Annotated in this window: 89 protein-coding genes, 2 tRNA genes and 1 pseudogene; 42 read left to right on the top strand and 50 right to left on the bottom strand. The window is 67.8% G+C overall.

Annotated features, from left to right (window positions below):
* Nucleotides 1–147 (top strand): annotated as a pseudogene (locus MAA8898_RS26895) (IS630-like element ISSpo6 family transposase); the annotation flags it as partial.
* A 19-nt stretch (nucleotides 148–166) separates the two neighbouring features.
* Here the strand turns inward: MAA8898_RS26895 and MAA8898_RS21605 are convergent.
* Both MAA8898_RS21605 and MAA8898_RS21600 read right to left on the bottom strand, forming a co-directional pair.
* A complete protein-coding gene (locus MAA8898_RS21605) occupies nucleotides 167–565 on the bottom strand; it encodes a hypothetical protein (protein ID WP_094023110.1) in 399 nt (132 codons plus the stop codon).
* A 54-nt stretch (nucleotides 566–619) separates the two neighbouring features.
* Nucleotides 620–1,666: an alkane 1-monooxygenase gene (locus MAA8898_RS21600; RefSeq protein ID WP_094023109.1), complete on the bottom strand. Its 1,047-nt coding sequence runs from the start codon at nucleotides 1,664–1,666 to the stop codon at nucleotides 620–622.
* Nucleotides 1,667–1,829: 163 nt separating this feature from the next.
* Between MAA8898_RS21600 and MAA8898_RS21595 the strand changes: the two genes are divergently transcribed.
* From MAA8898_RS21595 to MAA8898_RS21580, 4 genes are all read left to right on the top strand, one after another.
* Nucleotides 1,830–3,515, top strand: coding sequence for an NAD(P)H-dependent oxidoreductase subunit E (locus MAA8898_RS21595; RefSeq protein WP_094023108.1), 1,686 nt, complete (start codon nucleotides 1,830–1,832; stop codon nucleotides 3,513–3,515).
* Between the two features lie 92 nt (nucleotides 3,516–3,607).
* Nucleotides 3,608–4,756, top strand: a complete 1,149-nt coding sequence (gene ftsY, locus MAA8898_RS21590; RefSeq protein ID WP_094023107.1) for a signal recognition particle-docking protein FtsY — start codon at nucleotides 3,608–3,610, stop codon at nucleotides 4,754–4,756.
* A gap of 82 nt (nucleotides 4,757–4,838) precedes the next feature.
* The gene (locus MAA8898_RS21585) at nucleotides 4,839–5,741 is read left to right on the top strand and encodes an EamA family transporter (protein WP_094023106.1); all 903 of its coding nucleotides are present in this window, start codon (nucleotides 4,839–4,841) and stop codon (nucleotides 5,739–5,741) included.
* Between the two features lie 36 nt (nucleotides 5,742–5,777).
* A complete protein-coding gene (locus MAA8898_RS21580) occupies nucleotides 5,778–6,383 on the top strand; it encodes an inner membrane-spanning protein YciB (protein ID WP_094023105.1) in 606 nt (201 codons plus the stop codon).
* An 87-nt stretch (nucleotides 6,384–6,470) separates the two neighbouring features.
* On the opposite strand, the gene MAA8898_RS21575 is transcribed toward MAA8898_RS21580, so the two are convergent.
* Nucleotides 6,471–6,911 (bottom strand): Lrp/AsnC family transcriptional regulator, encoded by a 441-nt coding sequence (locus MAA8898_RS21575; protein WP_094023104.1) that lies wholly within the window; start codon nucleotides 6,909–6,911, stop codon nucleotides 6,471–6,473.
* Between the two features lie 121 nt (nucleotides 6,912–7,032).
* Between MAA8898_RS21575 and MAA8898_RS21570 the strand changes: the two genes are divergently transcribed.
* The 4 genes from MAA8898_RS21570 (at nucleotide 7,033) to MAA8898_RS21555 (ending at nucleotide 12,270) form a co-directional block, all read left to right on the top strand.
* Entirely contained in the window at nucleotides 7,033–8,154 is a 1,122-nt protein-coding gene (locus MAA8898_RS21570) for a type III PLP-dependent enzyme (RefSeq protein WP_094023103.1), read from the top strand.
* A gap of 83 nt (nucleotides 8,155–8,237) precedes the next feature.
* Nucleotides 8,238–10,538: a xanthine dehydrogenase family protein molybdopterin-binding subunit gene (locus MAA8898_RS21565; protein WP_094023102.1), complete on the top strand. Its 2,301-nt coding sequence runs from the start codon at nucleotides 8,238–8,240 to the stop codon at nucleotides 10,536–10,538.
* Nucleotides 10,516–11,568, top strand: a complete 1,053-nt coding sequence (locus MAA8898_RS21560; RefSeq protein ID WP_370738637.1) for a T6SS phospholipase effector Tle1-like catalytic domain-containing protein — start codon at nucleotides 10,516–10,518, stop codon at nucleotides 11,566–11,568. The genes MAA8898_RS21565 and MAA8898_RS21560 overlap by 23 nt, the downstream gene beginning before the upstream one ends.
* 234 nt (nucleotides 11,569–11,802) lie before the next feature.
* The gene (locus MAA8898_RS21555; protein ID WP_094023116.1) at nucleotides 11,803–12,270 is read left to right on the top strand and encodes a CoA-binding protein; all 468 of its coding nucleotides are present in this window, start codon (nucleotides 11,803–11,805) and stop codon (nucleotides 12,268–12,270) included.
* Nucleotides 12,271–12,348: 78 nt separating this feature from the next.
* Here MAA8898_RS21555 and MAA8898_RS21550 read toward each other — a convergent pair whose 3' ends face one another.
* From MAA8898_RS21550 to hisA, 5 genes are all read right to left on the bottom strand, one after another.
* Nucleotides 12,349–12,879, bottom strand: a complete 531-nt coding sequence (locus MAA8898_RS21550; protein ID WP_094023100.1) for a YcxB family protein — start codon at nucleotides 12,877–12,879, stop codon at nucleotides 12,349–12,351.
* Nucleotides 12,876–13,190 (bottom strand): phosphoribosyl-ATP diphosphatase, encoded by a 315-nt coding sequence (locus tag MAA8898_RS21545; RefSeq protein ID WP_094023099.1) that lies wholly within the window; start codon nucleotides 13,188–13,190, stop codon nucleotides 12,876–12,878. Before MAA8898_RS21545 ends, MAA8898_RS21550 begins: the two co-directional genes overlap by 4 nt.
* Nucleotides 13,191–13,201: 11 nt before the next feature.
* On the bottom strand, nucleotides 13,202–13,609 hold the full coding sequence (locus MAA8898_RS21540) for a hypothetical protein (RefSeq protein WP_094023098.1): 408 nt from the start codon (nucleotides 13,607–13,609) through the stop codon (nucleotides 13,202–13,204).
* The gene (hisF, locus tag MAA8898_RS21535; RefSeq protein ID WP_094023115.1) at nucleotides 13,606–14,364 is read right to left on the bottom strand and encodes an imidazole glycerol phosphate synthase subunit HisF; all 759 of its coding nucleotides are present in this window, start codon (nucleotides 14,362–14,364) and stop codon (nucleotides 13,606–13,608) included. The genes MAA8898_RS21540 and hisF overlap by 4 nt, the downstream gene beginning before the upstream one ends.
* Nucleotides 14,365–14,484: 120 nt before the next feature.
* The gene (hisA, locus tag MAA8898_RS21530; protein WP_094023097.1) at nucleotides 14,485–15,207 is read right to left on the bottom strand and encodes a 1-(5-phosphoribosyl)-5-[(5-phosphoribosylamino)methylideneamino]imidazole-4-carboxamide isomerase; all 723 of its coding nucleotides are present in this window, start codon (nucleotides 15,205–15,207) and stop codon (nucleotides 14,485–14,487) included.
* A 150-nt stretch (nucleotides 15,208–15,357) separates the two neighbouring features.
* Here hisA and MAA8898_RS21525 point away from each other — a divergent pair, with 150 nt between their 5' ends.
* Both MAA8898_RS21525 and MAA8898_RS21520 read left to right on the top strand, forming a co-directional pair.
* The gene (locus tag MAA8898_RS21525) at nucleotides 15,358–15,738 is read left to right on the top strand and encodes a DUF2147 domain-containing protein (protein ID WP_094023096.1); all 381 of its coding nucleotides are present in this window, start codon (nucleotides 15,358–15,360) and stop codon (nucleotides 15,736–15,738) included.
* Nucleotides 15,739–15,853: 115 nt separating this feature from the next.
* On the top strand, nucleotides 15,854–16,249 hold the full coding sequence (locus MAA8898_RS21520; RefSeq protein ID WP_245853539.1) for a DUF2147 domain-containing protein: 396 nt from the start codon (nucleotides 15,854–15,856) through the stop codon (nucleotides 16,247–16,249).
* Nucleotides 16,250–16,309: 60 nt separating this feature from the next.
* On the opposite strand, the gene hisH is transcribed toward MAA8898_RS21520, so the two are convergent.
* The 11 genes from hisH to MAA8898_RS21465 form a co-directional block, all read right to left on the bottom strand.
* Nucleotides 16,310–16,945, bottom strand: a complete 636-nt coding sequence (gene hisH / locus MAA8898_RS21515; protein WP_094023094.1) for an imidazole glycerol phosphate synthase subunit HisH — start codon at nucleotides 16,943–16,945, stop codon at nucleotides 16,310–16,312.
* Between the two features lies 1 nt (nucleotide 16,946).
* Nucleotides 16,947–17,534: an imidazoleglycerol-phosphate dehydratase HisB gene (gene hisB / locus MAA8898_RS21510; RefSeq protein ID WP_094023093.1), complete on the bottom strand. Its 588-nt coding sequence runs from the start codon at nucleotides 17,532–17,534 to the stop codon at nucleotides 16,947–16,949.
* 161 nt (nucleotides 17,535–17,695) lie between these two features.
* Complete coding sequence (locus MAA8898_RS21505) at nucleotides 17,696–18,796, bottom strand: COG3904 family protein (protein ID WP_094023092.1); 1,101 nt, start codon at nucleotides 18,794–18,796, stop codon at nucleotides 17,696–17,698.
* Between the two features lie 76 nt (nucleotides 18,797–18,872).
* Nucleotides 18,873–18,947: transfer RNA gene (locus MAA8898_RS21500), tRNA-Gly, on the bottom strand.
* A 69-nt stretch (nucleotides 18,948–19,016) separates the two neighbouring features.
* A tRNA-Gly gene (locus MAA8898_RS21495) sits at nucleotides 19,017–19,091 on the bottom strand.
* A gap of 90 nt (nucleotides 19,092–19,181) precedes the next feature.
* The gene (locus MAA8898_RS21490) at nucleotides 19,182–19,562 is read right to left on the bottom strand and encodes a VOC family protein (protein WP_094023091.1); all 381 of its coding nucleotides are present in this window, start codon (nucleotides 19,560–19,562) and stop codon (nucleotides 19,182–19,184) included.
* On the bottom strand, nucleotides 19,559–20,203 hold the full coding sequence (locus MAA8898_RS21485) for a DUF2314 domain-containing protein (RefSeq protein WP_094023090.1): 645 nt from the start codon (nucleotides 20,201–20,203) through the stop codon (nucleotides 19,559–19,561). Before MAA8898_RS21485 ends, MAA8898_RS21490 begins: the two co-directional genes overlap by 4 nt.
* Nucleotides 20,204–20,310: 107 nt before the next feature.
* Complete coding sequence (locus tag MAA8898_RS21480) at nucleotides 20,311–20,814, bottom strand: DUF2314 domain-containing protein (RefSeq protein WP_094023089.1); 504 nt, start codon at nucleotides 20,812–20,814, stop codon at nucleotides 20,311–20,313.
* Nucleotides 20,811–24,254 carry a pyruvate carboxylase gene (locus MAA8898_RS21475; RefSeq protein ID WP_094023088.1) on the bottom strand — a complete coding sequence of 1,148 codons (3,444 nt, stop codon included), beginning with the start codon at nucleotides 24,252–24,254 and terminating at the stop codon, nucleotides 20,811–20,813. Before MAA8898_RS21475 ends, MAA8898_RS21480 begins: the two co-directional genes overlap by 4 nt.
* 93 nt (nucleotides 24,255–24,347) lie before the next feature.
* Entirely contained in the window at nucleotides 24,348–25,484 is a 1,137-nt protein-coding gene (locus MAA8898_RS21470; protein ID WP_245853537.1) for an alpha-hydroxy acid oxidase, read from the bottom strand.
* 166 nt (nucleotides 25,485–25,650) lie between these two features.
* The gene (locus MAA8898_RS21465) at nucleotides 25,651–26,376 is read right to left on the bottom strand and encodes a trypsin-like serine peptidase (RefSeq protein ID WP_094023086.1); all 726 of its coding nucleotides are present in this window, start codon (nucleotides 26,374–26,376) and stop codon (nucleotides 25,651–25,653) included.
* 257 nt (nucleotides 26,377–26,633) lie between these two features.
* On the opposite strand from MAA8898_RS21465, the gene MAA8898_RS21460 reads away from it, so the two are divergent.
* Together MAA8898_RS21460 and MAA8898_RS21455 are read left to right on the top strand one after the other, a co-directional pair.
* Entirely contained in the window at nucleotides 26,634–27,110 is a 477-nt protein-coding gene (locus MAA8898_RS21460; RefSeq protein ID WP_094023085.1) for an RlpA-like double-psi beta-barrel domain-containing protein, read from the top strand.
* 89 nt (nucleotides 27,111–27,199) lie between these two features.
* Complete coding sequence (locus MAA8898_RS21455; RefSeq protein WP_094023084.1) at nucleotides 27,200–29,560, top strand: ATP-dependent helicase; 2,361 nt, start codon at nucleotides 27,200–27,202, stop codon at nucleotides 29,558–29,560.
* Between the two features lie 463 nt (nucleotides 29,561–30,023).
* Here the strand turns inward: MAA8898_RS21455 and MAA8898_RS21450 are convergent, their stop codons facing one another.
* Nucleotides 30,024–30,500, bottom strand: coding sequence for an Lrp/AsnC family transcriptional regulator (locus tag MAA8898_RS21450; protein WP_094023083.1), 477 nt, complete (start codon nucleotides 30,498–30,500; stop codon nucleotides 30,024–30,026).
* A gap of 128 nt (nucleotides 30,501–30,628) precedes the next feature.
* On the opposite strand from MAA8898_RS21450, the gene hppD reads away from it, so the two are divergent.
* On the top strand, nucleotides 30,629–31,726 hold the full coding sequence (gene hppD, locus MAA8898_RS21445) for a 4-hydroxyphenylpyruvate dioxygenase (protein ID WP_094023082.1): 1,098 nt from the start codon (nucleotides 30,629–30,631) through the stop codon (nucleotides 31,724–31,726).
* Between the two features lie 83 nt (nucleotides 31,727–31,809).
* On the opposite strand, the gene MAA8898_RS21440 is transcribed toward hppD, so the two are convergent.
* Nucleotides 31,810–34,776 (bottom strand): hypothetical protein, encoded by a 2,967-nt coding sequence (locus tag MAA8898_RS21440; protein ID WP_094023081.1) that lies wholly within the window; start codon nucleotides 34,774–34,776, stop codon nucleotides 31,810–31,812.
* A gap of 168 nt (nucleotides 34,777–34,944) precedes the next feature.
* Between MAA8898_RS21440 and MAA8898_RS21435 the strand changes: the two genes are divergently transcribed.
* The gene (locus MAA8898_RS21435; protein WP_094023080.1) at nucleotides 34,945–35,643 is read left to right on the top strand and encodes an SIMPL domain-containing protein; all 699 of its coding nucleotides are present in this window, start codon (nucleotides 34,945–34,947) and stop codon (nucleotides 35,641–35,643) included.
* A gap of 53 nt (nucleotides 35,644–35,696) precedes the next feature.
* Here MAA8898_RS21435 and MAA8898_RS21430 read toward each other — a convergent pair whose 3' ends face one another.
* Nucleotides 35,697–36,992 carry an O-acetylhomoserine aminocarboxypropyltransferase/cysteine synthase family protein gene (locus MAA8898_RS21430; protein ID WP_094023079.1) on the bottom strand — a complete coding sequence of 432 codons (1,296 nt, stop codon included), beginning with the start codon at nucleotides 36,990–36,992 and terminating at the stop codon, nucleotides 35,697–35,699.
* 375 nt (nucleotides 36,993–37,367) lie between these two features.
* On the opposite strand from MAA8898_RS21430, the gene MAA8898_RS26430 reads away from it, so the two are divergent.
* Nucleotides 37,368–37,514: a hypothetical protein gene (locus MAA8898_RS26430; RefSeq protein ID WP_176445269.1), complete on the top strand. Its 147-nt coding sequence runs from the start codon at nucleotides 37,368–37,370 to the stop codon at nucleotides 37,512–37,514.
* A gap of 96 nt (nucleotides 37,515–37,610) precedes the next feature.
* On the opposite strand, the gene MAA8898_RS21425 is transcribed toward MAA8898_RS26430, so the two are convergent.
* Together MAA8898_RS21425 and MAA8898_RS21420 are read right to left on the bottom strand one after the other, a co-directional pair.
* Nucleotides 37,611–38,768, bottom strand: coding sequence for a WD40/YVTN/BNR-like repeat-containing protein (locus MAA8898_RS21425; RefSeq protein WP_094023114.1), 1,158 nt, complete (start codon nucleotides 38,766–38,768; stop codon nucleotides 37,611–37,613).
* Between the two features lie 80 nt (nucleotides 38,769–38,848).
* Nucleotides 38,849–39,850: a GT-B fold glycosyltransferase domain-containing protein gene (locus tag MAA8898_RS21420; protein ID WP_094023078.1), complete on the bottom strand. Its 1,002-nt coding sequence runs from the start codon at nucleotides 39,848–39,850 to the stop codon at nucleotides 38,849–38,851.
* A 97-nt stretch (nucleotides 39,851–39,947) separates the two neighbouring features.
* Here MAA8898_RS21420 and MAA8898_RS21415 point away from each other — a divergent pair, with 97 nt between their 5' ends.
* The gene (locus MAA8898_RS21415; RefSeq protein WP_094023077.1) at nucleotides 39,948–40,523 is read left to right on the top strand and encodes a hypothetical protein; all 576 of its coding nucleotides are present in this window, start codon (nucleotides 39,948–39,950) and stop codon (nucleotides 40,521–40,523) included.
* A gap of 113 nt (nucleotides 40,524–40,636) precedes the next feature.
* Here the strand turns inward: MAA8898_RS21415 and MAA8898_RS21410 are convergent, their stop codons facing one another.
* Nucleotides 40,637–41,329 (bottom strand): metal-dependent hydrolase, encoded by a 693-nt coding sequence (locus MAA8898_RS21410; protein ID WP_094023076.1) that lies wholly within the window; start codon nucleotides 41,327–41,329, stop codon nucleotides 40,637–40,639.
* A gap of 138 nt (nucleotides 41,330–41,467) precedes the next feature.
* On the opposite strand from MAA8898_RS21410, the gene MAA8898_RS21405 reads away from it, so the two are divergent.
* The 6 genes from MAA8898_RS21405 to MAA8898_RS21380 all read left to right on the top strand — a co-directional run bounded on the left by MAA8898_RS21405 (nucleotide 41,468) and on the right by MAA8898_RS21380 (nucleotide 47,200).
* Nucleotides 41,468–43,243, top strand: coding sequence for an SLC13 family permease (locus MAA8898_RS21405; protein WP_094023075.1), 1,776 nt, complete (start codon nucleotides 41,468–41,470; stop codon nucleotides 43,241–43,243).
* A 68-nt stretch (nucleotides 43,244–43,311) separates the two neighbouring features.
* A complete protein-coding gene (locus MAA8898_RS21400; protein ID WP_094023074.1) occupies nucleotides 43,312–43,962 on the top strand; it encodes a ceramidase domain-containing protein in 651 nt (216 codons plus the stop codon).
* A gap of 33 nt (nucleotides 43,963–43,995) precedes the next feature.
* On the top strand, nucleotides 43,996–44,283 hold the full coding sequence (gatC, locus tag MAA8898_RS21395) for an Asp-tRNA(Asn)/Glu-tRNA(Gln) amidotransferase subunit GatC (protein ID WP_094023073.1): 288 nt from the start codon (nucleotides 43,996–43,998) through the stop codon (nucleotides 44,281–44,283).
* On the top strand, nucleotides 44,283–45,770 hold the full coding sequence (gene gatA / locus MAA8898_RS21390; RefSeq protein WP_094023072.1) for an Asp-tRNA(Asn)/Glu-tRNA(Gln) amidotransferase subunit GatA: 1,488 nt from the start codon (nucleotides 44,283–44,285) through the stop codon (nucleotides 45,768–45,770). The genes gatC and gatA overlap by 1 nt, the downstream gene beginning before the upstream one ends.
* 31 nt (nucleotides 45,771–45,801) lie before the next feature.
* Nucleotides 45,802–46,506, top strand: coding sequence for a hypothetical protein (locus MAA8898_RS21385; protein ID WP_094023071.1), 705 nt, complete (start codon nucleotides 45,802–45,804; stop codon nucleotides 46,504–46,506).
* Nucleotides 46,507–46,576: 70 nt separating this feature from the next.
* Nucleotides 46,577–47,200 (top strand): N-acetylmuramoyl-L-alanine amidase, encoded by a 624-nt coding sequence (locus MAA8898_RS21380; protein WP_094023113.1) that lies wholly within the window; start codon nucleotides 46,577–46,579, stop codon nucleotides 47,198–47,200.
* A gap of 136 nt (nucleotides 47,201–47,336) precedes the next feature.
* Here the strand turns inward: MAA8898_RS21380 and MAA8898_RS21375 are convergent, their stop codons facing one another.
* Entirely contained in the window at nucleotides 47,337–48,737 is a 1,401-nt protein-coding gene (locus MAA8898_RS21375) for a helix-turn-helix domain-containing protein (protein ID WP_094023070.1), read from the bottom strand.
* A gap of 99 nt (nucleotides 48,738–48,836) precedes the next feature.
* The gene (locus MAA8898_RS21370) at nucleotides 48,837–50,063 is read right to left on the bottom strand and encodes a multidrug effflux MFS transporter (protein WP_094023069.1); all 1,227 of its coding nucleotides are present in this window, start codon (nucleotides 50,061–50,063) and stop codon (nucleotides 48,837–48,839) included.
* A gap of 175 nt (nucleotides 50,064–50,238) precedes the next feature.
* Here MAA8898_RS21370 and MAA8898_RS21365 point away from each other — a divergent pair, with 175 nt between their 5' ends.
* The 9 genes from MAA8898_RS21365 to MAA8898_RS21330 all read left to right on the top strand — a co-directional run bounded on the left by MAA8898_RS21365 (nucleotide 50,239) and on the right by MAA8898_RS21330 (nucleotide 57,580).
* On the top strand, nucleotides 50,239–51,771 hold the full coding sequence (locus MAA8898_RS21365; protein ID WP_094023068.1) for an acyl-CoA carboxylase subunit beta: 1,533 nt from the start codon (nucleotides 50,239–50,241) through the stop codon (nucleotides 51,769–51,771).
* 7 nt (nucleotides 51,772–51,778) lie between these two features.
* Complete coding sequence (locus tag MAA8898_RS21360) at nucleotides 51,779–52,156, top strand: hypothetical protein (RefSeq protein WP_094023067.1); 378 nt, start codon at nucleotides 51,779–51,781, stop codon at nucleotides 52,154–52,156.
* A complete protein-coding gene (locus MAA8898_RS27115; RefSeq protein WP_281252910.1) occupies nucleotides 52,153–52,650 on the top strand; it encodes a DUF6497 family protein in 498 nt (165 codons plus the stop codon). Before MAA8898_RS21360 ends, MAA8898_RS27115 begins: the two co-directional genes overlap by 4 nt.
* A gap of 214 nt (nucleotides 52,651–52,864) precedes the next feature.
* Nucleotides 52,865–53,005: a hypothetical protein gene (locus tag MAA8898_RS26425; RefSeq protein ID WP_176445268.1), complete on the top strand. Its 141-nt coding sequence runs from the start codon at nucleotides 52,865–52,867 to the stop codon at nucleotides 53,003–53,005.
* A 132-nt stretch (nucleotides 53,006–53,137) separates the two neighbouring features.
* Nucleotides 53,138–53,500 carry a hypothetical protein gene (locus MAA8898_RS21350; protein WP_094023065.1) on the top strand — a complete coding sequence of 121 codons (363 nt, stop codon included), beginning with the start codon at nucleotides 53,138–53,140 and terminating at the stop codon, nucleotides 53,498–53,500.
* 706 nt (nucleotides 53,501–54,206) lie between these two features.
* Complete coding sequence (locus tag MAA8898_RS21345; RefSeq protein ID WP_176445267.1) at nucleotides 54,207–54,419, top strand: hypothetical protein; 213 nt, start codon at nucleotides 54,207–54,209, stop codon at nucleotides 54,417–54,419.
* Between the two features lie 135 nt (nucleotides 54,420–54,554).
* Nucleotides 54,555–56,555, top strand: a complete 2,001-nt coding sequence (locus MAA8898_RS21340) for an acetyl-CoA carboxylase biotin carboxylase subunit (protein WP_094023064.1) — start codon at nucleotides 54,555–54,557, stop codon at nucleotides 56,553–56,555.
* Nucleotides 56,555–56,974 (top strand): hypothetical protein, encoded by a 420-nt coding sequence (locus MAA8898_RS21335; RefSeq protein ID WP_094023063.1) that lies wholly within the window; start codon nucleotides 56,555–56,557, stop codon nucleotides 56,972–56,974. The genes MAA8898_RS21340 and MAA8898_RS21335 overlap by 1 nt, the downstream gene beginning before the upstream one ends.
* Before the next feature lie 81 nt (nucleotides 56,975–57,055).
* On the top strand, nucleotides 57,056–57,580 hold the full coding sequence (locus MAA8898_RS21330; protein WP_094023062.1) for a hypothetical protein: 525 nt from the start codon (nucleotides 57,056–57,058) through the stop codon (nucleotides 57,578–57,580).
* 106 nt (nucleotides 57,581–57,686) lie between these two features.
* Here MAA8898_RS21330 and MAA8898_RS21325 read toward each other — a convergent pair whose 3' ends face one another.
* Nucleotides 57,687–58,142: a DUF4174 domain-containing protein gene (locus MAA8898_RS21325; protein WP_094023061.1), complete on the bottom strand. Its 456-nt coding sequence runs from the start codon at nucleotides 58,140–58,142 to the stop codon at nucleotides 57,687–57,689.
* Between the two features lie 169 nt (nucleotides 58,143–58,311).
* On the opposite strand from MAA8898_RS21325, the gene MAA8898_RS21320 reads away from it, so the two are divergent.
* From MAA8898_RS21320 to MAA8898_RS21290, 7 genes are all read left to right on the top strand, one after another.
* A complete protein-coding gene (locus tag MAA8898_RS21320; RefSeq protein ID WP_094023060.1) occupies nucleotides 58,312–59,247 on the top strand; it encodes a hypothetical protein in 936 nt (311 codons plus the stop codon).
* Entirely contained in the window at nucleotides 59,216–61,354 is a 2,139-nt protein-coding gene (scpA, locus tag MAA8898_RS21315; RefSeq protein WP_094023059.1) for a methylmalonyl-CoA mutase, read from the top strand. The genes MAA8898_RS21320 and scpA overlap by 32 nt, the downstream gene beginning before the upstream one ends.
* A 244-nt stretch (nucleotides 61,355–61,598) precedes the next feature.
* Entirely contained in the window at nucleotides 61,599–62,213 is a 615-nt protein-coding gene (locus MAA8898_RS21310; protein WP_094023058.1) for a VOC family protein, read from the top strand.
* Nucleotides 62,210–62,701 carry a GNAT family N-acetyltransferase gene (locus MAA8898_RS21305; RefSeq protein ID WP_094023057.1) on the top strand — a complete coding sequence of 164 codons (492 nt, stop codon included), beginning with the start codon at nucleotides 62,210–62,212 and terminating at the stop codon, nucleotides 62,699–62,701. Before MAA8898_RS21310 ends, MAA8898_RS21305 begins: the two co-directional genes overlap by 4 nt.
* 43 nt (nucleotides 62,702–62,744) lie before the next feature.
* Complete coding sequence (locus MAA8898_RS21300) at nucleotides 62,745–63,428, top strand: molecular chaperone DjiA (protein ID WP_094023056.1); 684 nt, start codon at nucleotides 62,745–62,747, stop codon at nucleotides 63,426–63,428.
* A gap of 6 nt (nucleotides 63,429–63,434) precedes the next feature.
* Nucleotides 63,435–64,445, top strand: coding sequence for an endonuclease/exonuclease/phosphatase family protein (locus MAA8898_RS21295; protein ID WP_094023055.1), 1,011 nt, complete (start codon nucleotides 63,435–63,437; stop codon nucleotides 64,443–64,445).
* A 39-nt stretch (nucleotides 64,446–64,484) separates the two neighbouring features.
* Nucleotides 64,485–64,874, top strand: coding sequence for a hypothetical protein (locus MAA8898_RS21290; protein WP_094023054.1), 390 nt, complete (start codon nucleotides 64,485–64,487; stop codon nucleotides 64,872–64,874).
* A 21-nt stretch (nucleotides 64,875–64,895) separates the two neighbouring features.
* Here MAA8898_RS21290 and MAA8898_RS21285 read toward each other — a convergent pair whose 3' ends face one another.
* The 6 genes from MAA8898_RS21285 to MAA8898_RS27110 form a co-directional block, all read right to left on the bottom strand.
* Nucleotides 64,896–66,440 carry a Ppx/GppA family phosphatase gene (locus tag MAA8898_RS21285; RefSeq protein WP_094023053.1) on the bottom strand — a complete coding sequence of 515 codons (1,545 nt, stop codon included), beginning with the start codon at nucleotides 66,438–66,440 and terminating at the stop codon, nucleotides 64,896–64,898.
* A 115-nt stretch (nucleotides 66,441–66,555) separates the two neighbouring features.
* Nucleotides 66,556–67,854: a flagellin gene (locus tag MAA8898_RS21280; protein ID WP_094023052.1), complete on the bottom strand. Its 1,299-nt coding sequence runs from the start codon at nucleotides 67,852–67,854 to the stop codon at nucleotides 66,556–66,558.
* A gap of 298 nt (nucleotides 67,855–68,152) precedes the next feature.
* Nucleotides 68,153–70,327, bottom strand: coding sequence for an RNA degradosome polyphosphate kinase (locus MAA8898_RS21275; RefSeq protein ID WP_094023051.1), 2,175 nt, complete (start codon nucleotides 70,325–70,327; stop codon nucleotides 68,153–68,155).
* A gap of 59 nt (nucleotides 70,328–70,386) precedes the next feature.
* Nucleotides 70,387–71,121, bottom strand: a complete 735-nt coding sequence (locus MAA8898_RS21270) for a P-loop NTPase family protein (protein WP_094023050.1) — start codon at nucleotides 71,119–71,121, stop codon at nucleotides 70,387–70,389.
* On the bottom strand, nucleotides 71,118–72,209 hold the full coding sequence (locus tag MAA8898_RS21265; protein ID WP_094023049.1) for an AI-2E family transporter: 1,092 nt from the start codon (nucleotides 72,207–72,209) through the stop codon (nucleotides 71,118–71,120). The genes MAA8898_RS21270 and MAA8898_RS21265 overlap by 4 nt, the downstream gene beginning before the upstream one ends.
* 121 nt (nucleotides 72,210–72,330) lie before the next feature.
* Complete coding sequence (locus tag MAA8898_RS27110) at nucleotides 72,331–74,289, bottom strand: pentapeptide repeat-containing protein (protein ID WP_094023048.1); 1,959 nt, start codon at nucleotides 74,287–74,289, stop codon at nucleotides 72,331–72,333.
* Between the two features lie 266 nt (nucleotides 74,290–74,555).
* Here MAA8898_RS27110 and proS point away from each other — a divergent pair, with 266 nt between their 5' ends.
* Nucleotides 74,556–75,905 carry a proline--tRNA ligase gene (proS, locus tag MAA8898_RS21255; protein WP_094023047.1) on the top strand — a complete coding sequence of 450 codons (1,350 nt, stop codon included), beginning with the start codon at nucleotides 74,556–74,558 and terminating at the stop codon, nucleotides 75,903–75,905.
* A 312-nt stretch (nucleotides 75,906–76,217) separates the two neighbouring features.
* Nucleotides 76,218–76,739 carry a DUF2937 family protein gene (locus tag MAA8898_RS21250; protein ID WP_094023046.1) on the top strand — a complete coding sequence of 174 codons (522 nt, stop codon included), beginning with the start codon at nucleotides 76,218–76,220 and terminating at the stop codon, nucleotides 76,737–76,739.
* Nucleotides 76,740–76,942: 203 nt separating this feature from the next.
* Here MAA8898_RS21250 and glmM read toward each other — a convergent pair whose 3' ends face one another.
* From glmM to MAA8898_RS21210, 8 genes are all read right to left on the bottom strand, one after another.
* Nucleotides 76,943–78,292, bottom strand: a complete 1,350-nt coding sequence (gene glmM, locus MAA8898_RS21245; RefSeq protein WP_094023045.1) for a phosphoglucosamine mutase — start codon at nucleotides 78,290–78,292, stop codon at nucleotides 76,943–76,945.
* A complete protein-coding gene (folP, locus tag MAA8898_RS21240) occupies nucleotides 78,289–79,302 on the bottom strand; it encodes a dihydropteroate synthase (RefSeq protein ID WP_094023044.1) in 1,014 nt (337 codons plus the stop codon). The genes glmM and folP overlap by 4 nt, the downstream gene beginning before the upstream one ends.
* A 39-nt stretch (nucleotides 79,303–79,341) precedes the next feature.
* Entirely contained in the window at nucleotides 79,342–80,280 is a 939-nt protein-coding gene (locus MAA8898_RS21235) for a dihydroneopterin aldolase (RefSeq protein ID WP_094023043.1), read from the bottom strand.
* A 96-nt stretch (nucleotides 80,281–80,376) separates the two neighbouring features.
* Nucleotides 80,377–81,060, bottom strand: a complete 684-nt coding sequence (locus MAA8898_RS21230; protein ID WP_094023042.1) for a cell wall hydrolase — start codon at nucleotides 81,058–81,060, stop codon at nucleotides 80,377–80,379.
* Nucleotides 81,061–81,232: 172 nt separating this feature from the next.
* Nucleotides 81,233–83,746 carry a putative PEP-binding protein gene (locus MAA8898_RS21225; protein ID WP_094023111.1) on the bottom strand — a complete coding sequence of 838 codons (2,514 nt, stop codon included), beginning with the start codon at nucleotides 83,744–83,746 and terminating at the stop codon, nucleotides 81,233–81,235.
* Nucleotides 83,747–84,487: 741 nt separating this feature from the next.
* A complete protein-coding gene (glyS, locus tag MAA8898_RS21220; protein ID WP_094023041.1) occupies nucleotides 84,488–86,710 on the bottom strand; it encodes a glycine--tRNA ligase subunit beta in 2,223 nt (740 codons plus the stop codon).
* Nucleotides 86,711–87,247, bottom strand: a complete 537-nt coding sequence (locus MAA8898_RS21215) for a DUF6446 family protein (RefSeq protein WP_094023040.1) — start codon at nucleotides 87,245–87,247, stop codon at nucleotides 86,711–86,713. It abuts the gene before it with no gap.
* A 31-nt stretch (nucleotides 87,248–87,278) separates the two neighbouring features.
* Entirely contained in the window at nucleotides 87,279–88,208 is a 930-nt protein-coding gene (locus MAA8898_RS21210) for a glycine--tRNA ligase subunit alpha (protein ID WP_094023039.1), read from the bottom strand.
* Between the two features lie 183 nt (nucleotides 88,209–88,391).
* Between MAA8898_RS21210 and MAA8898_RS21205 the strand changes: the two genes are divergently transcribed.
* Complete coding sequence (locus MAA8898_RS21205) at nucleotides 88,392–90,212, top strand: trypsin-like peptidase domain-containing protein (protein ID WP_094023038.1); 1,821 nt, start codon at nucleotides 88,392–88,394, stop codon at nucleotides 90,210–90,212.
* 279 nt (nucleotides 90,213–90,491) lie between these two features.
* Here the strand turns inward: MAA8898_RS21205 and MAA8898_RS21200 are convergent, their stop codons facing one another.
* The 8 genes from MAA8898_RS21200 to MAA8898_RS26420 all read right to left on the bottom strand — a co-directional run.
* Nucleotides 90,492–91,055 carry a hemerythrin domain-containing protein gene (locus MAA8898_RS21200; RefSeq protein ID WP_094023037.1) on the bottom strand — a complete coding sequence of 188 codons (564 nt, stop codon included), beginning with the start codon at nucleotides 91,053–91,055 and terminating at the stop codon, nucleotides 90,492–90,494.
* A gap of 90 nt (nucleotides 91,056–91,145) precedes the next feature.
* Nucleotides 91,146–92,582 (bottom strand): calcium-binding protein, encoded by a 1,437-nt coding sequence (locus MAA8898_RS21195; RefSeq protein WP_141194913.1) that lies wholly within the window; start codon nucleotides 92,580–92,582, stop codon nucleotides 91,146–91,148.
* 212 nt (nucleotides 92,583–92,794) lie between these two features.
* A complete protein-coding gene (locus MAA8898_RS21190) occupies nucleotides 92,795–94,315 on the bottom strand; it encodes a calcium-binding protein (protein ID WP_094023035.1) in 1,521 nt (506 codons plus the stop codon).
* Between the two features lie 177 nt (nucleotides 94,316–94,492).
* On the bottom strand, nucleotides 94,493–95,944 hold the full coding sequence (locus MAA8898_RS21185) for a calcium-binding protein (protein WP_094023034.1): 1,452 nt from the start codon (nucleotides 95,942–95,944) through the stop codon (nucleotides 94,493–94,495).
* Nucleotides 95,945–96,159: 215 nt separating this feature from the next.
* Nucleotides 96,160–97,566, bottom strand: coding sequence for a calcium-binding protein (locus tag MAA8898_RS21180; RefSeq protein WP_094023033.1), 1,407 nt, complete (start codon nucleotides 97,564–97,566; stop codon nucleotides 96,160–96,162).
* 190 nt (nucleotides 97,567–97,756) lie between these two features.
* Nucleotides 97,757–99,286 carry a calcium-binding protein gene (locus MAA8898_RS21175; protein ID WP_094023032.1) on the bottom strand — a complete coding sequence of 510 codons (1,530 nt, stop codon included), beginning with the start codon at nucleotides 99,284–99,286 and terminating at the stop codon, nucleotides 97,757–97,759.
* Nucleotides 99,287–99,463: 177 nt separating this feature from the next.
* The gene (locus MAA8898_RS21170) at nucleotides 99,464–100,864 is read right to left on the bottom strand and encodes a calcium-binding protein (protein WP_094023031.1); all 1,401 of its coding nucleotides are present in this window, start codon (nucleotides 100,862–100,864) and stop codon (nucleotides 99,464–99,466) included.
* 163 nt (nucleotides 100,865–101,027) lie between these two features.
* The coding region (locus MAA8898_RS26420) for a M10 family metallopeptidase C-terminal domain-containing protein (protein ID WP_370738596.1) at nucleotides 101,028–101,338 on the bottom strand (311 nt) is incomplete at its 5' end.

The raw sequence follows: 101,338 nt of genomic DNA, 5'->3' as shown, positions 1-101,338 counted from the left end.
GCCTTCTCTAAGCTCAAGGCCCAACTCAGACGGATCGGCGCGAGGACATTCACCGAAATGTTCAAAGCAATCGGTCATGTCTGCGACCTCTACTCGGAGCAAGAATGTTGGAACTACTTCAAGGCTGCTGGATATGTCTCAGGTTAAAGGCGTGACGCTTTAGGCTTCAGACGCCTACGTCGGGGCCGTAGCAGAGCATCGGATCGTCGTTCTGCTGCGCCTCATAAAGGACGGTGCTGGCGGGGTCGTTCTCGAAAACCGCGCGCAGGCGGGCGCCCTCCCTGAAAAAGCTCCAGCACTGCGGCTCTGGATTGTCCTCGTAGACAAAGCAGATCTGGCCGGCTTCCTCGTACCAGAAGCCCTCCTTGCACTTGCCGTCGAGGAAGGACCAGCGCACCTGCCGGTCGGGCAGGTATTCCTCGACCCCGTAGGCATCGCCGTTGAGGCCAAAGTACAGCGTCTTGCCGGTCACGTAGTTTTCGAAATCGGCGGCCGACATGGGCTCGGCCGCCAGCGCGGGCAGGGTGGTCAGGCAGGTCAGGGCGAAGGCGAGGATGCGTTTCATGGCGCGAGCCTGCCAGAATCGCCGCCGCCCCGGAAGTCAGGTATTCATGAATGGTTAACCATAGGCGGGGTCTGGCCTGCGCTTGACCTGCGGTTTCGGCGCCTCGCTCCAGCGCCGGGCGCGGTGGTCCATCAACCGCCGCCAGAACGGCGGCACCAGCGCGATGACCGCCATCACCGGCAAAGGTTGCGGCAGCATCGGCATGGTCTCGCGGTCCAGGTCCAGCCCGGGATAGGGACGTGCGGGGTGGGCGTGATGGTCCGAGTGGCGCGGCGCGTTCAGCATCAGGGCCGCGGTGAAGTCGTGCGGCGCGTTCCAGCTGTGCTGGGGGCCGATCGGCTCAAGCCTGCCGGGGGAGGTTTCCCTCCGGTGCAGCCCGTAGTGCTGCACGTAGTCCGACAGCAGAAGTTGCGCCTGCGCATAGGCCGAGAGGCCCAGCAGCGCCAGGATGCCGCCGGGGCCGGCGATCAGCGCCGCCAGCGCCAGCGACAGCGCCGCGCCCGCAGCATAGACCGTGTAGGGGTGCAGGCCCGCGCCCTTGCGCAGGCGCGATTCGGCGGCGTAGCCCGCCCGCAGGCAGCCGCCCCAGGCGCGCAGCGCAAAGGCGTAATAGGAGTCGCCCAGCCGCGCCGAGTTCGGATCGCGCGCCGTCGCCGCGTGGACATGGTGCACCCGCACGTGCGCCGAGGCATGGTGGCCAAAGAGGATCGAACAGTAGACCGCGATCCCCAGCCGCCGCAGGGGCCGGGCCGAGCGGTGGATCAACTCATGCGCATTGGCGTTGCCGACCTGGCCGATGAATAGGGAAAGCGCAATGAATATCAGTATCTTGTCGAGCGTCATTGCGTCAGAGGCCGCCAGCGTCCAGACCCCGCCATACAACAAGGGGAAATGCACCAGGGCCAGCGAAACGGACAGCCCGGTGCCGGCCGGGAACTCCTGCCCCGGATGGTCCGGCGCGGCCAGCGCCGCGATCCGGTCCATGAACCAGGCAAAGACCGTGATGTAGCCCAGCGCAAGCGCCGGAAACGGCCCGCCGAACAGCATCGCCGCCGCGAGGAGTAAGACCATTCCATGCGTTGCCAATGTGAACCGCAGCATGAATGCTCCCTTACAGCCCGGAGTTTAACATATCGGAACTTTCGGTTCCCGATGCGACGAAACCGGGCGGTTTTCTGGGCGCAGCGACGCGGGAATGCGTCGTTTTTCAATCCCGGCGCCCGGAGGAACGGATATATGGTGCGGCGAGCAGGAGGAGACAGGCATGGCACTCGACGAACGCAAGGGCGTGTGGAAATCGGGCAAGGGCAAGGGGCGGCGCACGCCGAAGGGCCGGCAGGTCGAGGACCAGGCCTGGGCCGAGGTCCGCGCCCTGCTGGGCGACCGGCGGCGCAACCGCGACCTGCTGATCGAATTCCTGCACCTGATCCAGGACGCGCATGGCCACCTGTCGGCCGCGCACCTGCGCGCGCTGGCCGAGGAAATGCGCCTTTCGATGGCCGAAGTCTATGAAGTGGCCAGCTTTTACGCGCATTTCGACATCGTCCGCGAAGGTGAGACACCGCCCCCCGCGTTGACCATCCGGGTCTGCGATTCGCTGTCATGCGAACTGGCCGGCGCCGAGCAGCTGCGCGCCGCGCTCGAGGACGGCATGGACCCGGTCAAGGTGCGCGTCCTGCGCGCGCCCTGCATGGGCCGCTGCGACACCGCGCCGGTGCTGGAACTGGGCCACAACCACATCGACCATGCGACGGTCGACAAGGTCAAGGCAGCCATAGAGGCCGACGATACCCACGCACATCTCCCGCAATACCAGGGGTTTGACGCCTATTCTTCGGACGGCGGCTATGCCACGCTCAAGGATCTGCGCGCCAATGGCGACTGGGAGGCGGTGCAGGAAACCGTGCTGTCCTCGGGTCTGCGCGGATTGGGCGGCGCGGGCTTCCCCTCCGGCCGGAAATGGGGGTTTGTCCGTGCCAATCCCGGACCGCGCTACTTGGCCGTGAACGGTGACGAGGGTGAGCCGGGCACCTTCAAGGACCGCTTTTACCTTGAGCGCGAACCGCATGTTTTCCTTGAGGGAATGCTGATCGCCGCCTGGGCGGTGGAGGCTGAGCGCTGCTACATCTACATGCGCGACGAATACCCCGCCGTGCTGGAGATCCTGCGCCGCGAGATCGCCGCGCTCGAGGCCGCCGGGATCGTCGCGCCGGGTTACGTGGACCTGCGCCGCGGCGCGGGGGCCTACATCTGCGGCGAGGAAAGCGCGATGATCGAATCGATCGAGGGCAAGCGCGGCCTGCCGCGCCACCGTCCGCCCTATGTCGCGCAGGTCGGCCTGTTTGGCCGACCGACCCTGGTCCACAACGTCGAGACGCTGCACTGGGTGTCGAAGATCTGCCGCGAAGGCCCTGAAATCTTGTCGGGAATCGAAAAGAACGGCCGCAAGGGCCTGCGCTCCTACTCGGTCTCGGGCCGGGTGGCAAAACCGGGCGTCTACCTGCTGCCGGCAGGCTCGACCATCCTCGACATCATCGCGGCGGCGGGCGGCATGGCCGAAGGGCACGCCTTCAAGGCCTACCAGCCCGGCGGGCCGTCCTCGGGGCTGCTGCCGGCGTCGATGGACGACATTCCGCTCGACTTCGACACGCTGCAGCCGCATGGCTCCTTCATCGGATCGGCCGCCGTTGTTGTGCTGTCGGACAAGGACCGAGCCCGTGATGCTGCGCTGAACATGCTGCGTTTCTTCGAGGACGAAAGCTGTGGCCAGTGTACCCCTTGCCGGGTCGGCTGCGAGAAGGCGGTCAAGCTGATGAGCGCGGAGCACTGGAACACCGGCCTGCTCGAGGAACTCTGCCAGGCCATGGCCGATGCCTCGATCTGTGGCCTGGGCCAGGCCGCGCCGAACCCGATCCGCCTGACGATGAAGCATTTCGCCGACGAGATATGACACCCTCCGCGCGGGTCGCTCCGGCCCGCGCGGTCTTTCAATGCGCGCGTTGCCGTATTAGGTGAGGGAAACGCAACGATCAGGCGGGCCCCATGTCCTTTTTCGGCAAGCTGAAGAACCGGTTGTTCAAGTCCTCGTCGAAGCTCGACGAGGGGCTGGATGCCATCGTGCAGGACGGCGGCGAGGCGGCTCCGGCGGAACCGGCCGTCGCGACACCTCCTGCACCGACGCCGCAGCCCGCGCCCGCACCGAAACCCCAGCCGCCACAGCCTGAACCGGCACCGCAACCCGCGCCCGCCGTGCCGGATACCCCCGCACCGACCGCCGCACCGGACGAGCCGAAGCGCCCCGGCAGTTTCCTCGGTCGCCTCATGGGCCGGCCCGAGACTGCCGCGCCCGTCGTCCGCCGCGTGCTGGACGACGATATGCTGGAACAGCTCGAGGAACTGCTGATCGCCTCGGACATGGGTGTCGACACCGCGCTGCGGGTGACAGCCAACATCGCCGAGGGGCGCTATGGCAAGCGGCTCTCGGTCGAGGAGATCAAGCAGGCGCTGGCCACCGAGATCGCCCGTATCATGGAGCCGGTCGCGCGCCCGCTGCCGCTCTATGCCAAGAAACCGCAGGTGGTTCTGGTGGTGGGGGTCAACGGCTCGGGCAAGACCACGACCATCGGCAAGCTCGCGAGCCAGTTCAAGGCCGCGGGCAAGAAGGTGGTGATCGCCGCCGGGGACACCTTTCGCGCGGCCGCCGTCGAACAGCTGCAAGTCTGGGGCGAGCGTGCCGGCGTGCCGGTGATGACCGCGGCGCAAGGCTCGGACCCCGCCAGCCTGGCCTTCGACGCGATGACCCGCGCCCAGGCCGAGGGCGCGGACCTGTTGATGATCGACACCGCCGGGCGGCTGCAGAACCGCGCCGACCTGATGGAGGAACTGGCCAAGATCGTCCGCGTGATCCGCAAGAAGGACCCCGACGCGCCGCACAATACGCTGCTGGTGCTGGATGCCACCACCGGCCAGAACGCGCTGAGCCAGGTCGAGACCTTTCGCAAGCTGGCCGATGTCTCGGGCCTTGTGATGACCAAGCTGGACGGCACCGCCAAGGGCGGCGTTCTGGTGGCTCTGGCCGACAAGTTCGGCCTGCCGATCCACGCCATCGGCGTCGGCGAACAGATCGACGACCTCGCGCCGTTTGACCCCGAGGAATTCGCCGCCGCTCTGACCGGCCTCGCCATCGAATGATCCCGCCCCGGGCATCTTTGGTCCGGAAATATCCCGGGGGAGGCGCCCGCAGGGCGACGGGGGCAGCGCGCCCCGCCACCGCATGAGCCAGTGGCTGCTGTCGCTCGAAGGGACCGAGGCCGGCCACCAGGCGGCGCTGGCGCTGGCGCTGCTGGCGGCCTTTTTGCACGCGGTCTTTGGCGCGCTGCAGAAGGGCCGGCACGACCCCTGGCTGACCCGCGGCGCGATCGACAGCTGGCTGGTCCTGCTCAGCTTTCCGATGCTCTTCCTCGTGCCGGTCCCCGAGCCGCATATGTGGCCGATATTCGCCGGCGCCATCGTCATCCACTTTGCCTACAAGGTGATGCAGGCCATGGCCTACACGCGCGGCGCCTACACCGTGGTCTACCCGGTGGTGCGCGGCACCGGGCCGCTGTTCGCCGTCATCGGCGCCTGGCTGATCTTTGGCGAGACCTTCACGCCGACACAGGTCTTTGGCCTCGGCGTGTTGCTGGCGGGCATCTTCGGGCTGGCGGTCTACAACCTTGTCTTTCTGGAAACCGCGCGCGACACGCTGCGCCCGGCGCTGGCTTACGCGGTGGTGACCGGGGTCTTTGTCGCGCTCTACACCACCTATGACGCCTACGGCATCCGCGCGACGGCGGATCCTTTTACCTTTCTCGCCTGGTTCTTCTTTCTGACCGCCTTCGATTTTCCGCTGCTGCTGGGGCTGACGTCGCTCCGGCACCGGCTGAGCGGCATGCCGCTGCGGCCGCTGCTGTTGCGGGGCATGCTGGGGGCGGTGATTGCCTACGGCTCCTTCGGGTCGGTCATGCTGGCAACACGGCTGGACAAGGTCGGCGAGGCGGCGGTGCTGCGTGAGACCTCGACCGTGTTTGCCGCGCTGATCGGTTGGCTGGTGCTGCGCGAAACGGTGGGGCCGAGGCGCATCACGCTGATGTGCCTGATCGCCCTGGGTGCGGTGATCGTTGAGCTTGGCGGCTGAAGCGCCTAAGTGAGACAAAACGCGACAGGAGACGACATGGAACAGCGGCAGGTCAACCCGATGGTCAAGACGGGGCTGGAGTTCGGCCCGATCCTGGCCTTCTTCGTCGCCTATCTCTGGCTGAAGGACCGGGTGTTTACCTTTGGAGGCACCGATTACGAGGGATTCATCGTGGTCACCGCCGGCTTTATCCCGGTGTTCCTGGTCTGCATGGGCCTGTTGTGGAAGCTGACCGGCCATCTCAGCCGGATGCAGATCGTGACGGCGGTGCTGATCGTGGTCTTTGGCGGGCTCAGCGTCTGGCTGAACGACGACCGTTTCTTCAAGATGAAACCGACGCTGATCTACCTGCTGTTCGCCACGGCGCTGGCCATCGGGCTGATGCGCGGCGAAAGCTGGCTGAAGCTGGTGATGGAAGGGCTGGTGCCGCTGGAGCCGGAAGGCTGGATGATCCTGACCCGGCGGATCATGGCCTTTTTCTTTGGGCTGGCGGTGCTGAACGAAGTGATCTGGCGCACGATGGACACCGAGACCTGGGTCTATTTCAAGACCTTCGGCCTGACCGCCGCGATCTTTGTCTTCTTCATGTTCCAGGGCGGTCTGTTCAAGAAATACGGCCCGCAGGAAGACAAGGACGCCTGACGCCGGGGTACGCCGTTTGGCGCTCTTCGTCGTCTGCGGCGCCGATATCGCCCCGCCCACCGTCCCCGGAACGCACCTGTCGGCGCGTCAGGCGCCGCGATCGATCTTGGTGCTGAGGTGGATCAGGCTTTCGGAGCTGTTCACGCCCTTGGCCTCGCCGATCTGGTCGAGCGCGCGGTCCAGTTGCTCGGTCGTGCCGGTGCTGAGCTGCACGATCAGGTCGAAGCGCCCCGAGGTGGTGTGCACCGACTCGACCGCCGGGATCGCCTTGAGCCGCGAAAGAACGGTGGCGGTGGCGCGCGGCTCGACCGAGATCAGCACCGTGGCGCGCAGCGCGGGCCGCAGACCCGGCCCGCGTTTCAGCGTGTAACCGGCGATCACCCCACGCGATTCGAGCCTTTCGAGCCGCGCCTGCACGGTGGTGCGCGCCAGCCCCAGCATGCGGGCCAGATCGGCCACCGGCAGGCGGGCGTTTTCGGACAGGGCGGCGATCAGGGCGCGGTCGGTTTCGTCGATCTGTTGGTTCATGTCGTCATTCTGGCGAATATTGCTGTGCACATCGTCCAGAATGACGGCAGACTGACTCATCCACAAGCCTCATATTTGATCTCACGCGACCCCTCGAACAGGCGAACAGGAGACGACAGGCATGGTGCTGCAGCAGGCATTTCACAGTGATCCCGCACGGTGGCTGGCGCGTGAGCAGCCGGACGAGCCGGTGTTCTTCTTCGATCCGCGCCGGCTGCACGCCGCCGCGCGCGAGTTCATCGACGGGTTCCCGGGGGAAGTGACCTACGCGGTCAAGGCCAACCCCGATCCTTCGGTGATCGAGGGGCTGGTCGCGGCGGGCATGCAGGCCTTCGACGTGGCCTCGCCCGACGAGATGGCGCTGGTGCGCAGCGTCGCGCCCAAGGCGCGCCTGCACTACCACAACCCGGTGCGCTCGCGCGCCGAGATCGCGGCCGCACGCGCCTTTGGCATCACCTCCTGGTCGGTCGACCGGATGGCGGAACTGGACAAGCTGGGCCCGATCGAGGGCGTCGAGATCGCCGTGCGGCTGAAGCTGCCGGTGGCGGGCGCGGTCTATGACTTCGGATCGAAATTCGGCGCGTCGCCCGACGCGGCCGAGGCGCTGTTGCGCGCGGTGGCCGCGCGTGGCGGCCTGCCGTCGATGACCTTTCACCCCGGCACCCAGTGCCGTTCGGGTGCCGCCTGGGCCGCCTATATCCGCGCCTGCGGCGAGATCGCGGCGCGTGCCGGCGTCACCCTGCACCGCCTGAACGTCGGCGGCGGTTTCCCGGCCTTCCGCGAGGCCCCCGCGCCCGATCTTCCCGCCCTGTTCGAAACGATCCGCCATGCGGCGGACGAAGCTTTTGACGGCACTCCTCCGGCGCTGGTCTGCGAACCGGGCCGGGCCATGGTGGCCGAGGCGTTTGAACTGGGCCTGCAGGTCAAGGCGCGCGATGGCGACGCGATCTTCCTGAATGATGGCATCTACGGCGGCCTCAGCGAATGGCGCGACCTCGGCCCCTCGACCCGGATCACCGCGCTGGCCACGGACGGCACCCCGCTGCGCGGCGAGATTCGCGCCACGGCGGTGTTTGGCCCGACCTGCGACAGCCTCGACCGGCTGTCGGACCGGGTGGACCTGCCGTGTGACCTGGCCGAGGGCGATTTCCTGCTGTTCCAGGCCTGCGGCGCCTATTCCACCGCGCTGGTCACCCGGTTCAACGGCTACGGCGTGCGGCGGATCGTGACGCTGATGCGCTAGGGCCGTCTCTCCCTCGCGCTCTGGACACCGGGGCAGGGCAGTCTAATGTCCGCCCCAGAGGCACAAGCGCGAGGAAGAGTTCCATGGACAAGTTCGGCAAGAGCCAGCCCGTCAAGCGGATCGAGGATGTGCGGTTCCTGACCGGCCATGGCCGCTATGTCGATGATATCGCGCCCGAGAATGCGCTGCGGGCCTTTGTGCTGCGCTCGCCCGTGGCGCATGGCGAGATCACCCACCTGGACGTCAGCGCAGCGCGAGAGGCCGAAGGTGTCCACCTGGTCGTGACCGCCGAGGATCTGCGCGCCGCCGGCATCGACACCGGCATGGCGCACAACCGCGCGCCCAACCGCGACGGCACCAAGGGGGCCGCGCCCAAGCGTCCGGTGCTGGCCGAGGGGCGCGTGCGCTTTGTGGGCGAGGCGATGGCCGTTGTCGTGGCCGAGACACTGGAACAGGCGCGCAACGCCGCCGAGATGATCGAGTTCGATTTCAAGGACCTGCCGGTGGCGATGGGCCTGGAGGCCGGCGGCCCGACGATCCACCCCGAGGCGCCGGACAACCGAGGCTACGACTACGCCATCGGTGACGAAGCCGCGACCGACGCCGCCTTTGCCAAGGCCGCCAGGACCGTCAAGCTGGAGATCGGCGACAACCGGATCATCGTGAACTCGATGGAGCCGCGCGGCGCCTATGCCGAGTGGACAGAGGACGGCCGCCTGCACCTGTCATTCGGCGGGCAGGGCGTCTGGGCGATGAAGGACGAACTGGCGCGGACCTACGGCATGGACCGCGAGCAGATCCGCATCACCAACCCGGATGTCGGCGGCGGTTTCGGCATGAAGGGCTTTCCCTACCCGGAATACTTCGTGCTGCCCCATGCGGCAAAGGTGACCGGGCGGCCGGTGCGCTGGATGTCGGACCGCACCGAAGCGATGCTGTCGGACAACGGCGGGCGCGATCTGACCACCACCGCCGAGCTGGCCTTTGACGCCGATCACCGCATCCTGGGCTACCGGCTGCACACGCGGTCCAACCTGGGCGCCTACAACGGCCATTTCGGGCAGATGATCCAGTCGCACCTGTTTGCCCGCGTGCTGACGGGGACCTACGACATCAAGACGGCGTATTACCGGGCCGAAGGGTTCTACACCAACACCGTGGTGGTGGACGCCTATCGCGGCGCCGGTCGCCCCGAGGCGATCTACGTGCTCGAGCGGATCATGGACCGCGCCGCGCGCGAGCTGGGCGTCGACCCGCTGGAGTTGCGCCGCATCAACTTCATCAAGCCCGACCAGTTCCCCTACAAGACCGTCACCGGCGAAAGCTATGACGTGGGCGATTTTGCCCGCGTTCTGGCCCATGCAGAGCGGTCGTCGGACATCGCGGGCTTTGCCGCGCGCAAATCGGCGTCCGAAGCGCAGGGCAAACTGCGCGGGTTGGGGATTTGTTATTACATCGAGTCCATCCTTGGGCAGCCACATGAGGATGTGAAGGTGGAATTTACCGAGGACGGCGGCGCACGGATCTACGTCGGCACCCAGTCGAACGGGCAGGGGCACGAGACGGTGTTCCGCCAGTTCCTGGCCGACCAGACCGGCATCCCCGCCGAGCGGATCGAGGTGGTGCAGGGCGACAGCGACCTGATCGCCTCGGGCGGCGGCACCGGCGGGTCGCGTTCGGTCACGGTGCAGGCCAACGTGACGCTGGCGGCGGTGGCCGAGATCATCGCCGGCTTTTCCGAGTTCCTGGCCGGCGAGATGGGGGTCGAGCCATCGCAGGTGAGCTTTGATGACGAGCGGTTCCGCGCGGAAGGCTCCAACCTGACGCCGACGATGCTGGAGGCCGCGCGGATGGCCCGTGACAAGGGCCGCGCCGACCTTCTGGTCTGGCTCCGGACCGAGGCGCTGCCGGGCCGGTCCTATCCCAACGGCTGCCATGTCGCCGAGGTCGAGATCGACCCGGAAACCGGCGAGGTGGTCTGCGACCGCTTTCACGTGGTCGACGATTTCGGCAACCTCATCAACCCGATGCTGGCCGAGGGGCAGGTGCATGGCGGGGTGGTGCAGGGCATCGGCCAGGCGATCGCCGAACGGGTGGTCTACGACGAGGACGGGCAGCTGCTCACGGCCTCGTTCATGGACTACGCCGTGCCGCGGGCCGATTCTGTGCCCATGATTCATTTCGAGACCGAGCCTGTGCCGTCGACCTCCAACCCCATGGGGATGAAGGGCTGCGGCGAGGCCGGGACCGTGGGGGCTCTGGCGGCGGTGTCCAACGCGGTGCAGGACGCGCTTTGGGCGCATGGGATCAGGCAAGTGGACATGCCCTTCACGCCGGCGCGCGTATGGGCCATGCTGGAAGGTGATGCAATCGCGGCTGAATGACATCGTTCTTGGCTGGCTCCGGCGGCGGCCCGCGGCGGAACACTCCGCCATTGCGCGTCGTCGGGGTCCGGTCGACCATGTCATCATTCTTGACGGCACCATGTCTGCGTTGCAGGGCGCGCAGCAGACCAACGCGGGCCGCACCTACCTGTTGCTGCGCGAGGCCGGGCACGCCTCGGTCTATTACGAGGCGGGCGTGCAATGGACGGACTGGCGCACCACGCCGGACGTGGCGCTGGGCCGGGGCATCAACCGGCAGATTCGCCGCGCCTATGGCTATCTCGCTTCGCGCTACCACGAGGGCGACCGCATCTTCCTGATGGGCTATTCGCGCGGCGCCTATGCCGTGCGGTCGCTGGCGGGGATCATCGACATGGTGGGGCTGTTGCAGGCGCGGTTCGCGACCGAGCGCAACATCCGCCAGATCTATCGTCTTTACCAGTATGATCCGCACGGCGCCGCGGCGCGCAGCTTTGCCCGGCAGCACTGCCTGCCGGAGGCGCCGATCGAGATGGTGGGCGTCTGGGACACCGTCAAGGCGCTGGGCGTGCGGCTGCCGGTGCTCTGGCGGCTGACCGAGCCGTCGCACGAGTTCCACAACCATGCGCTGGGCCCGTCGATCCGACACGGGTTTCACGCACTGGCGCATGACGAAACGCGCGCCGCCTTTGCCCCGGTGATGTGGAATTGCCCGCCCGGATGGGCCGGCAAGGTCGAGCAGGTCTGGTTCCGCGGCACCCATGGCGACATCGGCGGGCAACTGGGCGGCTACGAGGCGGCACGTCCGCTGGCCAATATCCCGCTGGTCTGGATGCTGGGCAACCTCGAGGGCTGCGGTGTCCATCTGCCGGAGGGCTGGCGCGCGCGCTTTCCCTGCGATCCCGAGGCGCCCTCGGTGGGGACCTGGATGGGCATCGGCAAGCTGTTTGTGCTGCGCCAGGCGCGGGTGGTGGGCCGGGATCCGTCGGAACAGCTGCACCCCAGCCTGGCGCGCAGCCTGGCCACGGGCCTGTCCGCGGCGGTGGGCTGACAGCGTTATGCGCGGGCCGGAATGCGTCGCGGGATGCCCGAGATGGAAACGTCAAGAAAAATGTTCACAGTTTCTTTACAGGGCTTCAATCTGTGTCATTTACGCCTATCTCATGATCAGGATCGCGGGATCGGAACCCCCGCGAGACCTTCACTGTCCCTCGTTCCGTGACTTGCGCCCGGGTTCTTGCCCGGGCGCTTTTTCTTTGCACCAAGCCGGTATATGGATGCGGACATGCGTTACACCGATGCCCATCTCAAGACGATCCTGACCCGCACGCGCAAGATCGCGGTGGTGGGTGTGTCGATGAACCCCGTGCGGCCCAGCTACTACGTGGCGCGCTACCTGTCGCTCAAGGGCTTCACGGTGATCCCGGTGAACCCCGGCCATGCCGGCGAGACCCTGTTCGGCCAGACGGTCCGGGCGGGTCTGACGGAGTGCCCGAAGGACGTGGACATGGTCGACATCTTCCGCCGGTCCGAGCATGTGCCGCCGATCGTGGCCGAGGCGCTGGAGGTGTTTCCGGCGCTCAAGACGGTCTGGATGCAGATCGGGGTGGAAAATGATGAGGCCGCGGCGCTGGCCGAGGCGCGCGGCGTCGACGTGATCATGAACCGCTGCCCCAAGATCGAGTACCAGCGCCTGTTCGGCGAGCTGCGCATGGCCGGGTTCAACACCGGAATCATCTCTTCGAAACTCTGACGTGGCGGGCCGGACGGACGCTGTTTCGCGCGTGCCGCGCGAAAGGCGCCCCGCCCGCCGTCCCGCCTTGCGTCGCTCTCAGGCGGCGCGGGCGGCCTCAAGCCAGCCCTTGGCCTGGCGCAGCACCTCGGCGCGGTGTGCGGCATCGCGGAAGGATTCGGGCGGCAGCACCAGGTACTCCATGGGTCCGGTCAGCAGCAGCACACCTTCGGGATCGTCCACCACGTCGAGGAAGGCCGGCCATTTCATCTGCGCGTGACTCAGCTCTCCGGTGACGGTCACGCCCTCGGGCGCGAGGTGGTAGGTCATCGCGGTGCGCCGCACCGGTGCATCCCGCACCGCCGTCATGGCGTGGCGCTGGCGCCAGCGGGTCAGCAGGATGACGCAGCCCAGGAACAGCGCGAAGGGCAGGTAGCTGGCCGCGCGGGGCAGCCTGATGCCCGCCAGCAGGTCGAGCGCGGGGATCGCCACCTGGCACAGGACCAGCCCCAGTGCCGCCAGCAGCACGCCCCAGCGCATCAGCCAGGGTTGGTGCCGCCGGCGCAACCGGCCGCAGATCCGCCCGTGGTTCAGCCCGCGCAGCGAGCCTTCCAGCGTGTAGCCGGTCACTCTGCCGTCCTCCCGGCCTTTTCTGCGAGACCGGAACTGGCGGTGCGGCGGTCCAGTTCGGCCATGACCTCGGCCACAGTCACCTCGCGCGAGCGCAGCATGACCAGAAGATGAAACAGCACGTCCGCCACCTCGCTCACCAGTTTCTCGCGGTCGTTCTTCACCGCTTCGATGATGGCCTCGATCGCCTCTTCGCCGAACTTCTCGGCGGCTTTCTCGGGGCCCTTGGCCAGCAGCTTGGCGGTCCAGCTTTCGTCCGGAGAGGCGGCTGCGCGGGCCGCGACGATGGTTTCCAGCTCTTCGAGGGTCATGGCGGGTCCTTTCAAAGGCGACTGTCGCCGCTCAGGATGGTGTCGAGAAGGTCGAAGACCTGCGCCTCCATCGGGGTGCCCAGCACCTGCGCGCGGTCAAGCGGGCTGAACACGGGGCGCGCCTCGGCCCTGTCCTTTTCCGGCCAGTCGAGCAGGTTCGGCCCGTCGGGCGTGATCCCGATCCTGAGGCCCCAGCGTTCGGCCGGGCCGGCGCTGTCGCTCCAGTCGCCCAGGTAGATGCGGACCAGCGGCAGGTGGTCCGGTTCGCCCATGGTCGCGCCGACGGTGTACCATCCGGCCGACAGCGCGCCGACCTCGAGGTAGCCGGTGACGATGGTGGTGGGTGCGCCGCAGCATCGGCATGTGCCCTGCTCGGTCTCGCCCTCGCGCAGGGTGATATCCGCCGCGTCGGCGATCACAGCCGGACGGGGATGCCGGCGGCCGCCATGTGCGCCTTGGCCTCGCCGATGGTGAAGGTGCCGAAGTGAAAGATCGAGGCCGCCAGCACCGCCGAGGCATGGCCCTCGGTCACGCCTTCGACGAGGTGGTCCAGCGTGCCGACGCCGCCGGAGGCGATGACGGGAATGTTCACCGCGTCCGCGATGGCGCGGGTCAGCGGCAGGTTGAACCCCGCCTTGGTGCCGTCGCGGTCCATCGAGGTCAGCAGGATCTCCCCGGCGCCCTTGGCAGCCATGGTGACGGCGAATTCCACCGCGTCGATGCCGGTGGGCTTGCGCCCGCCGTGGGTGAAGATCTCCCACTTGCCGGGGGACACGGTCTTGGCGTCGATGGCGCAGACGATGCACTGGCTGCCGAACTGGTCGGCGGCCTCGGCCACCACGTCCGGGTTGGCCACGGCGGCGGAGTTGAAGCTGACCTTGTCGGCCCCGGCCAGCAGCAGCGCGCGGACATCACCCACCGTGCGCACGCCGCCCCCCACCGTCAGCGGGATGAAGCACTGTTCGGCGGTGCGGGTCACCACGTCGAACATGGTGCCGCGGTTCTCATGCGTGGCGTGGATGTCGAGAAAGCAGATCTCGTCGGCGCCGGCGGCGTCATAGGCGCGGGCGGCGTCCACCGGGTCGCCGGCATCGCGCAGGTCGACAAAGTTGACGCCCTTGACCACGCGGCCGTCGGCCACGTCGAGGCAGGGGATGATGCGGGTCTTGAGCATGGGCCTGCCGTAGCGCGAAAAAGCGGTGTTGGAAAGGGGCGGATGCGCGGCAGCTGGCGCTGTGCCCATGGCGCATTCATCGCGGCCTGTCCGGTGCCCCAGGGGCCGAAGGGCGGCCGCTCAGGTCCGCAGGACTTCCAGCGCCTCCTTCAGATCAATCGCCCCGTCATACAGCGCGCGGCCGGAAATGGCGCCGTTCAGCGCCGCGCCGCAGTCGCGCAGCGCGATCAGGTCCTTGATCGAAGACACGCCGCCCGAGGCGATGACCGGGATCGTCACCGCGCGGGCCAGCGCCGCGGTCGCCTCGACGTTGGGGCCCATCATGGCGCCGTCGCGGTTGATGTCGGTGTAGATGATCGCCGCGACGCCATCGTCTTCGAAACTGCGCGCCAGGTCCACCGCGTCGACCTGCGTGACCTCGGCCCAGCCCTTGGTGGCCACGCGGCCGACGCGGGCGTCGATGCCCACCGCCACCTGGCCGGGAAAGGCGCGGGCGGCCTCGCGCACCAGGTCCGGCTGTTCGACCGCCACGGTGCCCAGGATGACCCGTGCGAGGCCCTTGGACAGCCACATCTCGATGGTCGCCATGTCGCGGATGCCGCCGCCCAGCTGGGCGGGGGTCCTGGTCTGGCGCAGGATCGACTCGACCGCCGCAGCGTTGACCGGCGCACCGGCGAAAGCGCCGTTCAGGTCGACCAGGTGCAGCCACTCGCAGCCCTGAGCCACGAATTCCAGCGCCTGTGCGGCCGGATCGTCGTTGAAGACCGTCGCCTTGTCCATGTCGCCGCGCAGCAGGCGCACCGCCTTTCCGTCTTTCAGGTCGATCGCGGGATACAGGATCATTTTCGCTGCCCTTCCAGTCTTTTGCCGCGACTTAGTATGACGCAACGAAAGACGCAAGGCGACCTCGCGTCAGGCTTGCCCGTCTCTGTGGCCAGACGGAAGGATCATGGCGTCTGACAGGAGGAGGACACCTTGGACAATAACGGACTGATGGCCGGACTGGCCGCGCTGATGCTGGCCCTTGCGGGCCCTGCCGCCGCCGCCGACCCGGTGGAAGGCATCTGGAAGACAGAGCCGGACGACGGCGCCTATGCGCATGTGACGATGGCGCCCTGCGGGCCGAAGATCTGCGGCGTGATCGCACGCAGCTTCAACGCGGGCGGCGAATTCGCCTCGCCGAACCAGGGCAAGACGCTGGTGATCGGGATGGAGCCCAGGGGCGACGGCACCTACAGCGGCAAGGTCTGGCGGCCGTCGAACGGCAAGACCTACATTGGCAAGATGACCCTCAACGGCAACAGCCTGAAATTGCAGGGCTGTGTCGCGGGTGGGCTGATCTGCTCCAGCCAGACCTGGACCCGGGTTCCCTGAGCCGTGCCGGCGGGACAGGGTTATTTTCGGCGAGGGCAGGGCAGCCACTTTCATTTGCCAAATATACTCCCACGTGAGGACGAGTTTCATCTCTCGCCCACGCGGTTGCACGCAAATGAAACGCTTTCTCCTGCTCCCGTTGATGTTTGTTGTCGGGTTTGCCATGTCGGCCGCGGCTGCTGACCCCATGGTCGGCCTGTGGAAGACGCCGCCCGACCGAAAGAACCTGTCCAGTCATATCCGCGTCGACCCTTGCGGCGTGGCCCTGTGCGGCACGGTGTTCAAAGCCTTCGACCCGCAGGGGCGCGAGGTCAAGACACCGAACGTCGGCAAACTCCTGTTCTGGGACTTGAAGCCCAGCGGAGGCGGCGCCTATGGCGGCGGCAAGGTCCGCGTGCCCCTGCTGAACGTGACAGCCTCGGCCAAGGCGCAGTTGACCGGCAATTCGTTGCGCGTCACGGGGTGCAAGGCCGGGGTTTGCGACGGGCAGACCTGGGCTCGGTTGAACTGACCCAGCGGCTGGGCGTGTCGGACGATGCGCCCGGCGCCGGACAGGGGGCAGAGCGGGGTATCAGGGTCGCCAGTTGAGGAAATTGGCGATCATGCGCAGCCCTGCGGCCGCGCTTTTTTCCGGGTGGAATTGCAGGCCCAGCATGTTGTCGCGCCCGACGATGGCGGTCACGTCGCCGGCATAGTCCACATGCGCGACACGCTGCGCCGGATCGGACAGCCGCATCTGGTAGGAATGCACGAAATAGGCGTGATCGCCTGTGGCGATGCCTTCCAGTACCGGATGCGGGCGGTCGATCACCAGGTCGTTCCAGCCCATGTGCGGCACCTTCAGCGCCTTGTCGGCGGGGGCGATCAGCGCCACCTCGCCGTCGATCCAGCCCAGGCCGGGCGTCTCGCGGTATTCATGCCCGACGCGGGCCATCAGCTGCATGCCGACGCAGATGCCCAGGAACGGCCGCCCCTTGCGCTCGACCGCCTCGACCATCGCCTCGAAACAGCCAGATGCCCGCAGCGCTTCGGCGCAGGCCGGAAAGGCGCCATCGCCGGGCAGCACGATGCGGTCGGCGGCGGCGACGACCTCGGGGTCGTCGGTCACACGCACCGCGCCCGCGCCGGTCTCGGCCGCCATCTTCTGAAAGGCCTTCTCGGCCGAATGCAGGTTGCCGCTCTCGTAGTCGATGATCGCCGTCAGCATGTCAGAGCGCGCCCTTGGTCGACGGCACGGCGTCGGCCTTGCGCGGGTCCACCTCCAGCGCGTCGCGCAGGGCGCGGGCCACCGCCTTGAAGGCGGCTTCGGCGATGTGGTGGCTGTTGACCCCGTGCAGCATGTCCACGTGCAGGGTGATCCCGCCATGGGTGCTGAAGGCCTGGAAGAATTCGCGCACCAGCTCGGTGTCGAATGTGCCGATCTTCTGCGTCGGCAGGTCGACGTTCCAGACGAGGTACGGCCGCGCCGACAGGTCCAGCGCCGCGCGCACCAGCGCATCGTCCATCGGCAGGAGGCACGATCCGTAGCGCACGATGCCGCGCTTGTCGCCCATGGCCCGGGTCAGCGCCTGGCCCAGCGTGATGCCCACGTCCTCGACCGTGTGGTGATCGTCGATGTGCAGGTCACCCTTGGCCCGCACCGTCATGTCGATCAGCGCGTGGCGCGACAGCTGGTCCAGCATGTGGTCGAAAAAGCCGACGCCGGTGGCGTTGTCGTAGATGCCGGTGCCGTCGAGGTTCACCTCGACGGTGATCTCGGTTTCGGCGGTCTTGCGGGTGATCGTGGCGGTGCGCATGGTTTTTCCCTTGAACTCGGGCCCTTCTAGGCCGTGCCTTGCCGGAGGCCAAGTGGGGCCGGACGGGAATTCCGGTCTTGTGCGCAACCCGCCACTGTTGGCGGCGCGCAGGCGTGCGGCAGGGCGACAGCCAAAGAGGTGTCAGCGGTTCAGCCGCGGGCTCACTCGGTGATACAGGCCCTCGACAAGACGTTCAGCGTGTTGGCGTCCGGGAAATTGCCCCCTGCCCAATAGAGGCCGGTCGCCATCCGCAATTGCGTTGTGACGAAACGGTATTCGTGTCCCGCGTGTTCGCGGATGTCGACGGGCAGCCTTACGGCCAGGCGCAGGTCGCGGCCATTGCTCTGCTCGGCAAGAATGTCCGACTTCGCCATTGCGACCTGCTCTCCGGCGATGCGGATGTGCATGTCGTTGTACATGATCTCGTCGTGTTCGTAGGGCGCAAAGTCCAGCCCGGCCGAGGCACCGGGATCTGACAGGGCATTCAACCTGGTGACGGTCAGGATCCACTGGTCGGGTGTCCCGCGGCAATGCATCTGTATATAGCGCTCGACCCGGCGGGCATCGTCATGATGGGTCCATTCCACGGCGAGGCCATCGGCGACGATCCGCGGCACCGCCGGGCCCTGCGACCGCGTGGTGACAAGCCGCAGCTCGCTCAGCTCCTGCGCCGAAAAGAAATACATCTCGTCCTCGGACGCGGTGCTCGCCAGCGACAGAACGCGCGGGTCGACGCCCATGTCCTGAACATAGATCAGGAGTTGACCCATGATCTGTTGCGTCGCGGCCGAGGGGATCTCGTTGCCTTCGCGGGTGTAGAAGCGGTGCATGCCGATCCTGCCGGGCAGCGGGACAAAGACATTGGCGTCGGGTTCGTCGATCCTGCGGGCTTCGCCGCCCATGAAGGCGAAGGCACAGGCGCTCTCGCAGCTGCCTTCGATCACCTTGCTGAAGGTGCCGTAATCGTCCTTTACAGTCTGGCCGACACCGGTCAGGTGGCCGCGTTCGCGCAGCAACCGGCCCAGGCGCAGCGCGGTTCCCAACTCTCCCCCCGGGGAATCGAAAACCACCAGGCGGGCGAATTTTCCGTCCATGAACCGGGTGAAGTCGTCCGGAGTCGAGGCGACGATCTCGCCCTCGGCAACGACCCATGCGCATTCCTCGCAATTGCCGCCATTGCCGGCAAGGCGGAAGGTCATCGGCTCGGCAAGGGCGGGGGACGCGAACAGCAGAAAAAACAGGGCGCGGGCAAGGGGTTTCACAATGGGCCTCCGATCTCGGAAATACCCGGAAGGCTAGCCAGCGCTGGTCGACCTGTAAATGGCAGAGAGGAAAAGATGGAGCGGGCGAGGCGATTCGAACGCCCGACCCTAACCTTGGCAAGGTTATGCTCTACCCCTGAGCTACGCCCGCATATCCATCTTGTCGTTTTGGATCCTGCGTAGCACCCGGGGAAAGTGCGGCATCCTGGATCCGACCATCTGGAGCGGGCGAGGCGATTCGAACGCCCGACCCTAACCTTGGCAAGGTTATGCTCTACCCCTGAGCTACGCCCGCGTGCCAGATGGTGACGGCGGAATTAGCCTCTTGCGCGGGCGGGTGCAAGAGGAAATTTGGGACCGCGCCCGGGTTTTGCCATGCCGCCCCTCAGCCGGGCTGGATCAGGTCCCAGCGGTTGCCAAAGGGATCGCGGAACACCGCGACGGTGCCGTAGGCTTCGTGGCGCGGGGCCTCTTCGAAGACGACTCCGGCGGCGGAAAAGGCGGCGTGGTCGCGGGTAAAATCGTCGGTGTGCAGGAACAGCCAGACCCGCCCGCCGCCCTGGTTGCCGATGGCGTCCCGTTGCGCGCCCTGCGCCTCGGCCAGCAGGAACTGCGTCTGTGCGCCCCTGGGCGCCACCCGGACCCAGCGTTTGCCGTCCTGCGGGCTGTCCTCGATCAGGTCAAAGCCCGGCCGGCCGACGAAAAAGGCCAGCCCTTCGGCGTAGGTGGGCACCAGGATGGAGACCAGCGCGAGGTGCAGGCTCATTGCCAGATCAGCGGCACGGGGCGCGCCACCATCAGGGCGCGGATCTGACCGGCCAGCGGCTCCGCAATATCCTTCAACCGGGCGCGGGTGATGAAGTAGCCGTAATAGCGGCCGTCCTCGGCCTGCACCGCCCAGTCGGCCACCTGCGGGTTGAGAAAGGCGATGGGCGACCGCAGCCGCAGGCCCGGCATGTAACGCGGGTGGCTGGCCAGCGTCCCGGCGTAGCCCTTGCCATCGCGGCGGATGTTGTCGACCCAGACGAATTCGATCTGCTTGTCCGGGTCGGCCACCCGGACCGCGACGTAGAGCGCGAGCGAGGGCGAGAACCAGCCGTTGCGCTTTTCGGTCGCGGCCAGCGCGGCGGGCAGCGAGTCGCGCGCCGCAAGAAAGGCACGATGCAGCGCCGGGTCGCCAAAGCGGACCTTGAGCATGTCGACCTCGGCGGGGGGCGGGGCGTCGCGCGGCACGATGATGACCGGGCCGGGGTGATCGTAGATCCGCGCCAGCGCCTCCTGCCGGGCGTCCTCCTGCACTTCGCGCCGCAGCTCTTCGGACAGGCGGTCGAGGTCATCCGCGCCAAACGCAAACGTGGCAGCGAAGCCAGACAGGCACAGCACGGCGATGACCCGTCGAAGGAGCATCAGGGAATCCTTCCCGAAATCGGAAACAGCAGCAGGGGCACTGTAACCGGTTCAGGCGCGCCCGGCAACGCAAGGTTGCGGCGGGGAAATCCGGGTTGTCCACAGGCTCAGCGCCAGGCCTCGGGCAGGGGATCGGGCATCAGGAGGTCCTGCAACGGGGCCTTCTGATCCTCGGGCAGAACGGCCATCAGCACCCGCGTGGTGTAGTGCCCGTACATCCGGCCTGAGGTGTCCAGCACACTCCAGTCGGCGATCTGCGCCCGGTCAAAGTGGACCTCGTCGCCCAGCCGCGTGCCCTTGAGGTAGGCGGGCGCGTTGGCCAGCCGCCCGGCAAACCGTCCCTCGTCAAGGGAGAGGTCCTCGACCCAGATAAGTTCTTCTTTGACATCAGGGTGTTGGACCGGAAACCTCACCTTGAGATTGAAGGCCGGATGGATCTTGTTCTTGTCATCCACCAATTGCGACAGCGCCACGTCGAGATGCAGCAGGGCCTCGGCGATGGCGGTCTCCATGGCCTCGGGATCGGTGGTGTAGGGCAGGCCCTGCGCCTCGGCGCGCGGGCCTGCAAGGCACAGGCCCAGGGCGATCGCCAGGGCCCGCGCCACCGTCATTCCAGTTCGACCAGCAGGTCCTTGGCGTCGATCTGCGCCGCCGGCTGGACGTGCACCGCCTTGACCTTGCCGTCCCGCTCGGCATGCAGGCCGGTCTCCATCTTCATCGCCTCGATCGTCAGCAGCAGGTCGCCGGTCTTGACCTCCTGACCGACCGAGACCGCGACCGTCGCCACGACGCCGGGCATCGGCGCGCCGATGTGGTCGGGGTTGCCGACCTGCGCCTTGGGCCGCGCGCCCGAGGCGGCCTTGGCCTTGCGGTCGGGAATGCGGACGGTGCGCGGCTGGCCGTTCAGCTCGAAGAAAACCCGCACTTCGCCGTCGTCCTGCGTCTCGCCCACCGCCTGAAGACGAATTTCCAGCGTCTTGCCGGGGTCGATCTCGGCGGCGATCTCCTCGCCCGGCTCCATGCCGTAAAAGAACGTCCGGGTGGGCAGGGTCCGCACCGGGCCGTAGGTCTCGTGCCGGGCGGCGTAATCGGTGAAGACCTTGGGATACATCAGGTAGCCGTTCAGGTCCTCGTCGTCGAATTCCACCTCCTCGAAGGCGGCGTGCAGTTCGCGGCGCTTTTCCTCGATGTCGACGGGGGCGGCGCGCAGGCCGGGACGTTCGGTAAAGGGCTTGTCGTCCTTGAGGATCTTCTTCTGGATCGCCGATGGCCAGCCGCCCGGGGGCTGGCCCAGGTTGCCCTTCATCATGTCGATGACCGAGTCGGGGAAACTGACGTCCTTCTTGGGGTCCTCGACATCGGCGCGGCTCAGGCCCTGGCTGACCATCATCAGCGCCATGTCACCCACCACCTTGGACGACGGCGTCACCTTGACGATGTCGCCGAACATCTGGTTCACGTCGGCATAGGTCTGCGCCACCTCGTGCCAGCGTTCCTCCAGCCCCAAACTGCGGGCCTGCGCCTTGAGGTTGGTGAACTGGCCGCCCGGCATCTCGTGCAGGTAGACCTCGGAGGCGGGGGCCTGCATGCCGGATTCGAAGGCGGCGTACTGGCCGCGCACCGCCTCCCAGTAGTTGGAGATCTCGCGGATCGCGGCAATGTCGAGCCCGGTGTCCCGCTCGGTAAAGCGCAGGCCCTCGACGATACTGCCCAAGGTCGGCTGCGAGGTGTTGCCCGACAGCGCGTCCATCGCGCCGTCAACCGCGTCCACGCCCGCGCGCACCGCCTCCATGATGGTGGCGATGGCCGCCCCGCTGGTGTCATGGGTGTGGAAGTGGATCGGCAGGCCGACCTCTTCCTTCAGCGTCGAGATCAGCGAAGCGGCGGCGTTGGGCTTCAGCAGGCCCGCCATGTCCTTGAGTCCCAGGATGTGGCTGCCTGCGTCGCGCAGTTCCTTGCCCATGGCGACGTAGTATTTCAGGTCGTACTTCGCCCGGTCCGGGTCGAGGATGTCACCGGTGTAGCAGATCGTTCCCTCCAGCACGCGGCCCGTGTCCAGCACCGCGTCCATGGCGACGCGCATGTTCTCGACCCAGTTCAGGCTGTCGAAGACGCGGAAGACGTCGACCCCGGTCTCGGCCGCCTGTTTCACGAAGAATTGCACCACGTTGTCGGGGTAGTTGGTATAGCCCACGCCGTTGGCGCCGCGCAGCAGCATCTGCGTCATCAGGTTGGGCATCGCCTTGCGCAGGTCGCGCAGCCGCTGCCAGGGGCATTCCTGCAAGAAACGGTAGGCGACGTCAAAGGTCGCACCGCCCCAGCATTCCACCGAGAACAGCTGTGGCAGGTTGTGGGCGTAGGCCGGGGCCACCTTGATCATGTCGAGGCTGCGCATCCGCGTCGCCAGCAGCGACTGGTGGCCGTCGCGCATGGTGGTGTCGGTGATCAGCACCTGTTTCTGCGCCGCCAGCCAGTCGGCCACCGCCTGCGGGCCCTTTTCCTCCAGCAGGTTTTTCGTGCCGGGCGGCGGGGTCTCCAGCGGCACCCGGGGCGGGCGGGCCGGTTTCAAATCCGGGTGCGGCATGGCGCGGCCCTGCACCTCGGGGTGGCCGTTCACCGTGATGTCGGCGATGTAGGTCAGCACCTTGGTGCCCCGGTCGCGCCGCTTCTTGAAGTCGAACAGCTCGGGCGTCGTGTCGATGAACTTGGTCGTGTACTGGTTGTTCAGAAAGGTCGGGTGCTTGAGCAGGTTGATCACGAACTCGATGTTCGTGGTCACGCCCCGGATGCGGAATTCGCGCAGCGCGCGGTCCATCCGCTTGATCGCCTTTTCCGGGGTCTGCGCCTTGGCGGTGACCTTCACCAGCAGCGAATCGTAGTAGCGGGTGATGACGCCACCGGCATAGGCGGTGCCACCGTCCAGCCGGATGCCCATGCCCGTGGCCGACCGGAAGGCGGTGATGCGGCCGTAATCGGGGATGAAGTTGTTCGCCGGGTCCTCGGTGGTGATCCGGGTCTGCAACGCGTGGCCGGTCAGGCGCACGTCGTACTGGCTGGCCTTGCCGGTGGCCTCGGACAGCGACTTGCCCTCGGCGATCATGATCTGCGCCTGGACGATGTCGATGCCGGTCACCTCTTCAGTGACGGTGTGTTCGACCTGCACGCGCGGGTTGACCTCGATGAAGTAGAACTTGCCGCTGTCCATATCCATCAGGAATTCGACGGTGCCGGCGCATTCATAGTTCACGTGGGCGCAGATCTTGCGCCCCAGCTCGCACAGTTCCTCGCGCTGGGCTTCGGAGAGGTAGGGCGCGGGGGCGCGTTCCACGACCTTCTGGTTGCGGCGCTGCACGGAACAGTCGCGCTCATACAGGTGGTAGATGTTGCCCTGCTTGTCGCCCAGGATCTGCACCTCGACGTGGCGGGCGCGCAGGATCATCTTTTCCAGGTAGCCTTCGCCGTTGCCAAAGGCGGATTCGGCCTCGCGCCGGCCTTCCAGCACCTTGTCCTTCAGTTCCTTGGGGTCGTTGATCGGGCGCATGCCGCGCCCGCCGCCGCCCCAGGACGCCTTGAGCATCAGCGGATAGCCGATTGCCTCGGCCTCCTTGGCGATGGCGTCGAAATCGTTGCCCAGCACCTCGGTCGCGGGGATCACCGGCACACCGGCGGCCATCGCCACCTTGCGGGCGCTGGCCTTGTCGCCCAGCGCGCGCATCGTCTCGGCCCGGGGGCCGATGAAGGTGATCCCGGCCTCGACGCAGGCGTCGACGAACTGCGGGTTCTCGGACAGCAGGCCATAGCCGGGGTGGATCGCGTCGGCGCCGGATTCCTTGGCGACACGGATGATTTCGGGGATCGACAGGTAGGCCTGGACCGGACCCAGCCCTTCGCCGATGCGGTAGGCCTCGTCGGCCTTGAACCGGTGCAGACCCAGCTTGTCTTCCTCGGCGTAGACGGCAACGGTCTTTTTTCCCATCTCGTTCGCGGCCCGCATGATGCGGATCGCGATCTCACCGCGGTTGGCCACCAGAATTTTCTCGAAGTCAGCCATGTGCAAGGGTCCTTTTCCGGCACGGGTCACGCAAGATGCGCAATATTGTTACCTTTCCGTCATGCTGCGCTGCGGCGCAAGAGGGTTTGCAAATTATTTGCCCTCCGATGCAGGGTTTGCAAACTCGGCCAGCCCGCGCAGGTCGATCGGCCGCGCCACGCCCAGCTGGCCGATGTTGGCGGTCATGTCCTTGCGCAGCATGTCGACCAGGTGCGCCGGGCCGGCGTCGCCCAGGGCGCAGACCGCGTAGTGCCAGGCCCGCCCCAACATGACGAAATCCGCCCCCAGCGCCACGGCGCGCAGGATGTCCAGCCCGCTTTCGATCCCGCTGTCGAAGATCACCGGCAGCCGCGTCGCCGCGCGCACGCCGGGCAGGTGGTCGATGGCGCCGCGCGCGCCGTCGAACTGCCGACCGCCGTGGTTGGACACCCAGATCCCGTCCACGCCCTCGGCCTCCAGCCGCGCGGCGTCCTCCGGCTTCAGCACGCCCTTGACCACCAGCGTGCCTTCCCAGTTCTCGCGGATCCAGCGGACATAGCTCCAGTCGGGCGCGGTGCGCAGCAGGTAGCCCACATGCGCCGTCATGTCCCGGGTCGAGGTGTCGGTGGTGTAGCGGTCCAGCGTCTTCATCCGCGGCATGCCGTGGCCCAGCCGGGCCAGCGACCAGGCCGGGCGCAGCGCGCATTGCAGCGCGATGCGCGGAGTCAGGCGCGGCGGCTGCACCAGCCCGCCCTTGACCTGCTTTTCCCGCCGCGAGGCGACCGGCACGTCCACCGTCAGCACCAGCACGTGAAAGCCGCTGTCGCGCATCCGTTGCAGCATGTCCTGCCGCACAGCGATGTCGCGCGGCGGATACAACTGGAACCAGCCCTTGCCGCCGGTCTCCGGCCCCACCTCCTCGGGGGTGGCGTTGGCGAGGTTGGACATGGCATAGGGCAGGCCCGCCCGCGTCGCCTCGCGTGCGAGCAGGCGTTCCGCCCCGTGCCACAGCAGGCCGGACTGGCCCACCGGTGCCACGCCGAAGGGCAGGGGATGCGTCTCGCCGAACAGCGCGGTGCTAAAATCCGGCGTCACCTCGCCATGCAGGATCGAGGGGGTGAAAAGCACCCGGTCCAGTGCCGCGCGGTTGCGCCGGGCGGTGGCCTCGGTCCCGGTGGCGGAGTCGAGATAGGCCCAGGCAAAGCGCGGCACGCGGTGCCGGGCGGCGCGCCGCAGATCGGCGACGGTCATGAAACGGCTGTGCAGGTCCATGGCCGCATAGGAAAGGGTTGTCCGTGACTTGTCCACGGGAGACGGTGACAATTTTTCGGTCATCCCCCGATGCGGCGCAGGCTGTCAGGACCGATGCACCGGAGGGGCGGCCCAGGCAAACGGGCAAGCGCCGCACGTCACTTGTTCACCGGGTATCCGGGCGGCTCAGGGTGTCGATCATGTCGATGACCCAGCCGTTGACCTGCAGGGCGATGGCCCCGGTTTCGCCGCCACTGGCGACGAGAACACCGATGATCACCTGTCCCTGGTCCCGTTGCGACAGCAACGGCGATCCCGAATGGCCGCTTTTGACCATGCACCCGACCAGCAACAGGCCCGAGGTAAAGGCCCGTTTCGGACAGGACAGACCGCCGGTCAACACGTCCGGTTGCGCATTGGAATAGCCGACAAATGCAAAGTCGTGCTCGTCGTCGCGGGGGCGCGCCACCGGCAGCGGGGCGATCTCGTGGATCGGCTTTGCGAGGTGCAGCAAGGCGACATCGTGCCGGAATCGTTCGCCGAGGTTCAACAGGTAAAAGGGATGGCGGACGATCCTGTCCACCTCGCGCACGGCCAGGGTGGTCCCGTGGTCCCAACCGGCCTCAAAGGCAATCCGCGGGCGTGCGGTGTCGGTGCCCGCGTGCTGCGTGCCGGTGCAATGTGCCGCCGTCAGGACCAGGTCCGGTGCGACCAAAGCGCCGCTGCAGATCTGCGGCGCCTGCTCTGACCCGCGCTGCACGCGCCCGACCGCGCCGTAGCTGTCGCGCAGACCCTCGTCGATGGGACGGGGTTCCGTGACGGGGTCAGGGTCCTGCTGCGCCAGGCTGGCCGCCGGCATCAGCAAGAGCAGCAAGAGCGTCCAGCATCGCATGTGCGCCTCCGGGGTCGTCGGGACCGTCCGCAGGGCCAGGTTCGTCCGCGACGGAAGGTGCGCCGGGCTTAGTCGCGATCCGGTCCGGCGTCCAGCCTGCGCGCGGCTGCATCCACGGGGACCGGAGTGGCCGCGGCGGCCGCCCGAGGCGGATCGTGCGTGGCCGTCCCGGCCTCTTCGCGCATTCGTCTCGAATCTTCAGTGAATTTTAAGCGATCCCGCCGAAGCTGACCGTGGATGATAGAAAGGGATAGCCCATGCACGCGATGATCGTCGACCTTGACGCCGGACGGCTGGAACGCAGCCAGATCGCCTTTCTCGAGACGGGGATTCACGTCACCGGCTCCGGCAGCCTTGCCGTGGCCGAAACCTGTTTGCGCCGCGCCGTCGTCGACGTGCTGGTGCTGGATGCCGACTGCGGCGCGCAGCACATCGCCGAGCTGACCGCGCTGGCGGAACGCCGCAACCCCCGACTCGTGACGCTGATGCTGGCGCGCGACGTCGGTGCAGCAACGGATTTCTACTCTGACGCCATCGGCTCGCTGCATTGCGTGCTGGACGGGCTGGTGGCGCCGCGCATGGTGGCGCGCATGGCGCAGGCCTCGCTGGCCGGGCGCGCCGCGTGCAAGATGACGCCGGTCCGCGCCGATCAGGAACCGCTCGCGCCGCGCCCCGTGTTCCAGACCACCCGGCGCAAGCCCGCCGCCCCCGCCGCCGAGGCGGTCCTCGCCTGACACACCGTTCCGCGCGTTTTCTCGCGCGCGGGCGGAACACAAAGCGAACACGTCTTTTCCTGCGGCGCGGATGACGCTAGATTGGCGTCATGAGCAGTTTCGATGAATTCGACGCCTTCGAGGCGTCCTCGCTGTCGGCGCGCGCCATGGCCGCCCGTCCCGCGCCCTATCTCGACGGGTTGAACCCGGCCCAGCGCCAGGCGGTCGAGACGCTGGACGGCCCCGTGCTGATGCTGGCCGGGGCCGGCACCGGCAAGACCAAGGCGCTGACCGCCCGCGTCGTGCACCTGTTGACCACCGGGCGCGCGAGGCCGAACGAGATCCTCGCCGTGACCTTCACCAACAAGGCCGCGCGCGAGATGAAATCGCGAATCTCCGGCATGCTGGGCCAGACGGTCGAGGGGATGCCCTGGCTGGGCACCTTCCATTCGATCTGCGTCAAGCTGTTGCGCCGCCATGCCGAGCTTGTGGGGCTGAAGTCGAACTTCACCATCCTCGACACCGACGACCAGCTGCGCCTGCTCAAGCAGCTGGTGCAGGCCTCGGGCATCGACGACAAGCGCTGGCCGGCACGTCAGCTGGCCTCGATCATCGACGGCTGGAAGAACCGCGCCCTGACACCCGACCGGGTGCCCGCCGCGGACGGTGGCGCCTACAACCACCGCGGAGTCGAGCTCTACGCCCAGTACCAGGAACGCCTGAAGGAGCTGAACGCCGCCGATTTCGGCGACCTGCTGCTGCATGTGGTGACGATCTTCCAGAAGCATCCGGACATCCTGGAGCAGTACCAGCGCTGGTTCCGCTACATCCTGGTGGACGAGTACCAGGATACCAACGTGGCGCAGTACCTCTGGCTGCGCCTGCTGGCCTCGACGCACAAGAACATCTGCTGCGTCGGTGACGACGACCAGTCTATCTACGGCTGGCGTGGTGCCGAGGTGGGCAACATCCTGCGCTTCGAAAAGGATTTCCCCGGCGCGCATGTGGTGCGGCTGGAACAGAATTACCGCTCGACCCCGCATATCCTCGCCGCCGCCTCGGGCGTGATCCGCGGCAACACCGGCCGCCTGGGCAAGGAGCTGTGGACCGAGGCCGAGGAGGGCGAGAAGGTCCGCCTGATCGGCCACTGGGACGGCGAGGAAGAGGCGCGCTGGATCGGCGAGGAGATCGAGGCCATGCAGTCCGGCACCCGTCGGATGCGGCCGTTCAGCCTCGATGAAATGGCGATCCTGGTACGCGCCTCGCACCAGATGCGCGCCTTCGAGGACCGTTTCCTGACCATCGGACTGCCCTACCGGGTGATCGGTGGCCCGCGCTTCTACGAGCGGATGGAGATCCGCGATGCCATGGCCTACTTCCGCCTCGTGGTCTCGCCCGCCGACGACCTCGCCTTCGAGCGGATCGTCAACACGCCCAAGCGCGGCCTCGGCGACAAGGCGCAGCAGACCATCCAGAAGATCGCCCGCGACAATGGCGTGAGCCTGCTGGACGGCGCGGCGCTGGCGGTCGAACAGGGGGCGATCAAGGGCAAGGGCGCCAAGGCCCTGGCCGAACTGATTGTCGGCCTGGCCCGCTGGGGCCGCATGACCGGGGACAAGGAGGTCAGCCACATGGAACTGGCCGAGATCATCCTCGACGAGAGCGGCTACACCGAGATGTGGCAGAACGACAAGACGCCCGAGGCGCCGGGCCGGCTGGAGAACCTCAAGGAACTGGTCAAGGCGCTGGAAAACTTCGAGAACCTCCAGGGTTTCCTGGAGCATGTCGCGCTGGTCATGGACAACGAATCCGATGCCGAGGGCGCCAAGGTCTCGATCATGACGCTGCACGCGGCCAAGGGGCTGGAGTTTCCGGCGGTCTTCCTGCCCGGCTGGGAAGACGGGCTGTTCCCGTCGCAACGCTCGATGGACGAGAACGGCGTCAAGGGGCTGGAGGAGGAGCGGCGGCTGGCCTATGTCGGCATCACCCGCGCCGAGGAGGTCTGCACGATCTCCTTTGCCGGCAACCGCCGTGTCTTTGGCCAGTGGCAATCGCAGATGCCCTCGCGCTTTGTCGACGAACTGCCCGAGGACCACGTCGAGGTGCTGACACCCCCGGGCCTCTACGGCGGCGGCTATGGCGCTGCGGCTCCCGGTGGCGTGGGCGGGGTGAAATCCACGCTGGAAACCCGCGCGGCCGAGGCCAATGTCTACAATTCCCCGGGCTGGAAACGCCTGCAATCCCGCGCCGGCGAACGTCCGATCAGCCAGCCGCGCGAAAGCCGCACACAGGTGATCGACCTCGAGGCCGTGTCGGCGCATACGGTGGGCGACCGTGTGTTCCACCAGAAATTCGGTTACGGCAACATCGTCGGGGTCGAGGGCGACAAGCTCGAGATCGCTTTCGAGAAGGCGGGCACAAAGAAGGTCGTCGCCCGTTTCATCCACACCGCCGACGACGTGCCTTTCTAGCCGCGCGCGCCCCGACGCGCGCGGCTGGTGGGCAAGGGTGTCTTTTGCGCAGCAAAAGATCACCAGCCCACACCGTGCCATTCTGGGTGCAGCAGGTACTCGCGCGCCCCGACGCGCGCGGCTGGTGGGCAAGGGTGTCTTTTGCGCAGCAAAAGATCACCAGCCCACACCGTGCCATTCTGGGTGCAGCAGGTACTCGCGCGCCCCGACGCGCGCGGCTGGTGGGCAAGGGTGTCTTTTGCGCAGCAAAAGATCACCAGCCCACACCGTGCCATTCTGGGTGCAGCAGGTACTCGCGCGCCCCGACGCGCGCGGCTGGTGGGCAAGGGTGTCTTTTGCGCAGCAAAAGATCACCAGCCCACACCGTGCCATTCTGGGTGCAACGCCGACGCGCGCGGCTGGTGGAACAGAGCGGCAATCGACCTGCGACGGGACCTCCATCGCGTAAGGGGGCAGCGCCCCCTTACCTGATCGGCAGCGGCGCGTCGGCCTTGGGCTGGTCCATCACGATCTGGCTGTGCACCCGGGACACCACGGGATGGGCCAGCAGCACCTCGTGGATCAGCCTGTTGAGCGCGCGCAGGTCAGGGCAGTAGACGCGCAGGAGGTAATCCGCCTCACCTGTCATCGTCCAGGCCGAGACGATTTCGGGCCGGATGCGCAGCAGGCGGGTAAACTCCGCGCCTTCCTGCGCGCCGTGGCGCGCCAGTTGCACCTGGACAAAGGCCTGAACGTCGAGGCCCAGCTGTTCGGGGTCAAGCTGGGCGCGGTAACCCTTGATCACGCCGCTTTCTTCGAGCCGCTGGCGGCGGCGCCCGGCCTGGCTGGGTGACAGGTTCAGCGCCGTACCCAGGTCCTGCGCCGTGGCCTGGCCGTCGCGTTGCAGCGCCTCCAGCAGCGCGGCATCGGCCGAGTCGATCTGAGTGCGGGAGTCCTGCATGATGCGCCGTTTTTCTGCGGAAATCTTGCATCCACTTTCGCACACGGGCCGAGGACGCGCAATTGCCGCGTTGTCGGTGCTGTATGCTGCGCATCAGGACACAGACCGCGCAAACAGGAGGAGCCGCCATGGGACCTTTCCCGCATGACGCCCCGCAGGCCACGATCACCGCAGAGAACCCCGCCGGCACCGACGGATTCGAGTTCGTCGAGTTCGCGCATCCCAACCCGCAGGAGCTGCGCGACCTCTTCACCATGATGGGCTATGCCCACGTCGCCAACCACCGCACCAAGCACATCGAGCTTTGGCAGCAGGGCGACATCACTTACGTGCTGAACGCCGAGCCGGGCAGCTTTGCCGCCCGCTTTGTCAAGGAACACGGTCCTTGCGCCCCTTCGATGGCCTGGCGCGTGGTGGATGCCCAGCACGCCTACCAGCACGCCATCGCCAGGGGCGCCGAGCCCTACGAGGGCCCGGGCAAGACCGTCGACTGGCCCGCGATCAAGGGCATCGGCGGGTCGCTGATCTACTTTACCGACCAGTACTACGACACCTCGCCCTACAATGCCGAGTTCGACTGGATCGACCAGTCCAAACCGCGTGGCGTGGGCTTTCATTACCTCGACCACCTGACCCACAATGTCTTCAAGGGCAACATGGACAAGTGGTTCCGCTTTTACGGCAACCTCTTCAACTTTCGCGAGATCCGCTTTTTCGACATCGAGGGCAAGTTCTCGGGCCTGTTCAGCCGCGCGCTGACCTCACCCTGCGGCCGCATCCGCATCCCGATCAACGAGGACCGCGGGGAAAAGGGCCAGATCGTCGCCTACCTGAAAAAATACAAGGGCGAGGGCATCCAGCACATCGCCGTGGGCGCGCACGACATCTACGCCGCGACCGACGCCATCGCCGCCAACGGTCTGCACTTCATTCCGGGTCCGCCGGATGCCTATTACGACCTCTCCTTTGACCGGGTGACAGGCCATCAAGAGCCCGTCGACCGGATGAAGAAACACGGCATCCTGATCGACGGCGAAGGCGTGGTGGATGGCGGCGAGACGCGCATCCTGTTGCAAATCTTCTCCAAGACCGTGATCGGGCCGATCTTTTTCGAGTTCATCCAGCGCAAGGGCGACGACGGCTTTGGCGAGGGCAACTTCAAGGCGCTCTTCGAGTCGATCGAGCGCGAGCAGATCGAGAACGGAGAACTGGGCGACGTCGCTTGAAGGGTCACGCCTGACCTGAAACGCAAGACCCTGCCAGGGCTGCTGGCAGGGTCTTTTGCGTCGTGCGAAGCCCGTGCGGCGTGTCAGGTGCGCGGCATTTTCAGCACCAGGTCGCGGCCGCTTTTCTGGTAGCGCAATTCATCCTCGCCGATGGCCGACACGCGGCCGCCATCCAGGGAATCGCCGACCTTGACCTTCTGGTACTTGCCGCTGGCCAGCCGGACCAGCGCGCGCCGGTTGTCGGCCGTGCCGTACACCCCGATCAGGTTGATCTTGTTGAGGTTGATGGCGTTGTTGATCGTGGCCGAGCGGGCGACGCTGGCGCTGGAGGGCAGCGTCGGCTCGACCGTACGCGGGGCGACGGCGGCGGTCTGCACGGGCACCGGGTCCGGGTTGACCTCGGCCTGGTCGACAATCGCGGCCATGTTGCGCGGGCGGCTCACCGGGATCAGCGAGCGGTCTACCGCAAGCTCGGTGGCCTCGGGCGCGGCGATCTGGGCCTGCTCCTGTTCGGTCTGCGGGCGCATCTGCGGGCGGATGCGGGCCAGTTCGGCGCGCGAGATGCCGCCAAGCTGCACGCGCTCGCGCTGTTCGATCACGTCCGAGGGGCGGGCCTCCGGGCGGATACGCGGGATCGCGTCCGGTTGCGCGACCGCCACGCTGGGCGCGGTGTCGGTGATCGGCGCACGCGAATCGTCGCTGTTGCGCAGCGGCGGGACCGCCGGCGGGCGGCCGGTGAAGACGCGCAACCCGTCCGGTGTCAGCGCGCCTTCGGGCGTTGCGCGCACCAGGTCACGCTCATCGAAATCGAAGGTCAGCCCGGCCGGTGGCGGCAGCCCGGGATCGGCGAAGCCGGGCTCGCGCTCCAGCAGCCTGGCATCGGGCAGGGCGACCGCGTCGAACATCTGGATGTCCGGGTCGATGGAGGCCACGTAGATATCGTCCACGTCGTCTTCGGGCGGGGTCAGCGGCGACACCGGCGCGCGCTGCCAGACACCGGAGGCCGCGTAGCTCGCCGCGGCTTCTTCGGAGGTCAGGGCGCGCGGCACCACCGGCACGGCCAGCGGTTCGGCCGGGGTCTCGACCGCCGTGTCGAAGGCGGCCAGCTGTACGTCGGGGGCCTCGCCGCTGTCGGCAGCGTCGGGGGCGGGCGGGGCCTCCGGCGAGGCGGATTCGAGGATCACCGCGTCGGCGGGCGCAGCCGGGGCGTCGCCCGGGTCAGGCAGGGCCGCGACGGTGGGTTCGGCCCGGTCGTTGCCGCGGAACAGCCGCGCCAGCCCGTCCTCGAGAAAGACCGAGGCCCAGGCCGCGACGCCGGCCAGGAACAGCAGCAGGAGCGCGGTCAGGATCAGGCCCAGGAAGCGCGGCTTGCCGCCCACGGGGCCACGGGCGCGCGCGCCGAACACGGTCATCTGTTCGCGTTCGGTCGAGGAGTTGAACAGTTTTCCGGGGGCGGCCCCTGGGCCTGACATGGCCGGGCCACCCGCGGTGGCCAGACCGGCGGGCAGCGCCGGGGCGCCCGCGCTGCGCAGCGCGGCAAGCCGGGCCAGCGGGTTCGGTTTGCCGACAGGCACCTTTTCGCGCGGGTGGGTATGGCGCGCCACGGCGACCGGCGGCTGGGACAGCGGCTCTTCGCCCGGCGCGGCGAGCGGCGGAACCCGCGGCAGCGCGGGTTTGCCCAGTGGCCGGCCGGGAGGCTTGGGCGGCGCGGCCTTGCGCTTGGGCAGGGCCAGCTTGCGCGGTTTCGGCGCCTCGGCGGTCTGGGCGCGCTCGGTCGCGTCCACCGCGGCGGCGGCCTGTTCCAGCAGCGCCGAAGCCGCCGACTTGGCAAAGAATCCCCGCTTCGCGACCGGCTCGGCGGTGGGCGCGGGCACTGCGGCGGGCTCTGCCTTGCGCGCGACGGCGGGGGCCTCCGGGGTCCGGGCCACCGGCGCGGGGGCCTCGGGCGCTTGGGCCTCACCGGCTTGCGGCACCGGCGTGAAGCGCGGTTTCAGCTGAGCGGTCGGTGCGGGCGCGGACAGGGCATCCCCCGGCACCGGGGCGGGGCCAAGGCCGGCGCGCCGGGTCGAGAAGGTGACCGCAGGTTCGGCCGGCAGGTCTGCGGCCGGGCGCGGTGTCGCCTGGGGGGCCGGTTTCGGCGGCAGCTGCGCGGGCCGTGTGACCGGCGCCACCGGCGGTGCGCTCCGCGGGGCGGCGGGTTGTGCCGCCAGGGGCGCGGCCGGCGGGGGAGTGGTGGCGGGGCGCGCGGTGACCGCCGGTGCGGGGCGGGCCGGGCCGGGCGTCGCAGAACCGCGCTCCGCCCCGGGCAGGGCAGGGGCGGCGACCTTCGGTTCGGCACGCGCTGCCGGGGGCTGCGGTGGGGCCGGGGGCCGTGCCTCGGGGGCCGCTGCGGCCGGGGGCGCCTTGGGCGCGGCGCTCGCGGCGGGGGCCGGTTCGGCAGCCGGCGCCGCCTCTGGCAGGTCTTCGGCCTCGGCCTTCTCGGGAGCCTCGGGCGGGGGCAGCGGCGTCAGCGCCGCCTTGTCAGCCTCCACGATCTCGAGCGGGCGGGCAGGGCGCGCAACGGCGCGCGGCCATCCCTTGGCCTTGCCGAAGAACACCGCGCCGTCAAAGGCGCCGTCCGGCGCCTGCGCCAGGAAACAGACCGGCTGAAAGCCATGCTCGATGGCAAAGACCCGCGCCTCTTCCAGCGTCAGATGCGCCACCGCCGCAACCATCAGCCGCCCGCCGCTGACCACGTGGTCGAACTTCAGTTCGCGTACGGCGTAGGGCGTCGCCCCGTCCAGCGCGGCACGGATCGCCACCTCGCGGGTGGCCGGATCGCCGCCCAGGTCGGGCTGGTCGAGATAGCGGATCTGCTCGTTCGGGATGATCAGCGCCACCTGCGCGCCGGAGGGATCCAGCGCCTCGGCCCGGTCACGCAGCGCGCGCACCGCCGAGTCGAGGTCGGGATGGTCCAGCGGCACTTCTTCGATGCGGGCCCAGCGGGCCCCCATGCGGCGCAGCAGCGTGATGCCTTCGAAAGAGAGCGAGAGCGCGAAATTCGGTGTCATGAGGCGGTTCTTACCAGTGCAACCATGGCTGCGGGAGTCCTTACGCAGTTCCTCAATTATATAAGGCAACTTATTGCCGAATTAAAGAAACCCCCCGCGTCTGCCCTTGCCGATTCCGGCCACCGGCGAGACAGTCGTTCCACGTCCCCACATTTTTTGAGGTGTTTGATGCGAATAGTCACCATCCTGCTGGCCGCCGCGCTGGCCCTGCCGCTGACGGCCCATGCCGAGGGGACGCTCACCGTCTCCGGCGAGGCCCGTGTTGCCGCCGTTCCCGACATGGCGACGATCTCGCTGGGGGCGACGGGACGGGGTGCCACCGCGACCGAGGCGATGAACGCGACCTCCGTCGCGGTCGACGCGGTTCTTGCGCGACTCGCCGGACTGGGGATCGAGATGCGCGACATCCAGACCACGCAGTTGCGCGTCAATGAACAGAGCCGTTGGGACAACGAGCGCAACGAGGACGTCTTCATCGGCTATTTCGCGACAAATACCGTCACGGTGCGGGTGCGCGATCTCGACGGGATCGGCCCGCTGCTCTCGGCGGTGCTGGACGATGGGGCGAACCAGTTGCAGGACCTGTCCTTTGGCCTGCAAGAGCCGCGCGCGGTCGAGGACGAGGCACGCCGCCGCGCGGTGGCCGACGCCAGGACCCGCGCCGAACTGTACGCCGGGGCGGCCGGTGTCACGCTGGGCCCTGTCGTATCGCTGCGCGACACGGCCGAACCGCTGGTGCCCTCGATCGTCGGGGCCGAGCCTGTGGTGGTCATGGGCGCGGCCGAAGCGGGCCGCGATGTCCCCGTCGCCGCCGGCGAACTCGAAGTGCGGGCCGAGGTCACGATGGTCTTTGCCATCGCCGACTGAGATCGGCGACAGCCCAAGGGGGCAGGCCGGGCCAGTGCCCGGCCTGCCTGTCCTTACGATCCGGCCTTGTTCAGCGCCTGGTTCAGGTCGGCGATCAGGTCGTTGGCGTCCTCGATGCCGATCGAGATGCGCACCACGTTCGGCGCGGCCCCCGCCGCCACCTGCTGTTCGGTCGTCAGCTGGCGGTGCGTGGTCGAGGCCGAGTGGATCACCAGGCTGCGGGTGTCGCCCAGGTTGGCCACATGGCTGAAGATCTCCAGCGAGTCGACAAAGCGCACGCAGGCCTCATAGCCGCCTTTCAGCGCCACGGTGAACAACCCGCCTGCGCCCTTGGGACAGATCCGCGCCGCGCGTTCCTTGTAGGGCGAGGAGGGCAGGCCGGCATAGGTCACGCCGTCCACCGCGTCGTGGGTCAGCAGCCAGGCGGCGATCTTCTCGGCGTTCTCGACGTGCCGCGCCATCCGCAGCGACAGCGTCTCGATCCCCATCAGCGTGTAATGCGCCGCCTGCGGGTTCAGCGTCATGCCGAGGTCGCGCAGACCCACCGCGATGCCGTGGAAGGTGAAGGCCAGCGGGCCGAATGTCTCGTGGAACTTCAGCCCGTGGTAGGCCGGTTCCGGCGCCGAGAGCGAAGGGAACTTGTCCGAGGCCGACCAGTCGAAACGCCCCGAGTCGACCACAACGCCGCCGGTCACGGTGCCGTTGCCGGTCAGGTACTTGGTCATCGAATGCACGACCAGCGTCGCGCCATGTTCGATCGGGCGGCACAGGTAGGGCGAGGCCGAGGTGTTGTCGACGATCAGCGGCAGGCCAGCCTTGTCGGTGATGGCCGAAATCGCGTCCAGATCGGTGATGTAGCCGCCCGGGTTGGCGATGGATTCGCAGAACACCGCGCGGGTGTCGTCGTCGATGGCGGCGGCCACGGCGTCGAGGTCGTCGAAATCGACGAACTTTGCCGACCAGCCAAAGCGCTTGATTGTGTGGCTGAACTGCGTGACCGACCCGCCATAGAGCCGGGTCGAGACCACCACGTTGCGCCCCGGCGCCATCAGCGGGAACAGCGCCATGATCTGCGCCGCGTGACCCGACGAACAGCAGACCGCACCGGCGCCGCCTTCCAGCACCGCGACGCGTTCCTGCAGGGCAGAGACGGTCGGGTTGGTCAGGCGCGAATAGATGTAGCCCACTTCCTGGAGGTTGAAGAGCGCGGCGGCGTGCTCGCTGTCGCGGAACACATAGGCGGTGGTCTGGTAGATCGGCACCTGCCGCGCGCCGGTGGCCGGATCGGGCCGCGCGCCGGCGTGGATCTGGAGGGTGTCAAAGCCGTAGGTGGGCTCTTCCTGGGTCATCTTGGGGTCTCCCTGCGAGTTGGTCGCGCCTAGGATTAGGCGATTGCCGCAGGGGCGGCTAGGGGCGGCAGGCGGAAAAGCCGCGCCCGGCTCAGACATTCGGCTTTGCGCAGGTGTCGAGGGGCGCGCGCATGCCCCGATGTGTCGGCCCCGTCCCGGCCTTGCGCCGGACCCTCGCGTTTCGGGCGCGCTGCGGGGGCACTCTGGCCCGTGCGTGGGCTGCCCGCAGACTCGCGGCCTGTGCCGTCTTTCGTGTGAGAGACCGCGCCACACCGGACAGGCCAGCCCGGCCACCGGACCGGCGCCCTCCCATCTGCCTTTCGCGGCCAGCACGCGGGCCCGGCTGAAGAACCGCGGTCGAACAGGTCGACCACCTTGAAGATCATCATCTGGGTGGTGTGGTTGCCGGGCTTGTCGGCCGCCGCCATCATCGCGCGGTCGTCGCACCGGATCGAGACGGTCAGCCCGTCGTGCCCGCCCTCCGCCGCGCCGCTGCAAACCGCCCGGCGCAGGTTGCCGTAACAGTCCCGCACCTGCGGCGCCGACCCGTTCAGGCGCGAAACATGTCCTGAAAAATCGGTTGCTTGTCCTGGTCTCCCTCTATTCGGCCGCGCCCGATCAGGCGGCGGTCACTGTCTCGACACACAGCACCGTCGGCAGGTGCCGCGCGATCTCGGACCAGCTGTCGCCCTCGTCAAGGCTGGCAAAGACCGAGCCGGAGTTGGTGCCAAAGTAGATCCCCGGCGCCGCCGCCCGGTCCACCGCCATGGCCTGCCGCAGCACGGTGAAATAGCAATGCGCCTGCGGCAGCCCCGCGCGGCAGGCCTGCCAGCTGTCGCCGCCGTCGCGCGACCGCCAGACCGCCGCGCTGGCGTCGGGCGGGTAGCGCCCGGCGCTGTCGCCGTTCAGCGGCAGCACCCACAGCGTGCGCGGGTCATCGGGATGCACCGCGACCGGAAAGCCGAAGGTCGACGGCAACCCGGCCGAGATGTCGTCCCAGCTGCGCCCGCCGTCGGACGACCGCCAGACGCCGTGGTGGTTCTGCTGGTACAGCAGGTCCGCGTCGCCCCCCGCGCGCACCATGTTGTGCACGCAATGCCCGGTCTCGCCGTCCCTCGGCCCCGCCGGGTGATGCACATGTCCGCAGGCCTCGGCGTTGGACAGCCGGTTGCGCCGTTCCCAGCTCTGCCCGCCGTCCTCGGTGGCAAAGACCCCCGCCGCCGAGATGCCCAGCCACATCCGGTCCGGCGTGGCGGGGTTCGACACGATGGTGTGCAGCGTCAGCCCCGCCGCCCCCGGCTGCCAGCTGTCGGCCGAAGGGTGGTCCGTCAGGCTTTCCACCACCTGCCAGCTCTGCCCTTCGTCCTCGCTGACAAACAGGATCGCCGGCTTGCCCCCGGCGTACAGCTTGTTGCCCACCCGCCCCAGCGACCAGATCGACTGCACCCGCCCGGTGAATTCCGCCGGCGGCTTTGGCTCCGATCCGAAAAAGGCGGCGGTTTCGGGATCGTTGCGGATCCACTCGTCGACGGTGCCGTCCGACAGCTTGGCCAGGGTCCAGCTTTCGCCGTCTTCGGACCGCCAGACACCGGCGCCCGGCCACTCGCCGCCGCCCCCGGCCCAGAGCCGGCCCGACCCCGCGTCGCCGATGGCGTGGTTGATGCCCCAGCCATCGCAGAACGGCCCGGAGACCTGCCAGTCCTCCCGCCCCGCGTCCGATTTCAGCACAAACAATCCCTTGGTGGTGCCCACCAGCACCCTGATTTCCTGCGGCATGATCGACCTCGTCCCGTAGCGCCCGCCCATCTTATCATGGGCGGCGGCGCATGCTCGAAAAATCCGCCAGCGCGGGGGACCTACCGCATCCAGAATCCTTCGCGCTTGATGCGGTTGCGGATCGCCTGTTCCTTGCGGGGCAGGTCGTCGCGGTCGAACAGCGCGCGCACCTTCTGGCCGCGCCCCTGGTAGATCATGCGCTTGATAGGATCGTAGGCCTTCAGCACCTTCTTGATCCGATGTGGCGCCGCGACCTCCTCCAGCACCTCGACCACGCGGTCGGCCTCGCGGGCATAGAGCAGCGGCAACAGCCGGTAATGGCAGCTGACCGACCCGTCCAGCAGCCCCTCGGGCAGCGTGTCGCGCCCGCCGCCCAGCCCGTGGATCACCAGCGGCAGCACCACCTGGTCCAGCCAGGGATCAACGCTCTGGCAGACCAGTTCCTCGGGCGGATCGTCCCGCACTGTCAGCGCGTAGCTCAGGAAGCGGTCGCCAAAGACCTTCGGGCAGCGGTAGAAAAAGAAACCGGCGTTGAAATAGAGGTAGCGCTGCCAGTATTCGTCCGGCCAGCGCAGATCCAGGCTGCTGTCGAAGTCGAGGCCAAAGCGGTCATAGAGCGCCTTCCAGGTCCGCGTGTAGCCCGGCCCGTACAGCTCGACCGTGGGCCAGGTCCCCTCGCGCCGCATCGAGGCGGTGGGCCGGTCGAAGTCGAAGGGCACGGCGTCGAGACGGTCGAGGATCAGCGTGTCGGTATCGAAAAAGACGAAAGGCTCGCCCTCGGGCAGCACTTCCAGCGCCTCGATCTTGTTGCCGTAAGGGTAGGCAGCGCCGAAATGCCGGCTGTCAAAGCGGCGGAACTCGGCCCCCAACGCCTCCAGCAGCGCGCGCGCCTCCGCGTCGCGGATGCCGGGATCGTCCGGCCAGAGCGGGCCGGGTGCCGGTTCGGCCACGAACAGGCGTACCCAATCGCCGCCACGGGCCTTCAGCGAGGCGGCGAACAGCACCGCCTCGTAGGTCAGCCGGCCGGCCTGCGCTACCACCAGCAGATTAACCGTTTGAGCCGCGCCGTCCTCGCGTGCCATGATGATCCTGCCCCTTGCTGCCTGTCGCGGCACTATAGGGGGGCCGGCGCGTCGCCGAAAGACGCGTCGCGCAGCGGATTTTCAGCAGGGAGCCCCGATGCTCGACGTCATTCTTCTGATCATTGCCATCGCCTCCGGGATGCCCGGCAGCACCACCGCCAAGCTGGACGAAGCACCCGCGCCCGCCAGCGCCGCGCCGGCGGCCGAAACCGCCGAGGCCCGGACCTTCACCTCCTCCGAGGACGCCCCCCCGGGCTCCGAGCCGGACCCCGAACCGGCCCCGGCGCTGCCCTACGCGGCCGAACAGCAGGTCGCCACGGGGCGTTTCCTGACCGCGCTCGAGATCAAGCCGATCATGGAGGCCACCCGCGCCAACTGGATCGCGGTGCGCGAATACGATGGCCAGGATCTGGTCTACGTCACCCATGTCTGGAGCTGGCGCTGCGGTCTTGTCGCGCTGCACATCGGCATCAACGGGGCCGACCCCGAACCCTGGCCGCTGCCCGCCTGCCACGAGGACACCAATGCCCCCAACGCAATCCTCGACGGCGACGGGCTGCCCTACCGCAGCTTTCCGCTGGGCGCGATCGACACCGTGACGGTGGAACTGGTCTACGACGACCTCACGACAGAGCGCGTGACCTTCAACCGCAAGGGCGCGCTGATGCCCTGATCCCCCGCCTATGTCACTGCCCGCAAACATTGCGCGCGGCCCGGGCTTCTTCTGGCCTCAAATATCCCGGGGGAGGCGCCGCAGGCGACGGGGGCAGCGCCCCCCTCCACGGCTCAAAAGGCGATCGGCTGCAACACCTGCGGCTCGATCACCTTCACGCCGGGCAGCCCGTCGGCCAGCGCCTCGGCGGTCTGCTCCAGCGCCGGAAAGGTCCGGTAGTGGCCGGGGATCACGGTCTTGAAATCAAAGTAGGTCTTTGCCGCCCAGGCCGCCTGTTTCATGTCCATGGTGTAATAGCCGCCCGCCGACAGGATGCCGATGTCGGGTTTGAAATAGGCCCCGATCCAGGCCATGTCGGCCATGATGCAGGTGTCGCCCGAATGGTAGATCGTGTGACCCTCGCCCGAGAGGACAAAGCCGGTCTCCATGCCGGCATAGACCGCGCGGTCGCCCACCGTCATGGACGAACTGTGCGAGGCCGGGACCATGGTCACCGACGCGCCGCCAAAGGTGACCGTGCCGCCCTTGTTGAAACTGTGGCCCTCTTTCGCCCCGCGCGCCTGCAACAGCGCGGCCAGTTCGTACATCCCCGACACCGGCGCGCCGGTCTTTTCCGACACCTCGACAATGTCGGCGGTGTGGTCGAAATGGCCGTGGGTCACAAGGATCTGCGTCGCGCCGGCGATGGCGGCGTCGGTGTCCTGCCCGTCCATCATCGGGTTGCCGTTGATCCATGGGTCGATCAGCAACACCTCGCCGCCGATCTCGATGCGGAAACTGCCGTGGCCGAGCCAGATGATCTGCATGGGTCCTGTCCTCCGGGTTGTGCGCGGAACAGCCTAGCATCCTCGCCGGGCGGGTCCAGTGCCGCCGATGCCGCCGATGCCGCCCACGGCGCCGCGCGCAAGGATTGCGCCGCCGGCCCGGCCTGCTAGGGTGAACGGATGGTTGACCCGCAGACGCTTGTCTTTGCCCTGTTTTTCACGGTTTTCGCGCTCCTGGTCTGGGGCCGGCTGCGCTATGACTTCGTCGCCTTCGGCGCGCTGGTCATCGCCGCCGCCCTGGGGCTGGTGCCGGGGGGCGAGATGTTCTCGGGGTTCGGGCATTCGGCGGTCGCGATCATCGCGCTGGTGCTGATCGTCAGCCGGGGTCTCTCGGCCTCCGGCGCGGTCGAACTGATCGCCGCGCGCCTGATCCGCGCGGACCGGCCGCTGCCGCTGCACATCGCGGCGATTGCCGGCGTGGCGGCGGTGCTGTCGGCGGCGATCAACAACGTGGCGGCGCTGGCGCTGCTGATGCCGCTCGACATCGAGGCCGCGAACAAGGCGGGGCGCCCGACCGGGCAGAGCCTGATGCCGCTGTCCTTTGCCACCATCCTCGGCGGCATGCTCACGCTGATCGGCACGCCGCCCAACATCGTGATCTCGGAATTCCGCGCCGACGCGCTGGGTGCGCCCTTCGGCATGTTCGACTTCACGCCGGTCGGGCTGGCGGTGGCTGTCGCGGGGATCCTCTTCGTGGCGCTGATCGGCTGGCGCCTGCTGCCGAGCCGCGAGGGGCCGAAGGACCTGCGCGGCGACATGGCGCGCGGGCGCTACGTCGCCGAGCTGCGGGTCGGCGCGCAGGACCCGGACAAGCCGGTGGCGGTGCACGACCTCTACCCGCAGGCCGGCGAGGCCGATGTCAACATCGTCGGCCTGATCCGGGGCGGTCGCCGGCGACCGGGCCTGGCCGGGCGGGAAACCCTGACCGAGGGCGATTTCCTGGTGGTCGAGGGCGAGCCCAAGGCCATCGAGGCGTTCATGGGCAAGACCGTGCTGGAATTCGCGGGCTCCGAGCGGCACGAGGGCGGCGTCACCAGCAAGGGCCTGACCCTGGCCGAGGCCATCGTGCCGGACGGCGCGCGGATCCAGGGCCGCTCGGCCTACGGGCTGCGCCTGTTGGCGCGGCACTCGGTGACGCTGCTGGGCGTGGCGCGCGAAGGGCGGCGCTTTCGCGACCGCGTGCGCCTGCTCGACATCCGCGCGGGCGACGTGCTGCTGCTGCTGGGCACGCCCGAACGGGTCGCGGCGGCGATGGACTGGCTGGGCGTGCTGCCGATCGAGGGCCGCCGCACCGAGGTGGTGCAGCGCCACAAGGCCGGCGCGGCGATCGGCGTCTTCGGCTTTGCGGTGCTGCTGGCGGTGCTGGGCGTCATGCCGCTGGGCGTGGCGCTGGCCGGTGCGGTGGTGGGCTTTGTAGCACTTGGGCTGGTGAACGGGCGCGAGGTCTACGACTCGGTCGAATGGAAGGTCATCGTGCTGCTGGCCAGCCTGATCCCGCTGGCCGAAGCCTTTGAACGGACCGGCGGCGCCGACCTGCTGGCGCGGCAGATCGTGTCTCTGACCTCGGGCTACCCGGCCTGGGCCACGCTGGTGGTGCTGATGGTCGTGACGATGACCCTGTCGGATTTTCTCAACAACGTGGCGACCACGCTGATCGCCGCACCCGTCGCGCTGTCGGTTGCGGCGGCGACCTCCGGCAACCCGGACACCTACCTTATGGCGGTGGCGGTTGCCGCCTCCTGCGCCTTCCTCACGCCGATCGGGCACAAGAACAACACCATCATCCTGGGCCCCGGCGGTTACCGCTTTGGCGATTTCTGGCGCCTCGGCCTGCCGCTCGAGGTGCTGGTGATCGTCGTGGCGGTGCCGATGCTGCTGATCGTCTGGCCGCTGTAGGCGCCGGGGCCTTGGCCCGCCCGCGCGCGGGCGTATATCGCGCCTGAAGGCATCGGAAAGGGCGGGGCATGGACTGGACACGGGCCGTCGACGGCTATTGCGAGCGAATGGTGCCGGAGTTCTGGGCCGAGCCGGTCAATGCCGTGACCAACCTCGCCTTTGTACTGGCGGCGGCGTTCATGTGGCGGCGGACCTTCGGCTTGGGCCGGGTGCTGTGCGGCATCCTCGGGCTGATCGGGGTCGGCTCCTTCCTGTTCCACACCTTCGCACAGGCCTGGGCAGGGGTGGTGGACGTGCTGCCGATCCTGGTCTACGTGCTGGTCTACATCTACGCCGCGAACCGCGATTTCTGGCGGCTGGGGCGCTGGGCTGCGCTGGGGCTGACGGCGCTGTTCGTTCCCTACGCCGCAGCCACGGTGCCACTGTTCTCGATGATCCCGGGGCTGGGCGGGACCGCCGCCTATGCCCCGGTGCCGACACTGATCGCCATCTACGCCGTCTTGCTGCGCCACCGCGCACCCGACACCGCGCGCGGGCTGATGATCGGCGTGGCGATCCTACTGCTGTCCATGGCGGCGCGGACGCTGGACGAACCTTCCTGCGCCATACTGCCGTTCGGTACGCATTTCCTCTGGCACCTGCTCAACGCGATGATGCTGGGCTGGATGATCCACGTCTGGACGCGGCATGTGCTTGCGGCGCGCGGGGCAGGGCGGTAAAGCCTGCCCGGACATCCAAGACGAGAGGCCCCCATGTCGATTGACATCGAGACCGCGGCGCGCGTGGCGCACCTGGCGCGCATCAAGGTGGAAAAGGACGATCTGCCCGCGCTGGCGCAGTCCTTCAACGATATCCTCGGCTTCATCGAGCAGCTGAACGAGGTCGACGTCGAGGGGGTCGAACCCATGGTTTCGGTCACGCCGATGCGGCTGAAGCGGCGCCGCGACGGGGTGACCGACGGCAACATGCAGGCCAAGGTCCTGTCGAACGCGCCCGATGCGCGCGAGGGGTTCTTTGCGGTTCCGAAGGTGGTCGAGTGATGAGCGAGCTGACGAAACTGAAGATTGCCGAGGCGCGTGACGCGCTGCGCAAGGGCGACGTGACCAGCCTGGAGTTGACCGAGGCCTGCCTGTCGGCCATCGACGCGGCCGACGCGCTGAACGCCTTTGTCCACAAGACACCCGAGATCGCGCGCGCGCAGGCCACGGCGGCGGATGCGCGGATCAAGGCGGGCGAGGCGCCCGCGCTCTGCGGCATCCCGCTGGGCATCAAGGACCTGTTCTGCACCAAGGGCGTGCCTTCGCAGGCGGCGTCCAACATCCTCAAGGGCTTCAAGCCCGAGTACGAATCCACCGTGACCAGCCAGCTGTTCGACGCGGGCGCCGTCATGCTGGGCAAGCTGAACATGGACGAATTCGCCATGGGCTCGTCGAACGAGACCTCGTGCTATGGCAACGTGGTCAACCCCTGGCGGCGCGGCAACGACGACACCGCGCTGACGCCGGGCGGCTCCTCCGGCGGCTCGGCCTCGGCCGTGGCGGCGGACCTCTGCCTCGGTGCCACCGGCACCGACACCGGCGGCTCGATCCGCCAGCCCGCCGCCTTTGTCGGCATTACGGGCATCAAGCCGACCTACGGACGCTGCTCGCGCTGGGGCATTGTCGCCTTTGCCTCCTCGCTGGACCAGGCCGGCCCGATGACCAAGGACGTGCGCGACAGCGCAATCATGTTGCAGGCCATGTGCGGCCATGACCCCAAGGATTCGACCTCCGCCGACCTCGCCGTGCCGGATTTCGAGGCCATGCTGACCGGCGACATCAAGGGCAAGGTGATCGGCATCCCGCGTGAATACCGCATGGACGGCATGCCCGAAGAGATCGACGCGCTCTGGGCCGAAGGCCGCCGGATGCTGCAGGATGCAGGCGCGAAGATCGTCGACATCAGCCTGCCGCACACGAAATACGCGCTGCCCGCCTACTACGTGATCGCGCCGGCCGAGGCCTCGTCGAACCTGGCGCGCTATGACGGCGTGCGTTACGGCCACCGGGCCAAGCTGGCGCAGGGCGACGGCATCGTCGAGATGTACGAAAAGACCCGCGCCGAAGGCTTTGGCTCGGAGGTCAAGCGCCGCGTCATGGTGGGGACCTACGTGCTGTCGGCTGGCTTCTACGATGCCTATTACAACCGCGCGCGCATGGTGCGGACGCTGATCAAGAAGGACTTCGAGGACGTGTTCGCGCAGGGCGTGGACGCGATCCTGACCCCGGCGACGCCCTCTGCCGCCTTTGGCCTGGGCGAGATGACCGAGGCCGATCCGGTGCAGATGTACCTCAACGACGTGTTCACCGTGACGGTCAACCTGGCCGGCCTTCCGGGCATCGCCGTGCCCGCCGGGCTGGACAAGCAGGGGCTGCCGCTGGGGCTGCAACTGATCGGCCGTCCGTGGGAAGAAGGCGATCTGCTGAATTGCGCCTATGCGCTGGAACGCGCCGCAGGATTTGTGGCCAAGCCCGCGAAATGGTGGTAAGGCCCCTGCGAACGAACAGGCAGGACGGAAAATGCGACTTTCCTTTGCGGTTGTGGCGGCGGCACTTGCCGTTTCGGCATGTGCGCCTTCGGTTCCCGACAGCGCGGCCAATGTGCCCGACCCGGGGACCGGGGTGGGCTTTGGCAGCTACAGCGACTACGCGGCGCGCCGCGAGGCCCAGCTGAACGGCCAGTCGGGGTCGATCCCGGTGGCGCCCGACGTGGCAGCCGCGGCGCTCGATTCGGCCGAGGCGCGGGCCGCCTCGGCGGCGATCGCGGCCAACTCCGGTGTCGCCCCGGTCGAGGCGCGGCCGGGCAACCCGCCGCCGCCGGTCGTGGCGAACGCACGCGGAATCTCGGGCGAGAACGATTTTACCGCCGTCTCCGCCACCCGCGACATCGCCGCCGATGCCGCCATGATCGAACGCAACCGCGCGCAGTACACGCTGGTCGCCCCCGAGGCGCTGCCCGCGCGTGAGGATGGCGGACCGAACATCGTCGAATACGCGCTGCGCACCACCAACCCGGTGGGCACCGCGCTGTACAAGCGGTCCGTGCTGAACACCCAGTCGCGGCATCAGCGGGCCTGCGCGGGCTACGCCTCGCCCGATCTCGCGCAGGAGGATTTCCTGGCCTCCGGCGGACCCGAGAAGGACCGCAAGGGCCTGGATCCGGACGGTGACGGCTTTGCCTGCGGTTGGAACCCGGCCCCCTTCCGCGCGGTGCGCGGCGGCTGAGGTGACCTCCGGGGCGCTCTGGCATCCCTCGCCCAATTTCGGTGCGCGGCGCGGCGATGTGCTGCCCGACATGATCATGCTGCATTACACCGCCATGGCCTCGGCCGAGGCGGCGCGCGACTGGCTTTGCAACCCCGACAGCGAGGTGTCCTGCCACTACGTGATCGCCGAGGACGGGCGGCTGTGGCAGCTGGTCGACGAGGCTCAGCGCGCCTGGCACGCCGGGGCGGGCTGCTGGGGCGGGGTGCGCGACGTCAATTCGCGCTCCATCGGGATCGAGCTGGCCAACACCGGCTTTCAGCCTTTCCCGGAGCCGCAGATGGCGGTGCTGGAGGACCTGCTGGCCGGGATCCGCGCGCGCTGGGACATCCCGCCAGAGCGGGTGGTGGCGCATTCCGACACGGCGCTGGGCCGCAAGACCGATCCGGGCGGGCGGTTCGACTGGCGGCGGCTGGCGCGGCGTGGGCTGGCGGTCTGGCCGGAGGGGGGGGCGGGGATGCTGGACGCGGAGCGGTTTCGCGCGGATTGTCGGCGGTTCGGCTATGACGTGGCGCCGGAGCGGGACGGTCTGGTTCTGAACGCGGTGCGGCTGCGGTTTCGGCCCTGGGTGGAGGGGCCTCTGGACGCCACGGATTGTGCGATCATGGCGGATATGGCGGTGCGCTACCCCTGCCGCGTGTCTGCGGGGGCGTGATCCAGAGGAGCGCTTCCGCGCGCTGGATGTCGCCTGTGGGGGCGTGACGCCTTTTTTGTGGGCAGGTGCATGTGGATGGCGGAGTGTCAGCTTCGAGTTTCACCAGAACGAAGGTCGGTGGTTGGTCCCGGGGCGCCTATTCCAGCTGGTAGGGCAGGACGTCGCGGCGGTTGGGCGTGGTGGTCAGGCGCTTTTCCAGCGGCGGGACCGAGCGTTGGTGGCAGTTGGTGCGTTCGCAGATGCGGCAGCTGATGCCGATCGGCTCAAACGCCGAGGCGCGGGTGAAGTCGAGGTCGTCGGCGTAGACCAGGGCCGCGGCGTGGCGTACCTCGCAGCCGATGGCGATGGCGTAGCGCCGCACCGGGGCGCCGAAATGGCCGCCGGTCTTGGACACGTCGCGGGCGAGGCTGATGTAGCGCACGCCGTCCGGGGTTTCGGCCAGCTGGCGCAGGAAGCGGCCGGGCGTTTCGAACGCGCGGTGCACGTTCCACAGCGGGCAGGCGCCGCCGAAGCGGGCGAATTGCAGCCGCGTGGCGGAGTGGCGTTTGGTGATCGTGCCGGCCTGGTCGACCCGGACGAAGAAGAACGGCACGCCCTTGGCGCCCGGGCGTTGCAGGGTCGAAAGCCGGTGCGCCACCTGTTCGATCGAGGCGCCGAAGCGCGCGGCCAGCAGTTCAAGGTCGTGCCGCGTGTCCTGCGCCGCCGCCAGGATCGCCTTGTAGGGCATCATGGCGGCCCCGGCGAAGTAGTTGGCAAGGCCCAGCTTGGCGATGGCGCGGGCCTCTTCGGTCTGGAACCGGGCGAGGTCCAGCGTGGCGTCCAGCAGCTGGTTCTGCCGCAAGAGCGCCACCTGCACCAGCAACTGGAAGGTCTGCGTTTCCAACGGCAGCAGCGAGGACAGCACCAGCTCGTGCCGCGTTTCGTCGTAGGAACGCATCGGCGCCGCCTGCGAAAAACGCACGGTGATGCCGCGTGCCTGGAGCCGGTCGATGGCGGCCTTGCGGATGGTGCCTTCGCCCTCTTCGAGCCGGGCAAAGTGTTCGGCGGCGCGGTCCACCGCGTCGATGTAGTTGTCGCAGTAATGGAAGAAATCGCGCACCTCCTCCCAGGGGCTGGGTTGCAGCTGCGCGCCCTCGCGGCCCAGCGCCTCGTCCAGTGACGCCAGGCGTTCGTGCGTCTGCCGGTAGGCGCGGTGCAAGGCGAGGAAGGCGCGCGCCAGAACCGGGGCGTTGGAGGCGGTCAGCCGCAGGTCGGCCAGCTGTGGCGAGTTCTCGCCGAACACCGGGTCGGCCAGCGCCTCGCGCATGTCGGTGACCAGGCGTTCGGCATCGCCCTGGCCCAGCTCGGTCACGTCGAACCCGAACTCCTGCGCCAGCGCCAGCACCACCGTCGTGCTGACGGGGCGGTTGTTGTTCTCCATCTGGTTCAGGTAGGGCAGGGAGATGCCCAGCTTGGACGCAAAATCCTTTTGCGTCAGGTTCAACCGGGTGCGGATGTCGCGCAGCTTGGCGCCGGCGTAGAGTTTCTGCGTGGCCATGGCCCTTGGGTCCGTTCCTGCGGGGGGCGCGACGCGGGGCGGGGCATAAGCCCGCCGTTTGCATCTTTGCCCGGTTGTCCCGCAAAGATGCAAACTTCCTCAGGCCGCGTCCAGCCCCCTGAGGTAGCGGGCGCGGCGGATCACCACGACGGTGGCCAGGACCGAGGCGACGCCGCAGCCGAACATGATCCACAACAGCGGCCAGGCCCCGGCTTCCGCTGTCAGCAGCACCCCGGCCAGCTGCGACAGCGCCGCGCCGCCGCCCAGCATGATCGCCCCGGCCAGGCCCGAGGCGGTGCCGGCCAGCCTGGGCCGGACCGACATCGCGCCGGCGGTGGCGTTGGGCAGGGTCAGCCCGTTGCCGAGGCCCACGAAGGTCATGAACCCGAAAAAGCTCCAGGCGCTGCCGAGGCCCAGCGCGAAGACGATCAGCGACAGCGCCATGCCGGTGCTGACAAGCAGCCCGCCCGCCAGCATCATGGTGTTGATGCCGTAGCGTGCCGAAAACCGTCCCGAGATGAAATTGCCCAGCCCGTAGCCCACCGCCGGCGCGCCGAAGAGGAAACCCAGCACCGTGGCCGAGAGGCCGAACACCTCGATCCCGACAAAGGACGCGCCGCCGACGTAGGAGAAGAACGCGCCGGAGGAGAAGGCCGCCGCCAATGCGTAGCCCCAGAAGCGCGGGCTGCGGAACAGCTGCGGGTATTCGCGGAACTGCTGGCCCAGCGTCAGGCCGCTGCGCACCGAGGTTTCGCCCAGGTCGCGGTGGCACAGCCAGTAGAGCGCGACCCCGAGCACCAGCATGACCCAGAAGTTGGAGTGCCAGCCAAAGCTTTCGGCCAGCCAGCCGCCCGCCACCGGCGCCAGCATCGGCACCAGCGACATGCCCATGGTGACATAGCCGATCATCGAGGCGGCCTCGGCCGGGGGGTAGAGGTCGCGCACCACGGCGCGGCTGAGCACCATGGCCACCACGATGCTGGCCTGAATCATCCGGAACACCAGGAAGGTCACGATGTCCGTCGCCAGCAGGCAGCCAATCGTGGCGAGGATGAAGATCGCCGTGCCGCCCAGGATCACCGGGCGGCGGCCGAACTTGTCCGAGATCGGTCCGACGATCAGTTGCAGCACCGCGTTCATCGCCAGAAAGCCGGTAATCGAGGCCTGCATGATGGCGTAATCGGTGCCGAACCAGTCCGCCATCAGTTGCAGGCTGGGCACAAAGATGTTCATCACCAGCGCGGACATGCCGGCCAGCAGAACCAGTGTGACAATATGTGGCGGGGTCGCGCGGTCCAGAAACCGCACCTGAGGATGCGAACTCATGGCTTAGCGGTAGGACGGTCGGCGGGGATTGTCCATGCGTTGCTGACACATCGCCGAATTTTGCAGTTACGCATTATTCTCAAGGCAGACTATTCTGCATTTGCAAATTTGCGAGGAAGTCCTTGAGATGCCGCGTTTCCCCTGTATTTTCCGGGCAAACCGAAAGGGGCCGCAGATGAAAGACATTCTCCAGGAATTGCATGACCGCCGCGAGAACGCCCGGCTGGGCGGGGGGCAGACGCGGGTCGATGGCCAGCATGCCAAGGGCAAGCTGACCGCGCGCGAACGCATCGAGCTGCTCTTGGACGAGGGCAGCTTTGAGGAATACGACACCTTCGTCGCGCACCGCTGCAACGACTTCGGCATGGACCGCAACCGCCCCTACGGCGATGGCGTGGTGACCGGCTGGGGCACCATCAACGGCCGCATGGTCTATGTCTTCAGCCAGGACTTCACCGTGCTGGGCGGATCCGTCTCGGCCACCCATGCGGCCAAGATCTGCAAGATCATGGACATGGCGGTGCAGAACGGCGCGCCGGTGATCGGGCTGAACGACTCGGGTGGCGCGCGCATCCAGGAGGGCGTGGATTCGCTGGCCGGCTATGGCGAGGTGTTCCAGCGCAACATCGAGGCCTCGGGCGTCGTGCCGCAGATCTCGGTCATCATGGGGCCCTGCGCCGGCGGCGCGGTCTATTCGCCCGCCATGACCGACTTCATCTTCATGGTGAAGGATTCCTCGTACATGTTCGTCACCGGCCCGGACGTGGTCAAGACCGTGACCAACGAACACGTCAGCGCCGAGGAACTGGGCGGCGCCTCGACCCACACCCGCAAATCCTCGGTCGCCGATGGCGCCTTTGAAAACGACGTCGAGGCGCTGGCCGAGGTGCGGCGGCTGGTCGATTTCCTGCCGCTCCACAACCGCGAAAAGCCGCCCGTGCGGCCGTTCTTCGACGATGTCGACCGGATCGAGACCAGCCTCGACACGCTGATCCCGGAAAACCCCAACATGCCCTACGACATGAAGGAGCTGATCCTGAAGGTCGCGGACGAGGGCGATTTCTACGAGATCCAGCAGGATTTCGCGGGCAACATCATCACCGGCTTCATCCGGCTCGAAGGGCAGACCGTGGGCGTGGTGGCGAACCAGCCGATGGTGCTGGCCGGCGTGCTGGACATCGACAGCAGCCGCAAGGCGGCGCGCTTTGTCCGTTTCTGCGACTGCTTCGAGATCCCGATCCTGACCTTCGTGGACGTGCCGGGCTTCCTGCCCGGCACCTCGCAGGAATACAACGGCGTGATCAAGCACGGCGCCAAGCTGCTGTTCGCCTACGGCGAGGCGACGGTGCCCAAGGTCACCGTGATCACCCGCAAGGCCTATGGCGGCGCCTATGTCGTGATGGCGTCCAAGCACCTGCGCGCGGACGTCAACTATGCCTGGCCGACCTCGCAGATCGCGGTGATGGGCGCCAAGGGCGCGGCCGAGATCGTCCACCGCGCCGACCTGGGCGACCCGGACAAGATCGCGGCGCATGCGGCCGAGTACGAGGACCGCTTTGCCAATCCCTTCATCGCGGCCGAACGCGGTTTCGTCGACGAGGTGATCCAGCCGCGCTCGACCCGGCGGCGGGTGGCGCGGGCCTTTGCCATGTTGCGCAACAAGTCGCGCAAGATGCCGTGGAAGAAGCACGACAACATTCCGCTGTGAGGACGTGATGACCGCTTGGGACACCGACAGGGCGCCGCGGCGCCTGCGCGGCGGGTGGTACGAGGCGCGCAGCGATGCGGGTTACGTGCTGGCGCGGCACTGGCCGCCGCGGCTGGACATCGTGGCAACCGGCGAGTTTCCGCCGGTCCGCCGCGGCCGGCTGGCCCGGCAGATACGGCAGGACCTCTGGCGCGCGCTTCGGGGCTTGCGCGGGTTTTCCCCGGTGGTAGTAGTTGACGCTGCGGAATGTGGTCTCACCGTCCGCGCCGGAGGGCGGCTTGCCGCGCCGGCGCCTGCCGGTGTCGAGGGCCGCATCAAGGACCTGCTGGACAGTCCGGGCCATCGTGCCCGCTGGCTGACCTGGGCAGGGGAGGGCGTCCGATGACGGCGCCGCACAGGTTTATCGCCCCGGGCGCGCTCGGGGATCAGGCAGCCCTGACGGGAGGAACCGTTACGGCCAACACCCGGCGGTGTCGGGGCTGCCTAAAAATTCTCTCTTTTGTTTCCGTTGCTTGCTCGGCGTTTGCAGTGCCGGGTCCGGCGCTGGCCCAGGCGCCGGAGGAATCGGTGACGCTGCCCTCGGGCATCGAGGCGCTGGCCTGGGACAGCATCGACGAGGCGCCGCTCTATCGCGTGCGCTACCTGGCCCCGGCTTTGGCCGACGGCGGCGTCAGCCATGGCGCCCTGACCGAAGACCTGACCTGGCTCTGCGCCGAGGATGCCTTGCCGCGGTTGCGCGCCGACGGGATCGACCCGGCGCGCATCGTCGTCAGCCTGATGGCAGAGCCGGTCGAATTCGGCGTCATGACGCCCGGCGTTGTGCAGGTCTTTGAAAGCTACAGGATCGAAGATCAACGCTGCATCTGGGAGGCATTCTGATGTTTCCACAATATCTTGCGGCCCGGCGTTCATGCCCTCTGTGGAATGCGTCTTATGTGCCACAGGCCGAATCGTTGGCGGCAAGGGCATATCTTTTTCCACAGGGCTCGGTTAGGTTTGTCGACGATTGCACCCAAGCAATCGAAACCTCGAAACGGGGACAGGCAGGGCGCGCGCGCGCTGTGTGTTTCGTTGAACCAGACAGGAGTAGAAGATGTCCAAGAGCATCAAGCTGCTTGCAATGTTCGCACTCATCGCGGGTGTTTCCGCATGTGCGCAGCAGGAAGAAGAGTATATCGTGGTCGATCCCGAGCCCATCTCGGTCGAGCCGGTCTACACGGGCAAGTACAAGTAAGAACCTATCGGGGCGGACCTGCGCGTCCGTCCCGCTTCCCCGCCGATGTGAGGCAGCTCCGCGCGGGATGCGTTGCGACCTTGCCGTTTCCCGGCTTTCGGGGCGCGGTTTCCATGTGTCTGGGTGCGGCACATGTTGAAGCATCGCGGCTTTCCCGGCCGGCTGACCGGCACCGATTTCCAGTTCACCATCCGGCGGGCCAATCCGAAGGGCGTCACACCGCTGACGCGCAAGGAGCGCTTTCGCGACCGCCGTCCGGCGGACCGGCGCGCCGATCTCGCCTTCATGGCGGCCCTCTGGCAGCATTTCGGCGACGAACCCTTTGAGCGCGGCAACCTGGATGCCGGACGCCTGTCCTGGCTGTTTGGCCGCGAGGTTCTGCCCTACGACGATCCCTTTGACCCGGAGAGCTACGAGGCCCTCCTGATCATCGACGAAAACGCCGCGCGCGTTTCCTTTCCCGAGGCCTTTGAGCCGCTGGAGGACGGGGAGTGAGCATGCGCGCCTTCTTGCCAGTTCGCGGCCAGATTGCGCGGCCTGTCGCCGATGCGGAGAAAGCGTCGATTGCGGGCTTTGCAGGGGACGCGGAGTCTGCAAGCGTGGCGCGGGGTCGCGGCCCGGGTCCCCTTTCGTCCCATCGTCCCCGCGTCACCCAACCCCGAAGGGGGCGGGCATGTCTGTCCCCGGCCTGTCCGCCCCGATTTCGTGTCGTCCGTCGAAATATCGCGATCCGGCAAGGGTTTGCCGAAATCCTTCCGCGGCGTCACCTGACCCGAATCAAGGGCTGGATTTCCACCGGGCTTTGGTGTTCCCTCCTCGGCGAGCAGCCGAACCAAGATGAGGAGAACCTCGCGTGCCACGCCACGGGACACACCGCATCCACCTGGCCTTCGGGCTTGTTGCAGCCGCACTTCTGGCGGGCTGTGGGGACAACCTTGACGGGAAGCCTTCGTCTGGGTCGCGGCCTGCCGTCGCTCTTGACCGCAACATCGTCACCGGCCCGTCGACCGACATCGGCCTGTGCAGCCGCTACCCGGCGCGCTGCTGAAGCCGCCACTCGGCAGAAAGCTGCCGGTCTTGCGCCGGTTCCTGCCGTTGTCCGCGCGCTCCTGCGGAACCGTCTTCCGGTTGGCGCGTTGCTGCGTCACAGTCCGTCCATTCAGACCCGGAACACCCTGACATGGGAAGAGGAGACAGTTACATGCGCATCTTCACGATCTCGCTCGCGCTTGTCGCGACGCTTGGCCTTGCCGCCTGCGAAGGCACCGACATCGAACGCGGCGTCATCGGCGCCGGCATCGGCGCGGCCAGCGCCGCGGCCACCGGCCGCAACGTGGCGGCCGGCGCGGCCATCGGCGGCGCCGCGGGCGTCGTCTGCGACGACGTCACGCCGGACCTTTGCCGCAACAACTGAGACCAAGACCGATAGCGGCGCGCGCCTGACCGGCGCCGCCCCCACACCGATTGGACGCCGTCCGGAGCCCCCGCTCCGGGCGGCGTTTGCATGTGCAGACGCAGCCCCCGAGAGGGCCAAGAAGAAGGGACAGACATGTTCGACAAGATCCTGATCGCGAACCGGGGCGAAATCGCCTGCCGGGTCATCAAGACGGCGCGCAAGATGGGCATCCAGACGGTGGCCGTCTATTCCGACGCCGACAAGAACGCGCTGCACGTCGAAATGGCCGACGAGGCGGTGCACATCGGCCCGCCGCAGGCCAACCAGTCCTACATCGTGATCGACAAGATCATCGGCGCCATCAAGCAATCCGGCGCGCAGGCGGTGCACCCGGGCTATGGCTTCCTGTCGGAGAACCCGAAGTTCGCCGATGCGCTGGACAAGGCCGGCGTCGCCTTCATCGGCCCGCCCAAGGGCGCGATCGAGGCAATGGGTGACAAGATCACCTCCAAGAAGCTCGCCCAGGAGGCCGGCGTCAGCACGGTGCCCGGCTACATGGGCCTGATCGAGGATGCCGACGAAGCGGTGAAGATCTCGAACGAGATCGGCTACCCGGTGATGATCAAGGCCTCCGCCGGCGGCGGCGGCAAGGGGATGCGCATCGCCTGGAACGACGCCGAGGCGCGCGAGGGTTTCCAGTCGTCCAAGAACGAGGCGGCCAGCTCCTTTGGCGACGACCGCATCTTCATCGAGAAGTTCGTCACGCAGCCGCGCCACATCGAGATCCAGGTGCTGTGCGACACGCATGGCAACGGCGTCTACCTGCACGAACGCGAATGCTCGATCCAGCGCCGCAACCAGAAGGTCGTCGAAGAGGCGCCTTCGCCCTTCCTCGATCCCGCCACGCGCAAGGCGATGGGCGAACAGGCCGTGGCCCTGGCCAAGGCGGTCGGCTACGCCAGCGCGGGTACGGTGGAATTCATCGTCGACGGGCAGAAGAACTTCTACTTTCTCGAGATGAACACCCGCCTTCAGGTGGAACATCCGGTGACCGAGCTGATCACCGGCATCGACCTGGTCGAGCAGATGATCCGCGTGGCGAGTGGCGAGCCGCTGCCCTTTACCCAGGACGATCTCAAGATCAACGGCTGGGCGATCGAGAATCGGCTCTATGCCGAGGACCCCTACCGCGGCTTCCTGCCCTCCATCGGCCGGCTGACCCGCTACCGCCCGCCGGCCGAAGGCCCGCTGGGCGAGGGCGTTGTGCGCAACGACACCGGCGTCTTCGAGGGCGGCGAGATCAGCATGTACTACGACCCGATGATCGCCAAGCTCTGCACCTGGGCGCCGACCCGCGGGCAGGCGATCGAGACAATGCGCAACGCGCTGGACAGCTTCGAGGTCGAGGGCATCGGCCACAACCTGCCCTTCGTCGCCGCCGTGATGGACCACCCCAAGTTCATTTCGGGCGACATCACCACCGCCTTCATCGCCGAGGAATACCCGGAGGGTTTCGATGGCGTGACGCTGGGTGAGCCCGAGCTGATGCGCGTCGCGGCGGCGGCGGCGGCGATGAACCGCGTGGCCGAGATCCGCCGCACCCGCGTCACCGGACGGCTGGGCAACCACGAACGCCGCGTCGGCGTGGACTGGATGGTCAGCCTGCAGGGCGAGCAGTTCGCGGTCTCCATCGAGGCTGACCACGATGGGTCGACCGTGCGCTTTGCCGGCGGTGAGACGCTGCGCGTCGAGGGCGACTGGACGCCCGGCGACAGCCTGGCGCGGATGACCGTGGACGGCCGCCCGCTGGTGCTGAAGGTCGACAAGATCACCCAGGGTTTCCGCCTGCGCACCCGTGGCGCCGACATGAAGGTGCACATCCGCTCGCCCCGACAGGCGCAGCTGGCCGCCCTCATGCCGGAAAAACTGCCGCCCGACACCTCCCGGCTGCTGCTCTGCCCGATGCCCGGCCTGATCGTGAAGATCCACGTCGAGGCCGGGCAGGAAGTGCAGGACGGGCAGGCGCTCTGCACCGTCGAGGCGATGAAGATGGAGAACATCCTGCGCGCCGAACGTAAGGGCGTGGTGGCCAAGATCAACGCAGGCCCCGGCGAGAGCCTGGCCGTTGACGACGTGATCATGGAATTCGAGTGATGCTGCGCCGCGCCCTCCGCATCTGGCTCATGCACAGCCTGGCGTTCCTTGCCGGGCTGGTGGTGTCGGGGGTGGCGGCGGTCGGACTCTGGTTTCTTGTGCCCACCACGAGCGGAAACGCGGTGCTGATGGGCATCGCGCTGGCGGTCTCCATCGTCTCGGTGGGGATCGGCTATGCGATCTACCTCGCGCTGGTCTCGGCGCTGCTGGACCTGGTGCCGGGATGGGGGTTCTACCTCGGCGGTCCGCTCCTGGTGCTGGGGGTGATGGCGGTGGTCTTCTTCGCGGTCTATTCGGGCCTCGTCGCGGCCGGATCGGGCAGCCTGCTGGGCTATGGGCTGCTCTATCTCGGCGGTGGTGCGGCGCTGCACCTTGTCGGAGCCGGCGGTGCGCGGGTCGAGCCGGAGGACGGGCCATGACCCGCCGCGCGACAAGACTTCGTCAACGGCTTTGCCCTAGGGTGACGGTCCTCAGGCGACCGTTGGACAGGGCAGGACGTGATGATCTCCCGAACGATCCGGACCTTCGCGGCGCTCGTGGCGCTGCTGGGCGCGCTGGCGGGCTGCGGTCCGCTGGACCGCGAGGAGACGGTGCGCGCGCAGGTCAGGACCTGGGTGTTCCTGGCACAGACGCGCAGCTTTACCTCCCGGTCGACCTGCACGGCGGCGATCTTCGACACGGTGTCCGGCGAATTGCGGACGACGGGGCCGGTGCGCCGGGTGACCGACCTGCGCGCGGGACAGCGCGCGCTGGCGGCGGGGCAGGCCGTTGCCTTCGAGGTGACGGGCATGACTCCCAACAGCGTGTCCGAGGCGCTGATGTCGATCAACCTGTCGGGCGGACTGGGGCTGGTGTCCAGCTTTACCGGCCCGGCGCGGTCCTGCATGAGCGAGGCCTTTCAGCACGACATCTACCTGGCGCTGATGTCGGAGGACACGGTGCTGATCTACGATCCCGGCAGCAACGCGCTGTTGCTGCTGCACCGGCCTTCGCAAATCGCGTTTTTTTTGCGCGGCAACGTCTGAACCGGGCGGGCCAAGCCGCTTTGAAGCGGCTTGAAAGCGGTTTTCAAACCGCTTTCGAAAGGCGTTTGCAAACGCCTTTTCCCGCGCCCGTGATGACGGCTGCGCCTCAGGGCTTCTGCGTCAACAGCTTCAGCTCCTGCTGGCGCAGCGGCAGCTTGTCGATGGAGCGGCTGATCTCGCGCACCGACCAGGGGCTGGGCTTGCGCGCGACGATCGTGCCATCCTTGGCGATCAGCACCAGGGAAAAGCCGCGCGGCCGCAGCTTTTGCCGCACCGGGCTTTTTGCGGCGGGGTCGGTGTCGGTGATCACCACCACGTCGCGTTCGTCCAGCGCATCCAGCCGCTCGCCCAGCAGGGTCATCTGTTCGATGAACCGCGGGTCGATCGGGCTGTCCGCGAAGACGACCACCGGCCGCTTGATCCACAGCCAGGCCTCCAGCGGGGTGTCCCCGGCCGGCATCACGATTTCGAGGGGCGGGTCGCCTTCGGCCCCTTGCGCGGCAAGCGCGCCGGCCAGAACGGCCATCAGGGCGGAAGCGATCAGGCGTCGGGTCATCTTCATGCTGTCAGATATAAGGCGGGCCTGCCCCCCTGCACAGCCATCCCGCCGCATTCACGGGAAAAATTTTATCATTAACGGCATTCAAAGAGACCGCAGGGCAGGGTGCGCGGCACCTAGACGGCCCGGCGCCTTTCGCATCCGGGCCCTGTGCCACGGGGGCCGCGACCAGATGGATGTCATCCTGCATGCCGGTGCGCATCGCACCGGAACCACCAGTTTTCAGTCCTACCTGCGGGCCAACCGGACGAGGCTGCAGGGGCAGGGGATCGGCTTCTGGGGGCCCTGGCGCACCCGCACCGGCCTTCTTGACAGCGTCGCGGCCCGGCCGGAGTCGGCCGAGGCAGCGCAGCGCGCGGCCGGGCGGGTGGCGCTGAACCTCGAAGGGTCGCGCCGGCAGGGCGTGTCCGCCCTTGTTGTCACGGACGAGAACATGATCGGCGCCCTGCGGCGCGGCCTGCGCGCCCGTGCGCTGTATCCCGGCATCGGCGAACGCATGGCGCGGCTGCACGGCGCCTTTGGCGGCCCGACGCGCATTGTCCTTCAGATCCGTGCGCTGGACGACTGGTGGACCTCGGCCCTCACCTGGGCGGTCCCGCGCGGCGAGGGGCTGCCCAGGCCCGACACGCTGGAGGCGATCAGCCGCGGCACGCGCGGCTGGCGCGACGTGATCACCGACCTCGCCTGTGCCTGCCCCGGCACGCAAATCCTGGTGACCGAGTTCGACACATTCGCCGCGCGGCCGGACCGGCTGCTGGCGGCGATGACCGGCCGCCGCAGCCTGCCGCCGGCGCTTCCCGGCGCCTTTCACGACAACCGCCGCCCCGGTCGGGACGCGCTGTGCGAGGTGCTGACCGCGCGCGGCACACCCGCCGATCGCCTGTCCGCCGTCCCGCCCGGCGGCGCATGGGCATTGTTCGACGACCGGCAGGCCGCCCGCCTGCGCGAAACCTATGCCGACGATCTGTTCTGGCTGCGCGCCGGGGCGGATGGCCTGGCCACACTAACAGAGGATCCGGCGCCCGCGCGACCAAGGTTGAACCTGGCCGCGGCCGCCAAACTGAGAGGAACCGACGATGACCGACCTGCCCGAAAGCTGGCGCCGTGACGCCGAAAAGGAACTCCGCGGCCGCGCCGCCGAGACGCTGACCTGGAAGACGCTCGAGGGGATCGAGGTCAAGCCGCTCTACACCGAGGCCGACACCGCAGACCTGCCGCACATGGGCAGCCTGCCGGGGCAGGAGCCGTTCACCCGCGGCGTCAAGGCGACGATGTACGCCGGCCGGCCCTGGACCATCCGGCAATACGCCGGCTTTTCCACCGCCGAGGAGAGCAACAATTTCTACCGCAAGGCGCTGGCCGCCGGGCAACAGGGCGTCTCGGTCGCCTTCGACCTGGCCACCCACCGCGGCTATGACAGCGACCACCCCCGCGTGGTGGGCGACGTGGGCAAGGCCGGCGTGGCGATCGACTCCGTCGAGGACATGAAGATCCTGTTCGAGGGCATCCCGCTGGATCAGGTCTCGGTCTCGATGACGATGAACGGCGCGGTGATCCCGGTGCTGGCGAATTTCATCGTGACGGGCGAAGAGCAGGGCCACGACAGGGCGGTGCTGTCGGGGACCATCCAGAACGACATCCTCAAGGAGTTCATGGTCCGCAACACCTACATCTACCCGCCCGCGCCCTCGATGCGGATCATCTCGGACATCATCGCCTATACCTCGGACCACATGCCGAAGTTCAATTCGATCTCGATCTCCGGCTACCACATGCAGGAGGCGGGCGCGAACCTGGTGCAGGAACTGGCCTTTACCCTCGCCGACGGCAAGGAATACGTGAAGACGGCGATGGACGCCGGCATGGACATCGACAGGTTCGCAGGACGGCTGTCGTTCTTCTTTGCCATCGGCAAGAACTTCTTCATGGAGGTGGCCAAGCTGCGCGCGGCGCGGATGCTGTGGCACCGCATCATGACCGATCTCGGGGCGAAGGACCCGCGCTCCAAGATGCTGCGCACCCACTGCCAGACTTCGGGCGTCAGCCTGGCCGAGCAGGACCCCTACAACAACGTCATCCGCACGGCGTATGAGGCGATGTCGGCGGTGCTGGGCGGCACCCAGTCGCTGCACACCAACGCGCTGGACGAGGCGATCGCCCTGCCGACCGAGTTCAGCGCCCGCATCGCCCGCAACACCCAGCTGATCCTTCAGGAAGAGACCGGGGTGACCAAGGTCGTCGACCCGCTGGCCGGCTCCTACTACGTCGAAAAGCTGACCCATGACCTGGCCGAGGCCGCCTGGAAGCTGATCGAGGAAGTGGACGAGATGGGCGGCATGACCAAGGCGGTCGAAAGCGGCATGCCCAAGCTGCGCATCGAGGAGACGGCGGCGCAGCGCCAGGCCGCCATCGACCGTGGCACCGACGTGATCGTCGGCGTGAACAAGTACAAGCTGGCCAAGGAAGACGCGCTCGACATCCTGGACATCGACAACCAGGCGGTGCGGCTGGCCCAGGTGGCGCGGCTGGAAAAGATCCGCGCGACACGCGACGAAGCGGCCTGCAAGGCGGCGCTTGACGAACTCACGCGCCGGGCGAAGGACGGCGGAAACCTCTTGGATGCGGCGGTCGAAGCGGCCCGCGCGCGCGCTTCGGTCGGGGAGATCAGCATGGCGATGGAAAAGGTGTTCGGGCGTCACAGGGCCGAGGTCAAGACGCTGGCCGGGGTCTACGGTGCGGCCTACGAGGGCGACGAGGGCTTTGCGAAGATCCAGAAATCGGTCGAGGATTTCGCCGAGGCCGAAGGGCGGCGGCCGCGCATGCTGGTGGTCAAGATGGGCCAGGACGGCCACGACCGCGGCGCCAAGGTGATCGCCACCGCCTTTGCCGACATCGGTTTCGACGTCGACGTGGGCCCGCTGTTCCAGACGCCGGAAGAGGCGGCGCAGGACGCCATCGACAACGACGTGCACGTGGTCGGCATCTCCAGCCAGGCGGCCGGGCACAAGACGCTGGCGCCGCAGCTGGTGCAGGAGCTGAAAAAGCAGGGCGCGGGCGATATCATCGTGATCTGCGGCGGGGTGATCCCGCACCAGGACTACGAGTTTCTGTACAGCGCGGGGGTGAAGGCGATCTTTGGCCCCGGCACCAACATCCCCGAGGCGGCGCAGGACATCCTGCGGCTGATCCGCGACGCCCGCGCCGACGCGGCCTGAGCGGTTTCGGAGCGCCCTTGGAGCGTTTCTGCGAAACGCGCCTCAGGCGCTCCGACCGCCGCGCGCCCGTGCCGGGCGCGCGGGAAGGGCTGCGCCCCTTTTTTTGAGTATTTTCAGAGAGAAGAAGCCTGGGGTTTGGTCTGGTTCCACGGTGGGACTTGCCATCTGTGCGGCTGCAACGGGCTCTGTTCAACAGCCTGGGGCGCAGATATCGTCGCGTTGATTGTACCGGGATGAGGCTGCGATGCTGGAACTTGATCATATTGCCGTGCTGGGCGAGACGCTGGATGCGGCGGCGGCCTGCGCGACCGCCCAGCTGGGGCTGCCGCTGCGGCCGGGCGGGCGGCATGTCCGCTACGGCACGCACAACCGCCTGCTGGGGCTGGCGGACGGGCTGTACCTGGAGGCGATCGCAATCGACCCGGAGGCGCCTGAGCCGCCCGGTCCGCGCTGGTTTGGTCTCGATGCCTTTGCCGGGCCGGCCCGGCTGGACAAATGGATCTGCCGGGTGCCCGACATCGACGCCGCCATCGCGGCGCTGCCCGGGGCAGGGCGGCGGGTGGACCTGACGCGCGGCGATCTCAGCTGGTCGATGGCGGTGCCGGAGGATGGTCTGTTGTCCTTTGACGGGCTGTTTCCGGCCCTGATCCAGTGGCACAGCCCGGTGCCGCCGGGGCAGACCCTGCCGCCCTCGCGCCTGCGGCTGACCCGGCTGGAGGTGACGCACCCGCGCGCCGGGGCGCTGGCCGAGCTGCTGGCGCCACATCTGGCGGATGACCGGCTGCGCTTTGTCGAGGCCGCGGTGCCGCGCCTGAGCGCCAGCCTCGCCGGGCCGGACGGAGAGGTCAGCCTGGCATGAGCCAAGGCCTCTCCGTGCGGCCGGCAGAGCCGCGCGACGCGGCCCGGATCTGCGCGATCTGGAACGCGGTGATCGAGACCACCGCCGTCACCTTCACCACCGAGCTCAAGACCGAAGCTGGCATCACCGCCGACATCGTCGCGCGCGGCGCTGCCTTCCTCGTGGCCGAGACGGGCGGCGCGGTGATCGGCTTTGCCACCTGTTTCCCCTTCCGCAGCGGGCCGGGCTATCGCCACACGCTGGAGCATACGATCCAGCTGGCCCCGGACGCGCGCGGCAAGGGCGCGGGGCGGGCGCTGATGGCGGCGCTGGAACAGGTCGCCCGCGAGCGGGGCGCGCACAGCCTCTGGGCCGCCGTCTCGGGCGAGAATCCCGGCGGGCGCGCGTTTCATGCCCGGCTGGGGTACGTCGAAGTCGCCCGCCTGCCCGAGGTTGGCCACAAGTTCGGCCGCTGGATGGACCTTGTGCTTATGCAGAAATTTCTCTGATCCGCCCCTGACAGTGCCGCTGTGAGCGCGTAAACTCGCCGCCATGTCGATCTGGACCCGCATAACCGAGGCGCTGCAGGCGCTGACCTCCGGCGAAGGCCTGGCAGCCGTCTTTGACCGGCTGCGCACCCCGCCCGAGCGCAGCATCGGCTTTACCATTGCCGTCATCGCGCTGTCGGCCAAGATGGCCAAGGCCGACGGGCTGGTGACCCGCGACGAGGTGACCGCCTTTCGCGAGGTGTTCCAGATCGCGCGCGAGGACGAGGCCGGCGCGGCGCGGGTGTTCAACCTGGCGCGGCAGGACGTGGCCGGCTTCGAGGACTACGCGCAGCGCATCGCGCGCATGTTCGGCACGGAGTCCGGCACGCTTTGCGATCTCATGGAGGGGCTGTTTCACATCGCCATGGCGGATGGCACCTATCACCCGGCCGAGGATGCCTTTCTGGCGCAGGTGGCCGAGATCTTTGGCCTGGACGAACGGCGGTTCCGCGCGCTGCGGGCGCGGTTCGTGCCCGATGCCGCGCCCGATCCCTATTCCGTGCTGGGCGTCACCCCGGACATGACGCTTGAGCAGATCCGCGCGCAGTGGCGGCTGTTGGTGCGCGACAGCCACCCCGACGTGATGATCGCCCGCGGCGTGCCGGCCGAGGCGGTCAAGATCGCCGAGCGCCGCCTGATCGACATCAACCGCGCCTGGAAAGAGATTTCCGCGCGCGAAGACGCCTGAACCCCGGTGCGCTTCGCGACCTACAACGTCGCCTGGTTCGACTCGCTCTTTGATCACAAGGGCAACCTGATGCTGGACCGCAAGCTGGGCGGGCGGCACGGCGTCACCCGCGGCGACCAGCTGGAGGCTCTGGCGCATGTGTTTCGCCGGATCGACGCCGACGCCATCATGGTGATCGAGGCACCCGACACCAACCGGCGCCGCTCGACCACGCGCGCGCTGACGCGCTTTGCCGAGGCGGCGGACCTGCGCGCGCGCGAGGTGGTGACCGGCTTTATCAACGACACGCAGCAGGAAATCGCGCTGCTCTACGATCCCGACCAGCTTCAGGCGCGGCACGACCCGCGCGACGATCCCGACGCGCCGCGCTTTGACACCGCGCTGGAGATCGACCTGGACGTCGATGCCCGCGCCGATGTCGTGACCTTTTCCAAGCCGCCGCTGGAACTGGCGGTCGAAACAGCCTCGGGGCGGCGCTTGCGGATCATCGGCGCGCACCTGAAGTCCAAGGCCCCGCACGGCGCGCAGGGCGAAAAGGCGATCATGAAGCTGGCCATCGCCAACCGACGCAAGCAGATGGCCCAGGCGGTCTGGCTGCGGCGGCGCGTGGCGGCCCACCTGGCAGAGGGCGATGACCTGATGCTGATGGGCGACCTGAACGACGGTCCCGGCCTCGACATCTACGAAGGGCTGTTCGGGCGCAGTTCGGTCGAGATCCTGATGACCAATGGCGACGACGCGGCGCTGCACCTCTACGACCCGCATGCCACCGAGGCGCTGCAACGGCTGATGGGCTCGCTGCCGACCACGGCGCGGTTCTTTCTCCGCGACGAAGGGCGCTACCTGCCGGCGCTGCTGGATTACATCATGATTTCCGTGCGGTTGCGCGATTGCGCCCCGCGCTGGCGGATCTGGCACCCGTTCGACGATGCCGAGTGCTGGCAGGACGAAGGTCTGCGCAACGCGCTGCTCGACGCGTCCGATCATTTCCCGGTGACGCTCGACCTCGATCTGTGACCCCTTATCAGGGGCGGGCAGGGCGCTTATATTCGGGGCATGAAACACCTCGCCGCCCCGCTATTCGCCCTGTCGCTGATCGCCGCGCCGCTTGCGGCGCAGGACGATGACGACGGTCTGAACCTCATGGAAGAAGGCGCAAGGCTGTTCCTGCGCGGGCTGATGACCGAGATGGAGCCGGCGCTGAGGGAACTGGACGAAGCCGCGCGCGAGATGGAGCCGCTGTTGCGCGACTTCGCGCTGGAAATGGGTCCGGCCCTGAGCGACCTGCTGGGCCAGGTCGAGGACTGGACGCTGTATCACCCGCCCGAGATGCTTGAGAACGGCGACATCATCCTGCGCCGCCGCGTGCCGCTGGAGCCCGAGATGCCGGAACCGGACCCCGAGGCAGACGCCCTGCCGGACACGGACGAAAAGATCGACCTCTGAGCGTCGGCCCGGCCGCCGGGGTCAGCCGATCTCGACCTGGTAGCTGGAGGCCTCCAGCGACTCGGCGAGCGACTTGAACCGCGCCTCTGTCACCTCGCCGTAGATCGGTGCCGATTGCGGATCGAGCCGCAGTTTCAGGCTGCGGCTGTCCTTGTCCCAGACCAGGCGCGGCCCCTGGTCGCCCGGTTCCAGCGTCCACAGCATCGCGCCAAAGCGCAGCGCCTTGCCCAGCACCTCGGCCTCGCGCTTGTGGGCGTCGTCGAGCAGGGCAAACAGGTCTTCGAAACGGGTGCCTTCGCGCTTGTTGCGGTAGCGGTGCAGCAGGGCAAGGCCCAGGAACACCCGTTCCCAGTGCTTCAGCCCGCCCAGGTTGGCGCGGGTGGCGTTGTCGAAACAGACCTCGGCGCGGTAATCGGGGTGGGCGCGCCAGCTGACGTCGTGCAGCAGGCAGGCGGCGTGGATCAGGCGGCGACGGGTGGGGCCGGCGTCTGGGAACAGCGGCAGCACGAAGTCGTAGAGGATCGCGCCAAAGCCGGGCATCCGCGCATCCTTGACCTCGGCAAAGCGGCAGGCCTCGATCAGCGGATCGCGGTCGCGCAGCTCCTGCGGCATCTGTTCGTACAGCAGCCCCTCGCGGATGCCATAGCTGGAAATGGCGATGTCGCTGGGCTCGAAGGTCTGCACCACCTGGGTCAGCACCTCGCCGGCCAGCGGCACCAGCGCCATGCGCGCGCCCGACACGCCACAGGCACGGCGCAGCGCGTCGTGGTCCTTGCCTTCTAGGTAGGCCAGCGTCTCGCGCACGGCCTCGGTGTCCATGCGGTATTCGTGCAGCACCTGGAGCGGGTAGCCGCGCCGGTGCATGTCGATCCGTGCCAGCGCCCGCCAGCTGCCGCCGACCAGGAACAGCCGGTCGCGCTGCGGGCCCATGTGATCGGCCAGACGCTCCATCTCCTGACGGATCAGCCTTTCGCGGGTCTTGCGGCCGCCGTCGAGGTCGCGCAGCTTGAACGGCCCCAGCGGCGAGGTGATGCGGCGGCCGACCTCGCCGTCGTGGATCTCGGCCAGTTCCATCGAGGAACCGCCGATGTCGCAGACCAGGCCGTAGCTGCCCGGCCAGCCCAGCAGCACGCCCTGCGCCGACAGACGCGCCTCTTCAGAGCCGTCGATCACCCAGACCTTGAGCCCGGTGGCCAGCTCCAGCACCTGCCGGAACTCGGGCCCGTCGGAGGCGTCGCGCATCGCGGCGGTGGCCACCACGGTCAGGTCGGGCAGGTCCATGCCCTCGGCCAGGCGGCGAAAGCGCAGCATGGCGCGCAGCGCGCGTTCGCGGCCCTCGGGGTTCAGCCGTCCGGTTTCGGACATGCCTTCGCCCAGGCCGCACATCACCTTTTCGTTGTAGAAATAGGCCGGGCTGCGGGCTGCGCCGTCGAACACCACCAGCCGGACCGAGTTGGAACCGATGTCCACCACCCCGACCCGGGACAGCGCCCGCGCCTTCGGATCGTCGAAAAGGGGCCGGCCGAACGGATCCCAGTGGCCGTGTCTGTCTTCTTGCCCGTCCATGCGATTCCCGATCCGTTCTGTCCGGGTTATGACGTGCATGGGCAAGCCGGGTCAACAAGGACGCGCCAGTCCCGGGGCGGAAGCTCCGCCTGAGCCCGGGGCTGGCGCGCTGTTTTCAGCGGAACAGCGACAGCAGGACGCTGGGCGACTGGTTGGCGATCGACAGCGCCTGCATGGCCAGCTGCTGCTGGACCTGCTGCGCCTGCAACTTGGCCGAGACCTCCTCGAGGTCCGCGTCCACCAGCGAGCCGATGCCGGATTTCAGCGCGTCGGTCAGGCCGCTGACGAACTCCTTCTGGGTGTCCAGGCGCATGCCGGCCGAACCGAAGGATGCCGCCGAATCGATGGCGGTCTGGATCAGGCCTTCCATCTCGTTCAGGGCGCTGTCGACCCCGGCCTGGCTGGTGACGTCGATGTTGCCCAGCTCGGCCAGCCCGCCGCCGATGGTGGTGGCGGCGTTGGCGGCGTATTGCTGCACCGCGACCGAGAAGTTGGCGCCGGTCTGGTCGACCCCGGTAAAGGTGATCTGGTTGCCGCTGGCGGTGGCATTGACGGTGCCCTCGTTGCCGGCGCCCAGGTCTTCGGTCATGTACTTGTTGAAGGCGGCGGCCAGGCCCGCCGTCACATCGGCCATGGTGTCGCCGTCGCGGGCGACATACTTGATGTCGTTGCGGCTGGCGGTGTTGGACGGCGCGGCGCCCGCGGTGGCGCTGATGTCGATGGAAAACCCGGTGCCCGCGGCCACGGCGGTCGTGGCGCTGGCGCCGAAGGTGGTGGTGCCGGTGGGGGCCGAGGCGGCGCCGGTCAGTGCGGCGGCGGTGCCGTCACCAAAGCCGGTGATGTTGTTGGCGCCCGCGGCCAGCGCGGTCAGCGCGGTGCCGATGCTGGACTGGCCCTGGCCGAGGTCCTGCTTGGCGATGCGGATGTCGCTGGAGGTCACGCCGGATTGCGACCGGTCGATCGAGGCCAGCACGTTGATCCCGCCGGACCCCGCCGTCTGCGAGGTGTTGCTCAGCAGGCCCTGGCCGTTGAACTGCGCCGCGCTGACAATGGATCCGATCTGCTCGCGCAGCGCGACGATGTCGGCCTGGATCTTTGCGCGGTCGACGTTTTCCTCCTGCGCGGCGACCACCTTGCCCTTGATCTGGGTCAGCAGGTCGGTGACCGTCTCGGCGCCTTCGCGCGCCACGGCCAGCGTCGCCTGGCCCAGGTTGAGGCTGTCGGAGACCCGCTTGAAGCCCTGCACGTCGGCTTCCATGGTCTTGGAGATCGCCCAGACGGCGGCGTTGTCCTGCGAATTGGAGACCCGCTTGCCGGTGGCGATCTGTTTCTGGGTGTCCGCCATCGAGGCGTTGATGGCCTTCAGGGTTTGCAGGGCGGCGGTGGCCCCTGGATTGGAATTGATACTCGACATGAGCGTCGCCTTTCGTTCGTAGGGTGCTTTTCGCACCGGGAATGCCGGACGGAAATCCGGCACAGCGAACGTCTTCTGACGCTACAGGCGGTCCGAGGGCCTGCGCCACGGGAGAGTCGTGCAGCGTGACTGTGCGATGCCCGCTTTAATTCCGCTTTAACGATTTGCGGCACGACGGAGGTCATGTTGTGGCGGAAATTCGACAGCGTTCCGAATGGGTTGTATGCCAGTTCGCGAACTGTTCCCCGCCTGCGTGCGTGATTGTTCACCACCTGGCAACGATGCGCCGGGACGCCGGTCAGTCCGCCGTGTGGGTCAGCTGCGGCACGTCCGAGGCCCCGGCCGAGCCGCGCCCCGACAGCGACGGGTTCTCCATGAAGAAGCGGTGGCAGTTGAACGCGAACTCGCCCTCCGGCACGGGATGGCGGACAAAGGCGCCCGATGGCTCCATGACCCAGCTCTGCGCCGTGTCGGCCAGGTTCGCCGCCATGATCTGGCTGACGATCTGCGCCTTGACGGTGGGGTTGTGGATCTCGACCCCGGTCTCGATCCGGCGGTTCAGGTTGCGGCCCATCCAGTCGGCCGAGGACATGAAGACGCGCGCCTTCTTGTGCGGCAGACCGTGTCCGTTTCCGAAACAGACGATACGCGAATGTTCCAGAAAGCGGCCGACGATGCTCTTGATCCGGATGTTTTCCGACAGCCCCTTGACCCCCGGCCGCAGCCCGCAGATGCCGCGGATCACGCAGTCGACCCTGACCCCGCCCTGGCTGGCGCGGTACAGCGCGTCGATCATGTCCGGCTCGATCAGCGAGTTCATCTTGATCCAGATCTGCGCCGGCTTGCCCGCCTGGGCGTGGGCGATTTCCTTGTCGATCATCTCGATCATGCCGGATTTCAGCGTGTGCGGCGAAAACAGCAGGTTCTCCAGCCCTTCGGGCATGGCATAGCCGCTGAGGTAGTTGAACAGCTTGGCCGCGTCCCGCCCCAGCGCCGCGTCGCAGGTGAAGAACGACAGGTCGGTGTAGATCTTGGCGGTGATCGGGTGGTAGTTGCCGGTCCCCCAGTGGGTGTAGGTCACCAGCCTGTCGCCCTCGCGCCGGACCACCTGGCTGATCTTGGCGTGCGTCTTCCATTCGAGAAAGCCGTAGACCACATGCGCGCCCGACCGTTCCAGCCGCCGCGACTGGCGGATGTTGGCGGCCTCGTCAAAGCGCGCCTTCAGCTCGACCAGCGCGGTGACGGACTTGCCTTCCTCGGCCGCCTCGCACAGCGCGTCGACGATGGGCGAGTTCTTGGAGGTGCGGTAGAGCGTCTGCTTGATCGCCACCACGTTGGGGTCAATCGCCGCCTGGTTCAGAAAGCGCACCACCATGTCGAAGGTCTCGTAGGGGTGGTGCAGCAGCATGTCCTTCTGCGCCATGGCGCGGAACATGTTGCCGTCGTGGTCCTGCACCCGCTCCGGCACGCGCGGGGTGAAGGTGGGCCACAGCAGGTCCGGGCGGGCGTCGATCACCAGTTCCTTGGTGTCGGCCACGCCGATCATGCCGTCCAGTTCGATCACCTCGTCGTCGTGCACGTGCAGTTCGCGCATGACGATGTCGCGCAGGGCCTTCGGCGCGCCCCTGGACACGGTCAGCCGCACCACCTCGCCGCGGCGGCGGCGCTTGAGCGCGACCTCGAATTCGCGCACCAGGTCCTCGGCCTCTTCCTCGACCTCCAGGTCGCTGTCGCGCAGCACGCGAAAGCCGAAGTGGTCCTTGACCCGGTAGCCGGGGAACAGGCTGTCGATGTGCAAGAGCACCAGTTCCTCGAGCAGGATGAAGCGGTGTTCGCCATCCCGCGCGGGCAGCTTCATGAAGCGGTCGATCTGGGCCGGGATCGGCAGCAGCGCCTGCAACGGACGCTTGTCGCGCACCCGGTCCAGCTGCAAGGCCAGGCAATAGCCCATGTTGGCGATGAAGGGGAAGGGGTGCGCCGGGTCGATCGCCAGCGGCGACAGCACCGGGAAGACCTTGGCGAGGAAGGCCTCGCCGAGGAATTTCACGTCCTCGGGGGTCAGGTCCTTGCGCCCGACGATCGAGATGCCCGCATCGGACATCAGCCCCTGCAACTGGATCAACACGCGCTGCTGTTCGGCCAGCAGCTTGCGCGCGTCCTCGTCGATCAGCACCAGCTGTTCGGCCGGGGTCAGCCCGTCGTCGGCGGGGGTGTTGTTGCCGGTGTGGGCCAGTTCGCGCAGGCCGGCCACGCGCACGGTGTAAAACTCGTCCAGGTTCGCCGCCGAGATCGACAGAAAGCGCAGCCGCTCCAGCAGCGGCACGCGCGGGTTCTCGGCCTCTTCCAGCACGCGCCAGTTGAATCCCAGCCAGCTGAGCTCGCGGTTGAAGAAGCGGCCCGGCCCGGCCAGGTCGAGGTCGGGCAGCTCGGTGGCGGGCGGCAGCGGCGCCTTGAGGAAATCGGCCTGGGTCATGTCGCTCTCGTGCCTCTGGTTGCCGGACAGGGTAAGCCGCCGTCCGCGAAAGGAAAAGCTCACTCGTGCGCGTCGCCGGATTCGGCCTGTCGCGGCGCGCGGCTCTCGGCGCCGGGCGGGACGAGTTCGGCCAGGATGCGCGCCGCCAGCTTGCGCGAGACCTTGCCCTTTTGTGCCAGCGCCTCGGCGTCCAGCGCGGCCACGATCTGCGCGGCCGCCGCGTAGCTGCGCGGCATGTGCCGCACGAGATAGCCGATCACTTCGGGCCCCGGCACCACCTGCCGGTCGTCGAACAGCTTGGCCAGCACGGCGGCCAGCAGCGCGTCGTCCGGTTCGGCGATATGCGCCACCTGCGCGCCCATCATCCGGCTGGAAAGGTCCGGCAGGCCGAGGTTCCAGTACGCCGGGTCGCGTGCCGCCGTCAGCAGCAGCGCGCCGCCGTTGGCCAGCACCATGTTGTGCAGGTGGAACAGCGCCTCTTCCAGCGCGGGCTGCCCGGCGATCTCTTCGACATCCTCGACACAGACCGGCCCCGCCGCCAGCGCCGGGATGTCGGCGCTATCCAGCGCGCGGGCCTGTTCGATCCGGGCGCCTGACATCTGCGCCCAGACATGGGCGAGGTGGGTCTTGCCCGACCCGGTCGGGCCGCTCAGGATCATCTTGCGCGCTGGCCAGTCGCGCCAGCGTTCGATCTGCGCCACCGCCAGCGCATTGGCCGGGCTGACGAAAAAGTCGTGTTTGCCCAGCGCCGCGCGCGAGGGCAGCGGCAGCGGCATCTGGACCGGGCCGCTCATTCGTCGTCCCGTTGGGAGGAAAAGGCCGGTTCCTCGGCGGCCAGGCCCAGGAACAGGCGCGAGCCGAGGTACTGCCCGGCCAGGAAACGTGCAACGACCCCCAGCGCGGCGGCCAGCGGCACCGCCACCAGCAGCCCGACAAAGCCGAACAGCGAGCCGAACACCGACAGCGCCAGCAGCAGCCAGACCGGGTGCAGCCCGACCGAGCTGCCCACCAGGTTCGGCGTCAGGATGTTGCCCTCGACGAACTGGCCGGACTGGAAGATCGCGTAGACCGCGAGGATCCACCACCATTCGCCCCAGAACTGGAACAGCGCCAGGCCGATGGCCAGCGCGCCGCCGACGATGGCGCCGACGTAGGGGATGAAGGTCAGGACGCCGGCGATGACGCCCACCACCGGGCCGAACTGCAGCCCCACCAGCCAGAGCATCAGGGCATAGTAGGTGCCCAGGATCAGGCAGACCGACCCCATGCCGCGGATGAAGCCCGCCAGCACGCGGTCGATCTCGGTCGCCAGGCGGCGGATCATCGGCTTGTGGTCCAGCGGCACCAGCGTGTCGACCTGCGCCACCATGCGGTCCCAGTCCAGCAGCAGGTAGATCGCCACCACCGGCACGATCAGGAACAGCGCCACCACGTTCAGGATCGACCCGACCGAGCCCAGCGCCGCGTTGACCACCTCCACGCCCTTCTGGCGGATGGTGTCGCCCAGCTGGATCAGCGTGGTGCGGGTCACGCTGTCCTCGTTGACGATGCTGGGAAACCGCTCCAGCAGAAAGGCCTCGAGGTCGCGGAACAGCTGCGGCGCGAGGTTGAACAGCGCCAGCGCCTGCTGGACCAGCAAGGGGATGATGGCCAGCGTCATGACGACGAACAGCACCACGCCGCAGACCGCGATCACGGCGGTCGCGGCGGCCCGGCTGAGACCCACCCGCTCCAGCCAGTCGGCGATCGGGTCGAGGCAATAGGCGATGGCGCCGCCCAGGATAAAGGGCAACAGCACGTCGCCCAGGAACCACAGCACGACCGAGAACACCGCCGCGGCAATGCCCCAGTACTTCAGCTGATCCCGGACCGGCAGAGCCATGAAATATCCTTTCGTATGGCTCTCTTGTCGCGCGTTCCTGACCGGGTTTCAAGCGCCTGCCGCGGGCGCCCGGTCACAAGCCTGTGGACATCCGGCAAAAGTGCGCCTGTGGGGGCTGGGGTCAGTCTTCCGTGGGGTCCGGGGGAGGCGGCGGGCGGTAGCCCTGCGGATCGGCCTGCCACTTGCGCCATTCGGTGTCGAAGGCGTGGGCGCCGTCCCAAGGTAGTACCCAGGTCGGCCAGTGCTTCGGCCAAGCTATCCCTTCGGGCAAAGTCACGCTGGCATCCCCGAACAGCCCATTGATCTGATCTTGCGACAGGGACACAGTGGTAAAATCAACCGATCTGACCGCTGCGGATGTGACATCCGCAGCGGTCAGATCGGTTGTAGCATCCATCCGCGCCTCCCTGAGGTTCGCCCACGTTATCCACGCGCCCCCACGGAGTGCCTCCATAATCCGTGCTCCCCAGAACTCCGCCCCCTCCATCCGTGCCCACCGGAGGTCCGCCCCCTCCATCCGCGCCCACCTGAGGTCTGCCTCTTCCATCCACGCTCCCGAGAGGTCCGCCTTCTCCATCCGCGCCCACCTGAGGTCCGCATGCTCCATCCGCGTCAGCGCTAAGACCGCCCCCTCCATCCGCGCCCGCTGGAGGACCGCCCCCTCCATTCGCGCCTCCCTGAGGTCTACCCTGTTCATCCGCGCCCCCGCGAGGACGGCTCTGCGCAGGTCAGCCTTGGCGAGTTTGCGTTGCGGCAGCGCAGCCAATGCATCTTTCCGGGCCTTTTTCCACGCCGCGACGTAACGCGTGTTCAGGTCGTCGAATATCTGCAGGCAAGCGGACTCAGGGATATCTGTGCCCATTAATTCTTCACACCAGAGATTGCGTTGATAGGCTTGGTGCTCCGGCTCCGGCAGAGGCTCTCCGACATCGTCGCGTGCCAGCGGTCCAGGCCCGCATGCGAGCATCGGAATATCTTCTCCAGCGCACCATTTGGGTCGGAAAAGTTGCTCTGCCTCGTCACGCGGACGCCAGTCGGGCGGCGTTTCGACAAAACTCACACCGGCCAGTTGCGCAGGGCGCAGCAGGCCGGGCCACCAGGTTTTCATCCACCAGCGCCGTTTCAATTCGCGATAAGCAAGGTATTGTAGGTTGTTCTCATTGGGATAATCCGTTGTGCCTGCAAAACGGTCGCGAAGCTGCGTCTCGTCCAGTTTTCCCAACTCGGCCACAACTGCCGCATGACGACGCTGATAGACGGATCGGAATTCGAGTTCTTCGCCCAAGATCCTGATCCTGTTGACCTGCGCATAGGCCCCCAAGGTCCCTTCGGTGGTCAGGAAACCGAACATGCTCAGTGCCAGCAGGACAGCGATCCAGCGCGCTGCGACACCTCTGGACATGTGGCTCGCTTCCGCGCCGCCCCGGCGCAGGGCGCGCCAGCTTTCCACACCGGCCAGCACGGAAACGAACAACGGCAGACCGCAGAAGACGACAGTCAGCAATTCGTCATGTTTCGGCATGGACCGCCACCAGAAGGCGGCGAGCACAAAGGGTCCAAAGGCAAAGATCGACAGGAACACGACAACGCGGGCCAGCGTGCGCATCGGATAGGCGTGAACGGCGCCCGGATGTCGGGACAGGACCATGTCGCTGACGATCCAGGGGGCAATGACCTCTTCCGCCGGGCTGCCGTTGTCCCTGGGCAGGCTGTCAAGCGCCTTCCACAGTTTCACGAGATATAGGTGCATGTGGACGTACAAGAGCGCGCCAAACAGCGGCGCGACGTAGAAGAACAGGTTTGTGGGAACGGACACGCCGACCAGCGGAAGGTCCGTTTCGCGTTCGACAATGAAGAAATCCGCGTCCTGCACGCCCAGCAGGGTAATCCCGATGAAAGCCAGGAAGGACAGCAAACCCAGCCATGAGGCACGCGCCATGCCGGTCAGCTTGGCAATCCGGTCAACCGTGGATTGGTCGACCGCTTTGGCCGCGTCGCCAGCGGCGTTTTCGGCTTCGCTCAGATGGCGTTTGCGTGCGGTACGGGCAAGCGCTGTGCGCAGGTTGAGGTGATTGGACATGGCAATATGTGACACCGATGAATTTTGAGACAACTCTGTGGCGAGTGTACCTCAACCAGGTCTTTGAAGGAACGGGTCAGTGCCTTCGGGACGGGGCGAAATCCAGCAAGAGTGTATTCCTTCGGGGATTTAGTCCCTGTAACCGCTTGATTCCACATCGCCCTTGTCGATGCCCCGCGTTGACACCGGTTTGCCACCCCCGCCGCCCTTGTCTGCCCCCATGCAACCCGCTAGGAGGGGCGAAACCGCTGCCCGAGAGGTCCGACATGCGCCTGTCCCGCTACTTCCTGCCCGTCCTCAAGGAGACCCCCTCCGAGGCCCAGATCGTCAGCCACCGCTACATGCTGCGTGCCGGCATGATCAAGCAGGCCAGCGCGGGGATCTACTCGTGGCTGCCCTTGGGCTACAAGGTGCTGCGCCGGATCGAGCAGATCGTCCACGAGGAGCAGATCCGCGCCGGGCACATCCCCATGCTGATGCCGACGCTGCAATCGGCCGACCTCTGGCGCGAATCCGGCCGCTACGACGACTACGGCCAGGAGATGCTGCGCATCAAGGACCGGCACGAGCGCGACATGCTGTACGGTCCGACCAACGAGGAGCTGATCACCGACATCTTCCGCTCCCATGTCGGCAGCTACAAGGACCTGCCGCTGACGCTGTACCACATCCAGTGGAAGTTCCGCGACGAGATCCGCCCCCGGTTCGGCGTGATGCGCGGGCGCGAGTTCCTGATGAAGGACGGCTACAACTTCGACCTCACGAAAGAGGACGCGCTGCACGCCTACAACCGCCACCTGGTCAGCTACCTGCGCACCTACGAACGCATGGGCCTTCAGGCGATCCCGATGCGCGCCGACAGCGGCCCGATCGGCGGCGACGACACGCATGAATTCCTGGTGCTGGCCGAGACGGGCGAGAGCGAGGTGTTCTACGACAGCGAGATCACCGACCTGAAGTTCGGCGACCGCGAGATCGACTATGACAGCCATGAGGCCTGCCGCGCGGTGCTGGAGGAATTCACTTCGCGTTATGCCCGCACCGACGAGACGCATGACGAGGCGGTGTTCAATTTGATCCCCGAAGCGCGCCGCCGCTCCGCGCGCGGCATCGAGGTCGGTCAGATCTTCTACTTCGGCACCAAGTACTCCGAGCCGATGGGCGCCACCGTGCAGGACCGCGACGGCAACAAGGTGCCGGTGCACATGGGATCGCACGGGATCGGCGTGTCGCGCCTGCTGGGCGCGATCATCGAAGCCAGCCACGACGACAAGGGCATCATCTGGCCGGAGGGCGTGACCCCGTTCCATTGTGGCATCGTCAACCTGAAACAGGGCGACGCCGAGGCCGATGCCGCCTGCGAGGCTCTGTACAAGGCGCTGACCGCGCTGGGGCTGGAGCCGCTCTATGACGACCGCGAGGAACGCGCCGGCGCGAAATTCGCCACCATGGACCTGATCGGCCTGCCGTGGCGGATCACCGTCGGCCCGCGCGGGCTCAAGAACGGCGTGGTCGAACTGACCTCGCGCCGCACCGGCGAGAGTGAGGAACTGCCGCCCGAACAGGCGGTAGAGCGGATCGCGCAGATCTACAAGGGCATCGCTCCGCGGGCATGATCGGCGGCGCAAGCCACCGAAGGCGCCGGCCGAGCCCCTGGTCGCGCGGTCCGGCGGCGACCGGCCATGTCTCCGTATCCGATGGCGCGGCTACCCGGCTCCGGGGCAGCGGGCAGCGCGGTCGGGCGGCCATGGCTCCCGGGGTTTCGCTGCGCGACCGTGCCCGTTGCATGGACGGCACCGTCCTGGACATCGCTTTTCCTGCCGGACCGCGGGCGGTTTTCGCCGACCGAGGGATTTGCCCTCGCCCCGCGCGGCGCGCTCTGGCACCATGCGTCCAGAGATCGCGGCAAAGCGGCGGGAGGCGAGCGGATGTTGCTGAGACTGGTGGCCCTGGCCGGGGCGCTGACGGGCGCGCTGGGCCTGTCGCAGTTCCCCGAGTTCTCGCAGCAGTACATGCAGCGGCTGGGCGGCGCGGTGGACGAGCTGGGTCGGCAGGTGGCGCGCTACGAGGCCGACGCGGCCGGGGCGGGGATGCCGCTGGAGGCCTATCTGGCCGCGCTGGCGGAAGAGGGCGACAAGGCGCGGATGCAGGCCGGGCACATCGCCGAGGACATCGCCCGTCATGCGCGGCTGGCGCAGGCACTGGAGAGGCTGGAGGGGGCAGGGCCCTTCATGCGCGCGCGGCTGGCATTTGAGGCGACACCCGACCGCGAGGTGGCCGAGCGCGCCTGGGAGGTGTTCAAACCCGCAGTTCCGGCGAGTTTCGAGGGCGCGATCTTTGCAGGCACCGGGTTTCTTGCGGGTTGGGCGACGCTTGCGCTGGCCTTTGCGATCCTGCGCAACGCCTGGTGGATGATGACAACACCGTTCCGGCGTCGGGCGGCGCGATAGCCTGAGGGCGGGAAAGGGCGTTCGAACGCCCTTTATTGCACAGGCTCCGAGGCCAGGACCCCGACGCCCTGCCGTGCAGAGCAGACATGACCATACCGGCAGCCGGTGGTCAGGGGCGGGGGCAAGGGCGTTCGAACGCCCTTGGAACGCGCTTCGAAGCGCGTTTCCCCGCGAGACGACCGGCGTTTGCACCAAGGCGGGGGTCAGGCGACGGTGACCGCCTCGACCTCGGCCACGATGCCGTTGACCACCTGGGCCAGCAGGCCCTCGTCCTCGCATTCGGCCATGACACGGATCAGCGGCTCGGTGCCGGACTTGCGGATCAGCAGCCGCCCCTTGCCGTTCAGCCGCCCCTCGGCCTCCGAAATCGCTCTTTGCACGCTGTCGGCGTCCAGCGGCAGCTGCCCGGCGGCATAGCGCACGTTCTTCAGCATCTGTGGCACGCGGGTAAAGCTCTGCGCCAGTTCCGACGCTCGCCGCCCGGTGCGGCGCATCTCGGCCAGGAATTGCAACCCGGCCATCAGCCCGTCGCCGGTGGTGGCGTAGTCGGTCATCACGATGTGGCCGGACTGTTCGCCGCCCAGGTTCCAGCCGCCCGCGCGCATCGCCTCGACCACGTAGCGGTCGCCGACCTGCGTCCGCTCCAACCGCAAGCCGCGGTCCGTCAGAAAACGTTCCAGCCCGAGGTTGGACATCACCGTGGCCACCAGCGTGCCGCCGCGCAGCCGGTCGTCCTCGGCCCAGCGGGCGGCCAGCAGCGCCATGACCTGGTCGCCGTCGGCCACCTGGCCCTTTTCGTCGATCAGGATGATGCGGTCGGCGTCGCCGTCCAGGCACAGGCCCACGTCGGCGCCGTGCCGGCGCACCGCCTCGGCCGCGGCGGCGGGTTTGGTCGAGCCGCAGTTCTCGTTGATGTTCAGACCGTTGGGCTCGGTCCCCACGGCCACCACGTCGGCGCCCAGTTCCCACAGCACCTCGGGGGCGGTCTTGTAGGCGGCGCCGTTGGCGCAGTCGATCACCACCTTGAGCCCGTCCAGCCGCAGCCCGTGCGGCAGCGTGCTCTTGACCCGTTCCTGGTAGCGAAAGCGGCCGTCGTCGATCCGCTTGGCGCGGCCGATGTTGTTCGGCATCGCCGGGCGCACGCCGGCCTCGACCAGCGCCTCGATCTCGGCCTCGACCGCGTCCGACAGCTTGAAGCCGTCGGGGCCGAAGAACTTGATCCCGTTGTCCGAGGCCGGGTTGTGGCTGGCCGAGATCATGATGCCGAGGTCGGCCCGCATCGAGGTGGTCAGCAGCCCCACCGCCGGTGTCGGCACCGGGCCCAGCAGCAGCACGTTCATCCCGGTCGAGGTCAAGCCAGCGGTCAGCGCGTTCTCGAACATGTAGCCCGACAGCCGGGTGTCCTTGCCGATCACAACGCGGTGCACGCCCTCGTGTTCATTGCGGAAATAGCGGCCCACCGCAGCCCCCAGCATCAGCGCCATCTCGGCGGTCATCGGGTAGGTGTTGGCGGTGCCGCGCACCCCGTCGGTTCCGAACAGCTTGCGGCTCATGGAAAACTTCCCTTGCAGATGGCGTGGCACGTGGCGAGCGCCTGAACGGTTTCTTTCACGTCGTGGACGCGGACGATCTGGACCCCCTGCGCCGCCACCCAGAGCGCTGCGGCGACCGAGCCGCTCACACGTTCGGACGCGGGGTTGGCGCCGGTGATCTTGCCGATAAAGCCCTTGCGCGAGGCCCCCACCAGCACCGGGCAGCCGATGGCATGAAACAGCGACACATCGCGCAGCAGCGTCAGGTTGTGTTCGATCCGCTTGCCAAAGCCGATGCCCGGATCGACGATGATGCGCGCGCGGGGGATGCCGGTTTCCTCCAGCATGGCGACCTGCGCGGCGAGGAAATCGTAGACGTCCAGCAGCACGTCGTCGTAGCGCGGATCGTCCTGCATGGTCTCGGGGTCGCCGCGCGCGTGCATGACGCAGACCGCCAGCCCCTGGTCGCGGCAGTAGCGCGCCAGCATGGGGTCGTAGGTGAAGCCCGAGACATCGTTGACCAGCACCGCGCCCGCGCTCACGGCGGCGTCGGCCACGCTGGACTTGCGGGTGTCGATCGAGATCGGGATATCCAGGTCGCGGGCCAGCGCGGTGATCACCGGCTCGACCCTTGCGATCTCGGCCTCGCGCGGGACGGGCAGGGCGCCGGGGCGCGTGCTTTCGCCGCCGACGTCGATGATGCTGGCGCCGGCCTCGGCCATCAACTGCGCCTGCTGCACCGCGCGCGCGGCGGTCTGGTGCCGCCCGCCGTCGGAAAAGCTGTCCGGCGTGACGTTCAGGATGCCCATCACCCGCGGCGCGTCGAAAGTCAGCCCCGCGATCGGCGCGCGCGGCGCGCTCAGCCGCTCGACCGTGGTCGCGGGGATCTCGCTCAGCGGGACGGTTTCGGGCGGGGCGTCGCGCGTGTGGCGGACCGCCTCGACAAACCAGTGCTTGCTGCCCGCGAGGGGCAGGGCCTTGGCCGGACGCGGATGGTCATGCCGGACAATCGGGCGGAAATAGGCGCTCATGGCGACTGGTTGACCGATCCGCGCCGACTTGGCAAGCGGTCAGAACAGGGCATCGCCGGGGTGTACCGCGCGCGCCGCCACCGGGGGCGTTTCCGGCAGGTCTTCGCCGATGACCAGAAGTTCACGCGCCTCCATCTCGCCGGCGAACCAGGCCGCCAGCGCGACCGAGTCGCCCGGTTGCGCCCTGGGGCCCTGGGTGGCGTCCAGCACGATCTTGGACGGCGCCCAGACGCAGATCTGGCCGTTCTTCATCGCCCAGTCCAGTTCGGTCCTTGTGACGACGACCTTGGCGCGGGCGTCGCGCGCGGCCAGGCACCAGCCGTTCTGTTCGATCGACAGCAGGTCGATCCGGCGCTGGGTCATCCTGTGGCCGGTCTGCGGGGCGGCGGCATCGGGCCGGCCGACGCAGAGGATCAGCGGCGCGGGCTGCGCCTCGAGCGCATCCAGCCAGTCCGACAGCCGCGGGTCGGCGATGGCGGCGTTGGACAGGTAGACGACGCGCGGATGCGGCCGCGCCGAGGCCATTTCCTGCGCCATGGCGTCGAGATGGCCGGCGACATCGCGGCGTGACCGCACGATCTCGACCCCCAGCGCGCCGGGGCCACGGTCCAGCTTTTCGATGCGGACAAAGGTGCGCAGGGCCTGGGGTTCCAGCAGGATGCGTTCGGCGACGCGTTCGGCCAGCGTCTCCAGCAGGTTCAGCCGCTCGGCGGCCAGTTCGTGCGTGATCGCCTCCGTCACCCGGTCGTAGGACAGGATGCGGTCGACATCGTCGTCGCGCGGCCCGGTGAAGGGGATGACCTCGACCACCACGTTGAAGCGCAGGCGCTGCTTGTGGCCGCGTTCGGCCTGGAACGCGCCGATGTCCGCCTCGACCACCATATCGCGGACCGAGATCCGGTCATGCGGGGTGTCGCCCGCGGTGGCGATGCTGCGCTCGGAAGGGTGGGAAAAGGCGAGGCGGATGTCACTGGCCATGGGCGGCCCCTTTTGTCGTGTGTCGCCCCGCGATAGACGAAACAGGCGCGCCACGGCAAGCCGGGCGCGCCCTTTCTTGTCTCGAGTGCGACGCGGTCAGGAACCGCCCCAGGTGTGGCGGTAGAAGATGTGCACGCCGTGGGCGTAGGTCTTGGTGTACTTGCGCGCCCAGTCCGGGTGGACCCAGGTGGCGTGGTAATGCGTGGCGCCCTTGGTCAGGGCGCGCGGTGCGCCGTCCAGCATCGCGCGGGCGACCTTGCCCACCCGTTCCCAGGCGCGGCGGTCGTCGATGTTCTCGGGGCGGCCGTCGCAGGTGTAGGTGAACTGGCAGGCGAACTTGCGCCCGGTGCCCTGGTTCACGACGCCGCAGATGCTGTTCGGAAACCGCTTGGACGCGACGCGGTTCAGGATCACCTCGGAGACCGCGAACAGCCCCTCGACGGTTTCGCCGCGGGCCTCGAAATACAGCGCCTCGGCCAGGCAGCGCCACTGGTCGCCGCCCTGCGGCTGCGGCTGGGTGGCCAGCCAGCGGTCGTCATAGCGCAGCTTGGCGCCACCCTTGACCGGGCCTGTGGCGGCCACCGGGACCGGCGTCACCAGCCCCTTGAGATGAGCATTGCCGACGCGCGCCAGTGCGCGGTCTTCCAGCGACAGCAGGGCCTGGGCGGTGCGGGACGGGTCGGCGAAAGCCGGTGAAGAGAGCAGGGCCGAAGTACCGAATGCGAGTGAAAGGACCGCAAGGACAAGGCCACGGCGCAGGGCTGTGGTCAGCACAATCATGTCAAAGTTCCCCTAGTACAGACATGCGCTGCGTGGTGCCTCACGTCACGCAACAGGGGAGTGATTAACGAAAAATGACTTTTTCGTAAAGTCTGCTCAAAAAGGCCGCGACTCCGGGACGCGGCGGGCGCTTTCGGTCAGCGGCCGCGGAATGCGAATCCGCCTTGTCTGACTAGCGTTTCGGGGGGCCTTGCAGGCCGCGGTCCTTCAGCGCCAGGTGCGCCGCGGCCAGCCGCGCGACGGGCACCCGGAAGGGCGAGCAGCTGACGTAATCCATCCCCGCGGCGCGGCAGAAGGCAATCGATTCGGGGTTGCCGCCGTGTTCGCCGCAGATCGACAGGGTGACGGTGCGGTTGGTCGAGCGGCCGCGCTGCACGCCGGTGGCGATCAGCTCGCCCACGCCGTCCACGTCCAGGACATGGAACGGGTCCTCGCGGAACACGCCCTGGCTGACGTAGTCCGACATGAAGCGCCCGGCGTCGTCGCGCGACAGCCCGTAGGTCATCTGCGTCAGGTCGTTGGTGCCGAAGGACAGGAACTGCGAATAGGGCGCGATCTCGTCGGCGCGCAGGCAGGCGCGCGGGGTCTCGACCATGACGCCGAGCCGGTAGGTAAAGCCGCGCCCGCGCTCGGTCTTGACGGCGGCGGCGACGGCCTCGATGCGGGCGCGCACCAGTTCGACCTCGCGCTTGGCCGAAACCAGCGGCAGCATGATCTCGGGCACCACCGGCGCGCCCTCGCGGCTGGCGTCCAGCGTCGCCTCGAAGATGGCGCGGGCCTGCATGTCGTAGATCTCGGGAACGGTGATGCCCAGCCGCACGCCGCGCAGGCCCAGCATGGGGTTGTATTCGCCCATCGCCTCGACCCGGCGGGTCACGTCCGACACCGGCAGGTCCAGCGCCTCGGCGAGGGCGCGCAGGCCGGCGCGGTCGGTCGGCAGGAATTCGTGCAGCGGCGGGTCAAACAGCCGGATGCAGACCGGAAGCCCCTCCATGATGCGGAAAAGCTCGGTGAAATCCTTGCGTTGCATGGGCAGCAGCAGGGCCAGCGCGGCCTGCCGGTCCTCCGGCGTGTCGGCAAAGATCATCTCGCGCATCGGCGTGATGCGGTCCGCCTCGAAGAACATGTGCTCGGTCCGGCAGAGCCCGATCCCCTCGGCGGCAAAGTGGCGCGCGGTGGCGGCATCGGCGGGGGTGTCGGCATTGGCGCGCACGCCGATGTCGCGCGCCTGGTCGGCCCAGCCCATCAGGGTGTGAAAGGCGCCTTCGAGCGCGGCCTCGATGGTTTCGGGGCTGCCCTCCAGCACCTCGCCCGAGGTGCCGTCGAGCGTGATGGTCTCGCCCTCGCGGTAGCGCTTGCCGTTCTCGCCCTCGATCGTCCTGCGTTGCAGGTCAAAGGTCATGCGCGCCGCGCCCACGACGCAGGGCAGGCCCAGGCCGCGGCCGATCACCGCGGCGTGGCTGGTCATGCCGCCGCGCTCGGTCAGCACGCCCACGGCGGCGTGCATGCCGCGGATGTCCTCGGGCGAGGTTTCGCGCCGCACCAGGATGCAGGGTTCGCCGCGCGCGGCGCTGGCCTGCGCCTCGGACGAGGAAAACACGATCCGCCCGGTGGCCGCGCCCGGCGAGGCGGCCACGCCGCGGCCGATCACCCGGCGTTCCGCCCCCGGCGCGATCTGGCGGTGCAGCAGTTCGGACACGGCGCGCGGTTCGATCCGCAGCACGGCGTCGTCGGGGGTGATGATGCCCTCTTCGGCCAGCCGCACGGCGATCTGGAGGGCGGCGCGGGCGCTGGCCTTGACCCGCACGCCGTCGAGGATGTGCAGCTGTCCGTTCTGGATGGTGAACTCGATCTGCATCTCGGCACGCAGCTTGCGGCGCATCAGCTCGGCGTCGGCCTTGAGCGCGGCAAAGGCCTCGGGCGCCAGTTCCTCGAGCGAGGGGCCGCGCGGGTCACGCGTCAGGTAGAGGCTGGCGCTGCCGTGGCGCAGCGCCTCGCGGCCCTGGCTCTGGCTGAGGTACCGCCCGGTGATCTGGCGCTGGCCGGTTTCCGGGTGCACCAGTTGCAGCACGCCCGAGCCGCATTCGCCCTGGCCGCCGAAGCCCAGCGCCATTTCCTGCACCACGAGGCCCAGACCGGCGTCGACCGGCGCGCCTTTTGCCTGGCGCAGCAGGCGCGCGGTGGTGCCCTCCCAGGCGCGGGCCATGGAGCGCAGCACCTCGCGCAGCTGTTGGGCGGGGTCCTGCGGAAAGGGTTCCTCGGCCTCGTCCTCGTACGCGCGCAGCGCGGCCGAGAGGCCGGCAGTGCCACTGTCCTCGATCTCGTCGAAATGGTCGGGGTCGAGCCGGGCGACATGGATCGCGTAGGCCTGCACGAAGCGCAGGTAGAGCGCGGCGGCGGCCTCCTGGCCGATCTCGTCGGCGAGATCGACGAAGCGCGCGTCGTTCATGCCGATGTTGAGGATCGCGCCGGGGCCGCCCCAGTCCGGGTCGGCCGAGGAGGGGCGCACGCAGAGCAGCGCCGCCGGGTCGAAGGCGGCAATCAGGGCCGCCATGTCCGGGAAGGTGCCGGCGGCGATGCGGTGCACCGCATCGAACGACAGCGCGACGGTGCGTGGCACCGGCAGGTCCAGCCGGACCAGCCGCTGCAGGCACTTGGCGCGGCCGCCGTGGGTGGGCGTCGACATCGGCGCGTCGGACGTGATCAGCGTCACGTGCGGGTTCTGGCTGTCGGGTTTCTGCACTGCAGCACCTCTGGGTTGGGCGCAGCATAGGGGCTTGTCCTGTCATGGCAAGACGGCAAATCGGAGGGGCGTCGAGTGCGGTCGGGCGCGCCATGCGGCGGAGGGATCTGAGCGCGCCTTGCGGCGGAGGAATCTGAGCGCGCCTTGCGGCGAAAGTTCCTGGGCGCGCCTTACGGCGCGAATTCAAGAGCGCGCCTTGCGGCGCGGGGGGGCGCGGCGTCGCTCCCGCCCACCCACCCCGCGCCGCCGCGCCCCCCGCTCGTGGCTTGGGCCGGGGCTGCACCTGTCTTGGGCAGGGCTTGTGGGGAGGATGGGGGAATTGGCTGAGAGGCGTCTGAGGGGCAGGTCTGCCCTCAGAGCGCCCGGACCAGTGTAAGGCGAGTCGCCCCCTGTCAAGGACAAGCCGCGCTGCGCGCGGGGCTGACGCCTCCTTGACAGCGGCCGACTCGCGATGGGCGCGGGTGGGCAGGCGGGGCGTCGGATGCATGCGGCCCGGGGCTGCGCCCGTGATTTGACCGAAACGTCCACTGGACGTTTCGCCTGCGGTCGCCAACGGAGCGCCATCGGTCCCTTCGACGATCGCGACGGCGCAGGTCCGTCAAATGCCTTCGGCCCCGGGGCTTCGCCCGTTCGCGGCTCAAACTCTCCACTGGAGAGTTTGCCGGGCTACGCCCGGATCGCCGCTCACCCCTCGATCTTCGTCAGGTCGGCGACTTGCAGGCAGGTCTTGCGGATCGTGGCCAGCATGTTCAGACGGTTGCGGCGCACCACGCCGTTGTCGGTGTTCACCTGCACCGCCTCGAAGAAGGCGTCGATCGGCGCGCGCAGCGCCGCCATGGCCTCCATCGCGGCCTCGAAATCCTCGGCCGCCATCGCCGGGGCGATGCGCGCCTGCGCCGCGTCGAGCGCGTCGAACAGGGCGCGTTCCTCGTCGGTCTCGGAGAACTTGCGGTCCGCGCCAAAGCTGTATTCGACGCCGTCCTTGTCCTCGGCCTGGGTCAGGATGTTGTTGGCCCGCTTGAAGCCCTGCAACAGGTTGCCGCCGTCCTCGGTGCCGAGGAAGCCCTGCAGCGCGCGCACGCGGGCCACCAGCAGCGTCAGGTCGCAGTTGCCGGGCATGGCAAGGCAGGCGTCGATCACATCGTGGCGGATGCCCTCGGCGCGCAGGTGCACCTTCAGCCGGTCGTGGATGAAGCCGCGCAGGTCGTCGCTGAGGTCGGGTTCGTGCTGTTCGACCTTGTCGATCCAGGCGGGGCGATCGGACAACCGCGCCAGCAGTTCGCGCACCGCCGAGCCGAAGACGCCGTGCTGCGCGATCTTGGCCAGCAGTTCGTCGCGTAGCTTTGCCTCGGCCTTGTCGCCGTTGGTGTCGATCTGGTGGCGCAGGATCTGCGCATCGCTCAGCGTGTCGAGGCTGAGGCGCAGACCGTTGTCGAGGATCAGCCGGATCACCCCCAGCGCGGCGCGGCGCAGGGCGTAGGGGTCCTTGGACCCGGTCGGTTTCTCGTCGATCGCCCAGAAGCCGGTCAGCGTGTCGAGCTTGTCGGCCAGCGCCACGGCGACCGACACCGGCGCGGTGGGCACCGTGTCGGAGGGGCCGAGCGGGGCGTAATGCTCCTGGCAGGCGGCGGCGACGGCCGGGTCGAGGCCCGCGGCCTGCGCGTAGTAGCGGCCCATCAGGCCCTGCAACTCGGGGAATTCATAGACCATTTCCGAGCTGAGGTCGGCTTTGGCCACATCGGCGGCCATCGCGGCCAGGTGCGGATCGGCGCCCACCATGGGCGCGATCTCGCGCGCCAGTGCGGTGATCCGGGCGATGCGGTCGCGCTGCGAGCCCAGCAGGTGGTGGAAGGTCACGTTGCCCAGCCGTTCGGTCCAGGCGCCTAGGCCCTGCTTGCGGGCGACGCGCAGGTCGTTCTCCCAGAAGAACTTGGCATCCGAGAGCCGCGCCGCCAGCACCTTCTGGTTGCCGGCGAGGATCGTGGCGCCGTGGTCGGCGGTGACGATGTTGGCGACGGTGACGAATTTCTCGATCCGCCCGGTGGCCGGGTTGCGCACCGAGAAGAACTTCTGGTGTTCCTTCATCGAGGTTTGCAGCACCTCGGGCGGCAGGCCCAGGAACTCGGCGCCGATGGCGCCCATCAGCACCACCGGCCATTCCACCAGCCCGGCGACCTCGTGCAGCAGGCCGCGGTCCTCGACCACCTCCAGCCCCTGGGCAAAGGCCAGGTTGGTTGCCTCGTGCCAGATCGCCTCGGCGCGTTCCTCGGCGGACAGGATGACATGGGCGCGCTTCAGCCGCGTCTCGTAGTCGGCAAAGCTGGTCACCTCGAAGGGACCGTTGCCCATGAAGCGGTGGCCCTCGGTGGTCCGCCCGGCGGTGATGCCGTCGATGTCCAGGGCGACCACCTCGTCGCCCGCCTCGGTCGTCATCAGGCACAGGATGCGGTGCAAGGGGCGCACCCAGCGCAAGCTGCCCGCGCCCCAGCGCATCGACTTGGGCCAGGGGAAATTGCGCACGGTCCGCTCCAGCACCTCACCCACGATCCCGGCGGCGGGGCGGCCGGGGGTGACGACGGTGGCGTAGTAGAAGGCGCCTTTCTTGTCTTCACGCTCCTCCAGCTGGTCGCGGGTCACGCCCGCGCCGCGCATGAAGCCCTCGAGCGCCTTGTCCGGCGCGCCCACCTTGGGGCCGCGGCGTTCCTCGCGCAGGGTGGGGCTGTTTGCGGTCAGCCCGTGCACGGTCAGCGCCAGGCGGCGCGGCGTCGAGAAGGCTTCGGCGCCGGCATAGGTCAGCCCGGCCTCGACCAGCCCGTTGGTCACCAGCGTCTTGAGGTCCTCGGCGGCCTTGGCCTGCATCCGGGCCGGGATCTCTTCGGAGAAGAGTTCGATCAGCAGATCGGGCATTTAGCGATCCTTTTCAAAACTGGCGCGGTCGGGGCAGTCGTCGCCCAGCGGCGTGCCGTCATAGGCCTTGTCGCCGCAGTCGTTGATCTCGTGCCAGACGTAGCCGCGGCCGTCGTCGGTGATCGCGACCACGCGGTCGATGCCGAATTCGCGGTTGCGCTGGCTGGTGTAGACCTGCGCTGTGCCGGCCTCGATCGCATCGCCGATGGCCTCGGCGTCGAAGCAGTCGAACCAGCCGGGGGCGACGCGCGGCTCGGCGCCTTCGTAGGGCTGATAGGTGGCGGCGGCCTCGGCCGGGGTCAGCGTGGTGGTAAAGCAGGCGCGGTAGCGGATCGGCGAGCTGTCCGCGTCGATCGCCTGGAAATCAGCGTAGGGGATCGCCACGCGGGTGCCGTCGAGCTGCGTCAGCATGACGTCGTCCACCCCGTTGGGCACGACCTCTTCGTAGAAATAGTAGACCTGGAGGTAATAGATCGCCACGCCCGCGACCAGGCCGCAGGCGAGGATCGCGCCCGCCATGAGTTTTCCGGCGTTCATGAGCGGCCTCCGATGCAGGGCAGGGGGCGGGTCACGCGACATGCCCCCCGGCGCTGGTCAACACGAAGGCATCGGCGCAGGCCTTGGCCAGCGTGCGCACGCGGCCGATGTAGCTTTGCCGTTCGGTGACCGAGATCACGCCGCGCGCGTCGAGCAGGTTGAAGATGTGGCTGGCCTTGATGCACTGGTCATAGGCGGGATGCGCCATGACGATGCGCTTGCCGGTCTTGGGGTCGTCCTGCGCCTGCGCGAGGATGGCGGCGCATTCGGCCTCGGCCTCCTCGAAGTGGCGCAGGAGCACCTCGGTGTCGGCCACGTCGAAGTTCCAGCGCGAGTATTCCTCTTCGGTCTGGCGGAAGACGTCGCCGTATTTCAGCGCGATTGGCGCGTCGGGGTCGTTGAAGGGCATGTCCATCACGTGGTCGATGCCCAGGACGTACATGGCCAGGCGTTCCAGGCCATAGGTCAGCTCGCCCGAGACGGGGGCGCAGTCGTGCCCGCCGACCTGCTGGAAATAGGTGAACTGGCTGACCTCCATGCCGTCGCACCAGACCTCCCATCCCAGGCCCCAGGCGCCCAGCGTCGGGCTTTCCCAGTCGTCCTCGACGAAACGCACGTCGTGCAGGGCGAGGTCGATGCCGATGGCGCGCAGCGAGCCCAGGTAGAGGTCCTGCAAGTCCGGCGGGCTGGGTTTGATCAGCACCTGGAACTGGTAATAATGTTGCAGGCGGTTGGGGTTCTCGCCGTAGCGGCCATCCGTCGGGCGGCGCGAGGGCTGGACATAGGCCGCCGCCCAGGGCCGGCTGCCCAGCGCACGCAGGGTGGTGGCGGGGTGGAAGGTGCCGGCGCCGACCTCCATGTCGTAGGGCTGGAGAATCGCGCAGCCCCTGGCCGCCCAATAGCTTTGCAGGCGGAGGATGATCTCCTGGAAACTGCGCGGTTTCTGCGGGCTCTCGGCCATGTCCGGGCTCCTTGTCTGGCGCTGGGTCTGGGGCTGGCGGCTGAATAGGGCGCGGCGGGGTCGGGGTCAATGTGATAGGGGGGCGCGGGTCACAGCCTTTTTGCGTGCATGTCCCAAGGCTTCTGTTAAGAGTCGGTCGGTGGACAGGATTGAGTTTCGAGGACCCAGAGGTCGACACTACCCATGATACAAAGACTTTTTTGCGCCCTGCTGGCGATTGCGCTGACGGTGAATGCCGCCATGGCCCAGGACACCGCGCTGACGGACGAACCCGTCTACATCCAGCTCGAAGCGCGCACGTCGCTGGCCGCGGCCGAAGACAGCGTGCGGCAGTATTCCGGCCAGCTGGACAACGTGAACGGCTTTTCGCTGGGCGGCGGCTGGTACGGCGTGGCGCTGGGCCCCTACACGCGCGCAGACGCCGAGCGGGTCCTGAACGATCTGCTGGCCACGCGGCGCATCCCGGCCGACAGCTACATCGAGCTGGGCCGCGCCTACACCCAGCAGTTCTACCCGGTGGGCGCGCAGCCCGGCGGGCCGGTGGTGCCCGCGCAGGCCGCGCCGGCAGCGCCGGCACCAGCGGCCGCCGCCGCGCCCACGCCCACGCCGCAACCCGCCGCGCCGGCGGTGCAGGTCGCGGGCGGGCCGCAGGTGCAGCCGGTGCTGACGCCCGACGCCATCCCCGAGGAAACCGCGCAGGAGGCGCGCATCTCCGAAAGCCGCCTGACGCGCGAAGAGCGCGACGCGCTGCAAATCGCCCTGAAATGGGCCGGGTTCTACGACGGCGGCATCGACGGCGCCTTTGGCCCGGGCACGCGCGGGTCGATGCAGCGCTGGCAGACGGCCAACAACTTTGAGCCCACCGGCATCCTGACCACCCGCCAGCGGGCGGAGTTGCTGCGCCAGTTCAACGGCGTGCTGGAGGGCATGGGGCTGGCGCGGGTCGATGACACCAACGCCGGCATCTCGCTGGAGCTGCCGATGGGCGTGCTGGCCTTTGTCCGCTACGAGGCGCCCTTTGCCATTTTCAGGCCCACGACCGACCTGGCCGCGCAGGTGCTGCTGATCAGCCAGCCCGGCGACCGGACCACGATGAACGGCCTCTACGAGATCCTGCAAACGCTGGAGATCGTCCCCGTCGAGGGCGAGCGCAAGCGGGACGGCCAGGGCTTCATCATCACCGGCCGGAACGACCGCATCGTGACCCATATCGAGGTCGGCCAGCGCGATGGCCACGTCAAGGGCTTTGCCCTTGTCTGGCCCACCGGCGACGAGGACCGCCGCGCCCGCGTGCTCAAGCGGATGCAGGACAGCTATCGCCGGCTGGACGGCGTGCTGGACCCCGCGCTGGTCAGCGAAGAGGGGCAGGCGGTGGACCTTGTGTCCGGCCTCCAGGTGCGGCGCGCCAAGGACAGCGCCTCGGGCTTTTTCGTCGAGGCGCGCGGCACGGTGCTGACCTCCTATCCGCTGGTCGCCAACTGCGAGCGGATTACGCTGAACGGCGTGCATGACATGCGCGTGCTGGCCGCCGACGAGGCGCTGGGCGTCGCGGTGCTGAGCCCGGTGGACCGGCTGGCGCCGACCCGCGTGGCGCAGTTCCGGTCGGGCGACGTGCGGTTGCAGTCCGAGGTGGCGGTGGCGGGCTTTTCATTCGGCGGGATCCTGACCGCGCCGACGCTGACCTTTGGCACGCTGGAGGACCTGCGCGGCCTGGGCGGCGAGGAACGGATGCAGCGGCTGGCCATGGCGGTGCTGCCGGGCGACGTGGGCGGCCCGGTGTTCGACAGCGGCGGTTCGGTTCTGGGCCTCTTGTTGCCGCGCGAGACCGAGGGCGGCCGCGTGCTGCCCGAGCAGGTGAACTTTGCCGCCGACGGGGGCATGATCCTCGATTTCCTGCGCGACAACGGCATCCAGCCGGTGGCCCGCAATGATCTGGCGCCCATGGCGCCCGAGGACCTGACCGCGCTGGCCGCCGACATGACGGTGCTGGTCAGCTGCTGGTAAGACCGCGCCTTCGGCCACGCCGAACGCCGCCCCGGTCCTCACGGTTCGGGGCGGTTTTGCTTTGTCGTCCCTTGCGGGAGGATGAAGGCCGGCGGCCGCCGGGAACGGATCAAACGCGCCGGGGTGCCAATCCCGGCCCGAGGGGGCGGTAAAGCCCCGTTCTGCGCAGATCGAACGGACCCCGAGGGAGGGGCGCTGCTGATCCGGTTCTTCGGTCGACCGGGCAGCGGTATCCCACCGCCCGGTTAACGCGGTCCTGCGCCACCGTGCGCTGCCGCCTCAGCCGCGCAGGCGGTGATGCAGCAGGATCGGCACCACCAGGTCTTCCTCGTCGGTCAGGTGCCGTTCGAGAAAGCCGCGCAGCGCCTCGGCGTCGTCGCGCACCGGGCGCGCCTCCTCGGCCATCTGTGTCGGGTCCAGCGTGGCCAGTTGCACCACGCGGTTCGACTGCCGGGTGAAGCGGTCCAGCAGCGCGTCCAGCGCGACATGGTCGCTCTCCAGCATCTCCAGCCCGGCGGCAAAGCGCGGGTCGGCGGCCTCAAGTTCGGGAAAGAACCGGCGGTCCTCCCAGCTGTGATGGCCGTGCAGGTTGCGCACCAGCAGGTTGCCGTAGTGCGCCAGGTGCCGCGCGTAGGCGTCACCGCCCAGCCCGCCGTCGAGAAACGCCTCGGTTTCGTCCTGAACGATCTCGCCCAGCTGGCGAAAGCCGCGATGGGCATTCATCCAGTTGCGGGTGCTGTCGGCGAGGTTCGGATGCCTGTGCCAGCCGTCGCGTGGCAAGGTCCGGAGCAGGGTCTGCATCTCTTCGGGCAGGCCGCTGCGGGTTGCGATGTCATGGGTCATGATGACCCGTAGATGGCGGGGCTGTTACACTGTAACAATCTGCGGCGGCGCACAGGGCAGGGGCCCCGCGCGCACGCAGGACAGGTGCCGTCAGAGAACGAAGTCCTCGGCCGTCAGCCCGGTGACATTCGCGACGCGGATCTCGGCGTCGATGGTGCCGTTGCCGTCCGCGTCGAACTGCACGATGGTCGAGCCGGTGGCGGTTTCGAACAGCCGCAGTTCGGGGTTGCCGGAGGGGGCGAAGCCCGCCGTGCCGCGGAATTCGAACACACCCGGCGACAGACCCGCCACCACGATGATGTCCTGGCCCTGCTGAAAGTCGAGGATCTGGTCGCGGTTGGCCCCCGCGACGGTTTCGGCCAGCGCGCGGAACACGAAACTGTCCGCCCCCTGGCCCCCGGTCAGCAGGTCGAACCCGAGGCCCCCCGCCAGGGCATCGTCGCCGTTGCCGCCGCGCAGGATGTCGTTGCCGGCCTCGCCCTCCAGCAGGTCCTCGCCGTCCTGCCCGTTCATCGTGTCGTTGTCGGCGCCGCCGCGCATCTCGTCCGCGCCGGCGCCGCCGGTCATGGCGTCGTTGCCAGCGTCGCCCAGCAGGGTGTCGTCGCCGTCCTGGCCGTTCATCGTGTCGTTGCCGGTGCCGCCGCTCATCTGGTCGTTGTCCGCGCCGCCAAGGAGATAGTCCAGGCCGTCGCCGCCGTTGAGGTTGTCGTCGCCGTCGCGTCCGACAAGGAGATCATCCTCGGTGCCGCCATCGAGCGCATCGGCTTCGGCCCCGCCCAGCAGCGTGTCGTTGCCCGCACCGCCAAAGACCGTGCCGGTGACGATCCCGCCATTGCCGTTGTAGCTGTCGGTGCCGCCCTGCAGCAAGACATCGCCCATCAGGCTGCCGCGGTTGACCAGGGTCTCGTTGCCAAAATCGCCGCGCACCGCCGCGATGCCGCCGATGACCGTGCCGGTGTTGATCAAGGTGTTGACCGCCGCCGCGGCGGTATTGAACTCGACGCCATTGCGCCCGCCCGTGATCTTGCCGGTGTTGGTGAGCAGGTTCCCGGCGCCAAAGACGTTGAGCCCGTCCAAGGGCGCCGAACTGATCGCGCCGTTGTTGACCAGGACGCCGTTGTCGCCTTCGAGCGAAATGCCGTCCGACTCGCCGACGACGGTCCCGTCGTTGACCACGCTGAAGTTGTTTCCGAGCACCTGGATGCCGCGGTCGCCTGCGCCGACAACGTAGCCGGCATTAAAGACCTTGTGACCGTCCCCACTCATCTCGATGCCGTCGCTGTCGCCGTAGACCGAGCCGGTTTCGGTGACCGTAACGGTATTGGAGGTCGAGCCGGTGTCCGAGTCGATCGCATCTGTTTCGGAATAGACGGTGCCTTCGACCAGCAGGGTGACGTTGGTGAAGGCCAGGAAGTCGAAGGCGTCACCGGCATTGCCAAGGGTAAATCCCTGGCGGAGAATCCAGAGATCGCCAGCGGCATCGGCGTCAAGGCCTGTCGTTGTCGAGGAAATCAATCGAATGGTCATGTGAGGTCCCTTTCGTCAACACTGTTGTCTTGTCAGGTCCGTCTGGCGGGTTCGTGGCACCGAGTCGTGCGGAAAACCGCGGGCCCGTGAGCAGGCTGTCCCGACCGGGTGCCGCGTGCAGCCTATGCGGAGATAACCGGAGTTGTCGCGGGGAATCTGCGCCGGCGCCTGCGGCGTGGACCGGATGCCCGGATTTTCCCGGGCGTCCGGTTTCAGAGCACGAAGTCCTCTGCCGTCAGCCCGGTGACATTCGCGACTCGGATCTCGGCGTCGACGCTGCCGTTTCCATCCGCGTCAAACTGTACGATGGTCGATCCGGTCGCGGTCTCGAACAGCCGCAGTTCCGGGTTGCCCGAGGGGGCAAATGCCGCCGTGCCGCGGAATTCGAACACGCCCGGCGACAGGCCCGCCACCACGATGATGTCCTGGCCCTGCTGAAAGTCGAGGATCTGGTCGCGGTTGGCCCCCACGACGGTTTCGGCCAGCGAGCGGAAGACGAAACTGTCCGCCCCCTGTCCGCCGGTCAGCAGGTCGAACCCGAGGCCGCCCGCCAGGGCATCGTCGCCGTTGCCGCCGCGCAGGATGTCGTTGCCGGCTTCGCCCTCCAGCAGGTCCTCGCCGTCCTGCCCGTTCATCGTGTCGTTGTCGGCACCGCCGCGCATGTCGTCCGCGCCGGCGCCGCCGGTCATGGCGTCGTTGCCGGCGTCGCCCAGCAGGGTGTCGTCGCCGTCCTGGCCATTCATCGTGTCGTTGCCGGTGCCGCCGCTCATCTGGTCGTTATCCGCGCCGCCCAGCATCAGGTCATTGCCGTTCTCGCCGGTCAGCACGTCGTCGCCGCCGCGCCCGATGATCACGTCGTTGTCGCCGCCACCGTTCAGCCGGTCGGCGGTCTCGCCACCGGCCAGGGTGTCATCGCCGTCCCCGCCGAGGACCGTGCCGCTGACGAAGCCGGCGCCCAGCCCTTCGTACCGGTCGGTGCCGAGGTTCAAGTTGACGCTGCCGAAGATCGCGCCTGAATTGGCCACGGTGTCGTTGCCGCTTTGGACAACGATATCGCCGTTCAGGGTGCCGTGGTTGTTGACCACGTTGTTGCCGTCCTGCAGGTCGATGTTGCCGTTCACCGACCCGAAGTTGCCGATGATGTCGGGGTTGCCGCTGTCGCCGTCGATCGCTGTGCCGCCCAACCCGTTCAGGGTGCCGTAGTTGGTGAAGATCACCGGGCTGGTCTGGTCATCATTCCGGAAAATGTCCACGGCCTGAGGCCCCGTGATGGTACCATAGTTGGTGCCGCGCCCGTTGACGGTCGCCTCCACGCCGTGATTGCCGTATCCGGTGATGTTGCCGTGGTTCACGAAAGAAAACGATGCAGTCGCTTCAGACAGGCTCCAAGACACGCCATTGGAAATGCCCACGATGGTGCCGTGGTTCTCCAGGGTCGTGAAGCCATCGTTTCCATTGATGCCGCTTCCAGCCGTACCATGGACGACACCTGTCTCGCCGACAAAGATCCGGGTTGCGGCGGTCCCCATCGAAGCGATATTGATCCCGTTCGTTCCTCCGACAAAGCCGTGGATCGCGGCCCTCAGGACGGTGGGCACTGTCGTCACGGTCGTCATCGCAGTGCCATTGGTTGCGAAGATGGACCCGGTGGCCGTAACCACGACGTCGTTGTTGGTTGTCAGGTTGAAGGTATTGGAGGCCGCTGTCTGGGCCGAAGTCACGAAAATCGGCATGGAATTCCCCTCACTTTGATCATTTTTCAAAACGGACCGAAACTGGCACAGGTCCCACAGTCCGGCAAGTGACGTCCAATCGCCAGGACGACGTGGGATCGACATCCGTGCCGCAAACATGCCGGGCAGGGCGCGCGGTACGCCCTGCCGATGGCGTTATCCGTCGAGGGCAGCACCTCAGAGCACGAAGTCCTCTGCCGTCAGCCCGGTGACATTCGCGACTCGGATCTCGGCGTCGATACTGCCGTTTCCATCCGCGTCGAACTGCACGATGGTCGAGCCGGTGGCGGTTTCGAACAGCCGCAGTTCGGGGTTGCCGGAGGGGGCGAAGCCCGCCGTGCCGCGGAATTCGAACACACCCGGCGACAGGCCCGCCACCACGATGATGTCCTGGCCCTGCTGAAAGTCGAGGATCTGGTCGCGGTTTGCCCCCACGACGGTTTCGGCCAGCGCGCGGAAGACGAAACTGTCCGCTCCCTGACCGCCGGTCAGCAGGTCGAACCCGAGGCCCCCCGCCAGCGCATCGTCGCCGTTGCCGCCGCGCAGGATGTCGTTGCCGGCCTCGCCCTCCAGGTTATCCTCGCCGTCCTGCCCGTTCATCGTGTCGTCGTCGGCGCCGCCGCGCATGTCGTCCGCGCCGGCGCCGCCGGTCATGCCGTCGTTGCCGGCGTCGCCCAGCATCGTGTCGTCGCCATCCTGGCTATTCATCGTGTCATTGCCGGTGCCGCCCGACATCGAGTCGTTGCCCGCGCCACCCAGCATCAGGTCGTTACCCGCCTCGCCGGTCAGCACGTCGTCGCCGCCGCGGCCAAGGATCTGGTCGCCATCGTCGCCGCCCGACAGGATGTCGGCGGCATCGCCGCCCAGGATCGTGTCGCTGCCGATGCCGCCATCGACGGTGCCGCTCGCCGTGCCGAATCCCTGTGCGATGTAGCGGTCGCTGCCGGCACCCAGGCTGACAGAGCCGTAGATCGTGCCCGAATTGACGACCACGTCCGCCGCCGCGCCGGTCTGGATCACGGTGTCAAAGGCTTTGAGCCCGACGATCGCGCCAGAGTTGAGGATGGTCGCCCCCCCGTCCGCCGTGGCATTGACCCGGGTTGTCATGATCTCGCCGGTGTTGCGCAGCAGCGCGCTGCCCGTCGACACCATGTTGAGTACGCCGCCGCTCATCAGCCCGGTGTTCGTGACGGTCACCGAGGTCGTGGTGGCGCCGTAGATGATGGCCGATCCGGTGCGCGCGATCATCTGACCATGGTTCTCGACGATCAGTTGAAACGTGTTGAGGGTGTCGACGTCGATGATTTCGTCGCCGGACGAGATCAGCCCGTGGTTGACGATGCGTTGCACACCGTTGTCCACGGCAAAGGCCAGGTTGATCGCGTCGACGTCCAGGCTGAAGATCGTCCCGTAGTTGATCACGTTGGCAAACGGCGCGATGATGTTGACGCCGTTCGATGCGCCGGAAATCCAGCCGAAGTTGTGCAGCTCGGTCGTCGCCAAACCACCGAGCAGGTTCACCGCGTCTCCGGTGGTGGTGTAGATGTCGGCGTAGTCGAAGACGACCATGCGGTCGCCGTTGGCCACGTTGACGGTGGAGGTAGACGTTCCCTGATAGACTTTGGCCATGGGACATGCTCCGAATGCGGCCGCGTGTTGCGGCCTTTTGTGAAATCACCTTGCCCCGCGGCCGGGGGGCTCCCTCCAACCGAAGCGAGCCCGCCAAATAGCGGGATCGCGCGTATGACCCCCAACCGGACGCACTTGGATCATATCCGGTCCGAATCGGCCCTGTCTCGGGAAAAATGGGGCGGGCCGGGTGGCGTCCTGCCGTATCGCGCCGCCTACAGAACGAAATCGGTCGCGGTCAGCCCGGTGACATTGGCCACGCGGATCTCGGCGTCGGTGATGCCATCGCCGTTGGCGTCCATCTGCACGATGGTCGACCCGGTGGCGGTTTCGAACAGCCGCAGTTCGGGATTGCCCGAGGGGGCATAACCCGCGGTTCCGCGGAACTCGAACACACCCGGGTGCAGGCCGGCCACGATGATGATGTCCGACCCCTGTTCGAAGTCGAGGATCTGGTCGCGGGTCGCGCCCAGACCGGCTTCGGCAAGGCTGCGAAAGACGAAACTGTCCGCCCCCGCGCCGCCGGTCAGCAGGTCCATCCCCAGGCCGCCGGCAAGATCGTCCTCGCCGGCGCGGCCGCGCAGGATGTCGTTGCCGTCGCCGCCTTCCAGCTGGTCGTCCCCCGCGCCGCCGTCCATCGTGTCGTTGTCGGCGCCGCCGTCGAGCACATCGCTGCCATCCTGGCCGACGAGGACGTCGTTGCCTGACCCGCCCACCAGCGTGTCGTCCCCGGCGTTGCCGTTCAGGGTGTCGTTGTCGGCCCCGCCTTCGATCCGGTCGTTGCCATCGCCGCCCAGGAGCGTGTCCAGGCCATTGTCGCCGAACAGGCTGTCGTCGCCGCCACGGCCGACCAGCAGGTCGTTGTCGTTGCCGCCCCGGAACACATCGGTCGCGTCGCCACCCGCGGCGGTGTCATTGCCATCGCCTGCCAGGAATTCACCGCGCAACACGCCGGGTCCCTCGTAGCGGTCGACGCCCGCCCCGGTCAGGATGTTGCCATCCATGATCCCGGAATTGAAGATGGTGTCATTCCCGACGCCGTCGTTGCTGTAGTATGCAGCGCTCGACCCCGAGATGATCCCCGAGTTGTTCAATAACGTCGCTCCCGTGGAAGAGATGTACAACCAGTTCGACAGTATTCCGAACAGACCGCCTTCGATCGTGCCGGAGTTCATGATGTACTGGCTGGAGCCACCGCCGTCGAAGTCGACAGCGACGTCCCGGCCGAGGATCTTGCCGCTGTTCACCAGGCGGTTTATCCCAAAGCCATCGGCCACGCGTGACTTGACGGCGGTCTCCTGCGCCATGATGGTGCCATCGTTCACGAGGGAAAAGGCGCCGGTGCCCCGGATGTCGAAGGCGTCGTCTTCCAGCGAGGTGACCGTGCCGGTCGGCCCGACAAAGGCATGGAGGTCGACGCCGGTGTGATCGACGGCATTGCCGACCCCATTCGTGTGCGAAATGATCGAGCCGTTCACGTACAGGTAGTTTGTCCCGGCCGTCGAGGAAACCGCGTCGCCGTTGACCACAAGATTCGCGTCCGGATCGGTCAGGATGCCGGTCTCACTGCCCACCAGGGTCTGCGCCACAGTCGAGTAGGCTGTCAGGGTAAAGCTTGCCATCGGAAGTGTCCTTTCAGTTCAAGGAGCTTGGTCCGATACAAACCGCGCTGTGGACTGCCCGGGAACGCCCCGAAAAAACGTGAAAGAACAAAAGAACAGCCGTGACCGCGACAGTCTTGTTTCGGACGACGGAGGCCAGTTTACCACGTCTTCAGGGGGCAACGAAGCCCGGCCGGGTGGCGTCGGCGGACTAGAGCACGAAGTCCGTCGCCGTCAGCCCGATGACATTGGCCACCCTGATTTCCGCATCGACGGTGCCGTTTCCGTCGGCGTCGAACTGCACGATGGTCGAGCCGGTGGTCGTCTCGAACAGCCGCAGTTCGGGGTTGCCCGAGGGGTCAAATGCCGCCGTTCCGCGGAACTCGAACACGCCCGGCGACAGCCCCGCGACCACGATGATATCCACGCCCTTCTGAAAGTCGAGGATCTGGTCGCGGTTGGCCCCCACCGCGGTTTCCGACAGGGCGCGAAAGACGAAACTGTCCACCCCCTGTCCGCCGGTCAGCAGGTCGAAACCGTCGCCGCCCGCCAGCGCATCGTCGCCGTTGCCGCCGCGCAGGATGTCGTTGCCGGCCTCGCCCTCCAGGTTATCCTCGCCGTCCTGCCCGTTCATCGTGTCGTCGTCGGCGCCGCCGAACATCACGTCCACCCCGGCGCCGCCGGTCATGGCGTCGTTGCCGGCGTCGCCCAGCATCGTGTCGTCGCCGTCCTGGCCATTCATGGTGTCGTTGCCGGTGCCGCCCGACATCGAGTCGTTGCCCGCGCCGCCCAGCATCAGGTCGTTGCCGTCGTCGCCGATCAGCAGGTCATCGCCGCCGCGGCCGAAGAGCTGATCGTCGTTGGCGCCACCGTTCAGCCTGTCGGCGGTTTCGCCACCGATCAGCGTGTCGTTGCCGGCGCCGCCCAGGACCGTGCCCGAGACGGTCCCGTTGCTGATCCCGCGATAGGTGTCGGACCCGCCGCGCAGGTTGACGTCGCCCCAGATCGCTCCGGAATTGCCCAGGGTGCCGCCGATGGTGTCGGACAGCAGGATGCCGCCGTTCAGGATGCCGGAATTGTCGATACGTTCGGCCAAGGTCGCCGTGGACTCGATCGTGAGACCTGCGGAATTGATCGTGCCCGAGTTGTTGAAGATGACGGTCTGGGTGCCGGCAATGAACTGGACGGCCCCCGAGGTGGCGGCCGAGTCCATGACACCGCTGTTCCAGCCGTTGACCGTGCCGACCCCAAAGAAGGTGACGGCGCTGTAATACTCTCCCGTCCCGCGCTTGAAGTTCGTGATCCTGCCCGAATTTCCGAAATAGACCGTTTCCGAATGGTAAAGTGCAATGCCACCACTGCTGGCGCTGTCGTTGGCAATCACGCCATCGTTGACCAGCGAGAACCGGAACCCGGCCTGCGCGGGGCTCGTGCCGCCGACCACGATGGGATGGTTGGTCCCGGTGATGCTTCCGGTCACCCCGTTGTAGATCGAGAAGGGGCTCGATGAGCTTTGGTTGCCCCCCATCTGGATGCCCCGCGAACCGGCAACGACTCCGAAGTTCTGGACATGGGAACTCGTGGTGGCGCTGAGATCGATGGCAATGCCGGGGGTTGTGGAAATGACCGCCACCTCCTTGTCGATGATCAGGGTGTCGCCAGAGGCGACGGCGGGTGTCGAAACGGTGTTGATCCGGACCCCGGGGCCGACGGTGTTCGTGTTGACGTAGACAATGGCCATTGCGAGAGACTCCTTGAAGGTTTCGAATGGACGAATCCCAAGCCGCACATTGGGATGGCCAGGCGACCGATTGTTGCGCCTCGAAATCTTTCCACGCAAGATAATTTTGCGTGAAGCGGCGGGCCACCGACCTTGTCAGGATCGGCGACCTGTCCGTCGCTCCAAGATGCGCTGATTTCAGAGCACGAAGTCCGTGGCCGTCAGCCCGGTGACATTGGCCACCCGGATCTCGGCGTCGATGGTGCCGTTGCCGTCGGCATCCATCTGCACGATGGTCGATCCGGTGGTGGTCTCGAACAACCGCAGCTCGGGGTTGCCCGAGGGGGCAAAGGGCAGGGTGCCGCGGAACTCGAAGACCCCCGGATGCAGTCCCGCCACCACGATGATGTCCACGCCCTTCTGAAAGTCGAGGATCTGGTCGCGGTTCGCCCCGACCACGGTTTCCGACAGCGCGCGGAACACGAAACTGTCCGCGCCCGCGCCGCCGGTCAGGAGGTCGAATCCCTCGCCGCCCGCCAGCGCATCGTCACCGTTGCCGCCGCGCAGGATGTCGTTGCCGCTGCCGCCTTCCAGAATGTCTTCGCCGTCCTGGCCGTTCAGCACGTCATTGTCGGCGCCACCGTCGAGCGAGTCGCTGCCGTCCTGGCCGACCAGGACGTCGTTGCCGCTGCCGCCCAAGACCGTGTCGTCGCCAGCGTTGCCGTTCAGCGTGTCGTTGTCGGGTCCGCCGTTCATGTTGTCGTTGCCCTGGCCGCCAAAGATCAGGTCGTTGCCCACCCAGCCGTCCAGCTTGTCGTCGCCACCGCGTCCCAGCAGGAAGTCGTCACCGGCGTCGCCATAGAACTCGTCGCTGAATTCGCCGCCGGCCAGCGTGTCGTTGTCGTCGCCGGCAGAGACCGGCCCATTGACCCGGCCGCCACCGCCGTCGTACCGGTCCTGGCCGGCCCCGAGATATATCCGGCCGCTCATGATGCCGCTGTTGAAGATGCTGTTGTTGCCCGTGCCCAGGAAAACGTCAAAGCTGGCTTGCGCGCCGATGATCGTTCCGGTGTTGTGCAGAAGCGTCGAACCGGTCGACGAGATGTTCATGAAGACCCCCACGCCGGTCTCGGCGATGATGGTACCGCTGTTGATGAGGTGGGAAAAGCTCGCTCCAGCGTCCAAGATGGCACCGTCTGAGTGCCCCACGATCGTACCCGTGTTGGCGACGTTGACTGTACTGAAGCTGTCCGATGGGCGGATGTCGATCCCGTCATCGCCGGACAGGATGGTGCCCGCGTTCCGGAGCCTGACCGTGTCGGAAACGAGGATCCGGATGGCATCGGAATTGCTGGATGTGACAAAGCCGTCGGGGCCGATTGCGACGATGGCGGTGGTGCCGTTCAGGTCGAGCGCCTGGTTGGCGCCGGCATCCGCCACCGAGACCGTGCCGTTGATGGTCAGGGTCGAGAACCCGTTGCCAAAGATCGCGTCCGAGCCGGAGACGATCAGCCGCGCGTCCGTGGCGACATAGCCGACCTCGATACCGGCGAGGACTTGCGGAGTGAAGGTGGTTCCGGTGATGGTAAAGCTGGTCATGGCAGGCTCCTGAAAATGTGCCTGATCGGCGTCAGACTCAATTATGGTTTTCTTTTCAGGAATTTAAGCAGGTATCCCGCATCCGTTCAAGCGGCACTTGGGGGCGCGCGTCCGGCGGACCGCGCCCCGACTGTTCGCTGTGCGAATATCCGCCGTGCCCGGTCTAAAGCACGAAATCCACCGCCGTCAGCCCGGTGACATTGGCCACCCTGATCTCGGCGTCGACGCTGCCGTTGCCGTCGGCATCCATCTGCACGATGGTCGATCCGGTCGCCGTCTCGAACAGCCGCAGCTCCGGGTTGCCGGAGGGGGCAAAGGGCAGGGTGCCGCGGAACTCGAAGACGCCCGGATGCAGGCCCGCGACGATGATCAGGTCCTGGCCCTTCTGAAAGTCGAGGATCTGGTCGCGGTTCACGCCGACGACGGTTTCGGCCAGCGAGCGGAACACGAAGTTGTCGGCCCCCAGTCCGCCGG

The organism is Antarctobacter aquimaris, from assembly GCF_900184945.1.
In the GTDB taxonomy this organism is placed as follows: Bacteria; Pseudomonadota; Alphaproteobacteria; order Rhodobacterales; family Rhodobacteraceae; genus Maliponia; species Maliponia aquimaris.
Note: the sequence above shows the minus strand (reverse complement) of the source record. Positions and strands in the feature narration are given on the sequence as shown.

Bases quoted from the DNA above. Each gene is read 5' to 3' on its own strand.
- MAA8898_RS21605 (WP_094023110.1), bottom strand. From the start codon at position 565: ATGAAACGCATCCTCGCCTTCGCCCTGACCTGCCTGACCACCCTGCCC.
- MAA8898_RS21600 (WP_094023109.1), bottom strand. From the start codon at position 1,666: ATGCTGCGGTTCACATTGGCAACGCATGGAATGGTCTTACTCCTCGCG.
- MAA8898_RS21595 (WP_094023108.1), top strand. From the start codon at position 1,830: ATGGCACTCGACGAACGCAAGGGCGTGTGGAAATCGGGCAAGGGCAAG.
- ftsY (WP_094023107.1), top strand. From the start codon at position 3,608: ATGTCCTTTTTCGGCAAGCTGAAGAACCGGTTGTTCAAGTCCTCGTCG.
- MAA8898_RS21585 (WP_094023106.1), top strand. From the start codon at position 4,839: ATGAGCCAGTGGCTGCTGTCGCTCGAAGGGACCGAGGCCGGCCACCAG.
- MAA8898_RS21580 (WP_094023105.1), top strand. From the start codon at position 5,778: ATGGAACAGCGGCAGGTCAACCCGATGGTCAAGACGGGGCTGGAGTTC.
- MAA8898_RS21575 (WP_094023104.1), bottom strand. From the start codon at position 6,911: ATGAACCAACAGATCGACGAAACCGACCGCGCCCTGATCGCCGCCCTG.
- MAA8898_RS21570 (WP_094023103.1), top strand. From the start codon at position 7,033: ATGGTGCTGCAGCAGGCATTTCACAGTGATCCCGCACGGTGGCTGGCG.
- MAA8898_RS21565 (WP_094023102.1), top strand. From the start codon at position 8,238: ATGGACAAGTTCGGCAAGAGCCAGCCCGTCAAGCGGATCGAGGATGTG.
- MAA8898_RS21555 (WP_094023116.1), top strand. From the start codon at position 11,803: ATGCGTTACACCGATGCCCATCTCAAGACGATCCTGACCCGCACGCGC.
- MAA8898_RS21545 (WP_094023099.1), bottom strand. From the start codon at position 13,190: ATGACCCTCGAAGAGCTGGAAACCATCGTCGCGGCCCGCGCAGCCGCC.
- hisF (WP_094023115.1), bottom strand. From the start codon at position 14,364: ATGCTCAAGACCCGCATCATCCCCTGCCTCGACGTGGCCGACGGCCGC.
- hisA (WP_094023097.1), bottom strand. From the start codon at position 15,207: ATGATCCTGTATCCCGCGATCGACCTGAAAGACGGAAAGGCGGTGCGC.
- MAA8898_RS21525 (WP_094023096.1), top strand. From the start codon at position 15,358: ATGGCCGGACTGGCCGCGCTGATGCTGGCCCTTGCGGGCCCTGCCGCC.
- MAA8898_RS21520 (WP_245853539.1), top strand. From the start codon at position 15,854: ATGAAACGCTTTCTCCTGCTCCCGTTGATGTTTGTTGTCGGGTTTGCC.
- hisH (WP_094023094.1), bottom strand. From the start codon at position 16,945: ATGCTGACGGCGATCATCGACTACGAGAGCGGCAACCTGCATTCGGCC.
- hisB (WP_094023093.1), bottom strand. From the start codon at position 17,534: ATGCGCACCGCCACGATCACCCGCAAGACCGCCGAAACCGAGATCACC.
- MAA8898_RS21490 (WP_094023091.1), bottom strand. From the start codon at position 19,562: ATGAGCCTGCACCTCGCGCTGGTCTCCATCCTGGTGCCCACCTACGCC.
- MAA8898_RS21485 (WP_094023090.1), bottom strand. From the start codon at position 20,203: ATGCTCCTTCGACGGGTCATCGCCGTGCTGTGCCTGTCTGGCTTCGCT.
- MAA8898_RS21480 (WP_094023089.1), bottom strand. From the start codon at position 20,814: ATGACGGTGGCGCGGGCCCTGGCGATCGCCCTGGGCCTGTGCCTTGCA.
- MAA8898_RS21475 (WP_094023088.1), bottom strand. From the start codon at position 24,254: ATGGCTGACTTCGAGAAAATTCTGGTGGCCAACCGCGGTGAGATCGCG.
- MAA8898_RS21470 (WP_245853537.1), bottom strand. From the start codon at position 25,484: ATGACCGTCGCCGATCTGCGGCGCGCCGCCCGGCACCGCGTGCCGCGC.
- MAA8898_RS21465 (WP_094023086.1), bottom strand. From the start codon at position 26,376: ATGCGATGCTGGACGCTCTTGCTGCTCTTGCTGATGCCGGCGGCCAGC.
- MAA8898_RS21460 (WP_094023085.1), top strand. From the start codon at position 26,634: ATGCACGCGATGATCGTCGACCTTGACGCCGGACGGCTGGAACGCAGC.
- MAA8898_RS21455 (WP_094023084.1), top strand. From the start codon at position 27,200: ATGAGCAGTTTCGATGAATTCGACGCCTTCGAGGCGTCCTCGCTGTCG.
- MAA8898_RS21450 (WP_094023083.1), bottom strand. From the start codon at position 30,500: ATGCAGGACTCCCGCACTCAGATCGACTCGGCCGATGCCGCGCTGCTG.
- hppD (WP_094023082.1), top strand. From the start codon at position 30,629: ATGGGACCTTTCCCGCATGACGCCCCGCAGGCCACGATCACCGCAGAG.
- MAA8898_RS21440 (WP_094023081.1), bottom strand. From the start codon at position 34,776: ATGACACCGAATTTCGCGCTCTCGCTCTCTTTCGAAGGCATCACGCTG.
- MAA8898_RS21435 (WP_094023080.1), top strand. From the start codon at position 34,945: ATGCGAATAGTCACCATCCTGCTGGCCGCCGCGCTGGCCCTGCCGCTG.
- MAA8898_RS21430 (WP_094023079.1), bottom strand. From the start codon at position 36,992: ATGACCCAGGAAGAGCCCACCTACGGCTTTGACACCCTCCAGATCCAC.
- MAA8898_RS21425 (WP_094023114.1), bottom strand. From the start codon at position 38,768: ATGCCGCAGGAAATCAGGGTGCTGGTGGGCACCACCAAGGGATTGTTT.
- MAA8898_RS21420 (WP_094023078.1), bottom strand. From the start codon at position 39,850: ATGGCACGCGAGGACGGCGCGGCTCAAACGGTTAATCTGCTGGTGGTA.
- MAA8898_RS21415 (WP_094023077.1), top strand. From the start codon at position 39,948: ATGCTCGACGTCATTCTTCTGATCATTGCCATCGCCTCCGGGATGCCC.
- MAA8898_RS21410 (WP_094023076.1), bottom strand. From the start codon at position 41,329: ATGCAGATCATCTGGCTCGGCCACGGCAGTTTCCGCATCGAGATCGGC.
- MAA8898_RS21405 (WP_094023075.1), top strand. From the start codon at position 41,468: ATGGTTGACCCGCAGACGCTTGTCTTTGCCCTGTTTTTCACGGTTTTC.
- MAA8898_RS21400 (WP_094023074.1), top strand. From the start codon at position 43,312: ATGGACTGGACACGGGCCGTCGACGGCTATTGCGAGCGAATGGTGCCG.
- gatC (WP_094023073.1), top strand. From the start codon at position 43,996: ATGTCGATTGACATCGAGACCGCGGCGCGCGTGGCGCACCTGGCGCGC.
- gatA (WP_094023072.1), top strand. From the start codon at position 44,283: ATGAGCGAGCTGACGAAACTGAAGATTGCCGAGGCGCGTGACGCGCTG.
- MAA8898_RS21385 (WP_094023071.1), top strand. From the start codon at position 45,802: ATGCGACTTTCCTTTGCGGTTGTGGCGGCGGCACTTGCCGTTTCGGCA.
- MAA8898_RS21380 (WP_094023113.1), top strand. From the start codon at position 46,577: ATGATCATGCTGCATTACACCGCCATGGCCTCGGCCGAGGCGGCGCGC.
- MAA8898_RS21375 (WP_094023070.1), bottom strand. From the start codon at position 48,737: ATGGCCACGCAGAAACTCTACGCCGGCGCCAAGCTGCGCGACATCCGC.
- MAA8898_RS21370 (WP_094023069.1), bottom strand. From the start codon at position 50,063: ATGAGTTCGCATCCTCAGGTGCGGTTTCTGGACCGCGCGACCCCGCCA.
- MAA8898_RS21365 (WP_094023068.1), top strand. From the start codon at position 50,239: ATGAAAGACATTCTCCAGGAATTGCATGACCGCCGCGAGAACGCCCGG.
- MAA8898_RS21360 (WP_094023067.1), top strand. From the start codon at position 51,779: ATGACCGCTTGGGACACCGACAGGGCGCCGCGGCGCCTGCGCGGCGGG.
- MAA8898_RS27115 (WP_281252910.1), top strand. From the start codon at position 52,153: ATGACGGCGCCGCACAGGTTTATCGCCCCGGGCGCGCTCGGGGATCAG.
- MAA8898_RS26425 (WP_176445268.1), top strand. From the start codon at position 52,865: ATGTCCAAGAGCATCAAGCTGCTTGCAATGTTCGCACTCATCGCGGGT.
- MAA8898_RS21350 (WP_094023065.1), top strand. From the start codon at position 53,138: ATGTTGAAGCATCGCGGCTTTCCCGGCCGGCTGACCGGCACCGATTTC.
- MAA8898_RS21345 (WP_176445267.1), top strand. From the start codon at position 54,207: ATGCGCATCTTCACGATCTCGCTCGCGCTTGTCGCGACGCTTGGCCTT.
- MAA8898_RS21340 (WP_094023064.1), top strand. From the start codon at position 54,555: ATGTTCGACAAGATCCTGATCGCGAACCGGGGCGAAATCGCCTGCCGG.
- MAA8898_RS21335 (WP_094023063.1), top strand. From the start codon at position 56,555: ATGCTGCGCCGCGCCCTCCGCATCTGGCTCATGCACAGCCTGGCGTTC.
- MAA8898_RS21330 (WP_094023062.1), top strand. From the start codon at position 57,056: ATGATCTCCCGAACGATCCGGACCTTCGCGGCGCTCGTGGCGCTGCTG.
- MAA8898_RS21325 (WP_094023061.1), bottom strand. From the start codon at position 58,142: ATGAAGATGACCCGACGCCTGATCGCTTCCGCCCTGATGGCCGTTCTG.
- MAA8898_RS21320 (WP_094023060.1), top strand. From the start codon at position 58,312: ATGGATGTCATCCTGCATGCCGGTGCGCATCGCACCGGAACCACCAGT.
- scpA (WP_094023059.1), top strand. From the start codon at position 59,216: ATGACCGACCTGCCCGAAAGCTGGCGCCGTGACGCCGAAAAGGAACTC.
- MAA8898_RS21310 (WP_094023058.1), top strand. From the start codon at position 61,599: ATGCTGGAACTTGATCATATTGCCGTGCTGGGCGAGACGCTGGATGCG.
- MAA8898_RS21305 (WP_094023057.1), top strand. From the start codon at position 62,210: ATGAGCCAAGGCCTCTCCGTGCGGCCGGCAGAGCCGCGCGACGCGGCC.
- MAA8898_RS21300 (WP_094023056.1), top strand. From the start codon at position 62,745: ATGTCGATCTGGACCCGCATAACCGAGGCGCTGCAGGCGCTGACCTCC.
- MAA8898_RS21290 (WP_094023054.1), top strand. From the start codon at position 64,485: ATGAAACACCTCGCCGCCCCGCTATTCGCCCTGTCGCTGATCGCCGCG.
- MAA8898_RS21285 (WP_094023053.1), bottom strand. From the start codon at position 66,440: ATGGACGGGCAAGAAGACAGACACGGCCACTGGGATCCGTTCGGCCGG.
- MAA8898_RS21280 (WP_094023052.1), bottom strand. From the start codon at position 67,854: ATGTCGAGTATCAATTCCAATCCAGGGGCCACCGCCGCCCTGCAAACC.
- MAA8898_RS21275 (WP_094023051.1), bottom strand. From the start codon at position 70,327: ATGACCCAGGCCGATTTCCTCAAGGCGCCGCTGCCGCCCGCCACCGAG.
- MAA8898_RS21270 (WP_094023050.1), bottom strand. From the start codon at position 71,121: ATGAGCGGCCCGGTCCAGATGCCGCTGCCGCTGCCCTCGCGCGCGGCG.
- MAA8898_RS21265 (WP_094023049.1), bottom strand. From the start codon at position 72,209: ATGGCTCTGCCGGTCCGGGATCAGCTGAAGTACTGGGGCATTGCCGCG.
- MAA8898_RS27110 (WP_094023048.1), bottom strand. From the start codon at position 74,289: ATGTCCAATCACCTCAACCTGCGCACAGCGCTTGCCCGTACCGCACGC.
- proS (WP_094023047.1), top strand. From the start codon at position 74,556: ATGCGCCTGTCCCGCTACTTCCTGCCCGTCCTCAAGGAGACCCCCTCC.
- MAA8898_RS21250 (WP_094023046.1), top strand. From the start codon at position 76,218: ATGTTGCTGAGACTGGTGGCCCTGGCCGGGGCGCTGACGGGCGCGCTG.
- glmM (WP_094023045.1), bottom strand. From the start codon at position 78,292: ATGAGCCGCAAGCTGTTCGGAACCGACGGGGTGCGCGGCACCGCCAAC.
- folP (WP_094023044.1), bottom strand. From the start codon at position 79,302: ATGAGCGCCTATTTCCGCCCGATTGTCCGGCATGACCATCCGCGTCCG.
- MAA8898_RS21235 (WP_094023043.1), bottom strand. From the start codon at position 80,280: ATGGCCAGTGACATCCGCCTCGCCTTTTCCCACCCTTCCGAGCGCAGC.
- MAA8898_RS21230 (WP_094023042.1), bottom strand. From the start codon at position 81,060: ATGATTGTGCTGACCACAGCCCTGCGCCGTGGCCTTGTCCTTGCGGTC.
- MAA8898_RS21225 (WP_094023111.1), bottom strand. From the start codon at position 83,746: ATGTCGACGCCCACCCACGGCGGCCGCGCCAAGTGCCTGCAGCGGCTG.
- glyS (WP_094023041.1), bottom strand. From the start codon at position 86,710: ATGCCCGATCTGCTGATCGAACTCTTCTCCGAAGAGATCCCGGCCCGG.
- MAA8898_RS21215 (WP_094023040.1), bottom strand. From the start codon at position 87,247: ATGAACGCCGGAAAACTCATGGCGGGCGCGATCCTCGCCTGCGGCCTG.
- MAA8898_RS21210 (WP_094023039.1), bottom strand. From the start codon at position 88,208: ATGGCCGAGAGCCCGCAGAAACCGCGCAGTTTCCAGGAGATCATCCTC.
- MAA8898_RS21205 (WP_094023038.1), top strand. From the start codon at position 88,392: ATGATACAAAGACTTTTTTGCGCCCTGCTGGCGATTGCGCTGACGGTG.
- MAA8898_RS21200 (WP_094023037.1), bottom strand. From the start codon at position 91,055: ATGACCCATGACATCGCAACCCGCAGCGGCCTGCCCGAAGAGATGCAG.
- MAA8898_RS21195 (WP_141194913.1), bottom strand. From the start codon at position 92,582: ATGACCATTCGATTGATTTCCTCGACAACGACAGGCCTTGACGCCGAT.
- MAA8898_RS21190 (WP_094023035.1), bottom strand. From the start codon at position 94,315: ATGCCGATTTTCGTGACTTCGGCCCAGACAGCGGCCTCCAATACCTTC.
- MAA8898_RS21185 (WP_094023034.1), bottom strand. From the start codon at position 95,944: ATGGCCAAAGTCTATCAGGGAACGTCTACCTCCACCGTCAACGTGGCC.
- MAA8898_RS21180 (WP_094023033.1), bottom strand. From the start codon at position 97,566: ATGGCAAGCTTTACCCTGACAGCCTACTCGACTGTGGCGCAGACCCTG.
- MAA8898_RS21175 (WP_094023032.1), bottom strand. From the start codon at position 99,286: ATGGCCATTGTCTACGTCAACACGAACACCGTCGGCCCCGGGGTCCGG.
- MAA8898_RS21170 (WP_094023031.1), bottom strand. From the start codon at position 100,864: ATGACCAGCTTTACCATCACCGGAACCACCTTCACTCCGCAAGTCCTC.